Source organism: Francisella orientalis FNO12 (assembly GCF_001042525.2).
In the GTDB taxonomy this organism is placed as follows: Bacteria; Pseudomonadota; Gammaproteobacteria; order Francisellales; family Francisellaceae; genus Francisella; species Francisella orientalis.
This window is the reverse complement of sequence record NZ_CP011921.2, coordinates 1,672,163-1,787,505: the sequence shown is the minus strand read 5'-3', so window position 1 is coordinate 1,787,505 and position 115,343 is coordinate 1,672,163. Positions and strand designations below refer to the sequence as shown.

The window sequence follows — 115,343 nt, the reverse complement described above, 5'->3', positions numbered from 1 at the left end:
CAGTATTACAGATTTTGCATAAGAATGACTTAAGAGATCCTGAAAAAGGATATTCTGTAGTAATAATTCCTGAGGTTGTAAATACAAAGTGGTGGCACTTCTTATTGCATAATCAAAATTCGCGCATGGTTAAACTAGCTATTGCTACGATGGATAAAAAAGATAATAAGACAGCTACTAGAGTGGTTATCTCTGTACCGTATAAGGCAGAATAACGGATGTTGAGATTTTTTGGAAATTTCTGGCATATATCTGATTTTTTCTGGAAAAGTAAGTACGGTAAGATAGCTTTAGCAATAGTAGCTTTGTTGCTAGTTCTTGAGGGCTTGGGAGTTGCATTAAGTGTTTATCTAAACTCGTGGAATGTTGGGTTTTATAACTCCATTCAAGAATACAACAAAGCATTGTTGATACATCAATTAATTATCTTTATTGTCTTGATATCTTTGATGATGTTTAACTTCTTTCTATCATATTTAGTTAAGCAGTTTTTTGTTATTTTTATCCGTAAACCAATGACTGATTTTTATACTAAAAATTGGCTGTACTCACGATCATACTACAGAAGCAAACAGGTTGATAATCCAGAAGAAAGGATTGATGAAGATGTCACAAGATTTATTACCGATTCACTGTCATTATTTTTAGGAATCACAAGAAGTATTTTTAGTTTTTTCTCATTTGCGGTTGTTTTGTGTGGACTATCAGGAGACTATACTTTCAATATTTTAGGTGTAGATATTACCATCTATGGCTATCTTTTTTGGGTGGCTTTTTTATTAGGTCTTTTGAATATTGTTGTAGTATTTTGGGTTGGTAGACCCTTGAAAAAGCTAGTGTATCAAAAACAGAAGTTACAAGCTAACTTTAGATACCACTTATCTACAATTAGAAACAATAGACTCTCAGTTAGAGATTACAATGCTGAAAGATATGAATATGCTCGTTCTAGAAGGAATTTCAAAGCAATTGTAACTAACTTCTATAGTTTAATGTTCCGTAATGCAAAAATAGATGTTGTAAATACGCTATTTAGTCAAGTCTATGCAATTATCGGTACAATCATGTCATTACCCAGATATTTTGCAAAACAGATAAGCTTTGGTCAGATGATGCAGGTAAACTCAGCAGTAATACAAGTGATATTTCCTATGGTTTATTTGACATATGTATATGAGACCTTAGCTAGCCTAAGAGCTAGTATGTCACGACTTACAGAGTTAAAGCATGAAATATCCTCAGAAAAAACAAATTCTGATGAGATAGATATGCTTAATTGTGAGGAAAGTATTTTAGAGGTAAATAGTTTTTCGTTGCAAAAATCACAAAATTCACCATACTTGTTGGATAACATATGTTTTAGGCTAAAGAATCAAGAAAGATTGCTTATAAGTGGCCATTCTGGCATTGGTAAAAGTACTCTATTAAGAGCTATTGCAGGAGTTGGGTGTGGTAGTCATGAAGGAGATATCATCTTTGCCAAGAAGTGTCTCAAGATTTGTTTATTGCCTCAGAAACCTTATTACCCTGAAGATAATTTTAAGCGAGCTATTTTTTATCCAATACAGTCGGGGATACCTTCAGATGATAAGTTTATCGAGATTCTTGAGTTATTAAATGTCAGCTACTTAGCAAAATACATAAATACAATAAATGACTGGCGAAATTTTCTATCGTCTGGGGAGCAGCAAAAGCTTAGTTTCTGTAGGATTTTTGTTAAAGAGTATGATTTATTACTACTTGATGAGGCAACCTTAAATATGGATATAAACTCCGAAAGAAAAATATATCAAATTCTACAAGAAAAAGGATTTACATACATCTCAACAAGTCATAGTGAGAGAGTTAAAGAATACCATAATAGCTTTTTAGATTTTTCTAATGATTAATCAAAAGATGGACAATAATACTAGCGAAATAACCTATGGCAATAACCCAAGTCCACTTGAGGTGTCCCATAAAAGTATATTTGCCTTTGGATTTACCCATCACAGCAACACCAGCTGCTGAGCCTATAGCTAGTAAGCTACCACCAACCCCAGCGGTTAGAGTTATTAGTAACCATTGAGCATGTTCCATTATTGGATTCATGCTAAGAACAGCAAACGTAACAGGGATGTTATCAATAATTGCTGAAAGTATACCAATAATTGTATTTGCTTGAGTATGTGCAGAGAAAAGGCTTGGTGCAATTGACTGCATATCTGTATAGATATATTGAGATGCTAAACCAAGATACCCTAAAGCTGATAGTCCTTGTACAGAAACTAATATTCCATAGAAAAACAACAGTGTATCCCACTCTGCTTCTTTGACTTTATCAAAGATATCAAAAGCATGAGGAGGCATTTTGTGTTTTTTAGGATTCCTATTCTCATAAGCAATTTTCAGTCCGTAGATATAGTTGTATATCATTACATATCCGAAGCCAGTCATCATTCCTAGTGATGGTGGTAAGTGAAGTAAATGCTCAAATGATACAGCAGTAGCGATCGTTAAGATAAATAGCAAAATAACTGGAATAGCGCCACGTTTAAGCTCTACTTTTTCCTCTATTATCGATTGAGATTCCATTTTTGGTATAAAAAAGCTCATAATAATGGCTGGTACTAAGAAGTTCACTAATGATGGTACAAATATAGCAAAGAATTCTGTGAATTTTACAACCCCAGTTTGCCAGACCATCAGCGTAGTAATATCTCCAAATGGAGAAAATGCTCCGCCAGCATTTGCTGCAACTATAATATTAACACAAGCCATAGTTATGAACTTTTTATTGTCTTTACCAATAGATATTACAACAGTACTCATCACTAGAGCAGTTGTTAGGTTATCAGCAACTGCCGATAGAAAAAAAGCTATAATGCCGGTAAGCCAAAATGTCGCTAGATAGCCAAAACCAGCTCTTAGCAAGGTACTTTTTAGTTTAGCAAAAACATTACGATCTTCCATTAGATTGATATATGCCATTGCAACTAATAAGAATAATAAAAGCTCTCCATATTCGGTCATAATATGGTCAAAGTTTGAATGTACAATATTGTCCGCACCAACTGATTTGCCAACTATTGCTACCAATATCCATATAATACCTGCTGCGAGAATTACAGGTTTAGACTTATTGAGTTTAGTGAAGTCTTCGGTCATAACAAATAAATAAGCAATTACAAAAACCACAACAGCAGCAATCGCTAGTGGTTGGTCAACAGCATGAACACTCACTGCACTTAGAGACTTAGTCCCATCAGCAAATGATAATATAGGTAACATGCTTGTAAATATTATAAGTAGGAGTTTTTTAAACATTATATTTAAATAAAAATTATCGATGGCGCTATTATAACATTGTCAGCTAGAGAGTTAAGAAAATAAACTAGGCTTTTAGCTTTGGTAGTACTACTATACTAAATGGGTAACATATTTATATTAATCTGATATAATAACCCACTACTTACATATAAAATACAAGAGGTGTTTCTATGTGGAAATATTCTCCAATTAAAACTATTCTTATTTTAGGGCCTATGGTTTTTGCTTTTGCATTAGCTATGGATGTCTATATGCCTGTTCTACCAGATATGAGAGAGGCTTTTAATACAACTCAGCAAATGGTGCAAGCCACACTATCTTTGTTTTTGGTTGTTACAGGAGTTGGTCAGCTTATTCTAGGACCATTATCAGATCAATTTGGTAGGTTCAAAATTATTTTAACATCTTCTATTATATTTTTGATAGGATCGGTTTTATGTGCGATCTCTCAAGATATTGAGTTTTTGATATTTTCGAGAGTTGTTCAGGCTGTTGGATGTTGTGGTCTATCAGTATGTGCTTTTGCAATTATTAGAGATGCATTCTTCGGTAAAACAAGTTCGATGATATATAGTTTTATTAATGCGATAATCTCTGTTTCACCAGTAGTAGGGCCATTAATCGGAGTGCAATTAGCGATACATTTTCCATGGTATTCCGCTTTTATATTTCTGACTATATTAGCTTTTGTTTCATTTTTGATAATAGTATTTTTTGTCAAAGAAAGCTTACCTGTTGAAAGACGCAAAAAGATTACTTGGAGTGTTTTTGCGAGATATTTACATGTCTTAAAGTCTTTGCAATTTTGGGCATATTCGCTAGCAGCTGTATCAGGAGTGGTTTCGTTTTTTATATTATTTTCAATGACTCCATACATTATTAACTATTTGGGTTATCCAATTTCAGAGATATATATTGTATTTGGCTCAGCAGGGGTGGCATTTCTGATAGGTTCAATATTTGCTGGAGTTATTGTCAATGCACTTGGTGTCTATAACACTGCCTTTCTTGGTGTGGTGTGTGTATTTATTGCAGGTGTTTTGTCATTTAGTATATATGAAGTATGGGGACTAAGTTTATGGGGCTTTTTTGCTCCGTGTTTCTTAGCGACATTTGGTTGTGCCCTTACCGCAGGTACTGGTGCTAGTGGTAGCATGGAGCCTTTCTATGAAATGGCGGGTGTTGCAGCTGGATTATTTGGAACTATGGAGTTTGCTATTAGTGGAATTATAGGCAGTATAGCTATGTTATTCCCAGCAACTAGCTCTTTACCAATAGCAATTACAATGATTATCATTTCTATTATTGCTGCTTCACTATTAATTATAGTCAAAATTACACAGACAAAAGAATAGTTAATATTTGTAAATCTTAGAAGTTACTTATGCTAAAAATATTAAAAACTATATTTATTTACCTCTCATACTAGATCCTTTAGTCATAGTACCAGCAAAATGTACAAATTCAGGAGCAACAGCTTCTACTCCTAAGCCAGCACCACGCAATCCTAATCCTATACCTTTAAAGGATGAGGCAAGAAACTAACTTCATTTACCATCATTATTAGAACTAAATTTTAATAACCACAATATGAATATGATAATACCTAATATTAAATTTATTAGATTGAATAATAGAAAAAATCCATATTGATATGCACCATCTATTAAAGAGCTAATAGCGACTAAAGGTACATCTAAAAAAATCCTATTTATATATATCGTAAAGGATAATTATTATTGATGATATTAATCTTTTTTTAAGCGAGAAAACGAGAGCAGCAAAAAGAAATAAATATGTTACCAAGTCTTCTAGGTTAAATATGCTATTAAAAGAACAATACCTATAATTATATTTGTAGTATTGAATAAAAGATAACAACCAAATTGAAATCTTCCATCTGTAAGAGAATTAAAAATTATAATAGGTAAATCTAATAAAATACCCAAGCCCACAAGCACATATATTCCGCATATGATAATAATAGAGGATAAAACTTTGTTTTTTATCGAAAGAAAAAAAGCTAAGAATATAAGAAGATATACTATGAAATCTCCAAATGTTAATGGGCTTGAAATGCCAGAAAAGTATCTAATTACATAGTATTGAGCAATAAACATAGTTATCAGTAAACCAATTATTGAAAATGTTTGCATTAGAAAAAATTTCTTCACTTTAATTATCTTCCTGTAGGTACAAATCCACCAACTGTTCTCATTCCTAAACCAACTCCTCTAGCTATAGGATGAGGAATAAAGCTGATTACCGTACCAGTTATTGAAAGAGTGTACTTTAGTCAAACAGCAAATTCGTGTAAAAAACTCTCTTGTTTGGCTTCAGCTTCTTTTCCATTTTTTATAAAAGTTATAGCAAAATCTATAGTTAAAGAACTTGACGATATAAACCTCTTATCAATAGTAATATCTTCATTAGATTTTGTTATAGTTCCTTCAACATAAATATTACCTTTTTCATCAGGTTGAAAAACAGTTTGTGTTATTGTATAACTAGCAAATTTCCAAGATATATTTATACTTTTGTTGATATTTTCAAAATCAATATTGGTAACCACATCGACAATAGCAGCATTATCATTACTTTGATCTTTAGGAGCTTTACCATAGTCATTATGTATCCATTTCTGAATTTCTTCCGATACTGAGTTTTCTATAGATACTTTCTTTTGCTCTAAAGTCACATTTGATATTGGACTCTGTGTATCTGTAACTGTCATATCTCCTGATAACGATATTGTCCCAAAGTATCTATAACCATTTGATACACCTGTTACTGTAGCCTTAGGTGTATTTATTTCTGCTTTAGTACTTGGATAACCAAATTTAACATCCTTGTCATCTAATAGCTTTATCTGTGCTTGAGATGTCTTTTTAAGTTGGTTCTCATCAAAGTCTGGTAGCATCATTGCAAACGCATAAATTAGTTTATCTAAGGTACAGTTCTGTATGCTTGTGTAACATATAAAATCTGTACCAGTACAATTAGCTTGATATAAATCACAATCTACGAACTTACAATTAGAAATATTTGCTGTAGCAAAATTATCTCCAGCACTTTTAAGACCTACAAAATCACTATCAGGAATCTCAACAGCAGAGAAATCATTTCTTAACGTCTGAGAGTTTTGTACCTCATTAGCTATCCACTCACTATCACTAAAGTTACATTGCTGGATATTTTCATTATAAAGAGAATATTTATAGATGCTATTACCATGAGCAAAGCTAACCTTTAACCAAGCATTATTACTAAAATCACTATTCTGTATCTGACTTGCAAAAAATGTTGCTTTAAGAAGTGAGCTATCAACTAATGTGACTGAATCAATTACAATTGAGCTAAACTGGCTTTTATTAAATTCACTCTTTGAAATCTTAGTATCAAATATATTACCTTTGTACCAATCTCAGAATTAAAGATACATTCAAGAGTATTACAGTCGTAGAAGTCACTTGTATGGAGTTGTGTACCAAGAAAGCTACACTTACTAAAAGTACAGTTTTTAAACTCTACATCTTTTATATTTGTTCCATCAAACTCTACATTTGTAAAAGTACAGTTATCGAAATTTGCTTGCCCTATTTCAGCATTAGTAAAAGAGTTATTCTCAAATTGGCAACTCTTAAACTCACCACCATGTATTTTTGTCTTAGTAAATTTAGCGTTTCCAAAATTAGCACCTGTATATTTATTAGATACTATGGCACAGTCTTGAGCATTTAGATTAGTAAAGTCAGTATTTTGATGATCTATAGTATCTATAGTCTTATCTTGCCAATCTTTATTTAGTTTCTTAACCTTATCTAGTAACAGATCATATGCTGGCTTTGTCCATAACTTATCATATACAAAATTATTTACACTACATAGCTCTACAGGACCTTCTAATATCTCATCAACCATATTAGGACCTAATGGTACATTATATAAAGGAGGCTCTGCACCATACTTACCCTTATGATCTATAGATGGGATACTTGCATCATAGTCATCCAATGGGCGTTTCTTTTTCTTATCATCTGACATAAAAATACCTGTTTGAAATAAAGTGAAAATATAGAATAAAATTTATCTAACTATGCTTAAAATTGTAAAGGCTTAGTGTTTTTTATTTATTGGATTTCTAAAATCTCTTAGAATTTTGATTTTATTTGTAGTACTAATAATATATGAGGCTTTCTTTAAAACATCAGCATAAATTAGCATATTAATCTTGATTTAAATTTCTTATCATTAAGGCGAACTTCATATCATCAGATGTGACATTATCAAAGCTAACTTTAGCTTGATAACCACTACCTTTTGCCTCTTCCATAGGATTACCATCTTTGTCTAGCATATTGTCTAGTATTATCTCACGATTACCAGATGGCAACATAAGTTCGATACTATCGCCGATTTTCATTTTGTTACGGACATTGATATCAGCATAGCCAGTATGCTCATCGAAGTTTGTTATTTCACCAACAAACTGCTGAGTAGAGCTACGTGAATCTGAGTTTTCATATTTTTGATACTCATCATGAACATGACGACGATAGAATCCTTCGGTATAACCTCTGTGAGCTAGACCTTCAAGTTTATCCATAAGCGTCATGTCAAAAGGTTTGCCTGCAAGAACATCTTTGATAGCCTGATCATATAGCTGAGCAGTTCTAGCAGCATAGAAAAATGATTTTGTGCGCCCTTCTATCTTAAAGCAATCAACACCCATTTTCATCATTGCTTCTACATGTTGTATAGCTCTTAGGTCTTTTGAGTTCATGATGTAAGTACCATGCTCATCTTCAAACATTGGGTTATATTGTCCTAGCTCTTTGTCATTCTCTATAAGCACTACTTTATCAGAAGGTGTACCTATACCAAGAGTTGACTTGACTTCAACAGGTTCGAAATCCCCCCACTCATTTTGTTTTGCTTCAGCAACTTTGTAGTTATTGCGACAAGCATTATTACATACACCTTGATTAGGATCTCTATGACTGTAGTATCCTGATAGTAGACATCTGCCTGAGTAAGCCATACATAATGAGCCATGGACGAATGTTTCAATTTCCATATCTGGAACATGCTCTTTGATCTCTGCGATTTCTTTTAGAGAGAGTTCTCTTGATAATACAACGCGTGTAATACCAAACTTTTGCCAAAATCTAACAGTTTCATAGTTCACAGCATTGGCTTGAACTGATAAGTGTATCTCTTGATCTGGGAAGTTCTCTCTAACTAGCATAATCATACCAGGGTCTGACATAATCATAGCATCAGGTTTAAGAGCAAGTACAGGAGCTATATCTTTGATGTAAGTTTTGATTTTAGCATTATGTGGAGCTATATTATTAGCTAGCATTATCTTCTTGCCTTGCGCATGAGCTTCAGTAATCGCTGTCTCAAGAGTTTCTAATTTTGAGAACTCATTATTTCTAGCCCTTAGGCTATAGCGAGGTTGTCCAATATATACTGCATCAGCCCCATAAGCAAAAGCATAGCGCATAGCTTTTAGGGTGCCTGCTGGTGACAATAGTTCAGGTCTTTTCATTTTTGTTAAATATCCTTTGATTTGTTAGTCTATAATAGAAGTTAATTATATGAAACATTTAAATTAAATATTCAAATTTGCTAACGTGAAATTTTAGCTTCTTTTGATGGATTTGCCAAATCTAAAATATGCTATAGTTCACATTGGTATGCTATTATGATATTATCAGATGAATTAAACTGTGGATGAAGTCTACTTCTTAAATTTATAGGATCAAATATGAATTTTGAGCTTGCTAGAGAGAATATGGTAAAGCAACAAGTCCTCACAGAAGGTCTTTCTTTAGATGGTGTTGCAAAGATTATGGCAGATATCCCTAGAGAGATTTTTCTACCCAAAGAATATCAATCTTTAGCTTATTGTGATACTAATCTTGTGATAGATGATAGAGAACTTAGAAGCCCTATGTTTACAGCTAGGCTAATAGAAGCTTTAGCCCTGAAAAAAACTGATAATGTATTAAAGCTTGGTTTGGAAACGGGGTATCCAGTAGCTTTGATAGCAAAGCTATGTAATAGTGTTGAACTTGTTGATTATGATGAACAAAGATTAGCTATAGCAAGACGTAATTTAGCAAAAATAGATGTCTATAATGTCGAGTTTAATAGTGCTGAGCATCTGACAAATATTATAAAAAATGCTAAAAAATATAACCGCATATATATATCAAATGTTGTAGAAGAAAATGAAGTAGATGAGTCTTTACTAGATCTTCTTGAAGTTGGTGGTAGATTGGTTTTTGTTGTCAGGACTAATGTGTGTGACAAAGCCCATCTCATAACTAAAGCAGTAAAAGAAACATATCAGAAGAATTTTCTCTTTAATGTTTACAATAGATAAAAAAAGTATGAAGAAACTAGCACTATATATTTTTGGTTTTTTGGGAGTTTTTATGGCATTTGCCAACGAGGATACTCCTGTGCCAGAATACAAATATGCAGGAAGACCTCTTGGTACAGATATAATGCAGAATCCATATAGTGTAGAAAAACAGTATGCGAAAGCTGACGAGATTAAAGTAGATAACAAATTCTATGATCTTAAAAAAGCTGATGAAGTCGCGATGGTTGGTAATACTGAAGATAAATTCTACAGCTTAGTTGATATTTATAAGTTAGCAGCTGAACATAACGCAGATTACCAAGCAGCCAGATCAACGTTTGCAGCTAATGTTGAAACAGTGCCTGCAGCATTAGGTGCATTATTACCGCAAATTGATTTTAACTATAATCTTAGACGCGATCTATATAATCAGTTCGGTGGTAGAGTTAATGATACGGCAAACAATCTTAACTTTAGTGGTTCTCAAGTGCTTTTTGATTGGAGTAAATGGAAAACATATACTCAAGCTACATATCTACAAAAGTCATATGCTATGATTTATGCAAAGGCAGAGCAGACTCTTATAGTTGATACTGTAACAGCATATTTTGAGCTTCTCAGAGCAGAGCAGGCACTACAGTTTCAGTTTGCAAACGAAGCGTGGAACAAGAAGCTATATCTAACACAGAAGTATCAATATAATTCTGGTATGGTTTCCTATGCAGATTTTAAGACCACAGATGCTCAGTATCGTCAAGCGATTGCTGATAGAGTTAGTGCCCAAAGGAACTTTATCAATGCAAAAGCAGTTATGGCTAAACTAATCGGTAAACGCATTAGCTCTATATTATATATTTCAAAAGATACTGAATTTGGCAATCCTGTACCGGATGATATCAACTACTGGTTAAATACTGCTGAGAAGTATAATCTTGATATTGCGCAGAAAAAATTTGAGTATGAGGCCGCTGGCGAGGGTGTAGGTATTGAGTGGGGTAATTTTTTCCCTAAGGTTAATTTAACTGGCGGTATAATGATGTCACGGAATGCGCTTTCTAGAAGTCCTGAACAGATAGCACGCATTCCTACTAAATATGATATTGCGAGTGTCGGTGGTGAGGCTAATTGGAACATATTAAGAGGTGGCTCTGATTATGCGAAGCTTAAACAGGCTAGTTATAATAATCAAGCAGCTAATTATGCACTACTTCAAACACAACGAGAGGTTTATGCTGGAACTGTAGAATCTTATCAGACGGTTGTACTGGATGCTGTGAGAATAGATGCTTATAGAAAGTCAGTTTATGCTGGTATTGCTTCTGTAAAAGCGATATTAGAGGGTTTTGAGGCTGGTACTCAGACTATTGTAGACTTACTTAACCGTCAGGCAATACTTGTGCAGGCTCAGCTTTCATTTGCAGATGCTATATTCAACTATGTTGAGGATTATGTTAGATTGAAGCAATTGCAGGGTGGCTTGACTTATAAAGATGTTGAGTACATAAACAATATTCTTGGTAAAACAGATATAATCTTGCAGATTGCAACGGAGTAATTACTTCAATGTCTCAAGTTTCAGCTTTTATTTTAGATTTTGAAAAATATAAAGCTGAGGATCTTAGAAATTATCTTTCTTCTAAAAGCAATATTGATTCGCTAAAGCTAAATAACAAGCAGAAAATATTTTCTCAGTTTATTCGTTATTTTGTATTAGAAAAATTTTATGATATTGCTACCCCAATATTTGAGTATAAGCATAGTAAGCCAGATCTACAGGATTATGAACTATATTTCAATATAAGTCATACTAAGAATAAAGCTATAATAGTTTTTGCGAATAAAGATATAGGTGTTGATGCAGAGGAGATATCTTCAAAGAGAAATGTTCTTTTGATAGCAGAGCGATACTTTACTAATCAAGAGTATCAAAGTTTAAAAAATAGCGAAGACACATATAATCAGTTTTATAGGTTATGGACATTAAAAGAAGCTCAGGTAAAAAGAAGTGCTCTAGGTATTGCTAGAGGGCTGTCTGATGCGAACTTCATTAAGCGAAATACACGATGGATAAGTAATAATTACCCAGAAGATTTTTTCACATTCAACTATCAAGAATTAATAATTTCAATTTGTTGTCAAAACATCACTAATCAAAAAATAGATTTATACGAAATTCAAAATTTTGAATTTATAGGAATAAACATTACTAGGAGGTAATCAATTATGGCGTTACATTCCAAAAATGACATGAAACATAAGTTGTATAAAGAATCATTACCAAAATTTGAAATTCCCAAAAAATCAAATGATGCTTTTGAAGTATATCAGCAAATCAAAGATGAGCTAATGCTCGATGGTAATTCAAAGCTGAATTTAGCGACATTTTGCCAAACAGAAGTTGATGATTTCATTCATAGGCTTATGGATGATTGCATTGATAAGAATATGATTGATAAAGATGAGTACCCTCAAACTGCAGAGATAGGATCACGATGTGTCAATATATTGGCAAACCTATGGAGCTCGTCAGCAGAAAGTGCAATTGGCTGCTCAACTACTGGCTCATCTGGAGCAGCTATGCTTGGCGGTATGGCGATGAAATGGCGCTGGCGAGATAAGATGAAAGCGCAAGGTAAAGATTATACAAAACCTAATCTTGTTACAGGACCTGTACAAGTTTGCTGGCATAAATTTGCTAGATATTGGGATATTGAGCTTAGAGAGATTCCAATGTCGAGTGAAAGTTTAATAATGACTCCAGAAACTATGCTTAAGTACTGTGATGAAAATACAATTGGAGTTGTGCCTACTTTAGGTGTTACCTTTACAGGTCAGTATGAGCCTGTTGAGGCAGTTTGTGAAGCACTTGATAAATTTGAGAGAGACAGGTATTGATATTCCAGTACATGTAGATGCTGCTTCAGGAGGCTTTTTGGCACCATTTGTAGAGCCTGAGCTGAAGTGGGATTTTAGATTGCCAAGAGTTAAGTCAATTAATTCATCAGGATATAAGTTTGGTCTATCGCCGTTAGGGGTGGGTTGGGTTGTTTGGGCAGATAAGAAATACTTGCCCCAAGATTTGGTTTTTAATGTTAATTATCTTGGTGGTGATATGCCGACATTTGCTTTGAATTTCTCTCGACCTGGTGGTCAGATAGTTGTCCAGTATTATAATTTTGTCAAGCTTGGTTTTGAAGGGTATAAAAATTCCATAAGCTTAGTTATGATGTTGCAAAATATATTGCTAAAGAAATTAAGGGTATGGGTATCTTTGATATTATTCATGCTGGCAAAGGTGGTATTCCTGCGGTGAGTTGGTCACTTAAGACAGGCAAAAGTTATGATTTGTTTGATATCTCTGAAAAAAACTCGAGCTAGAGGTTGGCAGATAGCAGCTTATTAGATGCCAAAAGATAGACAAGACTTGGTAGTTATGCGAGCACTTGTTAGAAGAGGCTTTAGCTTTGATTTAGCTGAGCTCATGATTAGAGATCTAAAAAATGTTATTGACTCTTTAGAGCATAAATCTAAAGATATCGAAAGAGGAGGTTTTTCGCATTAGCAGTATTCAATGATTTTGATTAATTTATTATGATAAATATTGCTATAATATGTTTGTTAATTAAATTGGTATAAATAAGTAGTTGGTAGTTTTATGTGTGGAGTTATAGGAGTCGCTGGACCAAATCAGGTTAGTTATCCATTGTTTTATGGTTTAGGTCTTTTACAGCATAGAGGCCAAGATGCTGCAGGTATCGCGACTATGGATCAAGGACATTTTTTTATTCGCAAAAATACAGGACTTGTAAGTGATGTATTTACAGATGAAAAGCTAGAAAAGTCAAAAGGTAAAATGGGTATAGGTCATGTCAGATATCCAACTGCCGGAAGCCTAGGGGCTGCAGATAGTCAGCCTTTTTATGTAAATAATCCCCATGGCATAGTCTTTGCGCATAATGGTAATTTGACAAATGTTGATGAGCTTGCGCAGATGTTACATGGTATCGAAAGACGTCATCTAAACACAACTTCTGATTCAGAGTTGCTTCTGAATTTTTTTGCATGCGGTATGAATAAATCAAAAGGTTGCCCAACACCTGAAGCTGTCTATAAAGCATGCGAGTTTGTTTTTGAACATGCGAAGGGTGGTTATGCTTGTACTGCGATGATAGCAAATTTTGGACTAGTAGCTTTTAGAGATTCGTATGGTATACGACCTTTGATACTAGGAGTTAAGGAATATGGCAATGGCGAGAAAGCATATATGGTTGCTAGTGAGAATGTTTCTTTGGATATATCAGGATTTAATATACTAAGAGATGTTGAGCCTGGAGAGGTAATAATTATTACTGAAGATAGACAAGTTCACTCTAAAATATGTGCAAAAAATCCAGTTTTAGCACCTTGTCTATTTGAGTATGTATACTTTGCGCGTCCTGACAGTATTATGAATGGCGTAAGCGTATATCAAGCTAGAGTTGATGCTGGTAAAGTGTTAAGTCAAAGAATCAAAGAAACATGGAAAGATAAAGAGATTGATATTGTAATCCCCGTGCCGGAGACAGGTAGAGCATCAGCCCAAGAGATAGCTACTGCTTTGGGTGTTGAGTACCGTGAGGGGTTTGTTAAAAACCGCTATGTTGGTAGAACATTTATCATGCCTGAGAATGTCGATAGAAAGAATTTTGTAAGAAGAAAGCTAAATCCAATTCCAGCAGAATTTAAGGATAAAAATGTTTTGCTGGTTGATGACTCAATTGTTAGAGGTACAACATCTAAGCGTATTATTGAAATGGTTAGAGATTTAGGGGCAAAATCTGTATATCTTGCTTCTGTATCACCAGCTGTTTGTTATCCAAATGTATATGGTATTGATATGCCTGTTAAATCAGACTTGGTTGCACATGGAAAATCGTTAGAAGAAATTCGTAAGTGGATTGGAGTTGATGGATTGATTTATTTACCACTAGAAGATCTAAAGCAGATAGTCCAAAAGCAAAATCCTAAAATCACAGAGTTTGAGGATAGTGTTTTCTCTGGTAATTATATTACAGGTGATGTTGACGAAGCTTATTTGAATGAGCTAGAAAGACATAGAAAAGAGTTAAAAGAATTAGAAAAGAAATATAAAGGGTTTGATAGCTAATGATTAGAATTTTTGAAGGGTTAAGTGCATTATCTCCATTTAAAAGAGAGAAGATTTTAGCAGATGCTAAAAAAATATCTAATAAAGTTGAGTCTGTATCTGCTCAATATATTCATGTTGTAGAGCTTGGGGCAGAGTTAGATAGTGAGCAGGAGAGTATAGTCAAATCTTTACTCAACTATAATAGAGAGTATGGCTCAGCTGAACCAAAAGGTCATACTTTTATCACTGCTCCAAGAGTTGGAACAATTTCACCATGGTCATCAAAAGCTACTGATATTATCCGTAATACTGGTATCAATGCTGTTAAGAGAGTAGAAAGAGCTGTTCTTTTTGGTATTGAGGGACAGGTTTCTGATAGTGATTTAAAAGCCATAGAAAACTTAGTTCATGACCGTATGGTTGAGGAAGTCTTTTCTTATAAAGAAGATCTGCATAGGTTGTTTAGTGTAACAGCACCAAAAGAGCTAGAGACAGTTAATGTACTAAAAAATGGTGCTCAGGCTATCAAAGATGCGGATAAGAAGCTTGGATTAGCTTTAAGTGAGCAAGAGATTGATTATTTAGCTGATGAGTATACAAAGCTTGCTAGAAACCCTACTGATACTGAGCTATATATGTTTGCTCAAGCAAACTCAGAGCATTGTAGACATAAGATTTTTAATGCCAAATGGACTATAGATGGTCAAGAGCAAGATAAGTCATTGTTTAAAATGATTCGCAACACTACTGAGAAATCTCCGAAAGGTGTACTTTCTGCATATAAAGATAATGCTGCTGTGATAGAGGGTGCAACTGCTCAAAGATTCTATTCAAATACGCAAACTGGTGTTTATAGTTTCAATCAAGAAGAAGTTGATATCTTGATGAAAGTTGAAACTCATAATCACCCAACTACTATAGCTCCATTTAGTGGTTCAGCTACTGGTGTTGGTGGCGAGATTCGTGATGAGGGAGCTACTGGATTGGGAGCTAAACCAAAAGCTGGTTTAACCGGTTTTACAGTATCAAACTTAAATATCCCAAATTTTGAACAAGCTTGGGAGACTAGCAAGTATGGTAAACCACACCATATAGTTACACCGCTTCAAATTATGTTAGAGGCACCAATAGGTGGAGCTCATTATTCAAATGAGTTTGGTCGACCAAATCTAAATGGTTATTTCCGTACCTTTGAGCAAGAAGTGAACACATCCGCTGGTAAAGAGAGGTTTGGGTATCACAAGCCAATTATGATTGCTGGAGGTATGGGTAATATCAAGAGAATGCATGTTGAGAAAGGCGGTATCAAAGTTGGTGCTAAGCTAATCTGTCTTGGTGGACCTGCGATGCGTATTGGTCTAGGCGGTGGTGCTGTATCTTCGGTTGTATCTTCTGATACTAATTCAGAGCAAGATTTTGCATCAGTTCAGCGTGATAATGCTGAGATGGAGCGTCGTTGCCAAGAGGTTATCGATAGATGTTGGCAAATGGGTGAGCATAATCCAATCACATTTATCCATGATGTTGGAGCTGGTGGTATATCGAATGCATTCCCTGAGCTTGTCAAGGATGGTAATGTTGGTGGGCATTTTGAGCTTAGAAAAGTTAATGTTGGCGAAGAAGGACTTTCTCCACTAGAAATATGGTCAAATGAGTCGCAAGAAAGATATGTGTTATCTGTTGATCCTGAATCACTAGAGCTTTTTGAACAGCTTTGTAATAGAGAAAGATGTCCATTTGCTGTGGTTGGTGAGGCAATCTCTGAGAAGCATATTACGTTGAATGATGAGTATTTCGATAATAAGCCAGTTGATTTACCAATGGGACTATTATTTGGTAATACTCCGCAAATGCATATTGATGTTAAAACTGTTAAAGTAGAGCAAGATGCTTTTGATACAAGTGCTATTAAGCTTGATGATGCGATTGAAAGAGTGCTAAAAGTACCAGCAGTATCTTCTAAGTCATTCTTAATAACAATTGGTGATAGAAGTATTACTGGTATGGTTGCACGCGATCAAATGGTTGGTCCATGGCAAGTGCCCGTTGCAGACTGTGCTGTGACAACTGCTACAGTCGATAGTCAAGCAGGTGAGGCTATGGCCATGGGTGAAAGAACTCCTGTTGCTAGTATCAATGCTGCTGCTTCTGGTAGATTAGCAATTGCTGAGACTGTAACAAACTTATTAGCTTCCGATATCGAAAAGCTAAGTGACATTCGCCTATCTGCAAATTGGATGGTTGCTGCAAATCAGGGTGACGAAAACCAAAAATTATATGAAACTGTAAAAGCTGTTGGTATGGAATTTGCACCAGCGTTGGGTATTGCAATACCAGTTGGTAAAGACTCAATGTCAATGAAAACTAAGTGGTCAGATAATGGCCAAGCTAAATCTGTTACATCGCCTTTATCGTTAGTGATTTCAGGTTTCTCACCCGTGACAAATGCGCGTAAGACTCTTACACCAGTTTTAGTTGATGATAATGATACAACTGTTTTACACATTGATCTATCAAATGGTGCTGGTAGGCTTGGAGCTACATGCTTAGCTCAAGCTTATAACCAAGTTGGTAATGTTGCACCGGATGTTGAAGCAAGTAAGTTGAAAGTGCTATTTGAAAATATTACAGAGCTAAAAGCTGAAAATAAAATCTTAGCATATCATGATGTATCTGATGGCGGTGTATTTGCAACTTTAGCAGAGATGTCATTCGCTGGGCGTAAAGGTTTAGATATTAAACTACAAACCCAAGATGTGCTAGCGAAACTCTTTGCTGAAGAAGTAGGAGCTGTTATCCAAGTTAAAAATAGCGATGTAGCACTAATTGAAGAGATGTTTAAAGATACTCAAATTTACCTGTGTGAAATAGCCAAGCTAAACTCTAGCGATGAGTTAAATATCTTTGCAAATGGTGAAAAAGTATACTCAAATACGCGTGTGAATTTACAAAGATGGTGGGCTGAGACTTCTTATCAAATCCAATCGATTCGTGATAATAGTGAATGCGCTAAACAAGAGTTTGATAGTATTTTAAATACTAATGATAAAGGTATCCATGTTGAGGCGACATTTGATCTTGAAGAGGATATTACAGCTAAGTTTGTCAATGTTGAGAAGCCCAAAGTAGCAATCCTAAGAGAGCAAGGCGTCAACGGTCAAGTTGAGATGGCAGCAGCATTTACTACAGCTGGTTTTGAGGCTCATGATGTTCATATGTCAGATTTACATGCTGGGCGTGTAACTTTGGCAGATTTCAAAGTATTAGTAGCTTGTGGTGGTTTCTCGTATGGTGATGTTTTAGGTGCTGGCGGTGGCTGGGCAAAGAATATCTTATTTACCGAGAAGCTAAGAGATGAGTTCAGCAAATTCTTTGGTCGTGATGATACTCTAGCATTAGGTGTGTGTAATGGTTGTCAAATGCTTACACAGCTTAAATCATTGATTAAAGGCGCTGAAAATTGGCCGATATTTATTAAGAATAAATCAGAGCAGTTTGAGGCTAGAGCTTCTATGGTAGAGATTCAAGAATCTGGCTCTATTTGGTTTGCTGATATGGCAGGCACAAAAGCACCAATTGCAGTAGCTCATGGTGAAGGTCGGCCATTATTTGAAAATGACAGCCAGCAACAAGCTATGCTAGCAAGTTCGCAAGTAGCTCTTAAATATATCGATGGTCAAGGTCAAGCAACGGAAATGTATCCATATAATCCAAATGGTGCAGTAAACGGTCTAACAGCTGTCACAGCTCTAAATGGTCGTGTCCTTGCAATGATGCCGCATCCAGAGCGTGTTTATAGAGCTATTACAAACTCTCATATCCCAGCAGAGTATGAAGAGTATTCTATATGGATGAGAATGTTTAGAAATGCTAGGAAGTGGGTTGGGTAAGATATTTATGAGTTGGCAAGAAAAGAAGTTTATAAATCCTAATGTAAAAATTAGATTAGCAACTGTTTTTTCAGGTATTGGGGCGATAGAACATGCTTTTCAGCGTTTAAATTTAGATACGGATATCATTTTTGCTGGAGATATTGATAAATTTGTCAAACAAAGTTATATGGCAAATTATAAAGTTTTAGAAGAGGACCGGCATGATGATATAACAACTTTTGTAGCTGGTAAGAGTAGAGTTTCTTTATCAGAATTAGGGTATTGGATATATACATTGCCGTTATTTTTAGTTATATAGCTATATACATACTTTGATTGAGAGACTTCTTTGCCTGATGGATCTTTAATTTCGCTGAAATATTGACATGATGTCTTATTATCGTTACAGTTCTTTATTGTTGTTTGAACTAAGAAGTTATCTTTATCATCAGCATCAACACGTTCAAAATTATATGTTGTACCAACATCTGTTGAAATATAGTCACTACCTTTTAATACCGAGCTATAGCCTGTAGATGCTAGAGTCATAATTGCGATTGATGTGAACATAAGCTTTTTCATGCTATCTCCTTTTACTAGGTAATCTATTTTGAATTGTATATTAAAAACAATAAGTATTTTTAGTCATAATCTCTAGATAGTATTATAGCAAATGAGCTGAAAAAAATTAGTAAAATCGTTGGAGAGTAATATTTATAAAAATGTTGACAATATGGCTCCATTTGAGAGAATTAAAATATATTTATGTTGAATCAAATAAATCATTGTATATAGTCGCTTCTTGTTTTCAGCCATATGTTTTTGTGTCTGATGTGTAGAGGGTGCTTATACATGTTTATCGAATAGGATAGTAAGATGATAAAAAGGTATGACGTAGCAGAAATCTCAAAGATTTGGGCAGATGAAAATAAATATGCAAAAATGCTTGAGGTTGAGTTAGCAATTCTGGAAGCTTTAGAGGACAAAATGGTTCCTAAGGGTACGGCAGCTGAGATTCGTGCTAAAGCAGAGATTAGACCTGATAGAGTTGATGAAATCGAGAAGGTTACCAAGCATGATATTATAGCTTTTTGTACTTCAATTGCTGAGCAATTCACTGCTGAAATTGGGAAGTTTTTTCATTTTGGTGTTACATCTTCAGATATTATCGATTCAGCTCTTAGCTTACAGATCCGTGAGTCAATGGAGTATGTTGTTAGAGACTTAGAGTCTTTATGTGATTCATTATTGGCAAAAGCTCAAGAAACAAAAGAAATTATCACAATGGGTAGAAGTCATGGTATGTTTGCAGAACCTATGAGTTTTGGTCAGAAGTTTTTAGGAGCGTATGTTGAATTTAAACGTAGGCTAAAAGATCTTAAAGAATTCCAAAAAGATGGTTTGACAGTACAGTTCTCAGGTGCGGTAGGTAACTACTGTATTTTAACTACAGAAGATGAGAAAAAAGCCGTTGATATTTTAGGTTTACTTGTTGAAGAAGTATCAACACAGGTTATCCCAAGAGATAGAATCGCTAAGTTAATATCTATTCATGGACTTATTGCTTCTGCTATTGAGAGATTAGCAGTAGAGATTAGACATTTACATAGAAGTGATGTTTTTGAAGTGTATGAAGGTTTTTCTAAGGGTCAAAAAGGTTCTTCAACTATGCCACATAAGAAAAACCCAATTTCTACCGAGAATTTAACAGGTATGGCAAGAATGTTAAGATCTCATGTGTCTATAGCATTAGAAAATTGTGTACTATGGCATGAAAGAGATATTTCTCATTCTTCAGCAGAGCGTTTTTACTTACCAGATAACTTTGGTATTATGGTTTATGCACTACGTAGAATGAAAAATACTATCGATAATCTTGTAGTTCAAAAAGATATTATCGAAGATAGAGTAAGAAGTACAAGTGCGTATTTATCAAGCTTCTATTTACATTTCTTAGTAGCAAATACACCATTTATGCGTGAGGATTGTTACAAGATTATTCAGCAAGTTGCTTTTGATCTTAAGCAAGGTGAGTCATTCTCTAAGAACTTACAAAAAGTCATGCAAGATGAGCATAGTATTATTTTAGATGTTCCAGAAATGGATTTTGAGGGTATTAAGAAAACTTATCTAAAAGAAATTGATCATGTTTTTGCAAGGTCAATCAAAGTTTAGAAATGGTTTGTAACCGGTTTCAAATTATCTCTTTACTACAAATATGTATCTTTGCTAGATACATGTAGTATCATTACATAAAATTAATATCCTAGTGTAGACATTATTTAAAACAATATTATACTAAAGTAGTATATTTATTATTGATATTGTCTTCTATTTATTATGCTGTATAAACAAATTAAAACAGTTTTGAAAATTCCTAAGCATACTGTATATACACTGGTTATATAGTTTATTATTAGGTTTTTTATCACTCACAATTCCTGTATCTGTTCAGACATTGGTTAATCTTGTTGGCGTTAGCTTGTCTATTAGGCCCGTTATATCGTTGATAACTATTTTGTTTCTCCTGCCGACGGCAGCTTTTTTTGTGAGGATTTTTCAACTAAAGCTTGTTGAGGATATCCAACGAAAAATTTTTGTAGATGTAGTGCTACGAGTAATAACTGCTATCTATCGAGTTGATTTTAATAAATTAGATAAGATAAATGTTCGCGAGAAAATTAACAGGGCTTTTGAACTTAAGTTTTTGAAAAAGTCGGTATCAGTTATTCTTATAATCCTTTTTGATATATTCTTACAGACTCTTTTTTGTGTAATTATTTTAGCGTTTTATAATCCATTATTTTTAGTCTTCGATATTTTATTGATTACTCGTATCATACTGTCAATATTTGTGCCGATGAACGCTGGGTATAAAGCAGGACTTAAAGAGTCGAGTAATATTTATGATATTGTTGACTCTCTTGGAGAGAAAACAGCGGAGTTTTTATCATTTAAACAACGACCTCTAAATAATTTTATGAAAAAGGCCGATACCAAACTATGTAACTATTTAGATGCTAGATCTAATTTCTTCGGTGTTGTCTTTAGACAACATGTTTACATAGGTCTGACATATATATTTATAAATATTCTATTACTAGGTATCGGTAGTTATCTTATCATAAATGGACAATTATCTATCGGACAGTTGATTGCTGCAGAGCTTTTGGTCAATATAGTTTTACTTGGATTACTGAAGTTTAGTCAATATTTATATGATTGTTATGGCTTTCTTGTTGCAGTGCGCAAGATTCTAGATTTATTGGAGATTTCTCAAGAAGATAAAGTGCGTGCAGAGCATAAAGAGGCTAAGCTGACTGATAATGTTGTATCATTTGATGTTGTATCTGCGGAGGATGAGCAAAAGTATACTTTTGATTACACTCAAAATCAGTTTTATGAACTTTGTTTATCTATAAATAGCGCACAAAAGCTTCTAGATTCATTCTTTGATGATGATTCTCTTGGAGTAATAAAATTAAGTGGAGTTTGTCTGATAAACTACTCTAAGCAAGAAATTAGTGACAAAATCCATATTGCTAGTGGTATAGAGGTCATTACAGGTACTGTGCTTGATAACTTATGTGAGAGTGATTTTTCTCAAGAGAGACTTGGTTATCTAAGTGAATTATCAGATATTTTCGGTGTTAATTTTCTTGAAAAGCATTTTGAAAAAGAAATTGACTCACAAACTATCAAATACAATTTAGAGTTTAATACGATGGTAGTATTAAAGATGAATTTGATAAGGGCTATTTTAAAACAACCTAAGCTATTAATATTAATGGATTCGTATGGCTTGACAAATAGAAATGGTGATATGGCGATTACTCATATACTACGTAAAATAGCAATACCAACATTAATCATATCTATTCAATAAATGGGGATTTAATGATGCAATTAAAATCATCAGAAATGCTTAGAAAAGATCCTAGCTTTAAAAAGATTATATTCTTAGTTTTATTGAGTATTATTGTAGTTGTAGTTGTAGTTGTAGTTGTAGTTGTAGTTGTAGTTGTAGTTGTAGTTGTAGTTGTAGTTGTAGTTGTAGTTGTAGTTGTAGTTGTAGTTGTAGTTGTAGTTGTAGTTGTCTTGGCTATGATTCCATGGCAACAGACAGTTGATGGCTATGGAGATGTTACAACCTTATCACCATCTGAGCGCCAGCAAAATATATCTGCACCTATTGGATGTAGGCTAGGTAAGTGGTATGTATTTGAAGGAGATACTGTTAAGAAAGGTGATCCTATTGTTGAGGTACTTGATCTTGATCCTGAGGTTGTCTCTCGTTTAGAAGAAGAAAAAGCTGCAATTGAACTAGGTATCAAGTTAGTTAAGTTAGCTATAAAGAATACTCAAAACAATATTGAAAGACATAAATATCTTATAGATAAAGGAGCTAGTACTCAAAGAATATATGAGCAGGCTCAGATGGAGATGGTTAACTATACTCAAGAACTATCAAAACTTAATGTTGATCTAGCGAAAGTAAAGGCACAAATAGCACGTCAACAAAGTCGTCTAGTCAAAGCTCCTACAGATGGTGTGATAATGGATCGTATCCATGGTATGGGAGGGGTAATAGTCAAAGATACAGATGTATTAGTGGTTATAGTTCCAGAGAGTAAGTCTAGAATAGTTGAGTTATAGGTTAATAGTATGGATGTCCCTATGGTCAAGGTCGGAGATAATGTAATGTTACAATTTGAGGGGTGGCCTGCTATACAATTTAGTGAATGGCCTTAGGTAGCAATCGGTACCTTTGAAGGTGAGGTTATATTTATCTCTCCACAAAATAATGCCCAAGGACAGTTTAAGATATTTGTTAAACAAAGTGGTAGTAGGGATTGGCCATCTCCTGATGTATTAAGATTAGGTACCAAAGTACATGGTTGGGTATTACTTAATGATGTTAGTCTAGGTTATGAGCTATGGCGTAGATACAATGGTTTCCCAATAAAACTAAACAGTAGCCAGCTACATATAGGTATCAAAAAGAGTGAGTCAGTGATTAAGCCTGTAACAGTAAAAGAGCAAATACAGAATCAACCATCAAATATAAAATAGCAATAGCTACACCTTTCTTTATGTTTATGAGTATTCTATAATTTATAGGTATTTGTTTCTAATGATTTATTTGGGTGTTTAAATGGATAAAAAACTAGTAAAACATATTGCTAAGCTATCTTGTTTTGATTTGAATGAGCAGCAGTTAGAGCAATATACTCAAGATCTTACTAATATTTGTAAGATACTTGATGCCGCCAAAGATTTTGATGCCAATGGAGTTACACCGATGGTTTCTCCAATTAGTGTTGATTTTAAATTTCGTGAAGATATTCCTCAAGATCAAGATAATCGAGCAAGTTTTGATAAATTTGCTTGTGAAGTAGTTGATGATTATTTTATGGTGCCACAGGTTGTTAAATAGGGTGAGCAATGTCATATATTAAAAAATTGAGAGCTAGATTAGATAGTGGCGAAGTCACAGCGGTTGAATTAGCTAAGCAATATCTAGCAAAAATAAAAGACCAAGATAAAAATATAAACTCTGTAATTACACTATGTGAAGCAGAGGCGCTAAAAGAAGCAGAAAATGCCGATGCTATTATTTCTGCAGGTAAGCAAAACTTATTGACTGGTATACCTATTTTGCATAAAGATCTTTTTTGTACAAAAGGTATCAAAACAACAGCAGCTTCTAAGATGCTAGATAACTTTGTAGCTCCATATGATTCAACAGTTACAAAAAACTGTAAAGATCAAGGTATGGTAAATCTTGGTAAGCTAAATATGGATGAGTTCGCTATGGGCTCCACTAATGAGCATAGCTATTACGGAGCTGTTAGTAATCCTTGGGACTTGGATAGAGTACCTGGGGGATCTTCAGGTGGTTCAGCAGCAGCGGTTGCTGCAGGCTTTGCTCCTGTTAGTACAGGTTCGGATACTGGTGGATCTGTAAGACAGCCTGCGAGTTTTTGTGGTCTAACAGCTATGAAGCCAACTTATGGAAGTACTTCAAGATTTGGTATGGTAGCCTTTGCATCATCTTTTGATCAAGCAGGTATTTTTGGGCATTATGCTGAAGATGTGGCTATTATGTTGGATACTATCTCTGGGGAGTGTCAGTATGATTCTACCTGTGTTGGTGTCAAAGAAAATCATTTCACACAAGACTTAGAAAAAGATATTTCAGGTAAAGTAATTGGTGTTGATGAAAGTTTGATCAAAGATCTACCAGAGCAAATCCAACAAGCAGTAGTAACAACACTTAAAAACTTTGAGAAGCTAGGAGCCGAAATAAAGTCAGTTAAAGTTCCTGATTTAAAAGAGGCTCTTTCAACTTACTATATCATAACGCCAGCAGAAGCAGCGGCTAACCTAGCTAGATATGATGGTATTAGATATGGCTACCGTAATCCAGAAGCTAGAGATTTAGATGAGCTATACAGAAAATCTCGTACAGATGGTTTTGGTGAAGAAGTTAAGCGTAGAATTATTATAGGGAACTATGTGTTAGCATCAAGTCAGTATGACTCTTATTATAATAAGGCTCAGCAGCTACGTAAGGTAATGACTGATCAAATTAATCAAATATTTGAGCAAGTTGATGTTATATTCATGCCTGCGGCTCCAAGTGAAGCTTTCAAAAAAGGCGATAAGTTAGATCCTGTTTCAGCATATCTATCAGATATTTATACTATACCAGCTAATATATCAGGTCTACCAGCAATAGCTTTTCCAATTGGTTTTGCTAATGATTTACCTGTTGGTGGTCAGTTCATGGCTAAAGCATTTAATGATAATGTTTTGACGCAAATGGTCACACAATATCAAAATAATTATGGTATTGAAGAATTTATTTTAGAACAAGCGAGGATTTAATAGTGAATTGGGAAATGGTGATAGGGCTAGAGGTCCATATTCAGTTAAGTACTAAATCTAAGCTGTTTTCGACTTCTGCAACAAAATATGGGCAGCATCAAAATACTCAGGCTGCATTTTTGGATTTAGGTTTGCTAGGAACTTTGCCTGTAGTAAATAAAGAAGCTATTCGTAAAGCTGTTATATTTGGTTTAGCTGTAGATGCTAAAATATCAAAAGATAGTTTCTTCGCACGTAAGAATTACTTTTATCCAGATTTACCAAAAGGCTACCAGATTAGTCAATCTAATAATCCAATAGTCCAAGAGGGTAAGCTAGAGATTGAAACTTCTAATGGAGCCAAAACTATCAGAATTGAGAGGGCTCATCTAGAAGAAGATGCTGGTAAATCAGTTCATGGCTATGTTGCTGGCGAGACAGGGTTAGATTATAACCGTGCAGGTACACCACTTTTAGAAATTGTTACATATCCTGATTTTAGGTCATCTGAAGAAGTGATTTCTTATCTTAAGAAGCTTCATCAGTTAGTCAAGCATTTGGGTATATGTGATGGTAATATGCAAGAAGGCTCGTTTAGATGTGATGTCAACTTGTCAATAAGACCAAAAGGTCAAGATAAGTTTGGTACTCGTGCAGAACTTAAAAACATAAACTCGTTTAGATTTATTGATAAAGCGATTGAGTATGAATATGCTCGTCAAATAGCTGTGCTGGAGTCTGGAGGAGAAGTTGTTCAAGAAACTCGTCTATATGATGCTGATGCAAATGAAACACGCTCAATGCGCGCAAAAGAGGATGCTTTTGATTATCGTTACTTCCCAGATCCAGATCTATTACCGTTGGTAATAACTGATGAATATATCGAAAGTATCAAAAAGCAGGTGCCACTTAAGCCAGAAGAGCGTGAAGCAGTATATCGTGAGCATTTAGCTGATCAAGAAGTTGAGTTTTTATTATCAAATCTTGAAATAGCAGATTACTATGACGAAATAGCAGCTGTGATAGGTTATAAGCCGGCGTATAACTGGATAACAGTTGATCTAATATCAACTCTTAATAGAGCGGAAAAAGAATTCTCAGCAGATATTATTCCTGTAGAGATTCTATTAGAGATTATTGATAATGTACAAAAAGATGTTATCTCACAAGCAAATGCCAAAAAAGTCATAGCAGAGTACATTGAGTCAGTAACATCTGTTGCTAATATCATCGAGAAACTAGGTTTGAAACAAGTATCAGATGAGGGTGCGATAAGAGAATTAGTTCAAGGTATAATTGTGGCTAACCCTCAACAAGCAGCTGATTTTAAAGCTGGTAAGACTAAGCTTACGAGCTTCTTTGTTGGTCAAGCTATGAAAGCAAGTAAAGGTAAGGCAAACCCTAAGCAGGTTAATCAAATAGTTCAAGAAGAGCTTAATAAATAAAATAGGAAAATCAAATGAATACAAATAAATTTTACTATCATCTTATGAAGCTGAATGTTTTAAGTAGTAGCTACGTTGATGATGCTTATAAAGTTGCTTGGAAAGGAAATGTATACCCATTTTTTCATGATAGTAAGTATGAGTTTCATTATGAGGTTGCAAAGTACTTTGACAGAGCTGATGAGAAAACTATAGATAAGCTTTGCTCTTTATTAGATGATTATATTGATGAAAAAACAGATTTTTCTAATTTCGAAGAAAAGGTTGAAAAGATAGTTGGTAAAGGTAATGTATTTTATGTTCTTGATTATATTTTCAAGTCAGGTCAATATCAGCAACTTTTGGAAAATGTTAAATTGAATAAAATGCACTTTAGCCAACATTTTATTGATCGTTTTGTTGCTGGTGGTTATTTCGAGTAATTTTCTGCCTATATATTTATTCCTAAATACTCGTTAGCAATATACTCAAATAGTGCTTTATGCACTTGATAGGTTGGATGGACACCATCCTAGAATATATATTCTTGAGGATTATCACATAATTTACCAGTTTCAGCAGCTAAAATTGCACTAGTAATATCTGGAGTCAGAGGAATTTTTCCCATATCTAGTTCTCCTGATGAAATATTCTCAGATTCTTGAAGTAGGACAGGCTTAGGGTTGTCTCTTAATAGGTTTTCATAAAACTCTTTTGAGTTTAGATCATCTGGGTTATAAGAGAAATAACCACCACTCCAGTAACTTTGGTTAGTTTTGCTTGGGTTTATTGAAGTATGATATTTTTTGTTGAAATTATCAGTATCATTAACAAGCATCTCAAATATTGCATTCATATCTACAAACTCTATATTATTCTGATCTTCAGCAAACTGTTTTAGAATTTGGTTATGTAGAGAAGATACTTCTTTTAAGAGGTTTTGGTTACCTATATTTTTTGACTCTGGTGTCAATCCTAGATTAGGTAGTCCAATAACTAGAGTTTTTTGTGCATTTACAGTTTTGATAGCAGCTATGATCTTGTCAGTAACTTCAGTAGCAATATTCTTGAGTGAGTTAGGGTCTTGGTTGGCTGCTATTGTTAAATAGTCATTTGCACCAATAAAAAATATTGCTAGATTTTTAGCGGTATCGTGAGCTCCATCATCTAGAGAATATGCTTGAAGTTCAGTACCTATTGTATAGGGTAGTCCAAGATCTGTCCAAGATGGTTCAAAGACAGCGGTAGCTCCTCCAACAGCATAATTGCTGATGGGGATTTTATTTTCTAGACTTCCACTTAACATTGTTGTCCAAACTGAGCCATTAGAAAACATACCTCTATAATAAGGAGTTGATCTTGGGATAATTCCATTTGTATAACCATATAGGTTGCCTGTATCGCTTAGACTATCTCCAAATATAAGTATTCTTTGTATGTCTTTGAGTTTTGAATCTTGTGGATTTGTGAATTTTGGACATGCAGAAATTGTAAATATAGGTATACGATATTTTAGTGTTGTTGTATAGCTATGCTAACTATAATTAAAATCATTGTTTTGATGCTCTATAGCTATATTACCATTCAAATTATTAAAATTTGCACTATTAATTGTCCAACCATTTTTTAGATTATATTGTATTGAGCCACTATGTTGTAAATTCTCAGAATCGAAGTTTATATCTATAGTTGAATTATAATCTACAAACTTATCATTGGTATATTGTCCAACATTGATATACTGATTTGCATCCAATACTTGGCTATTTATAGCTTTTCCAGTACTGTTTCCCGGAGATATACTGAATGATATTGGGACTGGACTGTTATTTTCTATAATAATTTGTGATCTTGCATCAGCATAACACAATTCAGTTAAGGAAGTGGTTAACGTCAAAAAAAAATAGACTAAGCTTTTTCTTTTTCATGTCTATAAAAAATAAACAAAATAATAGTAATACTTTAGCTTAGTGTTAACTTAGTGACTACATGTATACAGCAATGTCTATAGTGAAAGTATTCATATGCTTGTTGTTGTATAACTTTTGATATGAATACTCTGGGCCTATTAAGACATTGTTGTCAAAATATGCGCGTTGAGTTGATAAAATTAGCTGGTTTTTGATTCCAGATGGAGATTGACCAAATAGTAGAGGAGATGCTGGTAATGACATCGGTATATTAGTAGAATTATATGTCTGCCCATATGATACACCAAAGTTTGTGTTTCTTCCGCCAAGTTGTAATGAATAGTTTGCTGCAGCATACCAGCCTCCAGCCAAGACATTTTGATTACTACCGTTAAAGTCTTTTCTATTTGTGGTACTTGCCCAACCTGTTCCTAGATTTAAAAAACCACCACCTATAGTGTAAGTAAGGTTACCATTAATATTGAAACTACCTATATTGTCACTTGAAGAATTTTGATTCTCCAAAAACTTATTGAAAGAAGCATTGCCAGCTCCTGCAATATTAAATACATAGCCTGTATTAAAGTCAACTGCCAATGTCTCAGTCCAACTTTCTGCGTAGAATAATCCAGTTGAAAAATTTAGATGATTATCATCAGATCCAAAGACAGCTATATTGGCATTTAGAATGTCATCTTTATAGTTTAGTGATATGTTGGTTGTTCTACCCGGTGCCAGAAATCCTGTTATACCACCAGTCCATGGCCCACCACCACTAAAAGCACCTACAGATAGTTTACTTCTTCCAGCAGTTACAAATAATGGTGATGTATCTAGGTTACCAAATATGACAAAAGCATTGCCTAAGCCAAAGTTATTAAGCTCACTAGTGCTGATATCAAATTGAGCAGTCACGTAGTGTCCGACATTGGCTAAAAAATATAATGTAGAGGATGTTAGAGAAATATTTTGACCATTAGCATTTAGATTATAACATCAAATTTATTGCGTTGTCCAATTACTGTAGATGAAAATAGACTACCTGATATCATTCCTATAGGTATACTATTATCACCTGAATAGGCTCCTAAAAATGTTACTTGTCCTCTGGTTGTAATAGCTGGGGCATTTCCGACATTAATAGCACCATCATGAGTGAAGATACCTCCTGCTAGGGTATTTCTTAAATCGATGATTGAATTATTTGTATTTATACTTGTGCTGATTTCGTAAGCATTTGTACTATTTCCGAATATTAGGCTTATATCATTAGGATTTGGGTCGGTTATTTTTGAGTCATATGTTGTTAATCGGTTAGAGTCTAGTGTGTTTTCTTCTATATCACTAATATCAGCTTGCAATTTACGTATTTGCTGTTGTAGTTCGATGATAGCTTCTTCATTTAAGCTAAGCTCTTGACCATTAGTGTTTGAAAAAGACGTGCTGTAAGATAATAAAATAACTATACATATAATTATAGGTGCTGTAATTTTAGAATTCATAAGAATGTTATTGCATTAGAATTAACAAATTATGACTTAGATAATATCACTATGATAATAATAATCAGTATCATTTATGGCGAATGAATAAATTAGATTATCTATTCAATATAATAGGCTTAGTACTCTCACCAGAGGATAGTTTTTGTAATAATAGTAATGCTATTAAATACCCTGGTATGGAAACAATACCACCTAGTGTGAAAAGCATTGAGTAACCAATATTCGCAGCTAAGAAACCACTAAGTGACATTCCTAGTATATAGATTAGAAGTTCAGCGCATACTGAAACTGTAAAGTCAGTGCCTGCTTGATCTTTTGAACTAAATTTCATGAATATAGTATATAGAACTATCATCTCCATAAGTCGAGAAGCCATATTCAATAATACAATACCAAAGATAAATATTTGATTATCAATACCATAAAAACTTATAAATCCTAGAGAGAAATAGCAAAAGCCTCTGATTACTGCCAATATTGTCAAAAGAATAGTTTCTTTATAAAAGTTAAAGAGGTAACTAATAACAGCTGCACCACAAACACCTATTAATGCACTACCAGTTCCCATAACTATGCCTATCGTTGTTAGCGGAATATGAGAATCTACTAAAAATGATGATTGCATTCCCATAACCAAACCTTCACAGGCTCTGTAGCTCAAACACATAAGTAATAATATTCTGGTTTCTTTTCTACTAAAGAAAGACTTTAGAGATGGTATATGGTGCTGGTATTGTTCATTGTGATGATTTTCTCTTATAAGAAACATATAGATACAAATGCATAAACTTATAAAAGTCATATATAGAGTAATTTGATGCCAGCCTAAAATTTTGTATAACGCAATTAGAGATGCTCCACCAATCATGCTACTTAGAGTAGTGCCAATTACTCTACAAAAGTTGCTCCACTGTAAGCTTTTAGCTTTTGTTTGTTCTATTGAAAATCCATCGATTGCTATATCTTGCATTGCTGCAATAGATGACAATAAAAACGCAAATAAGAAAATATAGTTGGTATAGTCTTTTGGAGTGTAAATAGAGAATATTAAAAATAGACTTATGGTCAAAAATTGCATTACAATAAACCAGCTTTTTCTTCGGCCTATTTTTTTGATATATAACCTATCTACATAAGGAGCCCATAGGAATTTGATAACCCATATGGTAATAGTAAGATACTAAAAAGGCCTATTTTTTCTAAAGAGACTCCTTCAGAATGTAGAATTGTTGGTAATCCAAAAGTACAGAAATATAGTGATATAGCTTGTGCTAAATAAAGAATGGTTATATCAAGTTGTTTTTTCATATCAAGTTATCTTCAATTAGAATTTGTTGAGCTTTTTTCCATGCTGAGCATGTATTACCAACAGCAATACAGCTAAAGGGCATACCTTTAGCCATTGCTGGAGCATTAATCTTTTTGATCATAATAGGATCATTTGTGACACGAATCATACCTAGACACCATTTAGCAAGTTCAGGTTTAGACTCTTTAAACCATTTTGCTTGTTTTAATCGTGCTTTATGCTCAAACTGATATTGTTCAGAAAAAGTACTAATTACTAAGAATTTTTGTTGTTTCTTTAGTATTTGAGAACATTTATCTAACCAGCTAAGTACATCTTTATAGCTTGGGGAGCTACCGAAATGCATTTTAACTATTGGCCATTTTAAAATATTGCAGTCTATCATAATGTTTCCCCCTCTATAAAAGAGCTCTTTGAACAACTAAATAGATATGCTTGTTTTTCAGGTAAGGCTATCTCACCAAGATTTGAATATCCGATTTTAGGAGCAATTTTTTGAAAAGCGATCACTCTAACATCAGGTTCAAAGATAACTTTATTAGTGCCAAGCATATCAAAGCAATATTTGCTAAGAGCTTCTACAAGTAATTTAGAATATCCTTTACCTATAGCTTCTTCAAGGCCAATTAGCAGGTGCCATCCATATTCATTATCATCAGTAGAGAAATAATTGGCGATACAATCAGTCTGAGTGTTATAAATTTCAGCATAGGCGATTTCTGAGTTATCTATCGATAATATAAGTAATTTTTGGTTAGGCTTTGAAAGCATATTGCAAAAATATTTTTTTAGCTCGGACTTTGATTTATTCAGGCTCCATAATTTTGCTACGTGAGGTTTATTCAACCATGAGTGAATAGTATCTAAATCATGTTCTAAGTCAAATGCTCTAAAAGACACTCTATTATGCTTGAATAAGTCCTTATCTATATTTTTGGTGCTTTGAGCAAGATAAAGAGGATTATCAAGTTGCTCTGTAGAGATTACCTTAGGTCTTGCTGAATAATCACTATATCCAACTTCAAAAATTCTTAGCCTATTCAGACATAGTTTTGTAAAAGTTGGTTTATATAAATCAAAACGTTCAAAACGAGATTTTAGCTCAGGATTGCTTGCCTGATATTTTTGTATACATTCATCTAATTTTTGATAAAAGTAAAGCTTGGGGTAGTTTAGTTTGTCTGCTAGTAGCGAAGAGATATATCTATAGTGAACAACGAATAATCCTGTATGAATAAATTGCAGAAGGTAATCATCTTCAACTTGAGGAATGTCATCTTTTACCTGTTGTGGAAGGGATCTTAGCTCATCAACAGGATTTTTGCATATATTTATATCATCGACAAAATCTTTCGTCGCTAGACCAACAGGGAGATTGTCCTCTATGATTAATATACTATTTTCTCCATGAGGAGAGAAAATCATGCCATATTTGTATAAGAAATGTAGTAGAGCAGGGACGGTATTTTCAAAAAACATTTCTAGCCATTTATCAATATCTAAAGATGATTCTTTGATCATTTCACAAATAATACTTTTACCATTAGCATCAACATAAGTTAAAGCAGTCATTGTTATAGCCTGTTCACTACTTTTAAGTCTAGTGTGAATACTTTCTCTCCAGATTGCTCCTAACTGCTCTGTAAAGTAGTATGGTACCTGAGGAACTTCAGACTGATAAGGATGATGGCAGTAGGCACTAGCTAACTCTCCTAGAAGTATGAAATTTTTTTTAGCTAAAAACTCATCTTTTTGGACTATATTCTTAATCCATTGTGTAAGCATTGGAGCATTAATTGTTTGATCTTTGGGTAGGCCTCTATAAACCGCGGTATTTAGTATATTTAGAGGTAGCTTTATACTGTGTTTTTCAGGATGAGAAATATTAGACATAGTTCTTATTGACTGCATAGCTAAGTATTGATCGGTAGACTTACCAAGAAATATAATATCTTTATCATCTATATATTTCGTGAACTGTTGCATTACAGCATTTTTCCACTGCCATGGATGAACAGGTAAAATGTAAAAATCACTAGGCTTTTTACCATTCATCTTTATAGTTTTATTGAAACTGAGTAAGGTTTCTGAGTTAATTTCTTTATTGGTAATTTGTAGATAATCAGTACTTGCTATAGATGAAAAAGTTACTAAATTTTTGTTTACGGCAATCCACACTAAATTGATGATTTTTTGCATCTCTGGAGTGTAGTTTGCATAGTCTGATGCATTAAAGCCAATACGACCTTTATTAATCACAAACCAAGGGTGACCAGTCATGTTTCCTTCTATATAAGCGTATGGAAGTTTGTAGATGTCCTTTGCTGAGATATTATCTTTTTGTAAGATAGCTATATCAGCATATATCGTATTATTTAGCTCTTTTATGAAGTGTGCCGTTGTGACAGAATCAATATTTGTTATAGGTAATGTATCAATGACAAGTCTTATAGCATCATCAGCAGACTCCATACTATTACTCTCATGTCTTGTTACAGAGTCCTTTTCAATAGTTAAGTTACCGTATATTCTTTGTACAGCCTTAAATTTGTAATATAGGTTGGAGTTTATTTCTAAAGTATATACTTCTTGATCTATATCTTTTTGTAGTGGCTTAAAAATTCCTTCATAACTAAATTCTGAAATTATCTTTTCTAATAGTCTTGTGCTAGCTATCTTGTAGTAGTTTATTTTATTTTTCATATAAATAGTCTCCTAATATTTTATGCGACTTTAATATTTGCTCTTTGTGTTAAGTATTTTTTTGGAACTCTAAAGGTTGAGAAAATCGTTCGAGAAGATACTTTGTATATCTCCTTGTTAAGAAGAGTATTTACTATCACAGCATTTCTATAACCTCCTAACCCTAAATCAGGAGTACCTACACCATGAGAGTTGATTTCAGCATTTTGGACAAAAATGTTTAAAGACGTATTTTGTGTGATTATTTTATAATCACGAGATATCTTGAGATTATTGCTATCATCTCGTTGAATTAGTGCTTCTATATTTTTGAGGACATTATTTATATTTGCTTTATATCCGGTTGCTGCAATAATTCTATCTGTTGCGATTGAGAACTCTTGATTTTGTTGACTATGATAAAAAGAGCAGAGAAATTTATCTTGTGAGTTATTAATATTTAAGCATTCACAGTTTGCAATCAATTCAGCATTGTTTTTATTTTCTATAGATTGTTCATAAAGGACATCATAAATATCAGATATTGTTTCAGCACTAAATCCTTTATAGAGTAGATCTTGTTCACTTAGAAGTTTAGGCTTTTCTGAGTTAGGTAGGTTATAAAAATACTCAATATAATCAGGCGAGAAGTGTTCTAGACCAAGTTTAGAATACTCCATTGGGAAAAAGCCTTTACTTCTAGTTAACCAGCTAATTTTTGTAGAATCATCTTTTGACTTCATCAAATCCAAAAATATCTCTCCAGCACTTTGACCAGAGCCTATCAGTGTTATGTGCTGATCTTTTAGAGCTTGATCTTTTATATTCAGATATTCACTACTATGGTGAATGTTTGCTTTATTCTGAAGTTTACTTGGCAAATATGCAGATGTACCTAACCCAAGTACAATGTTCTTTGTTAAGTATTGCTGTTTTAGATTATCTTTATCTTTTACTGTGATGCACCAAGCCTCGTTCAGGGAGTCTATTTGATGCTCTATATTTATAACTTCAAAGCCAAATTTACAAGAATTACACTTTTGTGATACCCATAAGCAATAGTCGTTATACTCTTGTCTAGGTATAAAGAAATTTTCTTTGAAGTAAAATTTATACATACGGTTTTTTTGATGTAAGTAATTTAGAAAAGTAAACTCACTAGTTGGATCAGCCATAGTTACTAAATCAGCCAGAAATGGTACTTGTAATGTTGTCCAGTTCATCATCAAACCAGGGTGCCAAGAGAAGTTTTCTTTTTTTATCAAAGAAAAGACAGTTGATAGGTTTATCGTTTAATAATGCTGCTAGTCCAAGATTAAAAGGACCAATTCCTATGCCAATGATGTCATAGATTTTCATATAACCTCCTTAAAAGGATTGTTTGTATTTACATAAATAGATTGATTAGTTAAAGGAGCTTGTAGTTCATCAAGCCCACTAAGTCTTGTGCGTAGATTAGCCTTTAGAGGTAATTGATCTATATTCAGAATCTTTTTGATAAATTTATCGCAGGTTTTATACTTTTCTAGGAAGCCCTCTAAGAAATCTATAGTTATTTTTATTAAATCTTGTTCGCTAATATAGCCAGTATTTGTAATGGTTTCTATTACAGAAAGAAGTTGATTCACAATGAAGTAGTAGCAAAAATGATGATCTATAAAGTCCTCAGATTCTCCACATAGACTACTGATATCTCCAAAATTAGCTTTTTTGAGCTCTGGATGATCTTTTATATAATAATATCCTTGGCTATCACGATAATAGCTTTCAACTGGTAGTCCATGCTCTATTTTGACTAGCAAGTTTTGTTGATGAGCTTCTAGAGCAATACCATATTTTGAGTACAGCCAAAGTATAGGGGTAATAGCTACTGTTAAGTAAGTCTCAAACCAATAGATAGCAGCTTCGTAAGTAGAGATATTGTTGTGTACACTGAAATATTGGATTAATGAACTAATACGGGTAGCTTCATTAAAAGGATTAGGTTCAGTTAGACTTGCAATACATGCAATATCATCTTGATGATTAAAATTGGTATTGCGCATGATGCATATACTTGGATCAAAAATTTTATTATTAACTTTTATTGCACAATAAGCAGGATCTGTAATTAGCTTAAAGTATTGGAACTCATTATTTAAGATGGTCTGTAAATGATTTGTATATAGTTTATGAACTGCCAAACTTCTGTTACATTCTTTGGCCAAATTCGTTCTTACTGAATTTGTTATGGCGATATTTAGCGAGAATTTCAGCATAATGTTGGCTTGTGGAGAGTACACAGTTCTAACAGAGGTTGTTGGATAAAACCAAGGGCCTGTTATGCCAATATCTATTATCTTTTTTTGAGCTTTATACTTTTGGATTTCATCATGTTTTGTCAAGTATTTTGCTTGCCAAGGATGTACAGCAAATAATTGGTAATCTTTATCAGATTTATAGTATATACTCTCATTTTTCAGGAAGTCTGAAAAAATCTCATCTGTATTTTTTTCAAGTAATGATTGTGATTCTAAAATATCTTTACTTATATACATATAATAAAGCTGAAACTTGCCATTTGTTTCTGGAGAATATTGTACGAACTCTTCCTTATAAAAGCCTTCTCTACTCTTAGGATCTGGTTGTAATCTATGACCTCTTATTAAGTTTTGCTCATTTGTGATAAATGAGTTTTCATATCCAAAGGCATCATCAATTTTGTGTTTTCTGTAATGTAATATCTGAGTAATATTTGTTGCGGAGTTGGTTATCCTCTCTAATAACTCATCGAAGGCAATTACATTAGAGCTTTCTAACTCCTTGCTAATTAAAAATACAGCTTCAAGAGGGTCGAGCTTTATTTTTTCATCTTGTTTTACTAAATAGCATGGTAACTCCCATATTGGAGATTTCAATATTGGAGAAATTTTTACATTAGTTTTAAAACTAGAATCTATAGATTTCAAAAAGATATTAAACTTATAACCACCATCATTGTTTTGGGATAATTCATAATTGTTAAACTCACGGTAGTAACAATTTAAAAAATTTTTTAGAGTTATTCTATTTGCGTACTTATTCATTGTTGGCTTGCCTCTATTTGATTTTTGACTAAGTTGCTATAGTGTTTTATTTGCTTGAGACAGGCACTTATCAGTTCTGATGTTATCATTGGATTAACTAAGGTGATTTTTCAAGTAAATATTCTTATTTATTTTTGTCTGAGCTATAGCAAATTTGCCACTATGAAATATAAGCTTATGAATCTCTCTATTAATTAAATTTAGAGTGTTAGAACTTAAATTTTTATCATAATACCTAAAAACAATTGTATTTAGATGATTGCTTAAGTGTTGTTGCTCTTCAAAGGCTAGTTGTAGGTTATTGTCTTCTTCTATGGTTGTTATCGTTATATTTGTAATCTCAATAATATGATCAATCCATTTTGCAAATAACTCAGTACCACTATTTTGTAATGAGATAAATATTTTTAGAGCATCAAACCTACGAGTTGTTTGTATCGATTTATCTACTAAATTTATAGTATCAAAGCCATCTTCATCAGGGTTTAAGTAATCAGCATGGTAGCTCAGAAGCTTGAATGCTTGTTTATCTTTACAGAAAAAAGCCCCACAACTTACAGGCTGAAAAAATAGTTTATGAAAATCAATAGTTACAGAATCAACAAGTTCAAGACCTACTAGTCGATCTTTGTGTTTATTTGAAAGTATTAAAGCCCCATCAACAGCGGCATCTGCATGAATCCATATGTTATGTTTATTTGCTATTTCTGCTATTGACTTGATGTTATCAATACAACCAAAGTCAGTATCTCCAATAGTTGTAACTATATATATCGGAATCAAGTCTTGTACTTTCAGAGAGTCTATTCTTGAGGCTAAATCTTTAGTATCTAATTTAAGATTCTCATCTGTTTTTATTAGTTCGATTGAGTTTTTACCTAATCCTAATATTGATAGAGATTTGTGTACAGAGAAGTGCGTTTTTTCTGTGCATAAGATACGAAATTTATTAGCAATATTTGGCAAGCCTAAATCTGCTATTTTATGATTTAGAACATTTTCACAATAATGATCTCTTGCTAAAAGTAGTCCCATTAGGTTTGACTGAGTTCCACCACTTGTAAATATACCATCTGAGCATGGATTATCTTTGTAAATTAAAGAGCTAAACCAGTTAATAACAGCTTGTTCAATATATGTGGTAATAGGGCTTTGATCCCATGAATCCATAGATTGATTTAGAGCGGAGATAAATATTTCAGCAACTAATGAGGACAACATTACAGGGCAATGTAAATGAGCCATAGAAGTTGGGGAATTAACATTCAGCGAATGTTTAAAAAACTCGCTAAGCTGATTCTGGATTATATTCTCTAATTTTTTAGGTTCTTTATCTATCTTATATTGAGCAGTCAATCCTTCTAGTTGCCTTGTCTCTTGCCCACTAAAAATATTAGAGCTCTTTAAGTTAGCTGTGATTATTTCTAAAGTATCTTTTATACTTTGTTTATATGCATTAGTACTTTCTATAGAGCTGTTTAGAAAGTAACTATCAAGATTTAGACTCATATATTCTCCTTAATTGAGTCTTCTAATATTTTAACTACTTCATTGATTTGTTTAATAGTTATTGTTAAAGGAGGTAATAGTCTAATAGTTCCTCCAAAGCGACCGCCTAACTCAACTATCAATCCCATGTCAAAACAAGTTTTTTTGATTGCTAGAGCTTTTTTTCCATCAGCAGGCAAGCTACCGATTGAGTCCAGCTTTGAAGATATATCAACTATTTCCATACCAATCATCAAGCCCGAACCGCGAACATCACCAATAATGTTATATTTGTTTTTTTAGGCTACGGAGTTTGTCGAGTAGATAATTACCTTTTTTACTTACTTGTTCTAGGAAGTCAGTATTGTTTACTCTTTTTAGAACAACGCTTCCTGCAACCATTGCAAGCACGTTACCACGAAATGTTCCTGTATGATCACCAGGCTTCCAAGTATCTAAATAACTTTTGTATAGTATTACAGATATTGGCAATCCTCCACCAAGTGCTTTAGATAGAACAATTACACCTGGATCAATACCGGCTTTTTCAAAAGCATATAAGTATCCCGTTCTGCCAATACCAGACTGAACTTCATCAACAATTAGAGGTATATCTAGCTCTTCAGTTAGCTCTCTTATTGCCTTTAATCATTTTACAGGAGCTGGGATTACACCTCCTTCACCTTGTACGGGTTCCAGTATGATTGCGGCTGGTTTTTTTATACCACTTTCAGGATCTTTTAATAAGCGAGAGATCATTTGAATATTTATGTCTACGCTTTGTTCGTCTTTTAGACCAAAAGGGCAACGATATGAATAAGGGTAGGGTAGGAAATGTATATAGGGAGTAAGTCCGGCAATATCTTGTTTTGGTTCTAAATTACCCATAAGAGAAAGTGTTCCATGAGTCATACCATGATAGGCACCATGAAAAGCAATTATATTCTCTCTACCTGTTGCTGTTTTGCATAGTTTAATTGCTGCCTCAACTGCATCAGAACCACTTGGGCTACAAAATTGAACTTTTGTTTTGCCATGATAAGACTGGGGTAGAGTATTTAGTAGCCCCTCCATAAAGCTATGTTTTTCTTCTGTAAGCAAGTCTAATGTATGTATCGGAACCCCGTTGTTTAGAGTTTGTGATATGGCATTTGTAATTTCAGGATCATTGTGTCCAAGAGCAATAGTTCCAGCTCCCGCTAAGCAATCTATATATGTTTATTCTCAATGTCTGTTAAATAAACACCTTGAGCTTTTTTATAACTAAAGGATTTTTTCTAGGATAGCTTCTAGCATTAGACTCCCAAGTTGCTTGATTTTCTAACATCATTTGTTGTGATTGTAAATTCAAATTTTATCTCCGCTGTTTATTTATTGATAATGATTATCATTTGGATTATATTTAAATGTAACATGAATCAGTAAAAAAATTATGAAAAAACAAATCAGTGTAGCAAAATTTGGTGGAACTAGTGTCGCAACTATCGCAGCTATATAAATGTGTTGACATAGTCAAAAACAATGAAGGTATAACAGTTGTTGTTGTCAGTGCGCAAGCTGGAGTTACTAATTTATTAGAGAGGCTTATAAAAAGCGATATTTATAGCTATAAAAAAATATTTAAAGACCTTCATCTTATCATAGATCCTATTGTTGAATCTGTTCTGCCAGCAGAGAGTTCTAATGTAGAGAGTCTATTTAGTGAGCTCGAGGAGCTTTGTCAGAGACTGTATGTAAGTGAAGAATTGGATTTATGATTACAGTCACAGATCTTATCTTTTGGAGAGAGGGTTTCAGCATATATTTTTAATCAGGTTTTGAAAGTGCAAGGCATAAATTCAAAGTATGTAGATGCTTGAAAAATTATTAAAGCCGATCGTAGCTATATTGAAGCTAAGCCTTTATTAGAAAACATAAAAAATCAGACGAGAAAATATCTTTCTGATCCGGAAAAGATATATGTCATGAGCGGCTTTATTGGTTCAAACTTAGATAATGAAACAATATTGTTAGGTCGAGGAGGGAGTGATTACTCAGCAGCATTGATTGCTGAGGCTATAAATGCAAATATGCTGTATATTTGGACAGATGTTGCAGGTATACATCAAGCTGATCCAAGATTGATACCTAAATCTCAAGTAATAAGGCAGATAAACTTTGAGGAGGCTATTGAATTGATAAGTTTTGGTGCTAAGGTTTTACATCCTGATACACTTTGGCCTGTAATAAGAAGTGGAACAAAAGTATTTGTCGGGTCAACATTTGATCCCAATAAAGGAGGAACTTATATTGTAGATAATCAAGAGTTAGTTAATAGAGATGGAGTGAGGGCTATTATAGAAAAGCATGAACAAATTCTGATGAAAATAAAACTTCAAGATAGAGATATATCAGATGTGGCTCCTGATATTTTTTCCCTGCTAAAAAAATATGGAGTAACGCCAGTTATAGTTAGTTTGAGTGACAAAGAATTCTCATTTGTTATTAACAGACTTGATAAATTTATAGAAAATTCTGTAATTAGTGATTTAACTGCCTTACATCTTGATTGTTTTGAATTTGAGCGTAATTTATCTTTAACTGCCTTAATTGGAAATGGTTTAGATAAGATACCTCAGTTGTTTAAGGACCTTTCAGATAGGCTGGGCATCTCAAGTACTAATCTGGTTGGTTATGGAGCTAAAGGTAATAGCTTATATTTTTTAACAGAGAGCGATAATACTCTCTTGCAAACAGTGTATGATGAAATTTTCGAGTATTAGAAGTTACTTTTTTAAGCAAGATTTACATTTAATATATATATTTAGACTGCGGTCAACCATTTCAGCTCCGAGAGACTCAACTATTTTTTTCTGCATGGCTTCGATTTCTTCACTATAAAATTCTTGTATTTTGTTACATGAGACACAGATGATATGATCATGGTGATCTCCTTGATTTAGCTCATACATAACTTGATCATAGTCTAGCTTGAGTCGGCTTATTATTCCCGCTGATTCAAACTGATTAAGTACTCTATAAACTGTAGCTATGCCTGTATTACTTCCTTCAGATTTAAGCTTAGAAAAAACATCATCAGGACTAAGATGCCTGTCTGTATTTTCTTCAAAAAGTTTAAGTATTTCAACTCGTGGTTGAGTAATCTTAAAGCCATATTGTTTTAGGTTAAAGTTATTTGAGTTCATCTTATGTTGTTTATAAATTATGTATAAAATTCTAATATTAAAGATTATGTGAAAAGCTTGACTAAGTAAAGCCTTTAGAGGCTATAGTGTTTAACGATTTTAGGTTTTTGTAGTTCTAATTAATTATTTTATAGTATCTATAAGGTTTAAAATTTCTTATGACTTTGTACTTAAGCTCTAATTGTGCTATCATTAACGAACTAATTATTTTTATCAATCTTTTTCTATGAGCGCCAATGTTTATGCAGAATTTGCACCAATATTGATATTTTTTATCATAGCCTTTGGTTTGGGGGCAGCATTTGCAATGATCGGTAAAATCTTATCGATGATTGTTGGAGCCAATAATCCGAATGCAACGAAAGGAGAGACTTTTGAGTGCGGGTTTCCTACCTTCGGAGATGCTAGAGAAAAATTAGATGTTCGTTTTTACCTAATAGCAGTACTGTTTTTAGTATTTGATTTGGAGTTGGCGTTCATCATTCCTTGGGGTATAAATTTAAAGGCTAGTGCTGGAATGCCTGCTATTTCAAATCATGCTTTTTTTGCGATGATTATATTTTTGGTGGTACTATTCTTGGGCTTGATATATGCCTGGAAAAAAGGAGCTTTAGAGTGGGAATAGGTAACGAGAATAAAGGTTTTATAACTGCAAGTGCGGATGCACTTATAAATTGGGTGCGCACTGGTTCATTGTGGCCTGTAACTACAGGTTTGGCTTGTTGTGCAGTTGAGATGATGCATGCTGGTGCTGCTAGGTATGACTTAGATAGGTTTGGTATTGTTTTTAGACCGTCTCCTAGGCAATCAGATGTTCTTATCGTTGCTGGTACACTTTGTAATAAGATGGCTCCAGCACTACGTCAAGTCTATGATCAGATGCCAGATCCTAAGTGGGTGATTTCTATGGGCTCGTGTGCAAATGGTGGTGGATACTATCACTACTCTTACTCTGTGGTGAGAGGGTGTGACAGAATTGTTCCTGTAGATATATACGTTCCAGGATGTCCTCCGACTGCAGAAGCTTTAGTTTATGGGATAATACAGCTGCAGAACAAAATAATTAGAAAAGATACTATAGCGAGGAAGTGATCGTGAATGCCAGATTACAAGATCATTTTAATAATGTGGAAAAGATATTGAACGGTTTTGGTGTTGAGTGTTATGTTGCATATGGTGAGATTAATATTTCTATTAAAGATCAGCGCGACATACATCTTGTGCTAAGGAAACTTAAGAAAGAGTATCACTTCAGGCAACTTACTGATATCACGGCTGTTGATTACTTGACTTATGGTCAGTCTGATTGGCAAGTGGGTAAGACTGTTTCACAAACAGGTTTTTCAAGAGGGAGGCAACAGGACTTTAAAACTGCTGATGTTAATAATAGATTTGAGATTATTTATCAGTTGCTAAGTATGGCTAATAATGTTCGAGTTCGTGTCAAATGTAAATTAAAAGATGCTCAGATTATTATGGTTGACTCGGTTGAGGATCTTTGGCCTTCCGCTAATTGGGCTGAGAGAGAAGTTTATGATATGTTTGGGATCTATTTTAATAATCACCCAGACTTACGTAGAGTACTTACTGACTATGGATTTGTGGGGCATCCTTTGAGAAAAGATTTTCCTCAGACAGGTTATGTGGAGATGCGTTATGATGAAAATCTTGGTAAGGTTGTTTATGAACCTGTAGAGATTGATGATAGGGTCAATGCACCAAGAGTAATTCGCAATCAATAAAATTATGGGTTTGTAACAATGGCAGAGTATAAAAACTATACACTAAATTTTGGTCCAGTTCATCCTGCTGCGCATGGTGTTCTTAGACTTATTTTAGAGCTAGATGGAGAGATGGTTGTTAGGGCTGATCCTCATGTTGGCTTACTTCATAGAGGAACAGAAAAACTTGCTGAATTTAAACCATATAATCAAAGTATTGGCTATATGGATAGATTGGATTATGTCTCGATGATGTGTAATGAGCATGCTTACGTGATGGCGATCGAGAAGCTTTTGGAACTTGAGGTTCCTGAAAGAGCTCAGTACATTCGTGTGATGTTTGCTGAAATGACAAGGATTCTTAATCATTTGCTTTGGGTTGCTGCGTGTGGTATCGACTTAGGTGCTATGACAGTATTTTTGTATGCTTTCAGGGTTAGAGAAGACTTATTTGACTGTTATGAAGCTGTTTCTGGTGCTCGTATGCACGCTGCATATTTTAGACCAGGAGGTGTGGCTAGAGATTTGCCAACACAAATGCCACAATATAAGCAAACTAGATTTACAAGCAAAAGAAAAACCAAAAAAATAAATGCTAACAGACAAGGTGGTATATTGGACTTTTTAGATTCTTTTGTTGTCGATTTTGATAAATCTCTAGATGAGATAGATACACTTTTAACAGATAACAGGCTTTGGAAACAAAGAACTGTGGATATTGGTGTTGTTACAGCAGAAAGAGCGGTTGAGCTTGGCTTTGCTGGGCCAATGTTGAGAGGTAGTGGTGTGGCTTGGGATCTTAGAAAATCTCAACCTTATGAGGTTTATGATAAGCTTGATTTTGATATTCCTGTTGGTGCTAATGGCGATTGTTATGATAGATATCTTGTCAGAATGGCAGAAATGCGCGAATCAAATAAGCTAATTAAACAGTGTGTTGATTGGTTACGAGCTAATCCGGGATCTGTTCTTTCAGATAATCACAAAGTTGTACCTCCAAAAAGAAATGCAATGAAAAATAATATGGAAGAGCTTATTCATCATTTTAAGCTTTTTTCTGAAGGTTATTGTACTCCTGAGGGAGAGGTTTATGTTGGTACGGAGCATCCTAAAGGTGAGTTTGGTGTATATATTAAGTCTGATGGAGCAAATAAGCCTTATAGACTTAAGATGAAAGCGCCGGGATTTACTCACATAAGCGCTATGGATGAGTTGTTGTCAGGGCATATGTTAGCAGATACTCCAGCGATTATCTCTACGATAGATGTTGTGTTTGGTGATGTAGATAGATAGAGGAAAAAGATGTCTTTAGTAGATTTGATACTGCCACAAGCGAAAGAAGATATAGATAGGGTTTTGAGTAAATTTCCAGCGGATCAGCGTAGATCTGCGATTTTGGAAGGGTTGCATATTTTACAAGATCAAAATGGTGGCTATTTAACAGACGACTTACAAACAGCTCTTGCTGAATACTTGCAAGTTAGTAAAGTCGATGTTTATGAAGTCGCTACGTTTTACTGTATGTATGAACTAAAACCTGTGGGTAGACATAAATTGAATTTATGTACAAATGTTTCGTGTATGTTAAATGGCGCGTATGATATATTGGCGCATATTGAGAAAAAACTTGGAATCAAGCCTGGAGAGACTACGAAAGATGGTCGCATAACCCTAAAAGAAGTTGAGTGCCAGGGAGCTTGTTGTGGCTCGCCTATGCTTGAGGTTGACAAGATTTTTTATGAAAATCTAACTATAGAAAAAGTGAATCAAATAATTGATTCTTTGGAGTAGTTATATATGGCAAATGAAGTTTGTTTTCGTACCCTACATTTGGATAAGCCGTACAGCTTGGAGTCTTACCTATCTGTAGGAGGTTATTCTTATTGGAATAAAATTTTAACAGAGAAGATTCCACCTGAACAGATTATTGAAGAGCTTAAGATATCAGGGCTTAGAGGTCGTGGTGGGGCTGGGTTCCCTACTGGCCTTAAGTGGAGCTTTATGCCACGCAATACACCGGGGCAGAAATATGTTGTATGTAACTCTGATGAAGGGGAGCCAGGTACTTGTAAAGATAGAGAAATAATGCGTAATAATCCTCATCAATTAATAGAGGGTATGGTTATTGCCGGATATGTGGTCGGCGCTACGGCTGGCTATAACTATACGCGAGGAGAGTTTTACGAACCTATTGCAAGGTTTGAAGATGCCTTGATAGAGGCTTATCAAACAGGATTGTTGGGGTCAAATATTAAATCTTCAGGCATTTCATTTGATTTGTATTCTGCGATTGGTGCAGGGGCTTATATCTGTGGTGAAGAGACAGCATTGCTTAATTCGTTGGAGGGCAAAAAAGGTCGCCCAAGATTTAAGCCACCATTTCCTGCTTTCAAAGGTCTTTATGGTAGACCAACCAATATAAATAACACTGAGACTTACGCATCGGCACCAGTAATTTTACAGCATGGCGGTCAATGGTTTAAAAATCTTGGAACTGAAAAAAGTGGCGGTACTAAGCTTTTTTGTATTTCTGGTCATGTTAAGCATCAAAAAGTCATGGAAATAGGTCTAGGCACTCCTTTCAAAGATGTTTTAGAAATGTGTGGTGGTGTTCGTAATGGCCATAAGCTAAAGGCTGTAATACCTGGAGGAAGTTCTTCTAAGATTCTTACGGGTGAAGAGATGCTTAAGGTTACTATGGACTATGAGTCTATAGCTGAAGCTGGCTCTATGCTAGGATCTGGAGCAGTAGTTGTTTTAGATGAAACAACTTGTATGGTAAAAACACTAGCTAGATTAGCAGATTTCTATTATGAGGAGTCTTGTGGTCAGTGTACACCATGCAGAGAAGGTACTGGCTGGTTAGCTCGTACATTGCATAGAATTGTTGCTGGTGAAGGAAAGCTTGAAGATATCGACACTTTAGTGAGAGTGGTAACTAATATAGAAGGGAACACTATTTGTGGTCTTGGAGATGCTGCGGCATGGCCAGTCCAAAGTTATATAAATAAATTCAGAGAAGAGTTTGTATATATGATTGAAAATGGTGGTAAAAGTATAGTGGATCAATAGTTGATTGAGGTAGTTCAGTGTCAGACAATAAAGAATCCAAAAAAATAAATGTAGAGATTGATGGTAAAAGCTATGAGGCTTTGCCAAATCAGTCAATAATAGAAGTAGCAGATGCTAATGGTATTTATATTCCTAGATTTTGCTATCACAAAAAGCTATCTGTAGCTGCTAATTGTAGGATGTGCTTAGTTGATATGGAAGGTGCTAGACGTGCCTCTCCGGCATGTGCTACTCCAATTATGGATGGAATGAAAGTCAAAACTCGTTCGGAGAAGGCTTTGCAAATGCAAAAAGATGTAATGGAGTTTTTATTAATAAATCATCCATTAGATTGTCCGATTTGCGATCAAGGTGGAGAGTGTGAGCTTCAAGATATCGCTATGGGATATGGTAATACAACTTCTGAATATCATGAGACAAAAAGAGCTGTTGAAGATCCTGAACTAGGTCCTTTAGTTGCTACGGATATGACTAGATGTATTTTGTGTACACGCTGTGTTCGTTTTGGTGAAGAGGTTGCTGGAGTTAAAGAATTAGGCGTTATGGGCAGGGGAGATCATTCTGCTATCAGTACATATGTTTCAGGAGATATGGTTGACTCAGAAATTTCAGGGAATGTGATAGACCTTTGTCCTGTTGGTGCGTTGACATCTAAGCCTTTTAGATTCAAAGCTAGAGCATGGGAGTTAAAACAATTTTCTACAGTATCCTCAGGAGATGCTTTAGCTACAGAGATTAATGCTCATGTTTATCAAAATAGAATTGTCAGAACTGTTCCTAGAGAGAGTGAAATTACTGGTACGTGGATAGCTGATAGAGATAGATTTGAGTATACAGGATTATATAGCCCAGAAAGAATTGAAAAGCCGATGATTAAAAAATCTAGTGGATGGGTCGAAGTATCTTGGGAAGAAGCGCTTGATTTTATCAAGGTGGCAATTGAGAAAACCAAAGAAAAAGATGGTGCTGATGCTATATCAGCTATTGTATCAGAGTCTGCAACATCTGAAGAGATGTACTTAATGAAAAAGCTATTAGCTGGTGTTGGATCTACTAATATTGATGGTAGAGTAAGGCAGTATGCTGATATAGCTAGAATAAGTGCTGGTAAAGGCTTTAATTGTTCATTAGATAATATTCGTGAAAGTGATTTTATTTTGGTTTTTGGATCAAATATTAGAAAAGAGTATCCACTAGTTAATATTGCAGTTAAAGATGCTGTAGAAAAAAATAATGCTAAATTGGTAGCTTGGAATATTTGTGATTATGATTTTAACTATGATGTTAAACAAGTCAAACTAGCTGCTGATAATATTCAATATATTGCATTATCTTTATTAAAAGCAATTTTTGTAAGAGCAAATCTACCATATGGTGACTTGGATGAAATTTTGAGAAAAGTTGATCCAGCAGCAGAAGTTAGAGAAACTGCAGATAGAATTGTTGCGGCAGAGAATCCAAAAATCATTGTTGGCCAAGATATTGTTAATAGTAGCAGCTTTGAAGCAGTATTCAGTATTTTGGAGATACTGGAAAAAGTTATTGGTGTAAAAGGAGGGGTGTTAGCTAGTGATGTTAATTCGGTCGCAGCTGAGAGAATATTTAGCTCTTCTAAATCTAAATTTAGTACATATAAGTGTTTGAATGGTCAAACAGCTACTAAGCTTTTATTCACTGCTCACACTGAGTTAACTAAAGATTGTTTATATGGTGAACAGAAACTAAGAGAGGCATTTGATAATATAGATATCGTTGTTAGTTTTACTGCATTTGCTGATAAGTTTACAAAAGATGTTTCAGATATTATTTTACCTGTAGCTACTCATTATGAAACAAGTGGAAGTTTTGTTGATTTATTTGGTAATACTAAAGCATTTAATCAAGTGGTAAAACCATATGCTGAAAATAAAGAACTGTGGCGAGTATTAGGAGTTGTTGGTAATCTCTTAGAATTGGAAGGTTTTGAGTATAGTTCAATATCAGAAGTCACTACTGATGCTTATGCTCATAGAGCTAGAGTAGGCATTAATCATGTTGCTCAGATTCTTAATGCAAATTTAGATTATCAAAAAGAGATTGCATTTGTTGCATCAAATTGTATGTATAGCACTAGTAGCTTACTTAGAAGAGCAGAACCTTTACAGAAAACTCGTGATGCTAAGCGTTTTTCTGGAGTTAGAATTTCACGAGAACTGGCTGATGAAATTGGTCTAAAAGCTGGCGTTGGTGTTGTTAAAATCTATGATATTGATAATGAGATAATGCCAGAAGTAATAGTTGATTCTAGTTTGCAGGCTAAAAATATTATGATACCAAGATCATTGTACAAGGCGTTTTTATCAGGTGATAATGTAAGTATTAAGCTTGTGAAGGAGGTTAAATAATATGCTAGCATATATATTATGGACAGTGCTTTATGTGTTGTTAATAGTTATTCCTCTTATACTTGTAGTTGCTTATTATACATACGCTGAGCGTAAGGTTATTGGTTATATGCAAGATAGAATAGGTCCAAATAGAGTAGGATCGTTTGGATTGTTACAGCCGATATTTGATGCTTTAAAACTTTTTCTTAAAGAGATTATTGTCCCAACAAATTCAAATAGGTATTTGTTTTTCATAGCTCCGATATTAGCATTTGCTCCTGCTTATGCTGCTTGGGCAGTTATTCCTTTTTCAAAAGGTGTAGTATTGTCAGATATGAATTTGGGGCTTCTATATATATTAGCAATGACATCTTTCTCAGTGTATGGGATTGTAATAGCAGGATGGGCATCTAATAGTAAATATTCTTTGTTTGGTGCTCTTAGAGCAGGTGCGCAGGTTGTATCTTATGAATTAGCTATGGGATTTGCAATCGTTGGTGTTGTAATTGCAGCAGGATCTATGGGAATAACTGGGATTATTGAATCTCAAACTGGAGGTTTGTGGCATTGGTACTTTATACCTTTGTTCCCATTATTCGTAGTATACTTCATCGCAGGTATTGCTGAGACTAATAGAGCACCTTTTGATGTGGTTGAAGGTGAGTCAGAAATTATTGCTGGTCATCATATTGAGTATACAGGATCTAGATTTGCACTTTTCTTCTTAGCAGAGTATGCAAATATGATTTTGATCAGTATCTTAACCTCTATCATGTTTCTAGGAGGCTGGTGTTCTCCATTCGAGGCTACTCCTTTAGAAGCGGTATTTAGCTTTGTGCCTGGAGTTGTATGGTTGTTTACTAAAACTGGTATATTTATGTTTATGTTCTTGTGGGTGCGTGCGACATTCCCTAGATATAGATATGATCAAATCATGCGTCTAGGTTGGAAAATATTTATACCTTTAACATTTGTTTGGGTTGTAGTAGTGGCTTGTATGGTTAGGTTTGGTGTAGGACCTTGGTGGTAAAAAGGATGATATTATGAGAAATATAACAAGTTTTTTCAAAACCTTTCTACTTTGGGAACTTCTAAAAGGGATGAAGGTAACAGGTAAGCACTTTTTTACACGTAAGGTTACTGTGCAATATCCTGATGAGAAAACTCCGATATCTAATAGATTTAGAGGGTTACATGCCTTAAGACGTTATGAGAACGGTGAAGAAAGATGTATTGCTTGTAAGCTATGTGAAGTTGTATGTCCAGCATTAGCAATCACAATTAACTCTACTGAAAGAGAAGATGGGTCACGTAGAACATCTAGTTATGAAATTGATTTATTTAAGTGTATTTTTTGTGGTTATTGTGAAGAGTCTTGTCCAGTAGATTCTATTGTTGAGACCAATATTCTTGAGTATCACTTTGAAGAGCGTGGTGAAAATATTATGACAAAAGCTAAGCTTTTAGCTATTGGTGATAAATACGAGGCACAGATAGCAGCAGATAGATTACAAGATAAGGATTTTAGGTAGAGAAATGGTAGTAACAGATATTTTATTTTACATATTTGCATCACTGGCTATTATTTCTGCTTTAGTGCTAGTTTTGGCAAATAATCCAGTAAACTCTGTAATAGCAATGATTTTTACATTTGTATTTACAGCAGCTGTGTGGATAATTTTTCAACAAGTATACTTAGCATTGTTGCTTATAGTTGTATATGTTGGTGCAGTTTTAGTAATGTTTTTGTTCGTAGTATTCATGCTGGATCTACATGTTGAGAAACAAGGTAGAGTCGGAAGATTTTTCTATGCTTTTGCGGCTATTATAGTTTGTGCAATATTTGCTACTGTGATTAGCTATGCTGCTACTAAAGTATTCGCAGGAGACTCTATGCAGGGAGGTGTTGGTGGACTTAAAGTTATAGGTCTAACAATGTTTGATAATAGTAATCTATATGTGTTTGAATTAGTTGATTTTATTTTATTAGCAGCAATGGCAGCGGCAATTACACTAACATTAAGATCTAAACGTAAAGGTAACAAGTCTGTAAATCCTGCACAACAGGTCAAAGTTAGAGCAAAAGATCGTCTAACTATGGTTAAGATATCAAGTAATAGAGAGGGCGCTAGAGATGAATAGTATTTCAGTTTCAGTTACGAATGGTTTAATTTTTAGTACATTGCTATTTGTAATAAGTGTTGCAGGCGTAATTATAAACAGAAGAAATATTCTTATACTTTTAATGTCGATAGAATTGATGCTTCTAGCAGTTAACACTAATTTTCTGATATTTGCTAATATGCACCATCAAGCGATGGGCGGCGTTTTTGTTTTCTTTATAATGGCTGTGGCAGCAGCAGAAACAGCAATTGGTTTAGCTATTGTTGTTGCAATATTTAGAAAACGTAAAACTATTGATTTAAGTAAACTCAATACACTAAGAGGTTAAGAGCAAGCTATGATAATAAATACTCAAGTAGCAGCTGTATTAATAGCAGTCATAGTGTTATCACCATTGCTTGGTGCTCTGATTGCTGGATTTGGCGGTAAGTCTGTAAAGAATGCAGGCGTTAACTTTTTTACAATTTCTTTATGTGGCCTTTCTTTTGTCCTTAGTGTAATTTTAGCCTATGGTGTTTTTGCTGGATCAGAAGTTTATTCTGTTAGTTACTACCAGTGGGCTCCGATTTCAGATAAGTTTACATTTGATGTTGGTTTTACTGTAAATAAAATAACTGTATACATGATGTTGATAGTAACTTTTGTATCGACATTAGTGCATGTTTACTCTATTGGTTACATGAAAGGTGAAGAAGGCTATGCAAGATTTTTTGCATATATTTCAGGATTTACCTTTGCAATACTATGCCTAGTTATGGGTAATAACTTCTTATTACTATTTTTTGGATGGGAAGGCGTTGGTTTATTTTCATACCTACTAATTGGATTTTATTTTAATAGAGATAAAGCTAACGTTGCTAGCTTGAGAGCATTCATTGTAAATAGAATTGGTGATTTAGGCTTTTTGCTAGGTATTGGGGCAGTTATTTTATACACTGGATCTGTTGACTATACAGCGGTGTTTGCAGCTTTATCAAATATTGATAATACTCAAACTATTCACTTCTTAGGTATGAGCTTTAGCCCTGTTACACTGATGTGTTCGCTATTATTTATTGGTGCGATGGGTAAATCTGCACAGTTTCCTTTACACTCATGGCTAGAAGGATCGATGGAAGGTCCGACACCTATTTCGGCACTAATCCATGCTGCTACAATGGTTACAGCTGGCGTATTTATGGTTGCTAGACTTTCTCCAATGTTTGTACTATCACCTGCAGTACTAAGTTTTGTACTTATTATTGGTGCGATTACATGTTTGTTTATGGGTTTAATTGCGATAGTGCAGACAGACATAAAAAGAGTAATTGCATATTGTACCCTTTCTCAGCTTGGGTATATGATGGTAGCTCAAGGTGCTGGAGCATTTTCTATTGGGATGTTCCATCTGATGACGCATGCTATGTTTAAAGCATTGTTATTCTTGGCGGCTGGTTCTGTAATAGTTGCGATGCATCACGAGCAAGATATTCGTAGAATGGGTGGTTTGAGAAAGTATATGCCTGTTACATGTTTGTGTATGCTTATAGGTGCTTGGGCACTTGCAGCATTACCTCCATTCGCAGGCTTCTTTTCAAAAGATTTGATTATTGAAGCAGCGCAGTCTACGACTGTATATGGTCACCAGTTTGCATACTATATGGTATTGGCATGTGCATTTGTGACATCTTTTTATATCTTTAGAATGTTTTTCTTGGTATTCCACGGTAAAGAAAGAATGTCAGAAGAAGAAAAGTCTCATATCAAAGAGTCGCCGTTTAGTATATTAATTCCATTAGTATTGCTGGCTATACCTTCAGTATTTGTTGGAGAATATTTCTTCACAAGTATTTTATCGCAAAGTCATGGTTTATTTGGTGATACTATAACTTCATATGTTCAGGCGGGACTAGGTGGAGAATCGGTCACAGCGCATCTTGCTAGTGAACCTGCTACTGCTAGTTCTATAGCATTTATAAAACATTCAATATCAACAGTACCATTTTGGTTAGCTTTTAGTGCTTTAGTTTTGGCTTATATCTTGTATATATGGTTGCCAGTTATACCAAGAGTCCTTGCAAATGCTAAGTCTGGATTTGGTATTGTTTATCATATTTTAGTTAAGAAATACTTTATTGATACTCTTTATGATGTTGTATTTGTTAATATCTTCTTGGCTATTAGTACTTTCCTATGGAAAGCAGTAGATATCTTTATCATAGATAAAACGATTGTACATGGCACATCTAGTCTAATTTATCATACCGGCGATAGTTTTAGAAAAATTCAGCGTGGGTATCTATTTGACTATGCTTTTGTAATGATGGTCGGTGTGTTGTTATTTATGATTTTGCTAATATCAGTATAGGTAGAGGGTAAACTAGTATTATGAATTTAGGTAATTACTTATTAAGTTTAATAATTTGGCTTCCAATAGTTGGTGGCTTTGTTGTATTAGCGACAAGAACAAAAGAGTTGCATGGTGATGCTGCACGTTGGGTAGCTTTGGTATTTAGCTGTTTAACTTTAGCTTTATGCATACCTTTGGTAGCATCTTTTGATTATAGTAGTTCTGCAATGCAGTTCCAAGAATCAGCAAAATGGTTCAAAGTATTTGGCATGCATGATATTTATTATGGTCTAGGTGTTGATGGGTTTTCAGTTTTATTTATTGTTTTAACAAGTTTTGCTACTTTAGTTATTGTTCTAGCGGCTTGGACCTCTATCAAAATAAAAGTTAGACAATACATGGCAATATTTTTGATCACATGTGGTCTAACAAATGGTGTTTTCTGTGCTACAGACTCTATACTCTACTATGTTTTTTGGGAAGCGCTACTGATACCAACTTGTTTGGGTATTGGTATTTGGGGTGGTAAGAATAAAGCATATGCTGCTGTTAAATATTTTATGTATACTTTCTTTGGTTCGGTGTTCTTGCTAGCTGCGATTTTATATATTCAAACAAGAGTGGCAGCATCTCCAGTTGATGTATTAGTAAGTGCTGATACATATTCAATCCAAAACTTTATCGCACGGGCTGCTCAGTCAAATGGTTTGGCTGATTCTGTTAAGTTTACACTTACTGCTCAATGGTTAATATTTGGTGCTTTCTTCTTAGCTTTTGCAGTTAAAATTCCGATGTGGCCATTCCATTCATGGTTGCCAGATGCTCACTCAGAGGCACCAGCTGGAGGTTCTGTTATACTTGCAGCGCTTATGCTTAAACTTGGTGCTTATGGTTTCTTAAGGTTCGCGATACCGATGCTACCTAAAGTTACAGCGTCATTAGAGTATGTACTGATAATTATGTCTTTGATAGCTATTGTCTATGTTGGTGTGGTTGCAGTTGCACAAACTGATGTTAAAAGACTAATAGCATATTCATCAATTTCACATATGGGTCTTGTTACATTAGGTTTGTTCTCTATATTCATACTTAAGAGTGCTGATCCTGTGCTTGGTACAACTAATGCTCAATTAGCACTACAGGGTGCTGTATTTCAGATGATTGCTCATGCATTCTCATCTGGTGGTATGTTTATTGGTATTGGCTATCTGTACTTAAGGATGCATACAAGAGAAATATCAGATTTCTCAGGTGTAGCTAAAACTATGCCAATATTTGCAATGTTTTTCTTACTTTTCTGTATGGCTAATGTAGGTTTACCTAGCACTAGTGGCTTTGTCGGTGAGTTTATGATTTTATTGGCTGTATTCCAGTACTCTCCATTAATAGCATTAATTGCGGGTTTAACTTTGGTTATAGCGCCAATTTATACTCTATGGATGTATAAGAGAGTGTTTTTTGGAGAAGTGGTATCTACGCAAGTAGCGAACCTGACTGATTTGAATAAGATGGAGCTGTTTGTATTTATATTGTTAGCGGTACCAACTTTATTGTTTGGTTTTTATCCAGAGCCGATACTGCATCTTTCAGAAGCTGCTTCGGCTAATATTGTTGGTTTATCTCTGTAGGGTAGTGTTTTGATTATGAGTTTATTAATTCTTTATATATTACCAGAAATACTATTAGCACTAGGTGTGATAGTTGTAATGTTTTCTGGACTTTTTTTACACAGTAAAATTAGGAATATTAACTACATATTCTTTCAAGTATTTACACTACTTGCTCTTGTTGCTACTTTTGCCAAAGAATATTTAATCCAAAATAGTAGCTCTGTTTTTGAGGGGCAAGTTGTATTCAGTGGTTTTGCTTATACGCTACAGTTAGTGATACTTGTATTAGCAGTATTTGTGGCACTATATTCAAGAGAGTATGTAAAAGATAGAAAAATATCAGACGGTGATTTTTATACACTTTTGATGCTGTGTGTGTTAGGTGCTATGGTTCTTACAGCTGCACATAGTTTAGTTACAATCTATATCGGTTTAGAGTTATTGTCGTTACCTATGTATGCACTAATAGCAATCTATAGAGATTCTAGTACAGGCCTTGAAGCTGCTATTAAATATTTCGTACTAGGAGCTATTGCTTCAGCTTTATTGCTATTTGGTATGTCATTTGTATATGGTATGACAGGTCAACTTGATATTACAGATATTGCAACTGCACTTTCGCAAGGAAATTTCACAGGCTTAGAACAGCAGTTATTACTTGTATGTTTAGTTATGATGATAGCAACCTTCTTATTCAAACTAGGAGCTTTCCCATTTCATATGTGGTTGCCAGATGTCTATCAGGGTGCGCCAAACGCTGTTGCCAATATTGTTGCGACTATTCCAAAAGTAGCAGCATTTGCTATGCTTGTTAATATTTTATTTGTAGGCTTTCCATCGCTTAAAGATTCTTGGATATACTTATTCAGAGTTATAGGCATATTGTCGATATTCTTTGGTAGTTTAGTGGCTTTATCGCAAACAAACGTTAAGAGACTTTTGGGTTATTCTACAGTATCGCAAATAGGTTTTGTTTTATTAGCTACTACACTTAATCCACAGGGCTATGCTTTAACAGCTGCTAGTTTCTATGTAATAGTTTATGTTTTTACTACTCTAGCAGCGTTTGGGGTGTTAACTACAATCTCTGTTGGCGGTTATGAAGTTCAAGATCTTAAAAATCTAAAAGGTTTCAATACAAAAGACTCTTGGTTAGCATTTATACTGCTGATAGTTTTGTTCTCTATGGCAGGGATTCCTCCATTTGGTGGTTTCATAGCAAAATTATTTGTTATTATGGGCTTAATTAATGATGGCAGTTATGTATTGGCATGTTTTGTGCTATTTATGGCTGTTGTTGCATCATTCTATTATGTAAGAGTTATTAGAACTATGTATTTTGATGAACCAGAGAATAATGAGACAGTTAAGCCTCCAATGACATCTCTTATAGCACTAAGTATTAACGGTTTAGTTCTTTTATTCTTAGGTATCATGCCAATGCTTCTTCTTGGGGTTCTTACTCAAGTTACTAACGTTATTTAAGTTTCAATAGTTTATTGCCTATTCTTGTTATAACTTTTATACTTTTATGTAAAGACAATTTAATACTATTTTTCTATGAAAGAAATTTTAGGTCCAATTAATGATGTAATCAAAAACTCGAAAGATAATATTATTAATAAAAGTTTAAAAAAACTTGATGTGGTGGGTAGAGAAGAGTTTGAAATACAGAAAAAAATTCTTTTGAAGACACGTCAAAAATTAGAGCAGATCGAGGCTAAGTTAGATAAATTAATAGCCGAGAAAGAATAAAATGTCTTTAGCAGTTCTAAAAAGTCGCGCTCAATTAGTTATTGAAGCACTGCTTGTCTCTATAGAAGTGCAATTGTCAAATGGTCTGCCTGGCTTATCAATAGTGGGTTTGCCGGAGGCGGCTGTTAAAGAAAGTAAAGATAGTGTTAGAAGCGCTATCATAAATTCTGGATTTAATTTTCCAAATAAACGTATCACAATTAATCTTGCTCCTGCCAATCTACAAAAGAGTAGTGGAAGATTTGATTTGCCTATAGCACTAGGTATTTTATATGCGTCAGGCCAAATAAACATTGTTAGAAATGTTGAAGATTTTAAGTTTGCTGGAGAGTTGTCTCTAGGTGGAGAGCTAAGAAAAATTTCTAGTGCGATACCAATGGCTATTAAGTATGTTGCGAATGATAAAAAACTTGTGATACCTGTTCATAATGAAAAAGAGATTGCTTTAGTTGAAGATGTTTGTGCATATTCTTTTGAAACGCTAAAAGAAATTGTAGATTTTTTATCTGGTGATGATAAAGCTCCGGTAGAGCAATTGCAAGAAATTGATTTTGAAAGATTATATTCTGATTTAGAAGATGTCAAAGGGCAGTATCAGGCTAGACGCGCTTTGGAGATTGCAGCGGCAGGTGGTCATAATATTCTTTTAGTTAGTCCACCGGGAACTGGTAAGACAATGCTTGCTAGTAGGCTTAACTCTATTTTGCCACCATTAGACAAAAAAGAAGCCCTTTCATCGGCGATGATTGCTTCAATTAAAGGTGAATCAGGGATAGCGGAAAGTTTTTATAAAAGACCATTTCATCATCCTCACCATACTTCTTCAGGTGTTTCTTTGGTCGGAGGTGGTAGCAACCCTATGCCTGGTGAAATATCTTTAGCTCATAATGGTGTGTTATTCCTTGATGAGTTACTAGAGTTTGACCGTAAGGTTTTAGAAGTTTTAAGAGAACCTCTTGAGACGGGAGTTGTAAATATTTCTAGAGCAAAGTGTCAGGTAGAGTATCCAGCTAACTTTCAATTGATAGCTGCTATGAATCCTTGTCCGTGTGGGTATTTAGGATCGCAGTATAAAGAGTGCTCAGATTCAATTCAATCAATTAAAAGGTATCAAAGTAAGCTTTCAGGACCTCTTTTAGACAGAATTGATTTACAAGTTGAGGTTCTTGAGCTAGCAAAAGAGGATCTAACAAATCAAGAATTAAGAGGTGAAAAAAGTAGTCATAATTAGGGAGCGAGTTAAAAAAGCGAGAAATATCCATATCACTAGGCAAGGTAAAATAAATTCAATGCTAACAAGTAAAGAGTTAGACGAGGTTTGTGACCTTGATGAAGAAAGTAAAAAAATGCTAACATTAGCTATAAGAAAAGCTTGGACTATCTGCCAGAGGGTACTATAAAATACTCAAAGTAGCTCGAACAATAGCAGATTTAAGGGGATGCAAGAAAATTGAAAAACTAGCAATCCAAGAAGCTATAGGTTACAGAAAAATGGACAAGTTTTTTAAATAGTCCTTCACAATAAATTTAAAGGTACATTTTAAGTATGAGAGAGTTGTTTTTGGATGCTTTTAAGCATGAGAAATTAGAAAAACCACCGATATGGATAATGCGTCAAGCTGGTAGATATTTACCAGAATATCGCGCATTAAGATCAAAGTTTGAGAACTTTATGGATATGTGTCGCAATGCAGATGCTTGTTGTGAGGTAGCACTGCATCCGCTAGAAAGATATGATCTTGATGCTGCAATTGTATTTTCAGATATTTTAACTATTCCTGAAGCAATGGGTATGGATCTAAAATTTATCAAGGGAGTTGGCCCTGTATTTTCTGATCCTATTGAGTCAGAAAAGGATTTAAATAGGTTAAAGTCAGCAGAAGATAGTGTTGGCGATTTGGAGTATGTTTATGATGCGGTTAGAACTACGAAGGCTGCTATAAATGTACCCCTTATAGGCTTTACTGGAAGTCCATGGACACTCGCGGCATATATGGTTGAAGGATCTGGCTCAAAACAATTCAGTAAACTAAGAAAAATGATGTATGCAAATCCTCAATTGATGCACGCACTTCTTCAAAGGTTAGCTGACATAACAGTGATTTATCTACTTGAGCAAATCAAAGCTGGTGCTAGTTCTTTAATGATTTTCGATACTTGGGGAGGAATTTTACCTTTAGAACAGTATAAAGAATTCTCATTAAAGTATCTGGAATATATTGCTAAAAATGTGAAGAAGAGATCTAATGTTCCTGTGGTTTTCTTCACAAAGGGAGGTTCAAACTTTTTTGAGGAATTGAAAGATAAATCATGTGATGGTGTTGGTGTGGATTGGAATGTAACTCTAGATCAAGCTCGTCATAGAATAGGTGTGGGTAAGGTTCTGCAAGGTAATTTTGATCCAGCATTTTTGTATGGCACATCTGATAGTATTAGAAACACGGTTAAGAAAAACATCGAATTTATTCAGTCTGATAAGCTAAATAACTACATTGTTAATTTAGGTCATGGCATTTACCCAGATATTAATTCTGATAATGTTAGAATTATGGTAGATGCAATAAGAGAATTCAGTGTTTAAAAAACAAACTGTCATAAAGCTTGACATCTGTTAAAATGTTGTTATTATATATTGTCATAGACGCGGGGTGGAGCAGCTTGGTAGCTCGTCGGGCTCATAACCCGAAGGTCGTAGGTTCAAATCCTGCCCCCGCTACCAAAAGTTTTTATTTTATAAAGGCCCTTCAAGGGCCTTTTTGCTATCTAGAGGGTATGCAAAATCTAAGGGGTGAAAATGTTACTAGATGATTTGTATGAAATAGTAGAACCCATTACAGCTGATGTAGGCTATATTTTATGGGGAATAGAGGTCGTGGGTGCTGCCAAGCTTACTATACGTATTTTTATTGACCATGAGAATGGTGTTTCGGTTGATGATTGTCAGGTTGTAAGTAAAGAGGTGAGTGCAATTTTTGATGTGGAAGATCTTATCTCAGATAAGTATGTTCTAGAAGTGTCTTCTCCAGGGATGAATCGCCAAATTTTTAATATTGTTCAGGCGCAAGCTTTGGTAGGATTTAATGTTAAGGCAGTTACCATAACTCCAGTTGAGTCTCAAACAAAATTTAAAGGTGTGCTCGAGAGAGTTGAAGGCAATAACGTTATTCTAAAGCTTGATGATGGCAGAGAAGTCAGTTTTGATTTTGATGAGCTTAAGAAATTTAGAGTTTCGCCAGATTTTAGTTAGATAGAGGGATTATTAGGTATGAGCAAAGAATTATTGTTAGTATTAGAAACTGTAGCAAACGAGAAAGATATTTCAAAAGACCTTTTGTTCGAAGCTATGGAAGAGGCGTTAGCTATTATAACTAAAAAAGAGCTTGACGAGCACATGAATATCGAAGTCAAAATCGATAGGGTTATAGGCGACTTTAAAGCAGATAGAGTTTGGCATATTGTGTCAGAAGATGAAGATTTGATCGATTATTCGAAAGAGCTTTACGAAGATGTTGCTCAAGAAAAAGGCTACGATGTGAAGGCTGGTGATGTGATTCGTGAATCTGTAGAAGTTAAAGAGTATGGCCGCATTGCTGCTACTATGGCAAAACAGATCTTAATGAAGAAGATTAAAAACTTTGAGAGAGAAAAGACGGCTAGATTTTATCAAGGTAAGATTGGAGATATTGTTTACGGAGAGGTAAAAAGAGCGACTTACGAGATTTTGGTTATTGATCTTGGTAATAATGCTGAAGGTATTCTACCAAAGAAAGATTTGATTTCTAGAGAGAGATTTCGCGTTGGCGATAAGATTAGATCATGTGTTGAGAGTGTTGAGGTTGATGAGTTCGATAAACCAAATACAGTTATGCTTAGTCGCGCTAGTAATATGATGCTTAAAGCTTTATTTAAATTAGAAGTCCCTGAAGTTGAAGAGGAGCTTATAAATGTTGTGAGTGTTGTTCGTGAGCCTGGTTTTAGATCAAAAGTTACTGTCAAGAGCAATGATCAGAGGATAGATCCATGTGGTGCTTGTGTGGGTGTTAGAGGGTCAAGAATTCATTCTATTATGAGCGAGCTAAATGGTGAGAAAGTCGATGTTATTCTATGGGATGAAGATATGGTTCAATATGCGATCAACTCTTTATCACCAGTTGATTCTGAGGATATATTAGAAGTAAATGTTGATGAAGAAACTAATTCAATGGATATAGTTGTTAAGCAAGAAAGTTTATCAAAAGCCATAGGTAAGAACGGAGTTAATGTCAGATTAGCAAGAGCTTTAATCGGTTGGAAGATAAATGTTTTATCTAATACTGAGCAAGAAGAAAAACAAATGTCTATAGTTGAAAAATTTGTTGAAGCGATAGATATTGATCATGATTTTGCTTTGGTTCTAATAGAAGAGGGTATTGAAACACTAGAAGATTTAGCATATCTAGATAGAGATGAGCTTTTGGAAATCGAAGGCTTTGATGAAGAGATTGTAGATGAGCTTCAAGAAAGAGCAAAAGCAGTGATTTTGTCTCAAGCATTAGGTGGTAAGAAGCCAGCTGAAGATTTACTTAATATGCAAGGTATGACTCAAGAGTTAGCAGATAAACTTGCTCAAAATAATATAGTGACAATGGAAAATCTGGCAGAGCTATCTGTGGATGAATTGCTTGACATTGTTGCTATTGATGAAAAACAAGCAACAGATTTGATAATGCAAGCAAGAGCCCCTTGGTTTGAATAGGAAGTACGAATCAAAATAGTACAAAGGAGAGGGAAATGGCAGAGATTACAGTTGGCCAATTGGCACAACAAACAAATAAAGAAGTAAGTGCGTTACTGAAGCAACTTAAATCTTTTGGTATAGAAAAAAGTAGTGAAAAAGATACTTTGACTCCGGAAGAAATGAAAACTCTTTTAGATAAGATTAATAGTGCTAAAAATACTGTTACTAGAAAGAAAGTAACTTCTCTTAAACTTGATGGTAAGCATAAGATAAATGTTTCGGTCAAGAAAAAAAGACGAGTTGCAAAAAAAGTAGAAGAACAATCTCCGGCTAAAGTAGACGAGTCTATTGTTGAAAAACCACAAGTAGCACTTGATCCCAAAGATAATAAGGTTATTGAAAGTGTAGAGAGAGAGTCTGTTAGTTTTATACAACCTCAGCAAGAACAGCCGGTTACTAAACCAGTTATAAAAGATAATGGTTTTAAGATAACCGCTATGCCTGAAGTCAAAGTTCAAGAGAATAACTCTCAGGATGAAGAAAAGTTATCTGAAGATAAATCTACAGAATCTAAAAATAATAAGAAAAAATCTCCGAAGAAAGTCTTTACTGAAAGTAGTAACAATACTAATACCAAGTATAAAAGAGAAGAAGAAGAGAAGAAGTCTAAAGCTAAAAAGGCTAGTGGTAAAGGCTTCAAAAAAGCTAATCCAAGACAACTATCACAACTTGCGGGTGATTTAGAATCATTTGATGAGTTTGGTAGTAAGAAAGGTAAGTTAAAAGCACCTAAGGTTAAAAAACAAGAGTTTACAATGCCTGTCGAAAGTGCTGTTAAAACAGTTGAAATACGTGAAGGCATTACAGTTAGTGATTTGGCTAATAGAATGGCAGTCAAAGGCGCTGAGATCGCTAAAGTATTGTTTAATATGGGTGTAATGGCTACAATTAACCAATCATTAGATCAAGATACTGCGGTTTTGATTGTTGAGGAAATGGGGCATAAATATACATTACATAATGAAAATGCTCTTGAAGAAGCAGTGACTACTGTTGATAGAAGTTTACATAAGAAAATATCTCGTGCGCCTGTTGTAACTATTATGGGTCACGTAGATCATGGTAAAACCTCTCTATTAGACTATATACGTAAAGCAAGGGTTGTAGCAGGAGAAGCTGGTGGTATAACACAGCATATCGGTGCATACTCTGTTAAAACAAGTAAAGGAGCTATTACTTTTTTAGATACTCCTGGTCATGAAGCTTTCACATCAATGCGCGCTCGCGGAGCTAAGAGTACAGATATCGTAATCCTTGTGGTTGCAGCAGATGATGGGGTTATGCCTCAGACTAAAGAAGCTATTCAGCATGCTAAAGCAGCAGGTGTTCCAATCGTTGTTGCTGTTAACAAAATTGATAAGCCAGATGCTGATCCTGATAAGGTTGTCGGTGAGTTAGCGCAACGTAACGTTATTCCAGAATCTTGGGGTGGAGATGTTATGTTTGCAAATGTTTCTGCTAAAACTGGTGAAGGCATTGCAGAGTTATTAGATGCTGTGTTATTACAATCTGAAGTTCTAGAATTAGAAGCATTTGCTGAAGGTTTAGCTGAAGGTGTTGTTATTGAGTCTCGTCTAGAAAAAGGACGTGGTCCAGTTGCAACAGTACTAGTTCAGAATGGTAGTCTTAAACAAGGTGATAATATCTTGTGTGGTACTGAGTATGGTAGAGTCAGAGCTATGCATGATGATCTAGGCAAACAGATCAAGTCAGCAGGGCCGGCAACTCCAGTTGAAATACTAGGTTTATCAGGTGTTCCAGCAGCTGGTGATGATATGGTTGTTATTGAGAATGAGAAAAAAGCTAAAGAGTTAGCAGCTCAAAGATCTCAAAGACAAAAAGAAGCTAAAATAGCTCAAGAGCAGTCTCTTAAACTTTCTAATATGTTTAGCAACATGGGCAAAGAAGGTGAGCAACAAACTCTTAAAATTATCCTTAAAGGTGATGTACAGGGTTCAGTTGAAGCTATTAGAGAGTCATTACTTAAACTTTCTACTGATGAGGTTAAGGTTGACATAATTGCAAGTGGTATAGGAGCTATTGCGTCTTCTGATGTAACATTAGCTGTTGCATCAACTGCTGTAATTATTGGTTTTAATGTTAGGGCAGATAGTGCAGCGAAGAAACTAGCTGAAGGCGATGGTGTAGAGCTTCGCTACTATAACATTATTTATGATCTAATTGATGATGTTAAGAAAGCGATGACAGGCTTATTGTCTCCAGATATGAAGGAGCAGATTATCGGTATAGCCGAAGTTAGAGAAGTGTATAGATCTTCTAAATTTGGATCGATTGCAGGCTGTATGGTTATAGAAGGTACTGTTAAGCGTACAAATCCAATTCGTATATTGCGTAATAACGTTGTAATATATGAAGGCACACTTGAGTCCTTAAAGAGATTTAAAGATGACGCAAGTGAAGTCAAAAAAGGTATGGAATGCGGTATAGGTGTCAAAAACTATAATGATGTGCGTGAAGGTGACCAAATAGAAGTATTTGAAGTTATTGAAGTTGCTAAGGAGCTATAATTATGGCAGCAGAAGGTAGAGTGCAGCGAGTAGCAAGTGAGCTTCAAAAGGTGATATCTTTGCTACTGCGTACAAAAATAAAAGATACTAAGCTTGCTACGGCAACTATTACCGAGATTGAGCTTTCTAAAGATCTATCTTATGCAAAAGTGTATTATACTTGTTTGGATATTCAAGAGGCTCAAAGTATTGCCAAAGCCTTTGAAAAATCAAAAGGTTTTTTTAGATCATCTATAGCTAAATCGCTAAATCTTAGAATAGTTCCAAATCTTAAGTTTATTTATGATAAGTCTCTTGATTATGGGATAGAAATGGAAGGGAAAATCCAGCAGGCTCTAGAAGCTGATTCTAAAATAATCAAGCAAGATGATAAGTTGTTACAAGAAAACTATAAAGATATTGATAAAGAAACAAAAGTTGAAAAATTAAGGTAGGTGGCTTATGAGCAAACTTACTATTATTCGCGGTTTTAATGATATTCTTCCTCAAGAAAGTTACAAGTGGCAGTTTTTAGAGTCAAAAATAAAATCAATTCTAGATAAATATAATTATGATGAGGTAAGGCTGCCCGTCTTAGAAAAAAGTGAACTATTTCATAGAAGTGTAGGAGAAACATCGGATATAGTTTCTAAAGAAACCTATGATTTTGTAGATAGAAGTGGAGAAAGTCTAACGCTAAGACCTGAAGGAACGGCTAGTTGTGTGCGTATGGTAATCGAAAATAGTTTGGCTAATAGGGGACAAACACAAAAACTTTGGTATTCTGGTCCTATGTTTCGCTATGAGAGACCTCAAAAAGGTAGGTATAGACAGTTTTACCAACTTGGTGTTGAAGCTTATGGCTATGATAGTGTTGCGATAGACTTAGAAATTCTTACTATTGGCCGGAACTTATTTAGAGAACTGGGTATTTCTAAATGTATAACACTAGAGTTAAATAGTCTTGGATCGAGTTCTAATAGACAAGAATACACAAAAGCATTGTTAGAGTATTTAAAACCATATCATACGCAGCTTGATGAAGATTCAATCAAAAGATTGGACAAAAATCCTCTGAGAATACTTGATTCTAAGAATGAACAAACTCAGCAAATATTGATTAATGCGCCTAAGCTTATTGATTTTATTGATGAAGATTCATTGGTGAGATTTGAGCAGACATGTGAGTATCTTGATAACTTAGGAGTTAACTATCGAGTTAATCAAAAATTGGTTAGAGGTTTAGATTATTATAGTGGATTAGTTTTTGAGTGGATCACTGATCGGTTAGGAGCTCAAGCAGCAGTATGTGCCGGTGGTCGTTATGATAATTTAATAGAAAACTTAGGTGGTCAAAAATCAGGTGCTATTGGTTTTGCTATTGGCTTAGAACGCCTATTACTTTTACTTGAGAATGAGGGTAAACTCCCAGTTGAAGATAATAAAATAGATGTTTTTTTCGTATTAGATAATAATCATCTGCATAGATCGTTACTAGTAGTCGAGAATATTCGTCAAGATTTGCCAGCATTAAAAATAGATATGGATTTGAAATTGGGTAGCTTTAAATCACAGTTTAAAAAGGCAGATAAATCAGGTGCTAAAATTGCTGTAATAATCGGTCAAGATGAATTATTGCAGCAGACTGTTGGTGTAAAATATTTACAACAAGATAAGCAACAAGAGCAAATTCCTTTGAATGAATTAATAAATTTTCTAGAAAAAATAGCTATATGAAGTTACACAATATAAAAGGTTATGCTTGGATAGTTGTAGGTCTGAGCTCATTTTTACTTATTGATAAATATATAATGAATGTGTCTCCTAGTCTGATAGCAAATGAATTGATGACTAGTTTTTCGATAAACGCTACTGAAATGAGCGCGATGGTATCATTATTTTTATGGTCAGTAGTGTTTTGTCAGTTTTTTGTAGCTGGGCCAATTATAGATAAGCTAGGATTTAGAAAGGTCAGTTTTTTTTCACTAATTCTCTCTGCAATAGGATTGATACTATTTGTCCTTTCAGCTGATATTCATAGTTTTGCGCTTGGTTGTGTTTCTCGATTGATTATTGGAATAGGTGCTTCATTTGCTACGGTTGGTTATATTAAAGCTGCTGCAGTTTGGTTTGATCGACGTAAATTTGCTTTTGTTTGTAGTTTTTTAATGACTGCTGCGATGATGGGAGCTTTACTTGGACAAGTTCCACTTGTGTATCTTATTGAAATTACAGGGTCATGGCATAGAGCATTAATTGGTTATGCTTGTTTTAGTATAATTATGGCTTTATTATATTTAGCTTTAGTAAGAGATTATAATCCCGAAGCATCATTTGCAAATGATTCAAAAGGAAATACCGGTACTCTTGCAGGTATAAAAAAGGTACTTATGAACAGGAACAATTGGTATCTTACTTTATATACAGGACTAACCTTTACAACGATAGATGTTTTTGGAGGTATTTGGGGTAATAGCTATTTCAGAGAATTGTATGGTATTCCAGCAAAAGAAGCTTCGTTTATTGTATCAATGATGTTTCTTGGACTTGCCATAGGCTCACCAGTAATAGGTAAATTATCTGAAAAATTTGATAATAGAGTTAAAATTATGATAATTTTTCATATAATTGCTACAATCTGTTTGGCTTTGGTTTTACAATTTAAGCTTACGCCCGGAATTTCAGGAGCTTTATTGTTTGTATTTGGATTCTGTTTGGGAGTATACATGCTTGCTTTTGCGATAGGTAATCGTATAAATCCAATAGTTGTAGCTGCTACTGTAGCTGCGCTGATTAATACTGGTGAACCATTGCTTGGGGCATTATTTGATCCTTTAATAGGGCATTTGCTTGATCTAACATGGACTGGTCAATATATAGATGTTCATAATCAAATTACGAATGTAGCTGCAGAAGGAGCTCATAGATATTTTCACATAAGCGCTTATCATAATGCTTTCTTGATTTTAGTGTTTAGTATGATTGTATCCTTTTTTCTACTTGTTTTAGTTAAAGATAAAGAAGTCGAATAATGAATTTAGATGATATTTATCTCCAAAAGGTTCGCGAGCTTGATTTAAAGGTTGATTCTTTGCAGCTTGAAGCCATCAGGAGTTTGCAAGAAATAATAGATCAGATATTAGTAAATAAAAAAACAAAATTTGGTTTTCTTAAAAGATCACTATATCCATCTGTAAAGGGATTGTATATGTGGGGGGGGGTTGGTAGAGGAAAGACTTTCATTATGGATATTTTCTATAATAATCTGCCGATAGAACAAAAAAGAAGACAGCATTTTTCACACTTCATGAAAGGTATTCATTCTGAACTAAGGAAGTATCAAGGTTATAAGAATCCCATATCAAAAGTCGCTTATGATATGGCAAAAAATATGCGAGTTATTTGTTTTGATGAGTTTTTTGTCGAAGATATAGCTGACGCTATGATTTTAGGAAATGTTTTTACGGAGTTGTTTAAGCTTGGTGTAACTCTTGTAGCAACTTCAAATATTGAGCCAGAAAATTTGTATAAGAGAGGTTTGCAGAGAGAGTTGTTTTTACCAGCTATTGATGTTTTAATAAAAAACGTGCATGTTTTAAATCTAGATTCTGGGGTTGATTATAGATTCCGTTTGTCAAATGAATACTTAAATTATATTTATCCATATAATGAGCAGAACCGTAAAAATTTTTTTGATAAATTTTTTCTTAGAAATCCGTACTTTGACAAAGATACTAATATAGAAGTTTTGGGTAGAAAGATTTTTGCTATGCTTGTAAGCTATAAAGACATATGTTTTGATTTTAGAGTCATTTGTGGTAATGGACGTAGTTCTTATGACTATATTGATATTTGTAGTAAGTATGAACAATTTTTTATATACAATCTGACAGGGTTTGATCAATATAATGAAGATATGGCAAGAAGATTTATTGCTCTAATAGATGAGTTTTATGATCAAAATAAGAAAGTCGTAATTTTGGCTAATAATGATTTTACAGAATTATATGAAGGTGAACGTCTGAGATTTGAATTTCAGCGAACAATTAGTCGGCTTAATGATATGCAGAATACTAATTTTGGTGTTTTAGATGAATAAGGTTCAATTTATTGAAGTTGCTGATGATGTTATAGAGCAAAGAATCGATAATTTCTTGATAAGTAAGTTTTCACGTTTACCAAAATCATTAATTTACCGCTGGATTCGTAAAGGTGAATTACGGGTTAATAAAAAAAGGGTTAAACAAACCGGTCGTGTAAGTGCTAGAGATATTATTAGAGTACCGCCTTTTAGCTTAGAAGAAAGTGTAGAAGTTATAAAAGTATCTAAATCTCATTTGGATTTTTTAGAGCAACGAATTTTATATGAGACAGATGATTATATCGTTGTTGATAAACCATCAGGTATGGCTGTCCATGGCGGTTCTAGGGTTAATTCGGGTTTGGTGGAACGGTTAAGACAGTTGCGTCCTAAGGTTAGACGCTTGGATTTGGTGCATAGACTTGATAAAGAAACATCAGGTTGTGTGCTGTTAGCGAAGAAACATAGCTCATTGGTTTATTTTTTTGATATTTTCAAAGAGCGTAAAGTAAATAAGATTTATTATGCTTTAGTTCATGGTCATTGGGATGAAAGAATAGATACAATTGACTTGCCATTAAGTCGTACAGAAACTAAAGATGGCCAACGAATAGTTAAAGTTGATAAGCGAGAAGGTAAAAGAGCTCTTACAAGAATATTGTCAGTACAAAAAATAGGCGATTACAGCTTACTAGAAATCAAGTTAGAAACTGGTAGAACACATCAAATTAGAGTTCATACAAGAGCTATGGGATATCCTATTGTTGCTGATAAGAAATATGGTTATATGAGTGATGATAAAAAACTACTAGCTAAAGGAGTTGATAAGTTATTGCTTCATGCTGGTAAATTAGAGTTTTATGATAAGAAGCTGCGGAGGTTTATATCTATTGAAGCAAAATTAGACTCAAGGTTTGATGAGTTCGTTAAAACAAAATAGTTTTATTTTAATCTTTATTGTCTTTTATCATTAATAATACTACTAGTGATGCTATCATGCTTATTACAAGGGTTGTAAATGCAAAATGGTAAGAACTTAAATCAAAATATTTAATATCGTTAGGACTTGTGTGTTGTGAAACAATTTCTCTGGCTTTGTTTATGTATTTTCCAGTCCATGACCAATCTAAGAAATAGCCGATCAAAGGATCGAAGATCGCTCCTAATATAGGTTCTCCTGTATTAATAAAAGCTGCTACTGTTGCAGTTATGACTATAGGATTTATACGATTTCCTATGGCAAATGAAAGCATATATATTCCAAGACATAATCCAAAAATGAAAAGTAATATTGCTGAGAGTGTAGCACTTGTTTTAATAAGTAAAACAAAGCTTAAAGCAATAGAACCTATTATGTGAAAAAAAATCATTACTCCTTTTCGACTATCAAGGATCTCTGATAGTTTTCCTATAATTGGGGAGCCTATTGCCATGCCAATAAATATCATTGATATAATGCTAGCAGCTTCTTCATGGGATAGGTGATAGGCTTCTCTAAAGTAAGCATTGCCCCAGAATCCAGCAAAGGCATCTACTGCTGTAAAACTTAGACCTACATAGAAAGTTAAAAGCCAGTTATTTTTATTTTTAATTACTTCTTTGAGTGCATCAATAGTTTTTAGCTGATTACTTGGCGAGCTGGCTTCTGGTTGTTTTGGATTGAAGTCGCGTACAACTATATAATAAAGTACGCCAATCAATAAGCTGGCTACCGCAAATAAAAGCATCGCCATCTTCCAATCGCCGCATAATGTTATCAAATATGCTAATGGAGCCTGCGCACAAAGAGCTCCTATCATGGCAGCAGTTGCTAAAAAACTAGCAGCAAAAGCAAATTTACGAGGCTCAAACCAAACTGAAACTGCCTTAAGATAAGAGATAGTAGCGAAAGAGACACCCCAGCCTGTAATGATTCTAGCTATATACGCCATGCTCAAGCTACCGAGATTACAGGCAATAACAAATAGGATAACTCCCATTGCAGAAATAGTTATAGATATAGGACTAATTAGTCTAAAACCAAACTTATCTATAATTGGGCCGGCAAGAAACAGTTGACAAATAATTATTGACCAAAAAAACGCAGAGCCTAAAGCTCCCGTTTGAGTTGCATTAGTATGGAAGCTAGACATCATATCATCTGTGATAAGACTAGGAAATACTTGCATTATATATTTGTCAAAAAGCAAAAAAGAACTAAGAATGATAATTATCCATGCGTATCCGCGAATATTGTGAATTTTTTGTTCCATACGATATTTGTTTTAGTTGGCTTAAGAGTATAATTTTAAGTTCCTGAAATATATAAATCAAGCCTAAAGCTTTTCTTTGTTTAATATAAGTATTTTTGATATTATAGGCTCAATAAATTTACTTATATTAATATTAGAGATGTTGGCAAATATTAGAATTGACGAAAAGAAGTTTGTATTGATACAATTTCTTTTAGGCTTTGTGGGTTATGTTATTACACTCATGGTTTATGGATATGCTTATGCTAATTCATTTGCACTTGGTGCATTAACAATGTTTTTAGCTAATTTTGTGTTTTTCTTTAGATTGTTTATCGAAAAACAGTTTAGTCCAGAGGTTGAGATAGTTATTTTTTATTTGAGTGAACTCATGAAATTAAGCATTGTTGCATTGATTACAATACTGCTGGCAGTTTATGTCAAACCAAAATTATTTTCTTACATTTTTGGATTACTTTTGTTACAATTAGTCGAGTGTTCTGTGCCTATTTTGTTTAGAAGGGTGAGATAGGTGTATTTTAGGGTTGTAAATACTAATTTATTTAAATTATTGGTGGAATAAGTAATGGCAAATACAGAGGCGGGTTCTCAAGCAGCTACAGAATACGTTCAGCATCACTTACATCATTGGCAAATAAGCCTAGGTGAGGGTTCTTTTTGGCAGCTAAATGTAGATTCACTGTTGGTCAGTGGAGTTTTAGGTATAGTATTTATCTTGGCTATGTTTATGGCTGCAAGACGAGCTAATGCAGGTGTTCCTGGTAAGTTTCAAAATATGATTGAAGCAGTGTGGGAATGGATGGATGGCATGGTGGCAGAAAACTATTATCATAAAAGAGACTTCGTTACACCGTTAGCTTTGACAATATTTGTTTGGGTTGTGCTCATGAATTTGATGGATTTACTTCCTGTAGATCTTTTTGGTTGGTTAATTAGTTTCTTTACTAGTAGTCATGATGTGTATTTTAGGGTTGTGCCTACAGCAGATCCTAATGTCACTTTTGCGATGTCTATCGCGGTATTTTTCTTGGTGATTTTTTATAATCTTAAAGCTAAAGGGTTTGGTCTGCTGAAAGAAATTTTAAGCGCTCCGTTTGGAATATGGTTATTTCCTCTAAATATATTCTTTAGACTTGTGGATGAAATAGTTAAGCCAGTTTCATTGTCACTGCGTTTGTTTGGTAATATTTTTGCAGGAGAGCTGATCTTTATCCTGATAGCATTATTGCCATGGTGGTTCCAGTGGACTCTTGGTGGTATATGGGCAATATTCCATATATTGATAGTATTAATACAAGCTTTTGTATTTATGATGCTGACTGTAGTTTATCTGAATATGGCTCAGGAAGCTCACTAAATTTAAATCAACCTAAATAAAAATAAATAAACAGGAGAAATAAAAATGGATATGTCTTTACAAGTTTTGGGCAACTTAAATGGTTTAACAGCAATAGCAGTCGCTTTATTAATCTCATTACCTGCTTTAGGTACTGCGGTAGGTTTTGGTGTTTTGGGTGGTAAGTACTTAGAAGGTGTTGCTCGTCAGCCAGAATTAGGAGGTATGTTATTAGGTCGTATGTTTATCGTTGCTGCTTTCGTGGATGCGTTCGCTGCTATTTCAATTGCTATTGGTTTCTTAGTGTTGTACGCAAATCCTCTAGCTATTCCAGGCCTAGCAGATGCTGCTCAGAAAGTTATTGGTGCATAATAAAGTAATATAAAATCATAATTTTATTATCTAAAGGATAAGTAGATGGATATTAATATAACTCTAATTGGGCAGATGATAACGTTTGCAATCTTTGTTGGATTTACAATGAAGTTTGTATGGCCTCCACTGCGCAAAGCTTTAGATGAGCGTAGAGAAAAGATTGCTGAAGGTTTGGCATCTGCTGATAGAGCATCTCGAGAGTTAGAAGTTGCAAAAAGGCAGTCTGCTGAGATCTTGCGTGAAGCTAAAGCAAAGGCTACTGAGATAGTTGAGAACGCTTATGTAAGAGCACATAAGGTAGATGAACAAGCTAAAGAAGAGGCTATCGCAGCTGCTGATAAAATTAAGAGCATGGCTATGGCTGAAATAGAGCAAGAAAAAGTGAAAGCAAAAGAAGAGCTTAAACACGAAGTTGTTAGTTTAGCGATGGCGGCTGCTAGTAAGATAATATCAGCAAATGTTGATGAACAGTCTAGTAAAAAAATTTTGAAAGACTTTGTAGAGAAAGTATAACTTTTGCATAAGAAGGTAGGTAAATGACAAATCTAAGTGTGATTGCTAAACCGTATGCCAAAGCTGCATTTGAGTTTGCAAATGAATATAATCTACTTCAAGAATGGTCTACGCAACTAAAATCGTTTGCCGAGCTGGTTCAAGATGACTCTGTCGCTGCTATTATTTCTAGTCCTGAATTTTCTCAAACAGAGATTGTGAATGCTGTAAAAGATCAGCTAGATGAAAAGTTTTTCAACTTTGTTGCACTAATAGCCGAAAATAAAAAGTTATCTATACTACCTGAAATAGCATTTCAGTTTGAAACTATAAAGAACATTCATAGTAATGTAAAAGTAGCTGATGTTACTTTGGCTTACAGTGTCGATAAAAATACATTAGCTAAATTAAGAACTAAACTGGAAGAGAAGTTTAGTTGTTCGATAGATATGAATGTGATTATTGATCCTGTTATAGTGGGTGGAACGGTAATTAAAGTTGGCGATACAGTAATAGATGATTCTGTATTTGGTCGTATAGAGACATTAAAAAGTATTTTGTTATCATAAATTATAGGAAGTGAGCTTATGCAATTAAGTCCATCAGAAATAAGTGGTTTAATAAAGAAAAGAATTGAAAAGTTTGATAATTCAGTCGAACTTAAATCAGAAGGTACTATTGTCAGTGTTGCTGATGGTATTGTTACAATTTATGGCTTAGATGATGTAACTGCTGGTGAGATGATTAACTTGCCAGGAGATGTGTATGGTCTGGCATTAAACTTAAATACTGACTCTGTCGGAGCAGTAGTTTTAGGTGATTATGAACATATAAAAGAAGGTGATAAGGCATATTGTACAGGCAGGATTTTAGAAGTTCCTGTAGGTGAGGCTTTGTTAGGCAGAGTCGTTGATGCTTTAGGTAACCCGATTGATGGTAAAGGTGAGATTGAAACCGCTCATTCTTCTCCAATAGAAAAGATAGCTCCAGGGGTGATTTGGAGAAAGTCAGTAGATCAAGCTTTACAGACTGGAGTTAAGTCAATTGATTCTATGGTTCCAATTGGTAGAGGTCAAAGAGAGTTGATTATTGGTGATAGACAAATTGGTAAGACAGCTATAGCTATTGATGCAATTATTAACCAAAAAGGTACAGGTGTTAAATGTATCTATGTTGCTATTGGTCAAAAAGCATCATCAATTGCTAATATTGTAAGACAACTTGAAGAGCACGGCGCTATGGAGCATACAATTATTGTTGCAGCTACGGCTTCTGATTCTGCTGCTTTGCAATATATAGCACCTTATGCTGGTTGCTCTATGGGTGAATATTTTAGAGATCGTGGTGAAGATGCACTAATTGTGTACGATGACTTAACTAAACAAGCATGGGCATATAGACAGATTTCTTTATTATTGAGAAGACCTCCAGGGCGTGAAGCTTATCCTGGTGATGTATTCTATCTTCATTCAAGACTTCTTGAAAGAGCAGCAAGAGTAAATGAAGAGTATGTAGAAAAATTTACTAATGGTGAAGTCAAAGGTAAGACAGGTTCTTTGACCGCTTTACCAATAATTGAAACACAAGTAGGTGATATTTCTGCATTTGTACCAACAAACGTGATTTCAATTACTGATGGACAGATATTTTTAGAGACTGATTTATTTAACTTGGGTCTAAGACCAGCTATCAACCCTGGTAACTCTGTATCACGTGTTGGTGGTGCCGCTCAGACTAAGATTATCAAGAAACTAGGTGGTGGTATTCGTCTAGCCCTAGCGCAGTTTAGAGAACTAGAGGCATTCTCACAGTTTGCATCGGATCTTGACGAAGCTACTAGAGCACAGCTTAACAGAGGTCAAAGAGTGACAGAACTTCTAAAACAAAAGCAGTTTTCAACATTGTCAATTGCTTTGATGGTACTATCATTGTATGCAGCGGATAATGGATATTTAGATAGTTTAGATGTTTTAGAGGTTATTCCTTTTGAATCAGCATTACATGCGCTTGCGGAAACTAAATATGCAGAAGTTGTGGCTGAGATTAATGAAACTGGCAAATATGATGCCGAGATTGCTGAGAAGTTAAAAACAATTGTTGAAGATTGTAAAGCAAATCAAGCTTGGTAATAGGAGTATAGACTATGTCTAATGCTAGAGAAATACGTTCTAAAGTGCTGAGTGTTAAAAATACCCAAAAAATCACTGGTGCTATGGAATTGGTTGCAGCTAGTAAGATGAGGGGTGCAATAGTCAAAATGAATAATGTACGTCCTTATGTTGAAAGTGCAAATACTATTATCAAAAACGTTACAATGGTAAGTATTGACTATCCAAACCCGTATCTTTTTGATAGAGAGGTCAAAAGAGTCGGGTATATAGTTACTTCTACAGATAGAGGTCTTTGTGGAGGACTTAATATTAACTTGTTTAAGCACGTTCTCAAAGATATCAAAAAGAATCTTGATGATAGGGTTGAGATTGATGTTTGTGCAATTGGTTCAAAAGCGGCAACATTTTTTGCAAAACTTAAAGATATTAACGTAGTTGCCACAGCACATTATAATGATAAAGATAATGAAGGTAGTGTTAGAGCTATTGGCGGCGCACTTAAAGTTATGCTAGATAAGTTCACAAATGGTGAGATAGATAGACTTTATATGAGTAGTAACGAATTTGTTAGTACAATCAAACAAAAGCCAAAATTGCAAACATTGCTACCTATCCAAGACATCTTCTCAGAAGAAGAGCTTAAGGCTAATAAGGCTCAAGCATCTAAGGGGTATTGGGATTATATATATGAAAGAGATATTGAGGAAGTTTTAAATGCTTTATGCATTCGATATATAGAAGCTCAAGTAAGAGGAGCAATATTAGAGAATGCGGCATGTGAGCAAGCTGCTCGTATGATGGCTATGAAAAATGCGACTGATAATGCAAGTGATATAATCGATCAGTTAAAACTAGATTACAACAAAGTAAGACAAGCTATGATTACTCAAGAGCTTGCAGAAATTTGTTCAGGTGCGGCAGCAGTTTAGGAGAGATAAATGAGTACAGGTAAAATTATTCAAGTAATTGGTGCTGTTATTGATGTAGAGTTTTCTCGAGATAACACTCCAAAAGTATATGATGCATTAAATGTAAAAGAAGCAAATTTAGTACTAGAAGTACAGCAGCAAATTGGTGATGGTGTTGTAAGAACTATTGCTATGGGCTCTAGTGATGGTCTAAGACGAGGAATGGTTGTGGAGAACACAAACGCACCAATTTCTGTACCAGTAGGACATGGTACTTTAGGCCGTATTATGAATGTATTGGGTGAACCTATTGATGAGGCGGGACCAATTCAGTATACAGAAACTAGGTCTATTCACCAGGCACCTCCAGCTTATGATGAATTAGCATTAAGTACAGAAATATTAGAAACAGGTATTAAAGTAGTTGATCTTATTTGTCCATTTGCAAAAGGTGGTAAAGTGGGCTTGTTTGGTGGAGCGGGTGTTGGTAAGACTGTAACAATGATGGAGCTTATTAACAACATTGCAAAAGAACACAGTGGATATTCAGTATTTGCAGGTGTAGGTGAAAGAACTCGTGAAGGTAATGATTTTTATTACGAAATGAAAGACTCAAATGTACTAGATAAAGTAGCCCTAGTATATGGTCAGATGAATGAGCCACCAGGAAATAGATTAAGAGTAGCTCTTAGTGGTTTAACGATAGCAGAAGGCTTCCGTGATGAGAAGCGTGATGTATTGATGTTTATTGATAATATTTATCGTTATACATTGGCGGGTACAGAAGTTTCAGCATTGTTAGGTCGTATGCCATCTGCAGTAGGTTATCAGCCAACATTAGCAGCAGAGATGGGTGCTTTACAAGAACGTATTACTTCTACTAAGACCGGCTCTATTACTTCTGTGCAGGCTGTTTATGTCCCAGCAGATGATTTGACAGATCCGTCACCAGCTACAACATTCTCTCACTTAGACGCAACGATTGTATTATCGCGTCAAATTGCAGAGTTGGGTATTTATCCTGCTGTTGATCCTCTAGACTCAACTTCTAGACAATTAGACCCTTTAGTTGTAGGACAGGATCATTATGAGACAGCTCGTGCTGTTCAGAAAGTGCTTCAGAGATACAAGGAGTTAAAAGATATTATCGCTATTCTTGGTATGGATGAGCTTTCTGATGAGGATAAAAGAACGGTTGATAGAGCTCGTAAGATTCAAAGATTCTTATCTCAGCCATTCCATGTTGCCGAAGTGTTTACCGGTAATCCTGGTAAGTTTGTATCACTTAAAGACACGGTGGCTAGCTTTAAAGCTATAGTCAATGGTGAGTATGATCATTTACCAGAGCAAGCTTTCTACATGGTTGGTTCAATCCAAGAAGCAATCGAAAAGGCAAAAACTCTATAATAGGGTGTAGATATGACAAAAAAATACCTAAAAGTTGATGTGGTTAGTCCCCAAGGTTCAGTTTTTAAAGGCGAGGCTGATATCGTAAGTCTACGTGGATCTGCTGGAGAAATGGGTATAGCATATGGACATACAGAGCTTCTATCCACTCTACCAGCTGGTGTAGTCAATGTTAGAAAAGATGAACACACTGATATACTATACGTCTCAGGTGGTATTGTAGAAGTTACTCCTACTCGTGTTACAATTATGGTAGATGATATGGAGAGAGCAGAAAACTTGAATCAAGCTGAAGCTGAAAAAGCTAGAGCTAGAGCTCAAGAAGCACTTAAAAATCCAGATGCCTCTAAATTGGATGTAGAAGCTGCAAATAAAAGACTTAAAGAAGCGGATGCTCGTCTTAAGGCTCTCAATTCCTCTAAAGGCTTATATTACTCAAAAGATGACTAATAGCGATAGCTATTAATTTTTTTTAAAAATTCTGTTATATGTTTATCTTCAATAATAGTTTATTTAAAAATCACTATCACTAACATATTTATCTAGAATTATTTATAATTATAAGATTAGCATCTATGTTGTTTTGCAATGAAAAAAGTTATTACTTTGATTGTGTTTTGCTGGTCAATCATACCTATGTGCATAATTGCCCAACCATCTATGAGTGAGGAAGTAGAAAAAATAGCTCTACAGATTTGCTTCCTAAGCGAATTATTGCTGGATTTTTAGATGTTAGAACTCCTGGCTCAACATCTAGAGTTGATATAAATAAAGCAAAAAATGATGGATACAATGTTATTATCATAGCTTATGGCGAAGTTTACGGTACCGATATTGGATTTTATACTTCTAGTCCTACTTCAATACAAACCATTATAGATAAAGTAAGACAAGCTAAAGAGGCTAGCATGAAAGTCTTGCTGGCATTCGGAGGCATTCCCAACACCTTTCATCTGGGTGTAAGTAAAACAGATGCTATTCCTAACATTTTTGGTAAAGATATGCCAAATGCACAGATTAGCGCTTTAGCAAATAATATAGTTAATTTCTTACACAAAAATAGTATTGATGGAATTGTTTATAGTTTTAGGAAATTTACATCATCAGATTTTATTAATCAACTTTCTTTGAGTATCAAAAACTAGATCCAAAAATTGTAATTGTTGCGGAACCTCATGTAAGTGATTATAAGCTAGTAACAACAGGTAAGAGTAATGATTATGATAAAGTTATTCAGAATGGATATATAGATTACTTATTTATTCAGGAATATGATACATATCCAGAATATGAGCCAGGCTTTATAGCGGATAGCTATTCAAAAATTGTAAATGATTTACATGTTCCTATCCATACCAAAATTTTAATAGGTGAGCCAACAAAAGCAGTTTCAGGAGGTACAAATATAGTATATCATCCTGAAGGTAATGCGACCTTATCATTAACAACTGAGCAAGCGGTAGAGCTTATGTTACCTGAGTTTAAAAGCTTAAGTTTAAACCTAGATTTGCAGGTGTGACAGGTTGGTCTTTAAATACAGATTATGCAGCAGATTTATATGGAGATTCTTCGCATAATTCTGGAGTATTTGCTAAAAATCTCAGAAAGTGTATTTATAATAATTTTTGTGTTCGAGTTGATAGCAAAATTAAAGGACTAGTTATTGCCGGCTTCTTACCATTGTGGGGAAAGAGTAGTTCCTATAATATCTTGGGTAGACAGATAAATACAACCCCAGTCGATATATCGATGCCAAAAAATAAAGAATATTGTGACCAAAACCCAGATATCTGTAAATATAATGTGATAATAGCCGCATATGTTACACATACAAGTAGTAAGGGCTTTGAATTGTCATTTAATAATGAGAATGGCAGCTCGAATAAACTGTATGGTACCAAAAGAGCTAAAAGAATTTATTAACTATAAGGAATTAAAAGGAAAGCATGTTTTAATTTCTTTTCGTGGAAAATCATCACATATTGATTGGCAAACTGTAAACTTTGATAGTTTAATTAGTATTGTAAAGGGGTTTGGTTTCAATGGTATAAATTTTGACCTTCCAAAAACGGCTATACCAAAAAATGAGAAACAGGCTCAGGACTGCTGCTCTAAAAATAAATCGACCGATAACGTCACTTAGAAATAATGATAAAGACTTTGGGTTAACCTTTTCTCCTGAATGGGATTATATTGTAGCACCTTTAGCTAAGAATGATAAAGACAATATGTATGTTGATCATGGTTATGTTGAGTTATTAGATAAGATAGGTGTAAGTAAGATAAACTATATTTTTCTTAATACTTTTTTTGAAAGACCAGCAGATGCAACTCTAGGGTTCTATAAGGATCAAAAAGGTGAGTTTATAAAAGTATCTCCTTTAGATGGGTCTGATAAATTCCTAGCTTCGCTTGCATGGGCTATAACAACACCACAAGGATTTGAAGCAAATTATCCAAAGTATGAAGTTGATAAACCTATCAAAATTCCTGCTAATAAACTTGTTTTTGTTGTTCCTGTTACTAAAGGAGCAGCTCATGGAGGAGATACTTATGTTTTCTCAAGCTCAGAGATAAAGCAAATGCTTTCATTGATGAAAGAAAATAAAGCCTCTTTTGCTGGATTTGTACTTTGACGCTACAAATATTGGGTCAGAGGATTTAAGAGATGACTATCAGCATTTACCTTGGAGTTCTACGAATGATATAGCAAGTATCGAACTACCTCCGGTAGCTTCAATCGTGAATGATAGTGATAGATATTTAAAAAATGTAGATACTTCTTATAAACCGCAAAAATATATTATGGATACAGGGATTGTTAGATATTCGTATCAGATAGGCACTTATGAATCAGATACTGTTGTAAGCTTTGCAGGTAAGATGTATAAGTGTAAATCTATGCTAGAGATTAAACTATGCAACGATGAAGCATATATTCCAAATGGTTTATATGGAGATCTTGCTTGGGAAGAGCTTAAACCGCAGAGTACAAAAAAGTTTTAAAAAAAGAAAAAAATATAGATTAAAAGAGGGAGAGGTTGTTACATATCCGAAAGGTATAGGAGGTTATAAATTTGGTCAGATTGTAATTGCTGATGGAAGAGAGTTTGAGTGTCAGAAAGAAGAGTACTGTAATAACTCTTCTTATAGTCCTATGAAAGAAAAAGGGTTTTTGGCATGGAGTAATATTACAAACGATATTTCTCACTTTGCCAATGAAGAACAGGATATTAAATTTAGTGGTGCTGATTATATCTATCCTTATAGTATTGAGGATTATAAAGGAGGTACCATCGTAGCCGTTGACAAAGATTTGTATAGATGTAATATTGGTCCTGAATCGAGTCTATGTACTATAAGCGCATACAAGCCGACGGGTAAGTATGGTACAGATGCTTGGACAAAGATAAGTAATAAATAATTTTGTATCTGCTTATTTAATGGAGTCTATAAGTTCTTTAAGTTCTCCAGATTCATTCATTTCCCTGATTATATCGCAACCACCTATTAACTCACCTTTTACCCATAATTGAGGGAATGTAGGCCAATCTGCGTATTTTGGCAAAATAGCGCGAATATCAGGGTTCTCCAAAATATTAACAAATGCAAAAGGCTTCCCGCAAGCTCTAATCGCCGTAGCAGCATGAGCAGAGAACCCACATTGTGGCATATTTGGAGAGCCCTTCATGTATAGAATAATATCGTTTTCTTTTAGTTGTTTTTCTATTCTATCAACAACTTTTTGCTCTTCTGGTGTGTACATATCTATTTCCTTTTTATTTGATTAGATAACTAAGTTTAGAAATTTTATCTAAAAAATGATAGCATATTATACTAAACTGGTATAGTACCGAGATGCTATAATAAATTAATTCAACTAGTTCAGGGAGAATGATCAGATGAAATTTGAATTACCAAAACTACCTTATGCATTAGATGCATTAGAGCCTACTATCTCAAAAGAAACGATTGAATATCATTATGGTAAGCACCATCAAACGTATGTAACTAATTTAAACAATCTGGTTGAAGGAACAGAGCATGCTGGTAAAAATTTAGAAGAAATAATAAAAACTTCTTCTGGCGTCATATTTAACAATTCAGCTCAAGTATACAATCATACATTTTATTGGAATTGTTTAACTCTAAGTAAAACTCAACCTTCTAGTCAATTGAAAGCAGCAATTATTGAAACTTTTGGTTCAATAGATAACTTTAAGGATCAATTCTCTAAGGCTGCTGTAGCTACATTTGGATCTGGTTGGGCTTGGCTGGTAAAGAATACGGAAGGTAAGTTAGAGATTGTAACTACTAGTAATGCAGGCTGTCCTTTGACAGATAACAAAAAACCACTTCTAACATTTGATGTGTGGGAGCATGCGTATTATATCGATTACCGTAATGCAAGACCTAAATATGTTGAGTCTTTATGGGATATAGTAAACTGGGAATTTGTTTCTGAACAATTTGAGAAGTAGGCTATATCAAATGAGTAAAAATAATTTGCCATTATATTCTTTTACTCTTGGGGTTTTTTGTCTATAGTATTTGTTTTAGTGGTAATTATATTATTTCCGAGTCTTCAAATAACTGCTGTCACAAAAAATATTGTACTAGCAATTCTTTTACTTCCGTGGATAGCTTTTATTATTTCTTTATTGTTTTTAGAAAAAATAAGTGAATATTTGATAGCTTATTCAATATTTGCCATTAATTTAATTCTTTTTCTAGAAAGATAGATGATAGCAGATATTAGCATTCCTATGATAAGGTTCGCTATAAAAAGACCTTCCCATTTATAGTGGCTTTGTACATATCCTGCAAATGGTCCTACAAGGACTCTTCCTAACGAATCGATTGAGCTAAGGACAGCAAATTGGGTTGCTGAAAAATTTATGTTTACAAGACTCATAATCATTGCTACAAGTATTGCAGTACCCATTGCTCCACAAAAATATTCAACAGCAACAGAGCTTACCATTAGATAGTAGTTTTTACCAACAACTGCTAGTAGTACATACATTAGATTTGCTGATGCCATAATAATGCTGAAGAAGAGAAAGCTTTTATAGATACCGATTTTCTTTGCAATTAGCCCACCTACTATAAGACCTATTAAAGTCGCTGCTAAAGAAAAAGCTTTGTATGAAACAGCTATAGTAGTTTTATCAAACCCTAAGTCAGCAAAAAAGACCGTATTAAGTGAAAATGCGATTGCATCAGCAAGTTTATATCCAATTATTATCAATAATATTATAATTGCAGTTTTAATTCCTTGCCGTTTAAAAAACTCAATAAACGGCTGCGTAAAGGCTTCTTTGAAACTTTTTGGTACTGTGGTTGATAAAGGCTCTCTTAAAAATAAACAATATAGTGGGCAGATTATGAAAAAAACAAGAATTGTTATTAGTGCTAGGCTCCAACTGTTAGATATAAGTTTTTGAGTAGAAACTATATCAATATTAGTAAATAAGACATTGCTACCATAGTATTCAGTAAGTTTAGGTGTACATATCTCAATAGGCTCAGCACCACCACTATAATAATCAGTAAATATCAGTATTAATGAGCCTGTTACAAGCATTGCAATGCGGTAGCCCATCACTGCTATAGCATTACCAAGAGCTTTCTCTCTCTCATTAAGAACCCCAGTCTGATATGCATTTATAGCGATGTCTTGTGTTGCAGATGTAAAGCATATTAAAAAGCCGATAAAAGCAATCATAAATGGTTGAGCTGCGGGAGATAATTGACTCATAAGAGCTATTAGAACAATTAGGCTTATCTGTGTTGTAAGTATCCAACCCTTGCGTCTACCAATCCCTAAAATGTTAATCTTATCAAGAAATGGAGCCCATAGGTATTTAAATGTATATGGTATTGCAATAAGTGTTAAAAAACTTATATTTTGAATGTTGATACGACTATCTCTATACCAAAGCAGTAATGATGATGCTGTAAGCATTAAGGGTAATCCAGAGGCGTAACCTAGAATTAGCATAGTAAACATTTTAGGCTGTTTAAGTGATAGTATAGTTGTTGGTAATCCAGATATATAACCTAAGATTAATGCAATAAACATTCTTATTTGTTTAAATAAATATATTAATACTTTAAATAAGCTTAGGTTGCTATTCATTATTTGTGGATAAAAATTCTTATTAGAAAGAATCGTAGTTTAATTAAAGACAAAAGTAAACAAAATAAGAAAGCAGTTTTCTTGACTAAACTATAGATCTCTGCTTGTCGCGCCAGTATATAATTGTCTTGGACGTCCAATTTTTTGTGCTGGGTCATTAACCATTTCAATCCATTGAGATATCCAGCCAGAAGTTCTAGCAAGAGCAAATATTGCTGTGAACATGCTCTCTGGAATACCCATAGCTTTTAAGATGATTCCAGAGTAAAAATCCACATTAGGGAAAAGCTTTCTATCAATGAAGTAACTATCTTGTAAAGCAATCTCTTCTAGTTTTTTAGCTATAGCAAGAAGTGGGTTATCACTGTTACCTAGTTTAGTTAGGATTTCTTCACAATTAGCTTTCATAGCTGTAGCTCTTGGGTCAGTATTTTTATAGACTCTATGACCGAACCCCATTAGTCTAAATGGATCATCTTTATCTTTCGCTTTTTCGATAAATTTATCGATATTATCAACACTGCCAATTTTTGATAGCATTTTTAATACAGCTTCATTAGCACCACCATGAGCAGGACCCCATAGAGCTGTAATACCAGCGATGATAGCTGCGTAAGGAGAGTTACCAGTTGAACCAGAAAGTCTAACAGTTGATGTTGAAGCATTTTGTTCATGATCAGCATGAAGCATGAAGATAGTATCCATAGCCTTAACATGTAATTCGTCAGGTTTAAAGTTTTCATCTTCACCAAACATCATATAGATAAAGTTTTCTGCGTAGCCATACTCTTTTTTTGGTTCTAAGAATTTTTTGCCTTGATTATGTCTATAAGCCATAGCTGCCATAGTCGCAATCTTAGCAACTATATTTTTAGCAACTTCATCTTGTGCTTCAGTTTGACCGTTGTGAATATGTTCAGCAGCTAAAACATTGACACCTGCAATTAATCCAGACATAGGATGAGTGTGTTGTGGCATAGCTGAAATAGCAGCTTTGACATGTTCACATACTGGCATTTTAGTTATGATTTCTTCTCTAAAATCTTTGATTTGAGCTTCTGTTCCTAATTCATCATAAATTAAAGCATAGCAGAGGTTTCTGTAATTTGATTTCTGAGTCCATTCTTCGATTGGATAGCCTCTGTGTAAAAGAATACCTTTGCCACCGTCGATATATGTGATTTTAGATTCACATGCGGCTGTCGACATAAAGCCAGGATCGTAAGTAAAGACACCGTGCTTTACAAGAGATGATACATCTATGCAGTCATTACCTAGGCTAGGAGGGTAGACTGGTAATTCTATTTCAATATTTTTATCTGCATACTTAAGAGTTGCATATTTACTCATTAATAGGCCTCCAAGTGAGTTGATCAAAAAATACAATGCAAAGGTTTGCAATAAAATAGATACCTTTCAAAAAATAATAATATACTAATAAGGTATCATTACAGGAGAATGATAAGCTAAAGATTTCTCTTTTGCAAATAAAAAAAATCATTAGCTGTGTATGATGTGGATATTGTTTATTTTGCTTAATAGTTTGTTGCGTTTGATTATGAGACGAAATAGAATTAAAAATTTGTTTAAGTATTTGAATTTGTTTTACTAAAAATATATTATTTAAGAGTTGTTGTATAACATTGGTTTATATCCGATTTACTGATATACATATAAAATGGCTTCGGAGGAATGTCGAGCATGAAAAAAAATACGAATGTTGATTTGATGTCAATTAAATCTTATAAGTTTCCTATTACTGCTATTAGTTCTATACTGCATCGTATATCTGGTGTGGTATTGATTTTTGCAATACCTTTGGCAGTTGTTGGTATGAATTATACACTCGCAGGTCCCGATGGTTATCAGCAAACTGTCGCTGTTTTGACTAAGGGTTGGTGCAGTATATTCTTTTGGTTGTTTTTATCATCTATAACTTATCATGTTTATGCGGGTGTTAGGCATATGATTATGGATATGGGTTTTGGTGAGAGTATGAAAGCAGCTAAGATTACTTCGTTGCTTGTTATCATTTTAGGTGTTTTATCGGCTATTTTATGGGGGTGCTACTTATGGCTGTAATATCATTAACTTCTTCTGGAATTAAAGACTTTTTTGTACAGAGAGTGACAGCTGTAGTTATTGCTGTTTATTTTGGTTATCTTATTCTTCAGACTTTGTGCTTATCTCATGCTGGAGGGCTTAACTATGATAGCTGGAGAGGATTGTTCACAGATAGTATGTTTTTTAGAGTTGCTACATTGATGGCTTATTTGGCGATGTTTTTTCATGCTTGGGTAGGTATTTGGATTATTTGTGGTGACTATATTAAGTGTGCTTGGGCATCAGCTCTTATTATGTTGAGCTTTGTATTAGTCTATGCATTCTGCTTTTTTTGGTTATTTGCGGTTTTATTTTTCTACTAAGAGGTTATTTTTATGAGTATAGCTACGCAAGAATTTGATGCTATTGTAATTGGTGCTGGTGGTGCTGGTTTAAGAGCATCTTTTCAGTTGTCGCAGTCAGGTTTTAAAACTGCTGTTGTTTCTAAAGTTTTTCCTACTAGATCCCATACTGTTGCAGCTCAAGGTGGTATTGCAGCGGCACTAGGGAATGTTGAGTTTAATGACGGATTGCCTTCAGATGATTGGAAGTGGCATATGTATGATACTGTTAAAGGTTCTGACTATATTGGTGATCAAGATGCGATCGAATACATGTGTGAACATGCACCACAGTCAATTATTGAGTTAGAGCATATGGGTATGCCTTTTTCAAGACTAAAAAACGGTAAGATATATCAGCGAGCATTTGGTGGTATGTCTAGAAATTGTGATCCCGCTAATCAGGCAGAGAGAACTTGTGCTGCAGCTGATAGAACTGGGCATGCGCTTTTGCACACTCTGTATCAAGGTAATCTTTCTCATAAGACTGATTTTTATACAGAATGGTTTGCTGTTGACTTGGTCAAAGCTGATGATGGAAGTATAGCTGGTGTAATAGCTCTTAGTATAGAAACAGGAGAAACGGTCTTCTTAAAGGCAAAAATTACAATATTGGCTACTGGCGGAGCAGGTCGTATATACGAATCTAGTACTAATGCTTATATCAACACAGGTGATGGTATGGGTCTTGCTTTAAGAGCATGTTTACCACTTCAGGATATGGAGTTTTGGCAATTCCACCCTACGGGTATTGCTGGAGCGGGAGTTCTGGTTACTGAGGGTTGCCGAGGTGAAGGTGGTGTGCTACGTAACAAAGATGGCGAGAGATTTATGGAGAGATATGCTCCTAATGCAAAAGATCTTGCTTGTCGTGATGTTGTGTCGCGTGCATCGCAACAAGAAATTATGGAAGGTCGTGGTAATACTTTCTCTGGAACAAGCTGTGTCTGGTTGGATTTGACTCATCTTGGTGAAGAAGTTATTGATGAGAGATTACCTACAGTTAGAGAGTTGGGTAGAACTTTTGCTGGTATTGATCCTGTTGAGAAGCCAATACCAGTTGTACCTACCTGTCATTATCAAATGGGTGGGATACCAACTAACAAGCATGGTCAAGTAATTACTCAGGTGAATGGCGAAGATAAAGTCATTGGAGGCTTATATGCCGTTGGTGAATGCGCTTCTGTATCAGTGCATGGTGCAAATAGACTTGGTAGTAACTCATTGTTAGATTTAGTTGTGTTTGGTAGAGCTGCAGGCATGCATGCTGAGCAAAGTTTGAAAGAAGGTATGCCTTCAAAAGAAGTTTCGCAAGAGAATATTGAAAAAGCTACTGCTAGAATCACTAAGTGGGATACTTCTGAGCAAAGAGGTTGTCAAGAAAAAATAGCAGTGCTTAGAAAAGAGCTTCAGCAGACTATGCAACAATACTTCTCGGTGTTTAGACAAGAAAGTACAATGAAAGAAGGTCTTAATAAATTATTCAAAATTAGAGAAAGACTTGATAATGCTGTTTTGGAAGATAATTCTAGAATTTTCAATATGATGAGAATAGAGGCTTTAGAACTTGATAATCTTGTATTGACTGCGATAGCCACAGCGAAGTTAGCACTTGAGAGAAAAGAGTCTAGAGGTGCGCATTCGAGAGTGGACTATCCTGAAAGAGATGATAAGAACTGGATGAAGCATGCGTTGTATTTCTTAGATGGTGATAAGACATCACAGCGTGATGTAAATATGTCTCCTACTAAGGTTAAAGCTTTCCAACCAGCAGAACGTAAGTATTAATACGAGGATTTGATAAATGGATGTAAGATTTAAGATTTATAGATATAATCCAGAAGTAGATAAAAAGCCATATTATGATGAGTATACTGTCACAGTAGAAAATGAGGGAGTTAAAGTCTTGACTGCTTTGGAACTTATCAAAGAACAGGACCCTACATTAGCTATGAGAAGATCTTGTAGAGAAGGTGTTTGTGGTTCTGATGGCATGAATATTAATGGTAAAAACCGTTTGGCATGTATTACCTCAGTTGGGGAGTTAAAACAACCAGTTAAAGTTAATCCTCTACCGGGCTTGCCAGTTGTTAGAGACTTGATTGTTGATATGAAGCAGTTCTACAAAAACTATGAAAAGGTTAAACCATATCTTATAAATGATGAAGAGCCTCCTGTCAAAGAAAGACTACAATCACCTGAAGATAGAGCTGAATTGGATGGTCTTTATGAGTGTATTCTATGTGCATGTTGTACAACATCATGTCCATCTTTCTGGTGGAATCCAGATAAGTTTATAGGACCTTCAGGTTTGTTACAGGCATATAGATTTATTGCTGATTCAAGAGATACTGCTACGGAACAAAGGCTCGAAGACTTAAAAGATCCATTTAGTCTATTTAGATGTAGAACTATTATGAACTGTGTTTCTGTGTGTCCTAAAGGTCTTAATCCTACGGAAGCTATCGGTAAGATCAGATCTGCACTATTAAAGAAAAATGTGTAAAATTTAAAACCTGACATTTAGGTATTTATATGAAAAAAAAACAACTGGATTTTAGTCAGTGGTTGGAAACAACCCAGCTCTTCGGAGGTAATTTAGAATATCTTGAATCAATATATGATGATTATATTATGGGTAACTATGAGGACATTGATCCAAAATGGTTGTCCTTTTTTGATTCTATAGCTAGTTCAACAGATACTGTGCATCGCGACTTGGTTGATGAGTTCAAATTTTTGGCTAAAAATAGATCTACTGCTACGACAGTTATTAGTGGTGAAGGTGATATAAGCTTAAAAGCAAAAGCTCTTGTAAAAGCTTATCGATCTCATGGCTACAAATCAGCAAATATTGATCCATTAGGATTAATGAAGTATCAAAGAGATTCTGATCTAGAGTTAACTGCACATGAGCTATCTGAAAAAGATTTATCTGAGAAAGTTAATCTTGGTGAATTTACTGATAATAAAGATATTACACTGAAAGAAGTAATAGCTAAAGCTAAGGCAATTTATGAATCTAGTGTAGGCTATGAGTATAGATACATTGGTAACAAAGAAGAAAAATTATGGCTTCAAGATAAGATTGAAAAAAACTTATCTACGGAGAAGTCAGATAAAAAATGGATTTTGCAACAGTTGGTTGCAGCAGAAGGCTTAGAGAAATATTTAGCATTAAGATATGTGGGTCAAAAAAGATTTGGCCTTGAGGGTGGAGAATCTTTAATTCCATCTCTTCAACATGTTATAGAAAAAGCTGTATCTAGACATTCAACAAGATTTATCCAATTAGGTATGGCTCATAGAGGTCGCTTAAATGTTCTTGTGAACGTTATGGGTAAAAATCCTAAAGATTTGTTTGAAGAGTTTGAAGGTAAGAGAAGTGAAAAGAGCCTGTCTGGTGACGTCAAGTATCATATGGGATATTCGAACTATAGATGTATTGATGGTAAAGAAGCAAAAATTGCACTAGCGTTTAACCCATCTCATCTTGAAACGGTAGATCCTGTTGTAGAAGGTGCTGCTAAAGCGATACAAGATAAATTGGAAGGTAATGTGTATAACAAAGTACTTCCTATATTGATACATGGAGACGCAGCTTTCTGTGGGCAAGGTATCGTAATGGAGACTTTTGGTTTTTCACTTACTGAAGCGTATGGAACGGGCGGTACAGTTCATCTTGTTGTAAATAACCAAGTTGGTTTTACTACTAGTAGTGCATTCGGAGTCAATAGAAGTAGCAACTACTCAACTGATATTGCAAAAATGGTAGATGCACCAATCTTTCATGTAAACTGCGATGATCCTGAGGCTGTACTTAAGGTTGCTGATATAGCTCTTGAATACCGCATGAAATTTAACAAGGATGTGGTTATTGATTTGGTTTGCTATCGTAGAAACGGACATAATGAAACTGATGAGCCATCAGGAACTCAACCACAGATGTATGAAGTGATTAAAAAGCTTCCTTCGACATTAAAATTATATAGTGAAAAACTTCTTAAAGAATGCGTTGTTGATGAGAATCTTCTTGCACAATTAAATGCTAACTATCGTAGTAAGCTTGATAATGGTCAAGTTATTATAGATATTCTTGATAGAAAAGCAGTGAAAGATAAACTTAATGTCTGCGATTGGTTACCATATATTGGTAAGCAAGAGACTAAATACACGTACAATGCAATATCTGAGGGTAAACTTAAAGAGCTAGCTCTAAAAATGAGTGCAGTGCCTGAAGAAATTAAAGCTCAGATGCAGGTTAAAAAAGCTATAACAGATAGAGTCAAGATGGCGAATGGCGAGCTTCCATTAAACTGGGGGTTTGCTGAATCTCTTGCTTATGCGACACTACTTGATGAAGGTTATTCCGTAAGGATATCTGGAGAAGATAGTGGTAGAGGAACATTCTCTCATCGTCATGCGGTTGTTAAAAATATGGATACTAGCTCACAACTAAGAGAATATATTCCACTTCAACATATTAATGGAAAAACTCGATTTGATGTTATAGATTCTACATTATCGGAATATGGTGTTTTAGGATTTGAATATGGGTATAGTTGTTATAGTCCAGATTCGTTAGTAATTTGGGAAGCTCAGTTTGGTGACTTTGTAAATACAGCTCAAGTAGTTATTGATCAATTTTTGGTGGCGGCTGAAGAAAAATGGGGTATCTTGTCAGGGTTGACATTATTTTTACCTCATGGTCAAGAAGGTGCTGGTGCTGAGCATTCTTCAGCACGTTTAGAGAGATTTTTACAATCATGCGCAAATAGAAATATGCAAGTTTGTACTCCTACCACTCCAGCACAAATATATCATTTGCTGAGACGTCAAGTGATTAGACTGCTTAGAAAGCCATTGATTGTAATGACGCCTAAGAGTTTATTAAGAAACCCTATGGCTGTGTCTACACTAGAAGAGCTCTCAAAAGGTAAATTTGAATCTATTATAGATGATGCAAGTGCTAATAAAGAGAAGGTTAAAAAACTTATACTTTGTAATGGTAAGGTTTATTATGATCTAATTGCTAAAAAGCAAGATGCTCATGAAGATATTGCTGTAGTAAGACTTGAGGAGTTGTATCCGTTTCCACAAGACGAACTCGCAGATATTTTTGCTAAGTATAAGCATGCTGACAAGGTTGTATGGCTACAAGAAGAGCCTCAAAATAAGGGTGCTTGGTATAATATTAGACACTTCATAGAAAAGCTTGTGTTAAAAAAACAGGAGTTGCTGTGTGTCGCGAGAGAGAGGTCATCTACTCCTGCAGTGGGCTATCATACGTTGTACGTCAAACAGCAAGAAGAAATTATTAATAGAGCTTTAGAAATATAAAATTTAAGTTGTTACTAGGAGTAAGAAATGATTGAATTAAAAGTACCTATGTTTCCAGAGTCTGTCGCAGATGGCACATTAGCTCAGTGGAATAAAAGTGAAGGTGATTTTGTTGAAGAAGGCGATATAATTGTTGAAATCGAAACTGATAAAGTGGTTATGGAAGTTCCAGCCACTGCCAGCGGTATTCTAAAGGGAATCAAAAAGCAAGAAGGTGATATAGTCTTGTCTGAAGAATTTTTAGCAAATATTGATACTAATGCTTCAGCTTCTGAGCCAAAGCAAGAGGTTGTTGCGGAGGTTTCTTCACAAGCTTCTGGCAAAGAAGTAGATGTTAAAGCACCTGTTTTCCCAGAGTCTGTTGCAGATGGTACAGTTTCTGAGTGGCATAAGCAAGAAGGTGATGCTGTAGCAGAAGGCGATATTTTAGCTGAGATCGAAACAGACAAAGTGGTCATGGAAGTTCCAGCGACATCTAATGGAGTTTTATCAAAAATATTAAAACCTGCTGGTGAAACAGTTCTTTCATCAGAGCTAATAGCAAAAGTTATTGAAGGCGCAGTGGCATCTGCAGCACCTAAGTCAGAAACAAAAGCCCAGGAAGATAAAGGTAATGATCCTCATTTAGTTCCTTCTGCACGTAAAGCATTTAATGCAAGTGGATTAGATTCTGCTGTAAGTATTGAAGGTACTGGTAAGAAAGGACGTATAACATCTGAGGATGTTAAAAAAGCGGTATCTAGTAGCAAGACACAACAGCCTACTATAGTCGCTAACCAAGGTCCAAGATACGAAAAAAGAGTTAAGATGACTCGTTTACGTCAAACTATTGCAAATAGATTAGTTGAGGTTCAGCATACTAATGCAATCTTGACGACGTTTAACGAGGTTGATATGAGTGCAGTTATGGCACTTAGAAATAAGTATAAAGATATATTCCTTAAAGAGCATGATATAAAGCTTGGTTTTATGTCTTTCTTTATTAAAGCAGCAACTGAAGCACTTAAAAAGTTCCCAGATGTTAATGCTTCTATTGATGGTGATGAGATTGTTTATCATAACTACTTTGATATTGGTATAGCTGTTGGTACGGATAGAGGCTTAGTAGTACCTATTTTAAGAGATATAGATGGTAAATCTTTAGCGGAGCTTGAAGCAGATGTGCTTGATAAAGCAATTAAGGGTCGCGATGGTAAATTAAGCCTAGAGGATATGCAAGGTGGTACGTTTACAATTACTAATGGTGGTACTTATGGATCTATGTTATCTACACCAATCATTAACTCACCACAAAGTGCGATCTTAGGTATGCATAATATCGTTGAAAGACCAGTAGTTGTAAATGGCGAGATTAAAATCCGTCCAATAATGTATTTAGCATTATCTTATGATCATAGAATTATTGATGGTGGTACATCTGTACGATTCCTGAAAATGATTAAAGAATTGTTAGAAGATCCAAATAGAATTTTACTACAAGTTTAATTATTTTTCTTTCAATTTATTCTAAAGGTATTTTTCTCATGAATTTAGATTTTATAAAAGACAGAATCATTGCTGTGCCAGACTTTCCGAAGCCGGGTATAGTGTTTAGAGATATCACCCCATTATTAGCAGATCCTCAAGGTTTAAAAATGACTGCAAAAGCTATGGCTGAAGAGTTGAAGTCGAAAGGTATAAGGCCGACTATTATTGCTGGTACTGAAAGTAGAGGGTTTATTTTTGGGGTAGCACTTGCAGAAGCTTTAGGCTTAGGATTTGTTCCTGTAAGAAAACCAGGCAAGCTTCCTAGAGAAACTTACAAAGTGAGCTATCAATTAGAGTATGGTAGTGATAGCTTAGAGATTCATAAAGATGCTTTTAAGGATACAGATAAAGTATTGGTTGTCGATGATCTGTTAGCAACTGGTGGCACAGCAAAAGCAACTGTTCAGCTTATCGAAAAAACTCAAGCAAGTGTTGAGGGTCTTATATTTGTAATAGAGCTTGAAGATCTGAATGGTAGAAAAACTCTTGAAGGATATAATGTTTCAGCATTAGTGAAATACTAAAGGATAATTATGGCTAAGTATTTTGGTACAGATGGTATTCGTGGTGAAGTAGGTAAATCTGTTATAAAAGCAGAATTTATGCAAAAGCTTGGAAATGCGGTTGGGGCATTAATAAATGAAAGAGATTATCCGAAGTTTGTTATTGTTGGGCAAGATACTCGTAGTTCGGGGGAATTCCTGAAATTTGCTTTAGTATCTGGATTAAATGCTGCAGGTATTGATGTGATTGATCTAGGTGTAGTCCCTACACCTATTGTAGCTTTTATGACAGCTAAATATAAAGCAGCGGCTGGATTCGTAATCACAGCATCACATAATAAGTTTACTGATAATGGTGTTAAGCTTTTTTCATCAAGTGGATTTAAATTAGACGATGCTCTAGAAGAAGAAGTTGAAGCTAAAATTGATTCGGATTTTATTTATCAGACAGAGTGCAAGTTTGGTAATTATAAGGTTGCTGAAAACTTTATAGACGAGTATATTGAAAACTTATTTGAAAGTTTTGGCTCTTTGGTTAACTATAAAGGTAAAGTTGTCATAGATTGTGCTCATGGTGCTGCTTCAAATAATTTTGAAGCATTGCTTGATAGATTTGGTATTGACTATATTTCTATAGCATCTAATCCAGATGGTTTAAATATAAATGTTGATTGTGGGGCGACTTGTACCTCAAATATTAAAAAAGCAGTTAAAGAGCATAATGCTAACCTAGGGATTTCTCTAGATGGGGATGCAGATAGAATTATTATTGTTGATGAGAATGCTCAAGAAATTGATGGTGATGGAATATTAAATATTATTGCTCAATATAGTAATATTTGTGGTGGTACTATTGGTATTGTGGGTACACAGATGACAAATATGAGTTACGAAAATCATTATAAAGCAAATAACATACCATTCATTCGCTCTAAAGTTGGTGATAGATATGTTCTAGAAGATTTGGTTAAGCATGGCTATAAAATAGGTGGGGAGTCATCAGGACATGTTATCAATCTGAACTTTGGAACTACAGGTGATGGTTTATCGACAGCTATTCAGTTGTTAGCGATTTTTTCGCAAAGTGATAAACCAGTATCAGCGTTTAAATTACCTGGTGAATTAATGCAACAGACTATGATCAATGTTCCACTTAATTTTAAAGTAACATCTGATGATTTAGCTAAGCTAGTTGGTGATGTTGCTAAAGCTGAAGAGCGATTAGGTAGTCGAGGACGTGTACTGTTGAGACCTTCAGGAACTGAACCAGTTCTGAGAGTTATGGTTGAAGCAGATGCTAAAGATTTAGCTACAAAAGAAGCAGAGCATCTGGTTGAAAAGGTAAAACAAAAATTGGTGTAGATATGCAAAAATTAATAATGGGAAATTGGAAAATGAATGGTAGCTCTGCAAGCATTAAAGAGCTTTGCAAGGGTATTTCGGAAGTTGATTACAATAGTGAAAAAGTCGTTGTTGCTGTTTTTCCTTCAAGTGTATATGTTAAAGAGGTGCTTGCGCAGCTTCCTAAAGAAATTGGAGTAGGTCTGCAAAATATTACTTTTTATGATAATGGTGCATATACTGGAGAGTTATCTGCAGAGATGTTACATGATGTTGGTTGTAATTATCTACTTATAGGCCATTCTGAGAGAAGATCTTTGTTTGGTGAAACTGATCAAGATGTTTTCAAAAAACTTAATAAAATTATAGATACATCAGTTGTGCCAGTTGTATGTATAGGTGAGTCGCTAGAAGATAGACAAGGCGGAAGGTTAGAAAAAGTACTAACAATACAATTAAGTCCAATATTAGAAAATTTATCTATTGAGCAACTTGCTAAGGTTGTAATAGCTTACGAACCTGTTTGGGCTATAGGTACAGGAGTGGTAGCATCTTTGGAGCAAGTACAAGAAACGCATCAATTTATTCGTTCGCTTGTAGCTAAAGTTGATGAAAATCTTGCTAAAAATATGAAAATAGTGTACGGTGGTAGCCTGAAAGCTGAAAATGCTAAAGATATATTAAGCTTACCAGATGTTGATGGTGGCTTGATTGGTGGAGCATCTTTGAAAGCTTCTGAGTTTAACGAAATAATAAATCAAGCAAATAAAATATGTACGGAATAATTTTAACTATAGATATTATCGCAGCTATCGCTATTGTAGCTCTAGTTTTGCTACAACAAGGTAAAGGCGCTAATATGGGTGTTTCTTTTGGTGCAGGTGCTTCTAATACTGTTTTTGGTAGTAAAGGAGCAGCTTCGTTTTTATTTAAAATGACGGTATTCTTTACGGCAGTATTTTTTGTATGTTGTCTTACTTTAGGATATTTAGGTAAAAGTCAAAATACAACTGCTAGCATAAGTTCAGTTAGTACTGATAACTCTATAGCTAGTCAATATGATCAATATCAAAAAGAGATTGATCAAAGTTCTACTAGTACGAAAAAATAAAGTACTCTATTTAGCACCGGTGGTGGAATTGGTAGACACGCCATCTTGAGGGGGTGGTGTCCGTAGGACGTGCGAGTTCGAGTCTCGCCTGGTGCACCAAAATCTAGAATTATTATAAAGATAATTTTCTGATAATATAACAAATACATATTGTTCTTTAGTTTTTTTAGTATGAGCCAAAATTTTGGAAAAGTTATTGATAAGAATGTAATAGAAGGTACAAGATATTTCATATCTTTAGTTGAATTAGGCTCGTACACGGCAGTAAAAAATTACTACTCTGTTGAAATTAGTACAGTTCGAAATAAATTAGAACTTCTTGAAAGTTATTTAGGAGTTAAGCTAACTCGTCCAAGTCGTAATAAAATAGATATAACAGATTGTGGTAAAAAATATTATTTATCGTGTAGTAATAAGTAGAAATAACGAAGTATGGTAAAAAATACTATGCATCTTGCCATAGATTATATATGGATTTAGAAAATAGTATTCTTTCTAGTAAATATAAAGGCGTTGATAAGTTAAAGTATATACGTATTTTTAGTACTAGAACATTTGTCAATTACATTTCACCAAATATTCATGAAATAGATACTAAGGATGATTATACTTTTACTTTTGATAGTTACTTATTGTATCAAGCTAATAGCTATATTTATCAATTAAACAATTATGATATAGCTCTTATATCATCTAAAGATCTTGAGAAAATAGATCAAGACCATTGGATGGTTTGTGCAACTATAGATTCGGTGAATTTACCATCTAAAGTGTATGTTAGTCAAGAATTATTAGATAAGTATGATTTGAAAGCCAATCCTCTAAGGGTTTTTGAGCTTCCTTTTATTATGCGAAGAGATCAATCATCTTTTAGCTTAAATGTTACAGTAGATGGTAAGGATATAAGTCAAAGTATTAAAAAGATAAAGTATCTCGTTGAGGATGACTTACATAAAGTTTCTCTGATTGAGAAGGGGTTGGGAGTTGGTGTTTTGTTAGATAATTATGCACAGATATCAAATTCATCTATTGTTGCTGTAGATGGAATTACAACAGAAATATTTCATGATAAGCAAGCAGTAATAGTATCAAAGCATGTTAGAAATAGAACGAAGTTAATAGAATTTCTTCGAAAACATGCTAAAAATTATGTTAGTACGGTTCTTGGTCAATAGCTATTGGTCTATATATTATTGATATTATAAATTCATAATGGTAACTTAAAATCATCTTTGAAAAAATAGGTTAAAAATGAGAAAGATTCTAATAATTTCTAGGATGATTTTATTGACGGCGATATCTATGTCAGTTATGTACGCAGATGATACTCCATCATCAACAGCAGTTCCCATTAGTAAGGTTGTTGCAAATATATACTCTCAAGGCTACCCAAGTATCAATAAAATCGAGTTTGATGATGGAGTATATAAGGCAAAAGTAATTAATGATGTCGGCAAAGAAGAGTATCTGTATATAGATCCGAATACAGGTAAAGTTCCTTTGCCAAAAAAAGGCTCAACGCAAATCAACATGAGTGATGCTATAGCTGCAGTACCTAGTGATAGATGTAAAACTATTATAAGCGTTGAAGACAAAAGTGATGTTTATGAGGTTGAATGTGTAGATACTGCTAATAAAGAGGTTAAAGTATATGTTGATGCTATTAGTGGTAAGATATTTCAAATTGAATATGATGATTAAATAAATATATTTATACAGTCATTTAAGAATAAGTAGCCCTTATATGTAGGCTTGACGTTATCTTTGTTTACTTTTAGTAAACCTCTGTCTATAGCCGTTTGTAAATTATTTTGTATAATACTCCTTGGTAAAAAAGTTTGCCTTTCAAATAGATCAAAGCTGAAACCATGTCGTAAGCGAAGGGTGTTGAGCATAAACTCATAGACTAAATCATCCTGACTGACAACATTTGAATCTTTTATAAAGTTATCTTCCTGTGAATATATTTTGGGATGTTTGTGTTTCCAAGTTCTTTTGATCTCTTTGGTTTGAAGATTTGTAATCTTGCTATGAGCTCCAGCACCAATACCTATATAGTCACCGAAATTCCAATAGTTTGAGTTATGAACTGATCTTAAATTATTTTTTGCATAAGCTGATATCTCATATTGATAGTATCCAGCTTCTTGGAGTAGTTTTTTACCAGTTATTTCAATTCTTTCTAGAGTTTCTTCGTCTGGTAGTTTTGGAGGCTTTACTGCAAAAAGAGTATTTGGTTCTATAGTTAGTTGGTACCAAGATATATGTGTTGGCTTCATTGCGATTGCTTGAGAAATATCAAAAACTCCATCTTTAAAGCTCTGATTAGGGAGACTATGCATGATATCAATATTAAAATTAGAAATGGTTGAATTCTTAATTTCTTCGATGGTTGTATAAACATTGTCACAATTATGAATTCTACCTAGTAACTTTAGCTTTTCATTTTGGAAGCTTTGTACACCAACTGAGATACGGTTTATACCAATATTTGCATAGTCTGAGATAGAACCACGTTCGACAGTGCCTGGATTCATTTCTAGAGTTATTTCGCAGTTAGGATTAATCTTTGCATTATTTTTTATATGTTGTAGAACTTTACCGAGATAGTCTGCCTTAAAAAGAGAAGGTGTACCGCCCCCTATAAAAATACTTATAACTTCTCTATCTTGTAGATTTTTTAGATGAGTATCAAAGTCGGCAATTAGTTTTTTGTAATAATCTTGTGAGAGGTATGTATCATCTTTGATTGCATGTGAGTTGAAATCACAGTAAGGGCATTTACGTACACACCAAGGAAAGTGTATATATATTCCTATTTGTTTGTTTATATTAAACATCTTATGCCTTAAAGATGAGAAATTTACTAACAACAAAAGTATATACAGCAACTAATCCCATTGTTATAAATAGTGCAAGTAAATATTGTATATGTAAAAGATGAAGCAATACATAATATATGCTTTCATTAAGAGCTAAACCTATCATGACATTAATGAAAAATTGTGTGGCAGCCTTTTTATGTGATTGAGTTGTTGTTGAGAATGTCAAAAATCTATGTCCAAAATAGCTGACATTAAAAGCAATAAGAAATGCAAAAAAATTTGCTACCATAGGCTTGAAAATATCAAGTTCAACCAAGAACCATACAATAATGAAGTTAGTTATTGAGGCTAATATACCTATAATAATAAAGTAAGATAATTGTTTTTTTAACATTAGTTTGTGGAGTTTTACAGTAGTTGTTTATATTATAACTATTAAAGAGAATTTTATAAGGGAAAGTTCAGTGGAAATAATTAAATATCAATTGGGAATTGTTGAAGGCTTACCATCATCTGCTTTATATATGATGTTTAGTATCAATAAAGAGAATGATGTTAAGTTTGGATTAAAGGTATTACAAAAGTTTGTTGATAGTAAGAGTGTAGTTGCTGGATTTGGTAAAGATCTTTTGCAAATGTTTGATCTTCCTAGTGATGATAATTTCAAAAGAGCTAAATTTAATAATGAAAAAATGCCAGATAATGATGGTTATGACTTGGTACTTTGGCTAAGAGGAGATGATCGAGGAGAGCTATTTCATAATGCACTAAACATCAGAAAAGCATTGCAAGATTTCTTTACTGTAGAAAAAATAGTGTCTAGCTATACCTATCATGGCAAGTATGATTTATCAGGATTTGAAGATGGTATTGAGAATCCTAAGGGTGGAGAGATTGTTCCATCATCAATAATACCAGAAGGTAAGTTAGAAGGGTCGAGTTTTTGGGTTCTTCAACAATGGTTACATGACTTTGATTGGTTAAATAATGCAAGTCAATCAGCTAAAGAAGAGTGTATAGGTAGGTCTCTAGATGATTCTCATCAATTTAAGGATTTGAAAGACTTCGCTCATGTTAAGAGATCTGCCAAAGAAAACTTTGATCCGGAAGCAGAATTGCTAAGAAGATCAATGCCTTGGTCAGATAATAATCTAAATGGAGGGTTTATGTTCTCTGCGTTTGCATTATCATTTAGATCATTTAATTTACAGATGGGTAATATGCTCGGTGGTAGTGATGGTATTGTTGACGGAGTCTTTAAATTTTCTAAGATTATTGATACGAGCTATTTGTGGTGCCCACCTTTCAAAAAAGGTAAGCTTGATATTTCATTATTAAAGTGATGCAAAATAGCTGAAAGATTATATTTTATATACAAATACTCATTAACAGGTTAAAATATGCGCGTGTTATGCAAAAATTAATTAGTATCTACGGAGGTTAAAGCATGTCTGATATTAAAAATATCACTAAGCTACAGATAGAGGAAAAAGGAAAGAAATACTCTCTATATAGCTTAAAGAAACTTTCTCAAGAGCTTGGTAAAGATGTAACTCGTCTTCCTTATTCTATCAGAGTATTACTTGAAAACCAACTAAGAAATATAGATGGATATAAAGTAAAAGAAGATGATATGCATAAGGTTTTAGATTGGGACGCTAAAGCTAGCTCAAGACCTGAAATTCCACATATGCCAGCTAGAGTAGTGATGCAAGACTTCACAGGTGTACCAGCTGTAGTTGATTTGGCAGCGATGAGAAAGGCTATCAAAGATGCTGGTGGCGATGCTGATAAGATTAATCCTCTTGTAGATACAGCTATGGTAATTGACCACTCTGTACAAGTTGATTACTATGGAACAAAAACGGCTTTAGCGCAAAACGTTGCTAAAGAATTTGAAAGAAATGGTGAAAGATATAGTTTACTTAAATGGGCTCAGAAAGCATTTGATGATTTCATAGTTGTACCGCCTGGAATGGGTATTATTCACCAAGTAAACCTTGAGTATCTTGCAAAGGGTGCATTGGTTAAGAATGTTGATGGTGAAGATGTTATTTATCCGGATACATTAGTGGGTACAGATTCACATACTACTATGATCAATGGTGTTGGTGTAGTAGGTTGGGGTGTAGGTGGTATTGAAGCTGAAGCTGTTATGCTTGGCCAACCATATTACATGGTTCTACCTGATGTAGTAGGTGTTAAGCTTACTGGTAAACTAAAGACTGGTGTTACAGCAACAGATTTAGTACTTGATATTACTGAAGTACTTAGAAAGCACGGTGTTGTTGGTAAATTCGTTGAGTATTATGGTGAAGGCTTAGAGAGTTTATCTCTACCAGATAGAGCGACTATCGCAAACATGGCTCCAGAGTATGGTGCTACTATTGGTTTCTTCCCTGTTGATGAAGTCACGTTAGACTTCTTTAACAATACAAATCGTAGCGAACTTGTTGATGTTGCGCGTGATATGTATAAAGAGCAATTATTATTTAGAGAAAATCCGGCAGAAGAACCTGAATACTCTAGTATTGTAGAAATTAATTTATCAGAAGTTGAATCTAACCTTGCTGGTCCTAAGCGTCCACAAGATAGAGTTGCTTTCTATGATATGAAAAAGGCATTCAAAGAAGCTTTAGTTCATGAGCAAGGTTTACATGGTTTTGGTTTAACTGATGAGCAATTACAAAAGTCAGCTGAAGTAAAAGGTCTTGGTGAGAAAATCACTCATGGCTCACTTGCTATTGCGGCAATTACTTCATGTACAAATACATCTAACCCTTCATTATTGTTAGGTGCTGGATTACTGGCTAAGAAAGCAAATGAGAAAGGTCTGAAAGTTAAACCTTTTGTTAAAACATCATTAGCTCCAGGATCTCAGGTTGTTACTCAATATCTTGAAAAGGGAAATCTATTGCCAGAGCTTGAGAATTTAGGATTTAACCTTGTTGGGTATGGTTGTACTACTTGTATTGGTAACTCTGGTCCTCTAGATGAGCCTGTAGTAGAAGCTATTAATGAAGCTGATCTTGTAGTAGCTTCTGTAAGTTCTGGTAACCGTAACTTTGAAGGTCGTATCAATCCTCATGTTAAAGCGAACTATTTAGCTTCTCCTATTCATGTTGTTGCTTATGCTTTAGCTGGTACAGTTGACTTTGATCCAGTTGAAGATGCTATTGGGATAGATGCTGAAGGTAATAGTGTTTACTTAGCAGATATTTGGCCAACTACAGAAGAGATTGCTGCAATTCAGTCTGATGTAATCAACTCAGCAATGTTTGAAAAAGCTTATGCTACTGTACTTGATGGAACAGAAGATTGGCAAAAACTTGATGCTCCTGAAGGTAAGCTTTATGAGTTTGATAGTTCTTCTACTTATATCCAATGTCCAAACTTCTTTGAGAAGTTTGCGGAAGGCAAAGATGATTTAGATATCAAAGGAGCTAGAACTCTACTTATGTTAGGTGATTCTGTAACTACAGACCATATCTCACCTGCTGGTGCAATTCCAGAAGAGTATCCTGCTGGGCAATATCTAAAATCTCATGGTGTTGAGAAAAAAGATTTCAACTCTTATGGTTCTCGTCGTGGTAACCATGAAGTTATGATGAGAGGTACATTTGCTAATATCCGTATCCGTAACTTACTTTTAGATAATGTTGAAGGCGGATATACTAAGTATCATCTTGATAGTTCACAACAGTATGTTTTTAATGCAGCTATGAAATATAAGGAAAAAGATATTCCTTTAGTAATCTTGGCTGGTAAAGAGTATGGTACTGGCTCATCACGTGACTGGGCTGCTAAAGGTACATTCTTACTAGGTGTTAAGGCTGTTATAGCTGAGAGCTATGAAAGAATTCATAGATCTAACCTTGTAGGTATGGGTGTATTACCTCTTGAATACGTCGATGGTCAAAATGCTAAGACTCTAGATTTAGATGGTTCAGAAATGTTTAATATCAAGAATTTAAACAATATTCAGCCTCGCCAGAGAGTAGTTGTAGAAGCTGTACATCCAAAAACTGCACATACTACAACATTTGAAGCATTAGCTCGTCTAGATGCAGATGTCGATGTTGATTACTTGAAGAATGGTGGTATTTTACAAACGGTTCTTAAAGATATCATGAATCAAAAAAAAAAATCTAGTTCAATAAATACTGATAGTAATAGCTGTTCTGGAGATGCATCAGAGTCTTCTTGCCCATTTTCAAAGATGGCTAATTTCTTTAAAAAACTATTCAAATAATTAATCTCTGAAAATTATTTAGTTCTCTATTTTTTTATTCTTTAATAGTGATAAAGTTTCATTATAACTATTAATTTTGTTTTTATATATGATAAGAAAACTACTAACTCTTTGTGTGCAAAAAAAGCATCAGATTTGCATCTATCATCTGGGTGTAAAGCCAAATATAGAATCGATGGCGACCTGATTGATATCGAAACATCTCCTGTATTAAATGATAAGATGATTTCACAAGTGCTCTTGGAGATTATGATAGATGATCAAAAAGATGAGCTTATAGAAACTTATGAATGTGATTTTTCGATCGATGATAAAGATAATGATGCAAGATTTAGGGTTAACGCTTTTTTTCATAATCGTGGCTATGGTGCGGTATTTCGTCGTTTAGAAAATACGATTCCTACTCTAGATCAATTTTGAGCTCCATGGATTCTTAAGGATGTCCAAGCTAAACAAGGAGGACTGATTTTTGTCACAGGGCCTACAGGTTCGGGTAAAAGTAGTACCTTAGCAGCTTTAGTCAACGAAATTAACCACAAAGAGGATTCTCATATTTTGACTATTGAAGACCCTGTTGAATTTGTGCATACAAGTCAAAGATCTTTAGTCAAACAGCGTGAGGTTTAAAAAGGTACTAAAAGCTTCAATGCTGCTTTAAAATCAGCACTAAGGGAGGATCCAGATTGTATCCTAGTTGGAGAGATGCGTGATTTAGAGACAATACGTTTGGCTCTTGAGGCAGCTGAAACAGGTCACCTAGTATTAGGAGCATTGCATACTATGTCAGCGATTAAAACTGTGGATAGGGATATATCGGTATTTCCACCAGCTGAGCAGGAACTAGTGTGTAATATGTTAGCAGAATCTTTACAGATTGTAATATCTTAGCGTCTTCTTAAGCGTAAAGGAGAAGGTCGTGTAGCTGCGTATGAAGTTCTTATATCTAATACAGGTATAAGGAATATGATAAAAGAAAACAAGCTTTCTCAAATCTATACAGCACTACAGACTGGTATAGCAAAAGGTATGGCTACTATGGAGCAAAGTATTGAAAATCTTCTTAAAGCATGAACAATAACTCCAGAAGAAGCCGCTAAATATATAGTAGTAAGATAGAGTATGCTCCGAATAATATTCGACTCTTTTTGATTATAATAGATTTTTAATCTGATTGGCTAATATTGAAGCACTTGTAAATGCAGATTCAACACGCCCCTTTATACACCAGTCTCCACATGCTGAGATATTCTGGTTTGTATCAATAAAGTAACTAGGTGTATTTTGTTTACCTATATTTGCATAGCGCCAAGCATGTAGTGTTTTATACTCTGGCTTATTTAGATCTACGGCCAATATCTCTTTGGCTCTTTCAAAAATTGTTTCTAGGATTTGTTCACGATCGCAATCAATATATTGATTAGCCCATTTATTTGCAGAGTGTATAACTAAGCAGCTAGAGGTATTACGTTCTGGTTTTGAGCTATTGACAGATATCCAACTAATTATTTCATCATGTACTAGAGCAGCATCAAAATCTAGACTAATTTCTCTATCATAACCAAGCATCAATGAAAAGCAGCTATCCATTTTTATCGAGCTAATTTGGTTATAAAAAGGAGTGTTTTGAGGTAATAAATCTTTAAGTTGGTCTTATGGGATTGCAAAAATAATCCAGTCAAAACATCCTAAAAATTGATTGTTATCATCTTTAACAATCCAGAGTTTATCTTCTTTAATGATAGAGCTAACACGTGTGTTTAGAGATATATCTAGATCTTCAGCTAAGTATTGAGCTATTGCATTCATTCTAGGAGAGCCAACATAATGTTTATATTCATTATCCTAAGATTTTTGATTTATTATCTTAGAGTTTTTGATTTCAACAAAATTAGCTTACCAGTTTTTGATTATGCCTTGATCTATCATTGGTTTAAGGAACTCTTTAAATTCTGGGGATTTAGCAGTGAAATATTGAGCTCCATGATCAAAGTAGTAAGGGTCAGCATATCTTGTTGACATTCTGCCACTAACTCCGCGAGATTTTTCAAAAATAGTTATTTGTACCGAATCTTTTAGAATATTTGCAGCGGTTAATCCAGCAAGACCAGCACCGATTATTGCCACTTTCATACAAGACTCCAAGAAATTGCTAGTAAAATAACAACGCATAGTGTTATTGGTAGTCTTATATATTTGAAATATTTTGAACTAATAAGGTCTAATTTAAAGAAGTAGTAATCGACTTTAAGTAATACTAGAAATTCTGCTATAAGTAATAATATAAAATCTTTGGGATCTAAGTTTAGATATCCAAATCAAATAATTATTGCATTTAAATTACTAGTAAGCTGTATAAATATTTTTGTAGAGCTGGGTTCTAAATTAATTTGTCTGCCCCAATGGGTTCCAGCCATAAATGATGCAATAACTACGCCATATAGTGAGATAGCTTTAATTATATCGCCAAATATTAAAAAGTCGCTATAACCAAGTATTAGACAGAGTGAGAAGAAAACAAAAGGTATTAATCCAAAATATGCGAGATAAATATCTAGATTTTTATAGCTTTTCAAATTAGTTCTCCTAGTAGCTTAGTTTTTCTTTGGTCTTTCCTCTGAAGATATAATAAGCATAGCCGGTGTATAACAACAGTAATGGAATCATAATTACAGCCGGAATGAGCGTAAACAGTAGTGTGGTATCACTAGCTTGTGCTTGACTATATGTGATGCGGTAAGGAATGATGTATGGGAATATTAGTACTAGCATACTTGCATAAGTGAAGACGAATATTGTCACAGCTGACCAATATGGTAAAACATGATTTTTAGAGTCTACTACTTTGATAAGAACTAAGAAACTAATAATGGTAAGTATAAAAAGAGCACCAAGGACTATCATTTTATAGAAGCTATCTAAAGGTAGTTTAGTATATATAGGAGTAATTGCTCCAATAAGTAACATTAATATCACAAGTACTATACTACATGATTTAGCTAGTTTTTTAGCCTTATCAAAAAACTCTCCCTCAGTCTTCAGTATAAGACGAGTTGCACCAAGTAAACTATAACCAAATACTAAAGCAATACCTGTAAGAATAGAAAAGCCTACACCATAAAAAGTACTATGCGGGAAACCTACTATTAATTCTCCAACTATGTAGCCTTGCAGAAAAGTTGCCGTCAATGAAGATATAAAGAAAAGTCTATCCCAGTTTTTGATACCTTTATGAGACTTTAGTCTAAACTCAAAGTAAATACCTCTAAAGAGTATCATAACTACCAAAAGTATTGCAGATAAATAAATCTTAGGGAATATGTAAGCAAATGCGATAGGGAATATGCCATAAAAGCACGCCAAAGCAAAAACTAGCCATGTTTGATTACCATCCCAAGTTGGTAATAATATACTCATAGCGATATCTTTTTGATGATTATCAAAAAATGGAAATAGTGATCCCATACCTAGAGCAAATCCATCTAATACAATATACAGTAGTAGAGCAAAAGCAATTATAAATAACCAAATTAATCCTAAGTCCATAATTATTCCTCCTCGCCTGTAGTCATCTCAACTGATTGAAAGTATGAGTATGGCATTCTTTCTTCACCACTAGTGCTTGGACCACCATTTATAATTCTAAATAAGTATCTAAAATAGAAGAATCCAAAGATAACGAAGTAAACAATGATTATTGCGGCTAATGAACTAAACACTTGCCAGAAGTTAATATCACTGACAGAATATTCTGTTCTTAATATGTTATATACAGTCCAAGGCTGTCTACCAAATTCAGCTGTGAACCATCCGGTAATTATAGCAACAAAACCTAGTGGAGTAGTTAACGTACAAAGTCTTAGGAACTATTTTGAAGTACGTAGTTTCTTTCTAGCTAAGAGTACAGTTCCTACCACACCCATCAGTATCATCAGTGTACCAATACCCACCATGATTCTAAAGCTATAGAATACCACGGCAACTACAGGTCTATCTTTTTCTAGAACAGATTTTAGACCTATTAGCTCGCCATCTAACTCATGAGTATTTATCAATGAAGCAAGCTTAGGAATTTCTATAGAGAATAAGTTCTTTTCTTGTGATTCGCTAGGATATGCAAAGACTACAAAAGGAGCACCTTTCTGCGTATCCCAAACGCCTTCTATAGCTGCTGTCTTGAGCGGTTGATGCTCATGTACTTCTATACCTACATCGTCTCCTACGGCAAGTTGACCTACGCTAATGATTAAAATCGAAACTATTGAAAATTTAATGCATGTCTTAGCAAAGCTATGATGTTTATCCTTGATAATGTAGTATGTACTAACACCTAGAATAACCATTAGGGTGCTTAAGTATGCGGCCGTAAGCATATGAATATATCTTGGAATCACAGAAGGATTAAAGATTACATGATACCAACTATAAATCTCAAACTTACCATTGATATAGTTAACGCTATCAGGAGTTTGTATCCAAGAATTAGCTGATAATATCCAAAAAGCTGATAATGTCACACCAGCGAATATAGTGAAGTTAGCTAGAAAATGGATATACTTGTTTATCCTGCCCCAGCCAAAAATCATAATACCTAATGTCCCAGCTTCTATAAAGAAAGCTGTAAGGACTTCATAGGTGAAGAGTGATCCAAGCACTGGACCTACTTTTTCTGCAAAGCCTGCTCAGTTAGCACCAAATTGGAACTCCATTACAATTCCTGATACAACACCCATACCAAATGTGAGGGCAAATATCTTTATCCAGAATTTTACTATAGAAAGGTATTTATCATTTTTAGTAATCAGCAATAGAGCTTCGAAGATCATCAAAAATGTTGATAATCTAATACTGAAGGCCGGAAATAAAATGTGAAAGCTCACTGTAAAAGCAAACTGTATTCTCGATAGTATTTCGACCCAGTACATAGAAAAAATCTCTATTTTTTGTTGTTATTAAAACTAACCTGTTAAAATATGGCTAGTAACTTTTATTATGATTTTCAGCAAGGAGGCTACTATAATTAGAATTTCACAATAGTTCGTTATTCTCAAGTAAGCATAATCTAGATTAAGAAATTGTAATGTTACTTAGCCAGATTATAAATATAATACTAAGTATAAATTGAGACATTAGGAGCTCTTATGAAAATATTAGTAGCAGGTGGATCTGGGTTTATAGGTAGAGAGCTATCAAAACAATTAAGTTCCAAATATAGATTGACTCTACTTACTAGATCACAAAAGTCTAAGATTGGATATTATGATGACTTAGTAACTTGGTCTGAGCTTGATGAGATCAAGATATCTAAATTTGATATTGTTATAAATCTATGTGGTTATAATATTGGTCAGAAGGGTTGGAGTAATTCAGTTAAAAATAAAATTGTATCCAGTCGTATAGAGCCAACTACCAAGTTGGTTAGATTAATAGGTAATAAAAATATTTGGCTAATTAATGCTAGTGCAATTGGATATTATAATTTCTCTGATATACCACAAGATGAAGATAAGCATGATAGAAAGTTTGATAACTTAACTTTTGGTCAACAGGTTGTTGATAGTTGGGAGAAATGCTTGATAGAGTCTCAGCTAGTTAGATATATAATCATGCGCTTTGGAGTTGTTATTGGAAATGGAGGTGTTCTTGAAAAAATGATTATGCCTGCTAAATTTGGTTTTTTGACAATGTTTGGTAAAGGACATAATTATATGACTTTGATAAGTGTTCATGACTTATCAAGAGCAGTTGAATTTATTATAGATAATAAGCTGGATAAAAAAGAAATATATAATTTGACATTGCCCGAAGCTTGCCAACATAGACATTTAATAGAGCTCCTAGGTAAGTATTTAGCTAAAAAACATATAATTAAGATTCTAAGTACAATAATTAAACTAATGTTTGGTCAGATGGGTGAAGAGCTTTTATTATTTAGTCAGAACATAAAACCAACTAAATTACATCGTGAAGGTTTTGAATTTGATGATCCTGAGATATCAAAGGCTCTAGAAAGATATATTTAATCCTCTTGTTTATGCTCAATAGGGATTTTTACCGTAACAGTTATACCTTTCCCATCGATATTATTTTGTGCAAATATCTTACCATCATGGAGTCTTACGATTTCAGAAACTATTGCTAATCCAAGTCCGCTTCCTTCTTCGCCTGTACCTGTTTCTCGATAGAATCTATCAAAAATCCGTTCAATATTTTCAGGAGGCACGCCTATACCATTGTCTTTAATTTCAACGACAATGTTATCATCTTTTTGGAAAGAATGTATTTCAACAAGTCCACCATCAGGAGTGTATTTAATAGCATTAGATATTAAATTTTTAAACATTATTCCTAATAGGTATTCATTACTATAACAATATAGTTGTTCATGTGAAGGATAGAAGACAATTTCTATATTTTTTTCGATAGCCTTAATGGCGTTGTCAGCGATGAATGTCTCAAGAACAGTGTTTATCATAAGTTTTTTACCAAATGTAATTTGTTCATTTGGCTGGATTCTACTTAATGTTAATAACTGGTCAATAATATGAGAGTATCTATTTGTTGAGCTTTTTATCCTCTCTAGCTTTTGCTTGATTTCATTTATATCATCAGAAGCAAGTGCTATTTCTACCAATGTTTTTACTCCTGCAATAGGAGTTTTAAGCTCATGTGCAGCATCTCCTGAGAAACGTTTTTCTCGTTCTAAAGTTGCGTGGAATTTTTCTATTAATGAGTTAATTTGTTCAACGATAGATTTTATCTCAAAAGGTATAATATCTTTATTAAGCTTTTCATTTTTGCGAGGATTAATTTTTGCAACGCGCTTGTTTATCCTTTCTAATGGATCGAGAGCTGTTTTTAGTATATAGTAAATAAATCCAATAAGAATTATATAAATCGATGCTAGAAGTATTGCAAATTTAAAGATAATTTGACGAGAAAGTTTATCTTTATCCGCATTATTTACAAACACTGTTATTACATCACTACTGTCAGTTCTTAGTGTATAAGTATACCAATGTTTTTGAGCACCATCGTTATCAGTATAAATCCACTCAAACCCTGTTGTAGATGTAATACCATTATAGTTTTTATGAAATGATGGTAGATTTGACGTTTTTAAAAGTAACTTCTTATGCTTTCTGTCATAAACAATAAAGCCAACGCTTTCATTATAGTTTTTAATATTTAAAAATGAAGACGATATTTTATTAACGATCATATCTGTAGTATTTTCGTCATCTTCTAAAGGATATATTTTTAGGACAGTTTCAATAACTTGAGCAGCTGTCTTGAGTTGATAATTAAAAAGAGAGTTATTCTGATGCTTAACTTGATAAAAGCTAAAAATAGATATAGCAAGCATAAAGATCGCAAAGAAACTGGCGAAAGAAACCACAAGAAAACTTAATATGGAGCTTTCTTTCTTATTCTTAAAAAACATGCTCATCACAAATTTAAATATTTAGTAAAAATAATTATAATCAATTTTGAATTTTATTATTAGTTTTATAATTGTTATAATCAAATATTATCATAAATAATATTGATGTAGTTTTGTTGGATAGCATGAATAAAGTAGTTGAGCCTTTTTATACAAAGTATTATGAAGCAGCTACTCTATATTTCTATACTCTAGAGGATTTGAAGTTTGACTTAGTTATCACATGTCCTCACGCAGAGTTAGGTAAAGATTTTATTGATTTAGATTTTCCTGCTATTGGACAACTTGTCAAGCTTAGTAAAGAAGAGTTAGACGAATTTTTAGCAATAGAATGTGACTTTGGTACCCATGATCTTGCTCAAGCGATAGCGCAGAGATTGTATAGTGAGTATGGGCTATATACACTTATTGCGGAACCTTCTTTTCCTCGCTCTATACTTGATGCTGGAAGACTATATCCAAACTGTATAAGAAATATTATAGATTATGATCAGCATATTGAGCTGAAACAAGAGCTGATGAAGCTATTTGATAAGTATATGCAGAAATTATGTCATATAGTAGCTGTTGCCAAGACCTATAATGCAGTTGCAATAGATTTACATACGATGTCTAGTTATTCGCCAAATGTAGTACAAGAAAGGTGTTAAGAAGCTGTTATAGAAACTCCAGAGATATTAAAAAGATATATAGAGCTATATAAAAATGCTCACAAAGAGGGTGAAAAAAGAGTTACAGAACTCTTTACGGGAGATGCTCTCAATGGGGTATTTGCCTCCAAAGACTTGATTGAATTTCTATCTCATGAATTAAAGCAAATTGGTATTGATATAGAGTATGACAAGCCGTATATATTAGCTGAGCATTTGGTGGCACATTATCTCGTGTGTGAGCTTGAGGCAGTTTGTATCGATATACCAAAAGATCTACTGTCTAAAACAACAACTGCTAATGAGCATTATGATATAGCTAATTTAGAAGTAGATCGGGATAAATTAGCATCGATGGCGGACGCATTTGCTAAAGCTGTAGCATATAAGCGGCAGAAACAACTAATAGGAGCTTAAAATATGGTAATAAAAAAGACAAATACTGTCTCTGAGAGAATATGGGGTAAAAAGCTATTCATATACCTAATACTACAGATATATATGGAGCAGATTTAGTAAGTTCATTTGTAAATAAATATGTTACACGTACATTATGTTTGCTTGCGAAAGATCACAAGATTATCCTACCTAAAAAGACACAGAGTGAAGTTGAGAAAATTGTTAGTTATTTTAATAATATTGGTCTTACATATATAACTATGGATAACTTTATATTTTTAGATAAGTTGATGGAGCATTATAGATTATCTACTATAGTTATGAGCTATGCTGATCAGATTCCTGAGTTTAGTGATTCTGAATATACGCATATTGTGCCATTTACAGCTGCTACTGCAATCGAATTGATCGGAATTAAGCACAATAAAAACTATGGATTATCAGAAGCATTATCACAGTTTTTGAATGACAAATCATTTCTTAGACAAATGTTACATGATAAGGGTATATTAGTTCCTAGTGTGAATATTGTATCTACTATTAGTGATGATGATTATGTGAAAAGAGCGTTAGAAATATATCGTGATTATTAAAATAAAGGTATCTATGAATGTGCCGTGATTATGCCTCGAGCTTGTTCTGGATACGGTATCCATAGATTTGAAAGTGAGAAAGAATTAAGAGATATTCTAAAGCTTGTGCATAGAGTAGAGGTATTTATGATCGATCCGTGGCTTGATAATTTAGGTTCTCCTGCATTCCAAGTGAGTCTTGCGGACAAAAAAGAGGATGATGTTTGTCTTGGGTTAAGTGACCAAATGCTTGATGGTCAGACACATCTAGGTAACAAATATAAGTCAAAGTTTAGTGAAGAACCAGCTGTTATAGATCTTTGTGATCAGATGACAGAAATTCTTCGTGATATGGGTGCTAGAGGGGTGGTAGGTTGATCTTCTTATTCGTGAAATCAATGGTCAAATAGTTCCTTATGTATTAGAAGTTAATGCTAGACAAACAGGTGCTATATATGCCGGCTTCTTGGCTTATGAGTTACGCAATGGTGAGCATAAGCCTTGGGTTGGACATAATAATGTACTTGTCCCTAAGGGCTCTACTATAGATGATTATTATCAGTATCTTAAAGATAATGGTATTGACTATACATATGGTGACAGTGAAGGAGTAATTATAACTTGTATTAGCAATCTTGATTTAAATAACAAAGTTATTATTTTGGTGCTTGCTGATACTGATGAACGTCTTAATGAGATTCTTAACATAGAAACATCTTTTGAATAAATATCTTTATTATCTCTATATCTTATTTATAATCTTAACTATCCTTTACAAAATTTGGTGAGAGCTTTGAATAAAATACCAATAGGGGTTAGCAGCTGTTTAGTAGGCAATAGTGTTCGATATAATGGCGGTAATTGTCATAAATCATATATTACTGGCATTGCTGAGTATTTTGATTATAATATAGTATGTCCTGAGGTAGCTGCTGGTTTAGGTGTTCCAAGACCTACTTTGTTTTTAGTTGAAGATACTCAGAAAAGTATTTTATCCGTAAAAACTAATAAGACTAATAATGATGTTACAGATAAAATACAGAAAGCTGTCGATATGCTTATATCAAAGCTTGATAATGTTTATGGCTTTATCTTGAAGGCAAAATCCCCAAGTTGTGGAGTTGAGACAGCACGAGTTTTTGATGAAAATCATGGTTATACAGGCATAAAAGCAGATGGTCTTTTTGTTAGGGCATTGAGAGAGTATGATCCTCTTTTGCCGATTGAAGATGATGGTAAGTTAACAGATAAAACATTACGAGATCACTTCTTGCGTAAGGTATTTTGTTACCATAGTCTTAAAACAGAATTTATGGCCTGTTCTAATATTACTCAAATAATGGAATACCATTCCAAGCATAAAGTGTTATTGCGCATGCATAATAATAAGGTCAAGAAAGAACTTGGTAATATGCTCTCAGAAGCAGGCAATAAAATTAATATTGGGACTATTAAACATAGGTATATAGAACTTTTTATGCAAGCAATAGCTAAGCCAGCTAAAAGAGGGTCCCACTATATGGCGCTTCAGAATGTTCTTAGAGAAATAAATAAAAAAATTTCAAAGGCGCAAAGACAGTATTTACAGGAGTTACTTAATAAATATCGTGATTGTAAGATTTCTTGGGAAGTACCTGTTAGTGTAATAAGAATGTATCTAATAGAGTTAGATATACCCTATCTAGAGAAGCAGAGCTACTTAAATCCATATCCAGAAAATTTAAATTATATAGAAGATTAAAGAGTTATTATGTATTAGTGATTAAGATCAGCATCTATTTCTTTGGGAATAACCATAGTAATTGGAAGACAAACTAATAAAAATACTATTACCATATCAAGAGCATTTTGATAACTTGCAATTGTATATATTGAAGTCGAGTCTCCAATAAGTGTCCCAAAATGAGTAAGTATATATCCTACTAATGGTAGTAATATGATAGGGATGAAATTATTTATCATGTTCACACCTGCTGTTGCAGATCCTGTAGTTCCCTTTGGAGATATTATCTTAGCTATACCAAATGTAACTGCTTGAGGTCCAGCTGCAGCACCAAGTAAGAAGTATAACAGAGTGAATACTGATAAATTCATAGGGATATACAGAATGATAGCTAAAATAACAGCAAGAGATACTATGCTCAGAATTAGCATACGACGATATCTATTTGTTAGCGAAGCTACAATTGCTGCTATTGTGAAGCCTACCGCAGCACCAATAAATAATATACCATTAATATGAGACGCAGTTTCTTGGTCAAGACCAAATTTAGCTTGAATTAGACCAACTCCCCACAGAGAGCCTAGTACATTAATTGGTATAAATAATACTGCTCCAATTATGCTTACTGACCAAAATTTTGTATTGCAGAAGATTTTAAAAACCTTAGTGATAGTTTCTTTAAAGTTAGCTTCGCTCAAGTGAGTAAATTTCTGAACATGTTTTGGATTATCACGAATAAATAGAACTATTAGAAGTAGTATTCCAACACCAATATATGTAAATACAGAATTACCTTCTTTCCATCCTAACACAGATACTAAGCTAGATAACATTGTATCAGTAACTAAACCACCTAAGATACCAACAACTGTAGCAAATCCTATAAATGTTGAAAAAAGTCTTTCTGGTAGCCACATTGCAGCCATTTTAGCAGCGCCAATAAATCCAAAAGCAGAGCCTATGCCCATAAATATTCTACCAATGTAAGCAATTTCATAATCATTTGTGGTAGAAAATAAGTAGTTACCAAGAACACAGGATGTTGTAGCAATACTAATTACTACCTTACGATTATACTTGTCTAAAAGCACACCAGCAGGAATTTGCATTATCGTATAAGATATGAAGTATGCTGAAGATAACATCCCAAGTTGTGTATGACTAATACCAAAATCACGAATTAAGTCATCTCCCATTACACCGGGAGCTGCTCTAATAAAGAAGTCGTAACTATAATTAAGAGTCGCAATTAAACATATTACCCATGCTAAAGTAGCCAATAGTTTGGTTTGAGGGAGGTGGCTTTTGCTCATTTCGGAAGTTTTATAAACTTGAACATAATTTTTAGTCTATCAAAAAAAATATAAATTTACTAATAACAAAAGATGTTATTAAGAAATTATTCTGAAAGATCGTCGATGATTTTTTGTTGTTCAGAGTCGGTTTTTACAGCAATAGATTTATCACTAGCTATATACATATATACCACAGGAAGTACAAATAGAGAGAAAATTGCTCCTATTACCAGTCCACTAGAAATAACTACACCTATACAGTTTCTACTAATAGCACCGGCACCTGATGATGTTACTAATGGGATGACACCCTCAACCATTGCTGATACTGTCATCAAAATAGGTCTTAGACGTTGTGATGATGATGTTACAATAGCATCATACTTATTCATACGTTCATGCTTTTGTAAATGATTGGCGAACTCAACAACC

The 115,343-nt window shown here is 34.3% G+C and carries 103 protein-coding genes, 2 tRNA genes and 11 pseudogenes (2 of these 116 running past the window's edge); 83 read left to right on the top strand and 33 right to left on the bottom strand.

Features of this window, described 5'->3' with window-relative positions:
• Together FNO12_RS09100 and FNO12_RS09095 are read left to right on the top strand one after the other, a co-directional pair.
• Positions 1-215: the 3' end of an APC family permease gene (locus FNO12_RS09100; protein WP_014715642.1), read on the top strand. Its footprint begins 1,660 nt before the window's first position; 215 of the gene's 1,875 nt are visible here — the last part of the coding sequence; the start codon falls outside the window, past its left edge; its stop codon occupies positions 213-215.
• A 3-nt stretch (positions 216-218) separates the two neighbouring features.
• Positions 219-1,889, top strand: a complete 1,671-nt coding sequence (locus FNO12_RS09095; protein ID WP_014715641.1) for an ABC transporter ATP-binding protein/permease — start codon at positions 219-221, stop codon at positions 1,887-1,889.
• Here FNO12_RS09095 and nhaD read toward each other — a convergent pair.
• Positions 1,879-3,306, bottom strand: a complete 1,428-nt coding sequence (nhaD, locus tag FNO12_RS09090) for a sodium:proton antiporter NhaD (RefSeq protein ID WP_030005796.1) — start codon at positions 3,304-3,306, stop codon at positions 1,879-1,881. The genes FNO12_RS09095 and nhaD overlap by 11 nt on opposite strands.
• 173 nt (positions 3,307-3,479) lie before the next feature.
• Between nhaD and FNO12_RS09085 the strand changes: the two genes are divergently transcribed.
• A complete protein-coding gene (locus FNO12_RS09085; RefSeq protein ID WP_014715639.1) occupies positions 3,480-4,664 on the top strand; it encodes a multidrug effflux MFS transporter in 1,185 nt (394 codons plus the stop codon).
• 619 nt (positions 4,665-5,283) lie between these two features.
• Positions 5,284-5,412, top strand: a complete 129-nt coding sequence (locus tag FNO12_RS11285) for a hypothetical protein (protein WP_257391682.1) — start codon at positions 5,284-5,286, stop codon at positions 5,410-5,412.
• Positions 5,413-5,605: 193 nt separating this feature from the next.
• On the opposite strand, the gene FNO12_RS09710 is transcribed toward FNO12_RS11285, so the two are convergent.
• The 3 genes from FNO12_RS09710 to trhP form a co-directional block, all read right to left on the bottom strand.
• Positions 5,606-6,232, bottom strand: a complete 627-nt coding sequence (locus FNO12_RS09710; RefSeq protein WP_064504917.1) for a hypothetical protein — start codon at positions 6,230-6,232, stop codon at positions 5,606-5,608.
• 422 nt (positions 6,233-6,654) lie between these two features.
• A complete protein-coding gene (locus tag FNO12_RS09070) occupies positions 6,655-7,353 on the bottom strand; it encodes a pentapeptide repeat-containing protein (RefSeq protein WP_014714570.1) in 699 nt (232 codons plus the stop codon).
• 181 nt (positions 7,354-7,534) lie between these two features.
• Positions 7,535-8,863: a prephenate-dependent tRNA uridine(34) hydroxylase TrhP gene (gene trhP / locus FNO12_RS09065; RefSeq protein WP_014714572.1), complete on the bottom strand. Its 1,329-nt coding sequence runs from the start codon at positions 8,861-8,863 to the stop codon at positions 7,535-7,537.
• Positions 8,864-9,082: 219 nt separating this feature from the next.
• Here trhP and FNO12_RS09060 point away from each other — a divergent pair, with 219 nt between their 5' ends.
• From FNO12_RS09060 to FNO12_RS11835, 7 genes and pseudogenes are all read left to right on the top strand, one after another.
• Positions 9,083-9,703: a protein-L-isoaspartate O-methyltransferase family protein gene (locus FNO12_RS09060; RefSeq protein ID WP_014714573.1), complete on the top strand. Its 621-nt coding sequence runs from the start codon at positions 9,083-9,085 to the stop codon at positions 9,701-9,703.
• Positions 9,704-9,710: 7 nt separating this feature from the next.
• Positions 9,711-11,240 (top strand): TolC family protein, encoded by a 1,530-nt coding sequence (locus tag FNO12_RS09055; RefSeq protein ID WP_041257454.1) that lies wholly within the window; start codon positions 9,711-9,713, stop codon positions 11,238-11,240.
• Between the two features lie 8 nt (positions 11,241-11,248).
• Positions 11,249-11,902: a 4'-phosphopantetheinyl transferase family protein gene (locus FNO12_RS09050; protein WP_014714575.1), complete on the top strand. Its 654-nt coding sequence runs from the start codon at positions 11,249-11,251 to the stop codon at positions 11,900-11,902.
• A gap of 6 nt (positions 11,903-11,908) precedes the next feature.
• Positions 11,909-13,247, top strand: a pseudogene (gene gad, locus FNO12_RS09045) (glutamate decarboxylase).
• 93 nt (positions 13,248-13,340) lie between these two features.
• On the top strand, positions 13,341-14,831 hold the full coding sequence (gene purF / locus FNO12_RS09040) for an amidophosphoribosyltransferase (protein WP_014714576.1): 1,491 nt from the start codon (positions 13,341-13,343) through the stop codon (positions 14,829-14,831).
• Positions 14,831-18,703, top strand: a complete 3,873-nt coding sequence (gene purL, locus FNO12_RS09035; RefSeq protein ID WP_014714577.1) for a phosphoribosylformylglycinamidine synthase — start codon at positions 14,831-14,833, stop codon at positions 18,701-18,703. The genes purF and purL overlap by 1 nt, the downstream gene beginning before the upstream one ends.
• A pseudogene (locus tag FNO12_RS11835) lies at positions 18,681-18,863 on the top strand (hypothetical protein); the annotation flags it as partial. The gene purL and the pseudogene FNO12_RS11835, both read left to right, overlap by 23 nt.
• A 17-nt stretch (positions 18,864-18,880) precedes the next feature.
• Here FNO12_RS11835 and FNO12_RS09030 read toward each other — a convergent pair.
• Positions 18,881-19,267 (bottom strand): hypothetical protein, encoded by a 387-nt coding sequence (locus tag FNO12_RS09030; RefSeq protein ID WP_014714578.1) that lies wholly within the window; start codon positions 19,265-19,267, stop codon positions 18,881-18,883.
• 294 nt (positions 19,268-19,561) lie between these two features.
• Here FNO12_RS09030 and purB point away from each other — a divergent pair, with 294 nt between their 5' ends.
• From purB to FNO12_RS08995, 7 genes and pseudogenes are all read left to right on the top strand, one after another.
• The gene (gene purB, locus FNO12_RS09025) at positions 19,562-20,860 is read left to right on the top strand and encodes an adenylosuccinate lyase (protein WP_014714579.1); all 1,299 of its coding nucleotides are present in this window, start codon (positions 19,562-19,564) and stop codon (positions 20,858-20,860) included.
• A gap of 165 nt (positions 20,861-21,025) precedes the next feature.
• Positions 21,026-22,571, top strand: a pseudogene (locus tag FNO12_RS09020) (ATP-binding cassette domain-containing protein).
• 197 nt (positions 22,572-22,768) lie between these two features.
• Positions 22,769-23,758, top strand: a pseudogene (locus FNO12_RS11275) (HlyD family secretion protein); the annotation flags it as partial.
• Between the two features lie 82 nt (positions 23,759-23,840).
• Complete coding sequence (gene gatC, locus FNO12_RS09010) at positions 23,841-24,122, top strand: Asp-tRNA(Asn)/Glu-tRNA(Gln) amidotransferase subunit GatC (RefSeq protein WP_014714582.1); 282 nt, start codon at positions 23,841-23,843, stop codon at positions 24,120-24,122.
• An 8-nt stretch (positions 24,123-24,130) separates the two neighbouring features.
• Positions 24,131-25,576, top strand: coding sequence for an Asp-tRNA(Asn)/Glu-tRNA(Gln) amidotransferase subunit GatA (gatA, locus tag FNO12_RS09005; RefSeq protein ID WP_014714583.1), 1,446 nt, complete (start codon positions 24,131-24,133; stop codon positions 25,574-25,576).
• A 2-nt stretch (positions 25,577-25,578) separates the two neighbouring features.
• Positions 25,579-27,000, top strand: coding sequence for an Asp-tRNA(Asn)/Glu-tRNA(Gln) amidotransferase subunit GatB (gene gatB, locus FNO12_RS09000; RefSeq protein WP_014714584.1), 1,422 nt, complete (start codon positions 25,579-25,581; stop codon positions 26,998-27,000).
• A 14-nt stretch (positions 27,001-27,014) separates the two neighbouring features.
• Entirely contained in the window at positions 27,015-27,422 is a 408-nt protein-coding gene (locus FNO12_RS08995; protein ID WP_014714585.1) for a hypothetical protein, read from the top strand.
• An 89-nt stretch (positions 27,423-27,511) separates the two neighbouring features.
• Here the strand turns inward: FNO12_RS08995 and FNO12_RS11650 are convergent, their stop codons facing one another.
• From FNO12_RS11650 to FNO12_RS08950, 12 genes and pseudogenes are all read right to left on the bottom strand, one after another.
• On the bottom strand, positions 27,512-28,348 hold the full coding sequence (locus tag FNO12_RS11650) for an SGNH/GDSL hydrolase family protein (RefSeq protein ID WP_231138748.1): 837 nt from the start codon (positions 28,346-28,348) through the stop codon (positions 27,512-27,514).
• Positions 28,349-28,513: 165 nt separating this feature from the next.
• The gene (locus FNO12_RS11645) at positions 28,514-28,735 is read right to left on the bottom strand and encodes a hypothetical protein (protein WP_234390276.1); all 222 of its coding nucleotides are present in this window, start codon (positions 28,733-28,735) and stop codon (positions 28,514-28,516) included.
• 229 nt (positions 28,736-28,964) lie between these two features.
• Positions 28,965-30,391: pseudogene (locus FNO12_RS08985) on the bottom strand (DUF3573 domain-containing protein).
• Between the two features lie 97 nt (positions 30,392-30,488).
• The gene (locus FNO12_RS08980; RefSeq protein WP_231138747.1) at positions 30,489-31,511 is read right to left on the bottom strand and encodes an MFS transporter; all 1,023 of its coding nucleotides are present in this window, start codon (positions 31,509-31,511) and stop codon (positions 30,489-30,491) included.
• A gap of 187 nt (positions 31,512-31,698) precedes the next feature.
• A complete protein-coding gene (locus tag FNO12_RS08975; RefSeq protein ID WP_014714589.1) occupies positions 31,699-32,088 on the bottom strand; it encodes a hypothetical protein in 390 nt (129 codons plus the stop codon).
• Complete coding sequence (locus FNO12_RS08970) at positions 32,085-34,406, bottom strand: GNAT family N-acetyltransferase (protein WP_030005790.1); 2,322 nt, start codon at positions 34,404-34,406, stop codon at positions 32,085-32,087. The genes FNO12_RS08975 and FNO12_RS08970 overlap by 4 nt, the downstream gene beginning before the upstream one ends.
• Before the next feature lie 20 nt (positions 34,407-34,426).
• Positions 34,427-35,650 (bottom strand): lysine N(6)-hydroxylase/L-ornithine N(5)-oxygenase family protein, encoded by a 1,224-nt coding sequence (locus FNO12_RS08965; protein ID WP_234387228.1) that lies wholly within the window; start codon positions 35,648-35,650, stop codon positions 34,427-34,429.
• Positions 35,571-35,744 carry a SidA/IucD/PvdA family monooxygenase gene (locus FNO12_RS11270; protein WP_234387229.1) on the bottom strand — a complete coding sequence of 58 codons (174 nt, stop codon included), beginning with the start codon at positions 35,742-35,744 and terminating at the stop codon, positions 35,571-35,573. The genes FNO12_RS08965 and FNO12_RS11270 overlap by 80 nt, the downstream gene beginning before the upstream one ends.
• Positions 35,741-37,450 carry an IucA/IucC family protein gene (locus tag FNO12_RS08960; RefSeq protein WP_014714590.1) on the bottom strand — a complete coding sequence of 570 codons (1,710 nt, stop codon included), beginning with the start codon at positions 37,448-37,450 and terminating at the stop codon, positions 35,741-35,743. Before FNO12_RS08960 ends, FNO12_RS11270 begins: the two co-directional genes overlap by 4 nt.
• Positions 37,451-37,543: 93 nt before the next feature.
• Positions 37,544-38,959, bottom strand: a complete 1,416-nt coding sequence (locus tag FNO12_RS08955; RefSeq protein ID WP_231138736.1) for a pyridoxal phosphate-dependent decarboxylase family protein — start codon at positions 38,957-38,959, stop codon at positions 37,544-37,546.
• Positions 38,956-39,192, bottom strand: a complete 237-nt coding sequence (locus tag FNO12_RS11265) for a hypothetical protein (RefSeq protein ID WP_030005789.1) — start codon at positions 39,190-39,192, stop codon at positions 38,956-38,958. Before FNO12_RS11265 ends, FNO12_RS08955 begins: the two co-directional genes overlap by 4 nt.
• A 31-nt stretch (positions 39,193-39,223) precedes the next feature.
• Positions 39,224-40,096 (bottom strand): annotated as a pseudogene (locus FNO12_RS08950) (aminotransferase class III-fold pyridoxal phosphate-dependent enzyme).
• A gap of 314 nt (positions 40,097-40,410) precedes the next feature.
• Here FNO12_RS08950 and FNO12_RS11260 point away from each other — a divergent pair.
• Complete coding sequence (locus tag FNO12_RS11260) at positions 40,411-40,695, top strand: amino acid kinase family protein (protein ID WP_231138735.1); 285 nt, start codon at positions 40,411-40,413, stop codon at positions 40,693-40,695.
• A gap of 105 nt (positions 40,696-40,800) precedes the next feature.
• Entirely contained in the window at positions 40,801-41,700 is a 900-nt protein-coding gene (locus FNO12_RS11255) for an amino acid kinase family protein (protein ID WP_306807232.1), read from the top strand.
• 3 nt (positions 41,701-41,703) lie between these two features.
• Here the strand turns inward: FNO12_RS11255 and FNO12_RS08940 are convergent, their stop codons facing one another.
• Positions 41,704-42,123: a Fur family transcriptional regulator gene (locus tag FNO12_RS08940; RefSeq protein ID WP_014714592.1), complete on the bottom strand. Its 420-nt coding sequence runs from the start codon at positions 42,121-42,123 to the stop codon at positions 41,704-41,706.
• Positions 42,124-42,349: 226 nt separating this feature from the next.
• Between FNO12_RS08940 and ndhC the strand changes: the two genes are divergently transcribed.
• From ndhC to FNO12_RS08810, 26 genes and pseudogenes are all read left to right on the top strand, one after another.
• Complete coding sequence (ndhC, locus tag FNO12_RS08935; protein WP_014714593.1) at positions 42,350-42,748, top strand: NADH-quinone oxidoreductase subunit A; 399 nt, start codon at positions 42,350-42,352, stop codon at positions 42,746-42,748.
• Entirely contained in the window at positions 42,739-43,215 is a 477-nt protein-coding gene (locus tag FNO12_RS08930) for a NuoB/complex I 20 kDa subunit family protein (RefSeq protein WP_003017394.1), read from the top strand. Before ndhC ends, FNO12_RS08930 begins: the two co-directional genes overlap by 10 nt.
• Before the next feature lie 2 nt (positions 43,216-43,217).
• Positions 43,218-43,865, top strand: a complete 648-nt coding sequence (locus FNO12_RS08925) for an NADH-quinone oxidoreductase subunit C (RefSeq protein WP_014714594.1) — start codon at positions 43,218-43,220, stop codon at positions 43,863-43,865.
• An 18-nt stretch (positions 43,866-43,883) separates the two neighbouring features.
• Entirely contained in the window at positions 43,884-45,137 is a 1,254-nt protein-coding gene (locus FNO12_RS08920) for an NADH-quinone oxidoreductase subunit D (RefSeq protein ID WP_030005786.1), read from the top strand.
• A gap of 9 nt (positions 45,138-45,146) precedes the next feature.
• Entirely contained in the window at positions 45,147-45,635 is a 489-nt protein-coding gene (locus tag FNO12_RS08915; protein ID WP_014714595.1) for an NADH-quinone oxidoreductase subunit NuoE family protein, read from the top strand.
• 6 nt (positions 45,636-45,641) lie between these two features.
• Positions 45,642-46,916 carry an NADH-quinone oxidoreductase subunit NuoF gene (gene nuoF, locus FNO12_RS08910; RefSeq protein ID WP_014714596.1) on the top strand — a complete coding sequence of 425 codons (1,275 nt, stop codon included), beginning with the start codon at positions 45,642-45,644 and terminating at the stop codon, positions 46,914-46,916.
• 17 nt (positions 46,917-46,933) lie between these two features.
• Entirely contained in the window at positions 46,934-49,300 is a 2,367-nt protein-coding gene (gene nuoG, locus FNO12_RS08905; protein WP_014714597.1) for an NADH-quinone oxidoreductase subunit NuoG, read from the top strand.
• A 1-nt stretch (position 49,301) separates the two neighbouring features.
• Positions 49,302-50,312: an NADH-quinone oxidoreductase subunit NuoH gene (gene nuoH, locus FNO12_RS08900; RefSeq protein WP_014714598.1), complete on the top strand. Its 1,011-nt coding sequence runs from the start codon at positions 49,302-49,304 to the stop codon at positions 50,310-50,312.
• 13 nt (positions 50,313-50,325) lie between these two features.
• The gene (gene nuoI, locus FNO12_RS08895) at positions 50,326-50,814 is read left to right on the top strand and encodes an NADH-quinone oxidoreductase subunit NuoI (RefSeq protein WP_012280348.1); all 489 of its coding nucleotides are present in this window, start codon (positions 50,326-50,328) and stop codon (positions 50,812-50,814) included.
• 4 nt (positions 50,815-50,818) lie between these two features.
• Complete coding sequence (locus tag FNO12_RS08890) at positions 50,819-51,424, top strand: NADH-quinone oxidoreductase subunit J (RefSeq protein WP_014714599.1); 606 nt, start codon at positions 50,819-50,821, stop codon at positions 51,422-51,424.
• Positions 51,417-51,734, top strand: coding sequence for an NADH-quinone oxidoreductase subunit NuoK (gene nuoK, locus FNO12_RS08885; protein WP_014714600.1), 318 nt, complete (start codon positions 51,417-51,419; stop codon positions 51,732-51,734). The genes FNO12_RS08890 and nuoK overlap by 8 nt, the downstream gene beginning before the upstream one ends.
• Positions 51,735-51,743: 9 nt before the next feature.
• Complete coding sequence (gene nuoL / locus FNO12_RS08880) at positions 51,744-53,753, top strand: NADH-quinone oxidoreductase subunit L (protein WP_014714601.1); 2,010 nt, start codon at positions 51,744-51,746, stop codon at positions 53,751-53,753.
• 20 nt (positions 53,754-53,773) lie between these two features.
• Positions 53,774-55,363 carry a complex I subunit 4 family protein gene (locus tag FNO12_RS08875; protein WP_014714602.1) on the top strand — a complete coding sequence of 530 codons (1,590 nt, stop codon included), beginning with the start codon at positions 53,774-53,776 and terminating at the stop codon, positions 55,361-55,363.
• A 15-nt stretch (positions 55,364-55,378) separates the two neighbouring features.
• Complete coding sequence (locus tag FNO12_RS08870) at positions 55,379-56,830, top strand: NADH-quinone oxidoreductase subunit N (RefSeq protein ID WP_014714603.1); 1,452 nt, start codon at positions 55,379-55,381, stop codon at positions 56,828-56,830.
• Positions 56,831-56,905: 75 nt separating this feature from the next.
• Positions 56,906-57,100 (top strand): accessory factor UbiK family protein, encoded by a 195-nt coding sequence (locus tag FNO12_RS08865; RefSeq protein ID WP_014714604.1) that lies wholly within the window; start codon positions 56,906-56,908, stop codon positions 57,098-57,100.
• Between the two features lies 1 nt (position 57,101).
• Positions 57,102-58,612, top strand: a pseudogene (locus tag FNO12_RS08860) (YifB family Mg chelatase-like AAA ATPase).
• A 34-nt stretch (positions 58,613-58,646) separates the two neighbouring features.
• Positions 58,647-59,681, top strand: a complete 1,035-nt coding sequence (gene hemE / locus FNO12_RS08855; RefSeq protein WP_014714605.1) for a uroporphyrinogen decarboxylase — start codon at positions 58,647-58,649, stop codon at positions 59,679-59,681.
• Positions 59,682-59,742: 61 nt separating this feature from the next.
• Positions 59,743-59,819: transfer RNA gene (locus FNO12_RS08850), tRNA-Met, on the top strand.
• Positions 59,820-59,894: 75 nt separating this feature from the next.
• Positions 59,895-60,347, top strand: a complete 453-nt coding sequence (gene rimP / locus FNO12_RS08845; protein WP_014714606.1) for a ribosome maturation factor RimP — start codon at positions 59,895-59,897, stop codon at positions 60,345-60,347.
• A gap of 18 nt (positions 60,348-60,365) precedes the next feature.
• Complete coding sequence (nusA, locus tag FNO12_RS08840; protein WP_014714607.1) at positions 60,366-61,835, top strand: transcription termination factor NusA; 1,470 nt, start codon at positions 60,366-60,368, stop codon at positions 61,833-61,835.
• A gap of 35 nt (positions 61,836-61,870) precedes the next feature.
• A complete protein-coding gene (infB, locus tag FNO12_RS08835; protein ID WP_014714608.1) occupies positions 61,871-64,405 on the top strand; it encodes a translation initiation factor IF-2 in 2,535 nt (844 codons plus the stop codon).
• Positions 64,406-64,407: 2 nt separating this feature from the next.
• Positions 64,408-64,839 carry a 30S ribosome-binding factor RbfA gene (gene rbfA / locus FNO12_RS08830; RefSeq protein WP_014714609.1) on the top strand — a complete coding sequence of 144 codons (432 nt, stop codon included), beginning with the start codon at positions 64,408-64,410 and terminating at the stop codon, positions 64,837-64,839.
• Between the two features lie 7 nt (positions 64,840-64,846).
• On the top strand, positions 64,847-66,121 hold the full coding sequence (hisS, locus tag FNO12_RS08825; RefSeq protein WP_014714610.1) for a histidine--tRNA ligase: 1,275 nt from the start codon (positions 64,847-64,849) through the stop codon (positions 66,119-66,121).
• Positions 66,118-67,416 carry an MFS transporter gene (locus FNO12_RS08820; protein WP_014714611.1) on the top strand — a complete coding sequence of 433 codons (1,299 nt, stop codon included), beginning with the start codon at positions 66,118-66,120 and terminating at the stop codon, positions 67,414-67,416. The genes hisS and FNO12_RS08820 overlap by 4 nt, the downstream gene beginning before the upstream one ends.
• Complete coding sequence (zapE, locus tag FNO12_RS08815) at positions 67,416-68,483, top strand: cell division protein ZapE (RefSeq protein ID WP_014714612.1); 1,068 nt, start codon at positions 67,416-67,418, stop codon at positions 68,481-68,483. The genes FNO12_RS08820 and zapE overlap by 1 nt, the downstream gene beginning before the upstream one ends.
• Positions 68,476-69,405, top strand: coding sequence for an RluA family pseudouridine synthase (locus tag FNO12_RS08810; RefSeq protein WP_014714613.1), 930 nt, complete (start codon positions 68,476-68,478; stop codon positions 69,403-69,405). The genes zapE and FNO12_RS08810 overlap by 8 nt, the downstream gene beginning before the upstream one ends.
• Positions 69,406-69,412: 7 nt before the next feature.
• On the opposite strand, the gene FNO12_RS08805 is transcribed toward FNO12_RS08810, so the two are convergent.
• Positions 69,413-70,717 carry an MFS transporter gene (locus FNO12_RS08805; protein ID WP_014714614.1) on the bottom strand — a complete coding sequence of 435 codons (1,305 nt, stop codon included), beginning with the start codon at positions 70,715-70,717 and terminating at the stop codon, positions 69,413-69,415.
• A 139-nt stretch (positions 70,718-70,856) separates the two neighbouring features.
• Between FNO12_RS08805 and FNO12_RS08800 the strand changes: the two genes are divergently transcribed.
• From FNO12_RS08800 to FNO12_RS11805, 15 genes are all read left to right on the top strand, one after another.
• The gene (locus FNO12_RS08800) at positions 70,857-71,228 is read left to right on the top strand and encodes an ATP synthase subunit I (protein WP_014714615.1); all 372 of its coding nucleotides are present in this window, start codon (positions 70,857-70,859) and stop codon (positions 71,226-71,228) included.
• A gap of 54 nt (positions 71,229-71,282) precedes the next feature.
• Positions 71,283-72,074 carry a F0F1 ATP synthase subunit A gene (gene atpB / locus FNO12_RS08795; RefSeq protein ID WP_014714616.1) on the top strand — a complete coding sequence of 264 codons (792 nt, stop codon included), beginning with the start codon at positions 71,283-71,285 and terminating at the stop codon, positions 72,072-72,074.
• Between the two features lie 45 nt (positions 72,075-72,119).
• Positions 72,120-72,425, top strand: a complete 306-nt coding sequence (locus FNO12_RS08790; protein ID WP_014714617.1) for a F0F1 ATP synthase subunit B — start codon at positions 72,120-72,122, stop codon at positions 72,423-72,425.
• Between the two features lie 45 nt (positions 72,426-72,470).
• On the top strand, positions 72,471-72,941 hold the full coding sequence (locus tag FNO12_RS08785; protein WP_004286980.1) for a F0F1 ATP synthase subunit B: 471 nt from the start codon (positions 72,471-72,473) through the stop codon (positions 72,939-72,941).
• A gap of 23 nt (positions 72,942-72,964) precedes the next feature.
• Positions 72,965-73,489: a F0F1 ATP synthase subunit delta gene (locus FNO12_RS08780; protein ID WP_014714618.1), complete on the top strand. Its 525-nt coding sequence runs from the start codon at positions 72,965-72,967 to the stop codon at positions 73,487-73,489.
• An 18-nt stretch (positions 73,490-73,507) separates the two neighbouring features.
• On the top strand, positions 73,508-75,049 hold the full coding sequence (atpA, locus tag FNO12_RS08775; protein WP_014714619.1) for a F0F1 ATP synthase subunit alpha: 1,542 nt from the start codon (positions 73,508-73,510) through the stop codon (positions 75,047-75,049).
• A gap of 14 nt (positions 75,050-75,063) precedes the next feature.
• The gene (locus FNO12_RS08770; RefSeq protein ID WP_014714620.1) at positions 75,064-75,960 is read left to right on the top strand and encodes a F0F1 ATP synthase subunit gamma; all 897 of its coding nucleotides are present in this window, start codon (positions 75,064-75,066) and stop codon (positions 75,958-75,960) included.
• A 9-nt stretch (positions 75,961-75,969) separates the two neighbouring features.
• The gene (atpD, locus tag FNO12_RS08765; RefSeq protein WP_014714621.1) at positions 75,970-77,346 is read left to right on the top strand and encodes a F0F1 ATP synthase subunit beta; all 1,377 of its coding nucleotides are present in this window, start codon (positions 75,970-75,972) and stop codon (positions 77,344-77,346) included.
• A 12-nt stretch (positions 77,347-77,358) separates the two neighbouring features.
• Positions 77,359-77,796, top strand: coding sequence for a F0F1 ATP synthase subunit epsilon (locus FNO12_RS08760; RefSeq protein WP_014714622.1), 438 nt, complete (start codon positions 77,359-77,361; stop codon positions 77,794-77,796).
• A 245-nt stretch (positions 77,797-78,041) separates the two neighbouring features.
• On the top strand, positions 78,042-78,491 hold the full coding sequence (locus FNO12_RS11830; RefSeq protein ID WP_030005782.1) for a glycoside hydrolase family 18 protein: 450 nt from the start codon (positions 78,042-78,044) through the stop codon (positions 78,489-78,491).
• Positions 78,492-78,861: 370 nt separating this feature from the next.
• Positions 78,862-79,269, top strand: coding sequence for a hypothetical protein (locus FNO12_RS11825; RefSeq protein ID WP_030005781.1), 408 nt, complete (start codon positions 78,862-78,864; stop codon positions 79,267-79,269).
• Positions 79,238-79,489 carry a glycoside hydrolase family 18 protein gene (locus FNO12_RS11820; protein WP_030005780.1) on the top strand — a complete coding sequence of 84 codons (252 nt, stop codon included), beginning with the start codon at positions 79,238-79,240 and terminating at the stop codon, positions 79,487-79,489. The genes FNO12_RS11825 and FNO12_RS11820 overlap by 32 nt, the downstream gene beginning before the upstream one ends.
• Positions 79,431-79,982, top strand: coding sequence for a glycoside hydrolase family 18 protein (locus FNO12_RS11815; protein WP_231138734.1), 552 nt, complete (start codon positions 79,431-79,433; stop codon positions 79,980-79,982). The genes FNO12_RS11820 and FNO12_RS11815 overlap by 59 nt, the downstream gene beginning before the upstream one ends.
• On the top strand, positions 79,972-80,352 hold the full coding sequence (locus FNO12_RS11810) for a hypothetical protein (RefSeq protein WP_030005778.1): 381 nt from the start codon (positions 79,972-79,974) through the stop codon (positions 80,350-80,352). Before FNO12_RS11815 ends, FNO12_RS11810 begins: the two co-directional genes overlap by 11 nt.
• Positions 80,300-80,770 (top strand): hypothetical protein, encoded by a 471-nt coding sequence (locus FNO12_RS11805; protein WP_234385432.1) that lies wholly within the window; start codon positions 80,300-80,302, stop codon positions 80,768-80,770. Before FNO12_RS11810 ends, FNO12_RS11805 begins: the two co-directional genes overlap by 53 nt.
• Before the next feature lie 12 nt (positions 80,771-80,782).
• On the opposite strand, the gene grxD is transcribed toward FNO12_RS11805, so the two are convergent.
• A complete protein-coding gene (gene grxD / locus FNO12_RS08750) occupies positions 80,783-81,112 on the bottom strand; it encodes a Grx4 family monothiol glutaredoxin (protein ID WP_014714623.1) in 330 nt (109 codons plus the stop codon).
• A gap of 136 nt (positions 81,113-81,248) precedes the next feature.
• On the opposite strand from grxD, the gene FNO12_RS08745 reads away from it, so the two are divergent.
• A complete protein-coding gene (locus tag FNO12_RS08745; protein ID WP_014714624.1) occupies positions 81,249-81,827 on the top strand; it encodes a superoxide dismutase in 579 nt (192 codons plus the stop codon).
• Between the two features lie 215 nt (positions 81,828-82,042).
• Here FNO12_RS08745 and FNO12_RS08740 read toward each other — a convergent pair whose 3' ends face one another.
• Positions 82,043-83,431 (bottom strand): AmpG family muropeptide MFS transporter, encoded by a 1,389-nt coding sequence (locus tag FNO12_RS08740; RefSeq protein WP_014714626.1) that lies wholly within the window; start codon positions 83,429-83,431, stop codon positions 82,043-82,045.
• Between the two features lie 147 nt (positions 83,432-83,578).
• A complete protein-coding gene (locus FNO12_RS08735; protein WP_014714627.1) occupies positions 83,579-84,838 on the bottom strand; it encodes a citrate synthase in 1,260 nt (419 codons plus the stop codon).
• Positions 84,839-85,189: 351 nt separating this feature from the next.
• Here FNO12_RS08735 and sdhC point away from each other — a divergent pair, with 351 nt between their 5' ends.
• The 14 genes from sdhC to FNO12_RS08670 all read left to right on the top strand — a co-directional run bounded on the left by sdhC (position 85,190) and on the right by FNO12_RS08670 (position 97,455).
• Positions 85,190-85,570: a succinate dehydrogenase, cytochrome b556 subunit gene (sdhC, locus tag FNO12_RS08730; RefSeq protein ID WP_014714628.1), complete on the top strand. Its 381-nt coding sequence runs from the start codon at positions 85,190-85,192 to the stop codon at positions 85,568-85,570.
• Positions 85,546-85,914: a succinate dehydrogenase, hydrophobic membrane anchor protein gene (sdhD, locus tag FNO12_RS08725; RefSeq protein ID WP_094888841.1), complete on the top strand. Its 369-nt coding sequence runs from the start codon at positions 85,546-85,548 to the stop codon at positions 85,912-85,914. Before sdhC ends, sdhD begins: the two co-directional genes overlap by 25 nt.
• Before the next feature lie 12 nt (positions 85,915-85,926).
• Positions 85,927-87,720: a succinate dehydrogenase flavoprotein subunit gene (sdhA, locus tag FNO12_RS08720; RefSeq protein WP_014714630.1), complete on the top strand. Its 1,794-nt coding sequence runs from the start codon at positions 85,927-85,929 to the stop codon at positions 87,718-87,720.
• Between the two features lie 16 nt (positions 87,721-87,736).
• Positions 87,737-88,438: a succinate dehydrogenase iron-sulfur subunit gene (locus FNO12_RS08715; protein WP_014714631.1), complete on the top strand. Its 702-nt coding sequence runs from the start codon at positions 87,737-87,739 to the stop codon at positions 88,436-88,438.
• A gap of 29 nt (positions 88,439-88,467) precedes the next feature.
• On the top strand, positions 88,468-91,272 hold the full coding sequence (locus tag FNO12_RS08710; RefSeq protein ID WP_014714632.1) for a 2-oxoglutarate dehydrogenase E1 component: 2,805 nt from the start codon (positions 88,468-88,470) through the stop codon (positions 91,270-91,272).
• 27 nt (positions 91,273-91,299) lie between these two features.
• The gene (odhB, locus tag FNO12_RS08705) at positions 91,300-92,757 is read left to right on the top strand and encodes a 2-oxoglutarate dehydrogenase complex dihydrolipoyllysine-residue succinyltransferase (protein WP_014714633.1); all 1,458 of its coding nucleotides are present in this window, start codon (positions 91,300-91,302) and stop codon (positions 92,755-92,757) included.
• Between the two features lie 38 nt (positions 92,758-92,795).
• A complete protein-coding gene (locus FNO12_RS08700) occupies positions 92,796-93,323 on the top strand; it encodes an adenine phosphoribosyltransferase (protein WP_014714634.1) in 528 nt (175 codons plus the stop codon).
• A 9-nt stretch (positions 93,324-93,332) separates the two neighbouring features.
• The gene (gene glmM, locus FNO12_RS08695) at positions 93,333-94,664 is read left to right on the top strand and encodes a phosphoglucosamine mutase (RefSeq protein WP_014714635.1); all 1,332 of its coding nucleotides are present in this window, start codon (positions 93,333-93,335) and stop codon (positions 94,662-94,664) included.
• A gap of 2 nt (positions 94,665-94,666) precedes the next feature.
• Complete coding sequence (tpiA, locus tag FNO12_RS08690) at positions 94,667-95,428, top strand: triose-phosphate isomerase (RefSeq protein WP_014714636.1); 762 nt, start codon at positions 94,667-94,669, stop codon at positions 95,426-95,428.
• On the top strand, positions 95,416-95,754 hold the full coding sequence (gene secG, locus FNO12_RS08685) for a preprotein translocase subunit SecG (RefSeq protein WP_014714637.1): 339 nt from the start codon (positions 95,416-95,418) through the stop codon (positions 95,752-95,754). Before tpiA ends, secG begins: the two co-directional genes overlap by 13 nt.
• A gap of 13 nt (positions 95,755-95,767) precedes the next feature.
• Positions 95,768-95,853, top strand: a tRNA-Leu gene (locus FNO12_RS08680).
• Positions 95,854-95,925: 72 nt separating this feature from the next.
• Positions 95,926-96,174, top strand: coding sequence for a hypothetical protein (locus FNO12_RS11220; RefSeq protein ID WP_064504915.1), 249 nt, complete (start codon positions 95,926-95,928; stop codon positions 96,172-96,174).
• A gap of 50 nt (positions 96,175-96,224) precedes the next feature.
• Positions 96,225-96,929 (top strand): LysR family transcriptional regulator, encoded by a 705-nt coding sequence (locus FNO12_RS08675; RefSeq protein WP_231138731.1) that lies wholly within the window; start codon positions 96,225-96,227, stop codon positions 96,927-96,929.
• 76 nt (positions 96,930-97,005) lie between these two features.
• The gene (locus tag FNO12_RS08670) at positions 97,006-97,455 is read left to right on the top strand and encodes a PepSY domain-containing protein (protein WP_014714638.1); all 450 of its coding nucleotides are present in this window, start codon (positions 97,006-97,008) and stop codon (positions 97,453-97,455) included.
• On the opposite strand, the gene hemW is transcribed toward FNO12_RS08670, so the two are convergent.
• Together hemW and FNO12_RS08660 are read right to left on the bottom strand one after the other, a co-directional pair.
• Positions 97,452-98,594 carry a radical SAM family heme chaperone HemW gene (gene hemW / locus FNO12_RS08665; RefSeq protein ID WP_014714639.1) on the bottom strand — a complete coding sequence of 381 codons (1,143 nt, stop codon included), beginning with the start codon at positions 98,592-98,594 and terminating at the stop codon, positions 97,452-97,454. The genes FNO12_RS08670 and hemW overlap by 4 nt on opposite strands.
• A 1-nt stretch (position 98,595) precedes the next feature.
• On the bottom strand, positions 98,596-98,973 hold the full coding sequence (locus FNO12_RS08660) for a GtrA family protein (RefSeq protein ID WP_014714640.1): 378 nt from the start codon (positions 98,971-98,973) through the stop codon (positions 98,596-98,598).
• A gap of 70 nt (positions 98,974-99,043) precedes the next feature.
• Between FNO12_RS08660 and FNO12_RS08655 the strand changes: the two genes are divergently transcribed.
• From FNO12_RS08655 to FNO12_RS08645, 3 genes and pseudogenes are all read left to right on the top strand, one after another.
• The gene (locus FNO12_RS08655) at positions 99,044-99,922 is read left to right on the top strand and encodes a Dyp-type peroxidase (RefSeq protein WP_014714641.1); all 879 of its coding nucleotides are present in this window, start codon (positions 99,044-99,046) and stop codon (positions 99,920-99,922) included.
• Positions 99,923-100,026: 104 nt separating this feature from the next.
• A complete protein-coding gene (gene acnA / locus FNO12_RS08650) occupies positions 100,027-102,831 on the top strand; it encodes an aconitate hydratase AcnA (RefSeq protein WP_030005775.1) in 2,805 nt (934 codons plus the stop codon).
• Positions 102,832-102,919: 88 nt separating this feature from the next.
• Positions 102,920-103,902: pseudogene (locus tag FNO12_RS08645) on the top strand (type IV pilus twitching motility protein PilT).
• 78 nt (positions 103,903-103,980) lie between these two features.
• Here the strand turns inward: FNO12_RS08645 and FNO12_RS11215 are convergent.
• The 6 genes and pseudogenes from FNO12_RS11215 to FNO12_RS08625 all read right to left on the bottom strand — a co-directional run bounded on the left by FNO12_RS11215 (position 103,981) and on the right by FNO12_RS08625 (position 107,753).
• On the bottom strand, positions 103,981-104,418 hold the full coding sequence (locus FNO12_RS11215) for an NAD(P)/FAD-dependent oxidoreductase (RefSeq protein ID WP_014714642.1): 438 nt from the start codon (positions 104,416-104,418) through the stop codon (positions 103,981-103,983).
• Between the two features lie 63 nt (positions 104,419-104,481).
• A complete protein-coding gene (locus FNO12_RS11210) occupies positions 104,482-104,637 on the bottom strand; it encodes a hypothetical protein (RefSeq protein WP_030005772.1) in 156 nt (51 codons plus the stop codon).
• An 87-nt stretch (positions 104,638-104,724) separates the two neighbouring features.
• Positions 104,725-104,961 carry an NAD(P)-binding protein gene (locus tag FNO12_RS11205; RefSeq protein WP_041257298.1) on the bottom strand — a complete coding sequence of 79 codons (237 nt, stop codon included), beginning with the start codon at positions 104,959-104,961 and terminating at the stop codon, positions 104,725-104,727.
• Between the two features lie 185 nt (positions 104,962-105,146).
• The gene (locus FNO12_RS11200) at positions 105,147-105,404 is read right to left on the bottom strand and encodes a DUF3429 domain-containing protein (RefSeq protein WP_014714643.1); all 258 of its coding nucleotides are present in this window, start codon (positions 105,402-105,404) and stop codon (positions 105,147-105,149) included.
• A gap of 10 nt (positions 105,405-105,414) precedes the next feature.
• Entirely contained in the window at positions 105,415-106,374 is a 960-nt protein-coding gene (locus tag FNO12_RS08630; protein WP_014714644.1) for a cytochrome d ubiquinol oxidase subunit II, read from the bottom strand.
• A 2-nt stretch (positions 106,375-106,376) separates the two neighbouring features.
• Positions 106,377-107,753: pseudogene (locus tag FNO12_RS08625) on the bottom strand (cytochrome ubiquinol oxidase subunit I).
• Between the two features lie 216 nt (positions 107,754-107,969).
• Here FNO12_RS08625 and FNO12_RS08615 point away from each other — a divergent pair.
• Positions 107,970-108,851 carry a DUF1731 domain-containing protein gene (locus tag FNO12_RS08615; RefSeq protein WP_014714645.1) on the top strand — a complete coding sequence of 294 codons (882 nt, stop codon included), beginning with the start codon at positions 107,970-107,972 and terminating at the stop codon, positions 108,849-108,851.
• On the opposite strand, the gene FNO12_RS08610 is transcribed toward FNO12_RS08615, so the two are convergent.
• The gene (locus FNO12_RS08610) at positions 108,848-110,272 is read right to left on the bottom strand and encodes a sensor histidine kinase (RefSeq protein ID WP_014714646.1); all 1,425 of its coding nucleotides are present in this window, start codon (positions 110,270-110,272) and stop codon (positions 108,848-108,850) included. The two genes, FNO12_RS08615 and FNO12_RS08610, sit on opposite strands and share 4 nt — an antisense overlap.
• A gap of 113 nt (positions 110,273-110,385) precedes the next feature.
• On the opposite strand from FNO12_RS08610, the pseudogene FNO12_RS08605 reads away from it, so the two are divergent.
• From FNO12_RS08605 to FNO12_RS08590, 3 genes and pseudogenes are all read left to right on the top strand, one after another.
• Positions 110,386-111,339: pseudogene (locus tag FNO12_RS08605) on the top strand (hypothetical protein).
• A 3-nt stretch (positions 111,340-111,342) separates the two neighbouring features.
• Positions 111,343-112,620: pseudogene (locus FNO12_RS08595) on the top strand (ATP-grasp domain-containing protein).
• 57 nt (positions 112,621-112,677) lie between these two features.
• Positions 112,678-113,634, top strand: coding sequence for a YbgA family protein (locus FNO12_RS08590; protein ID WP_014714652.1), 957 nt, complete (start codon positions 112,678-112,680; stop codon positions 113,632-113,634).
• Positions 113,635-113,648: 14 nt separating this feature from the next.
• Here the strand turns inward: FNO12_RS08590 and FNO12_RS08585 are convergent, their stop codons facing one another.
• Both FNO12_RS08585 and FNO12_RS08580 read right to left on the bottom strand, forming a co-directional pair.
• Positions 113,649-114,929: an MFS transporter gene (locus FNO12_RS08585; protein ID WP_030005771.1), complete on the bottom strand. Its 1,281-nt coding sequence runs from the start codon at positions 114,927-114,929 to the stop codon at positions 113,649-113,651.
• Positions 114,930-115,015: 86 nt separating this feature from the next.
• Positions 115,016-115,343, bottom strand: partial view of an efflux RND transporter permease subunit gene (locus tag FNO12_RS08580; protein ID WP_030005770.1) — the final stretch only. Its footprint extends 2,789 nt past the window's final position; only the last 328 of its 3,117 coding nucleotides appear in the window; its start codon lies beyond the right edge, outside the window; the stop codon is at positions 115,016-115,018.

Coding starts and splice junctions, on each gene's coding strand:
- FNO12_RS09095 (WP_014715641.1), top strand. CDS start 219: ATGTTGAGATTTTTTGGAAATTTCTGGCATATATCTGATTTTTTCTGG.
- nhaD (WP_030005796.1), bottom strand. CDS start 3,306: ATGTTTAAAAAACTCCTACTTATAATATTTACAAGCATGTTACCTATA.
- FNO12_RS09085 (WP_014715639.1), top strand. CDS start 3,480: ATGTGGAAATATTCTCCAATTAAAACTATTCTTATTTTAGGGCCTATG.
- FNO12_RS11285 (WP_257391682.1), top strand. CDS start 5,284: ATGATAATAATAGAGGATAAAACTTTGTTTTTTATCGAAAGAAAAAAA.
- FNO12_RS09710 (WP_064504917.1), bottom strand. CDS start 6,232: ATGATGCTACCAGACTTTGATGAGAACCAACTTAAAAAGACATCTCAA.
- FNO12_RS09070 (WP_014714570.1), bottom strand. CDS start 7,353: ATGTCAGATGATAAGAAAAAGAAACGCCCATTGGATGACTATGATGCA.
- trhP (WP_014714572.1), bottom strand. CDS start 8,863: ATGAAAAGACCTGAACTATTGTCACCAGCAGGCACCCTAAAAGCTATG.
- FNO12_RS09060 (WP_014714573.1), top strand. CDS start 9,083: ATGAATTTTGAGCTTGCTAGAGAGAATATGGTAAAGCAACAAGTCCTC.
- FNO12_RS09055 (WP_041257454.1), top strand. CDS start 9,711: ATGAAGAAACTAGCACTATATATTTTTGGTTTTTTGGGAGTTTTTATG.
- FNO12_RS09050 (WP_014714575.1), top strand. CDS start 11,249: ATGTCTCAAGTTTCAGCTTTTATTTTAGATTTTGAAAAATATAAAGCT.
- purF (WP_014714576.1), top strand. CDS start 13,341: ATGTGTGGAGTTATAGGAGTCGCTGGACCAAATCAGGTTAGTTATCCA.
- purL (WP_014714577.1), top strand. CDS start 14,831: ATGATTAGAATTTTTGAAGGGTTAAGTGCATTATCTCCATTTAAAAGA.
- FNO12_RS09030 (WP_014714578.1), bottom strand. CDS start 19,267: ATGAAAAAGCTTATGTTCACATCAATCGCAATTATGACTCTAGCATCT.
- purB (WP_014714579.1), top strand. CDS start 19,562: ATGATAAAAAGGTATGACGTAGCAGAAATCTCAAAGATTTGGGCAGAT.
- gatC (WP_014714582.1), top strand. CDS start 23,841: ATGGATAAAAAACTAGTAAAACATATTGCTAAGCTATCTTGTTTTGAT.
- gatA (WP_014714583.1), top strand. CDS start 24,131: ATGTCATATATTAAAAAATTGAGAGCTAGATTAGATAGTGGCGAAGTC.
- FNO12_RS08995 (WP_014714585.1), top strand. CDS start 27,015: ATGAATACAAATAAATTTTACTATCATCTTATGAAGCTGAATGTTTTA.
- FNO12_RS08975 (WP_014714589.1), bottom strand. CDS start 32,088: ATGATAGACTGCAATATTTTAAAATGGCCAATAGTTAAAATGCATTTC.
- FNO12_RS08970 (WP_030005790.1), bottom strand. CDS start 34,406: ATGAAAAATAAAATAAACTACTACAAGATAGCTAGCACAAGACTATTA.
- FNO12_RS11270 (WP_234387229.1), bottom strand. CDS start 35,744: ATGAAAATCTATGACATCATTGGCATAGGAATTGGTCCTTTTAATCTT.
- FNO12_RS08960 (WP_014714590.1), bottom strand. CDS start 37,450: ATGAATAAGTACGCAAATAGAATAACTCTAAAAAATTTTTTAAATTGT.
- FNO12_RS08955 (WP_231138736.1), bottom strand. CDS start 38,959: ATGAGTCTAAATCTTGATAGTTACTTTCTAAACAGCTCTATAGAAAGT.
- FNO12_RS11265 (WP_030005789.1), bottom strand. CDS start 39,192: ATGATTGGTATGGAAATAGTTGATATATCTTCAAAGCTGGACTCAATC.
- FNO12_RS08940 (WP_014714592.1), bottom strand. CDS start 42,123: ATGAACTCAAATAACTTTAACCTAAAACAATATGGCTTTAAGATTACT.
- ndhC (WP_014714593.1), top strand. CDS start 42,350: ATGAGCGCCAATGTTTATGCAGAATTTGCACCAATATTGATATTTTTT.
- FNO12_RS08920 (WP_030005786.1), top strand. CDS start 43,884: ATGGCAGAGTATAAAAACTATACACTAAATTTTGGTCCAGTTCATCCT.
- FNO12_RS08915 (WP_014714595.1), top strand. CDS start 45,147: ATGTCTTTAGTAGATTTGATACTGCCACAAGCGAAAGAAGATATAGAT.
- nuoF (WP_014714596.1), top strand. CDS start 45,642: ATGGCAAATGAAGTTTGTTTTCGTACCCTACATTTGGATAAGCCGTAC.
- nuoH (WP_014714598.1), top strand. CDS start 49,302: ATGCTAGCATATATATTATGGACAGTGCTTTATGTGTTGTTAATAGTT.
- nuoI (WP_012280348.1), top strand. CDS start 50,326: ATGAGAAATATAACAAGTTTTTTCAAAACCTTTCTACTTTGGGAACTT.
- FNO12_RS08890 (WP_014714599.1), top strand. CDS start 50,819: ATGGTAGTAACAGATATTTTATTTTACATATTTGCATCACTGGCTATT.
- nuoK (WP_014714600.1), top strand. CDS start 51,417: ATGAATAGTATTTCAGTTTCAGTTACGAATGGTTTAATTTTTAGTACA.
- nuoL (WP_014714601.1), top strand. CDS start 51,744: ATGATAATAAATACTCAAGTAGCAGCTGTATTAATAGCAGTCATAGTG.
- FNO12_RS08875 (WP_014714602.1), top strand. CDS start 53,774: ATGAATTTAGGTAATTACTTATTAAGTTTAATAATTTGGCTTCCAATA.
- FNO12_RS08870 (WP_014714603.1), top strand. CDS start 55,379: ATGAGTTTATTAATTCTTTATATATTACCAGAAATACTATTAGCACTA.
- FNO12_RS08865 (WP_014714604.1), top strand. CDS start 56,906: ATGAAAGAAATTTTAGGTCCAATTAATGATGTAATCAAAAACTCGAAA.
- hemE (WP_014714605.1), top strand. CDS start 58,647: ATGAGAGAGTTGTTTTTGGATGCTTTTAAGCATGAGAAATTAGAAAAA.
- rimP (WP_014714606.1), top strand. CDS start 59,895: ATGTTACTAGATGATTTGTATGAAATAGTAGAACCCATTACAGCTGAT.
- nusA (WP_014714607.1), top strand. CDS start 60,366: ATGAGCAAAGAATTATTGTTAGTATTAGAAACTGTAGCAAACGAGAAA.
- infB (WP_014714608.1), top strand. CDS start 61,871: ATGGCAGAGATTACAGTTGGCCAATTGGCACAACAAACAAATAAAGAA.
- rbfA (WP_014714609.1), top strand. CDS start 64,408: ATGGCAGCAGAAGGTAGAGTGCAGCGAGTAGCAAGTGAGCTTCAAAAG.
- hisS (WP_014714610.1), top strand. CDS start 64,847: ATGAGCAAACTTACTATTATTCGCGGTTTTAATGATATTCTTCCTCAA.
- FNO12_RS08820 (WP_014714611.1), top strand. CDS start 66,118: ATGAAGTTACACAATATAAAAGGTTATGCTTGGATAGTTGTAGGTCTG.
- zapE (WP_014714612.1), top strand. CDS start 67,416: ATGAATTTAGATGATATTTATCTCCAAAAGGTTCGCGAGCTTGATTTA.
- FNO12_RS08810 (WP_014714613.1), top strand. CDS start 68,476: ATGAATAAGGTTCAATTTATTGAAGTTGCTGATGATGTTATAGAGCAA.
- FNO12_RS08805 (WP_014714614.1), bottom strand. CDS start 70,717: ATGGAACAAAAAATTCACAATATTCGCGGATACGCATGGATAATTATC.
- FNO12_RS08800 (WP_014714615.1), top strand. CDS start 70,857: ATGTTGGCAAATATTAGAATTGACGAAAAGAAGTTTGTATTGATACAA.
- atpB (WP_014714616.1), top strand. CDS start 71,283: ATGGCAAATACAGAGGCGGGTTCTCAAGCAGCTACAGAATACGTTCAG.
- FNO12_RS08790 (WP_014714617.1), top strand. CDS start 72,120: ATGGATATGTCTTTACAAGTTTTGGGCAACTTAAATGGTTTAACAGCA.
- FNO12_RS08785 (WP_004286980.1), top strand. CDS start 72,471: ATGGATATTAATATAACTCTAATTGGGCAGATGATAACGTTTGCAATC.
- FNO12_RS08780 (WP_014714618.1), top strand. CDS start 72,965: ATGACAAATCTAAGTGTGATTGCTAAACCGTATGCCAAAGCTGCATTT.
- atpA (WP_014714619.1), top strand. CDS start 73,508: ATGCAATTAAGTCCATCAGAAATAAGTGGTTTAATAAAGAAAAGAATT.
- FNO12_RS08770 (WP_014714620.1), top strand. CDS start 75,064: ATGTCTAATGCTAGAGAAATACGTTCTAAAGTGCTGAGTGTTAAAAAT.
- atpD (WP_014714621.1), top strand. CDS start 75,970: ATGAGTACAGGTAAAATTATTCAAGTAATTGGTGCTGTTATTGATGTA.
- FNO12_RS08760 (WP_014714622.1), top strand. CDS start 77,359: ATGACAAAAAAATACCTAAAAGTTGATGTGGTTAGTCCCCAAGGTTCA.
- FNO12_RS11820 (WP_030005780.1), top strand. CDS start 79,238: ATGGTACCAAAAGAGCTAAAAGAATTTATTAACTATAAGGAATTAAAA.
- FNO12_RS11815 (WP_231138734.1), top strand. CDS start 79,431: ATGAGAAACAGGCTCAGGACTGCTGCTCTAAAAATAAATCGACCGATA.
- FNO12_RS11805 (WP_234385432.1), top strand. CDS start 80,300: ATGGAGATCTTGCTTGGGAAGAGCTTAAACCGCAGAGTACAAAAAAGT.
- grxD (WP_014714623.1), bottom strand. CDS start 81,112: ATGTACACACCAGAAGAGCAAAAAGTTGTTGATAGAATAGAAAAACAA.
- FNO12_RS08745 (WP_014714624.1), top strand. CDS start 81,249: ATGAAATTTGAATTACCAAAACTACCTTATGCATTAGATGCATTAGAG.
- FNO12_RS08740 (WP_014714626.1), bottom strand. CDS start 83,431: ATGTTTATTGCATTAATCTTAGGTTATATATCTGGATTACCAACAACT.
- FNO12_RS08735 (WP_014714627.1), bottom strand. CDS start 84,838: ATGAGTAAATATGCAACTCTTAAGTATGCAGATAAAAATATTGAAATA.
- sdhC (WP_014714628.1), top strand. CDS start 85,190: ATGAAAAAAAATACGAATGTTGATTTGATGTCAATTAAATCTTATAAG.
- sdhD (WP_094888841.1), top strand. CDS start 85,546: ATGGGGGTGCTACTTATGGCTGTAATATCATTAACTTCTTCTGGAATT.
- sdhA (WP_014714630.1), top strand. CDS start 85,927: ATGAGTATAGCTACGCAAGAATTTGATGCTATTGTAATTGGTGCTGGT.
- FNO12_RS08715 (WP_014714631.1), top strand. CDS start 87,737: ATGGATGTAAGATTTAAGATTTATAGATATAATCCAGAAGTAGATAAA.
- FNO12_RS08710 (WP_014714632.1), top strand. CDS start 88,468: ATGAAAAAAAAACAACTGGATTTTAGTCAGTGGTTGGAAACAACCCAG.
- odhB (WP_014714633.1), top strand. CDS start 91,300: ATGATTGAATTAAAAGTACCTATGTTTCCAGAGTCTGTCGCAGATGGC.
- FNO12_RS08700 (WP_014714634.1), top strand. CDS start 92,796: ATGAATTTAGATTTTATAAAAGACAGAATCATTGCTGTGCCAGACTTT.
- glmM (WP_014714635.1), top strand. CDS start 93,333: ATGGCTAAGTATTTTGGTACAGATGGTATTCGTGGTGAAGTAGGTAAA.
- tpiA (WP_014714636.1), top strand. CDS start 94,667: ATGCAAAAATTAATAATGGGAAATTGGAAAATGAATGGTAGCTCTGCA.
- secG (WP_014714637.1), top strand. CDS start 95,416: ATGTACGGAATAATTTTAACTATAGATATTATCGCAGCTATCGCTATT.
- FNO12_RS11220 (WP_064504915.1), top strand. CDS start 95,926: ATGAGCCAAAATTTTGGAAAAGTTATTGATAAGAATGTAATAGAAGGT.
- FNO12_RS08675 (WP_231138731.1), top strand. CDS start 96,225: ATGGATTTAGAAAATAGTATTCTTTCTAGTAAATATAAAGGCGTTGAT.
- FNO12_RS08670 (WP_014714638.1), top strand. CDS start 97,006: ATGAGAAAGATTCTAATAATTTCTAGGATGATTTTATTGACGGCGATA.
- hemW (WP_014714639.1), bottom strand. CDS start 98,594: ATGTTTAATATAAACAAACAAATAGGAATATATATACACTTTCCTTGG.
- FNO12_RS08660 (WP_014714640.1), bottom strand. CDS start 98,973: ATGTTAAAAAAACAATTATCTTACTTTATTATTATAGGTATATTAGCC.
- acnA (WP_030005775.1), top strand. CDS start 100,027: ATGTCTGATATTAAAAATATCACTAAGCTACAGATAGAGGAAAAAGGA.
- FNO12_RS11215 (WP_014714642.1), bottom strand. CDS start 104,418: ATGGATAGCTGCTTTTCATTGATGCTTGGTTATGATAGAGAAATTAGT.
- FNO12_RS11210 (WP_030005772.1), bottom strand. CDS start 104,637: ATGAATGCAATAGCTCAATACTTAGCTGAAGATCTAGATATATCTCTA.
- FNO12_RS11205 (WP_041257298.1), bottom strand. CDS start 104,961: ATGAAAGTGGCAATAATCGGTGCTGGTCTTGCTGGATTAACCGCTGCA.
- FNO12_RS08630 (WP_014714644.1), bottom strand. CDS start 106,374: ATGGACTTAGGATTAATTTGGTTATTTATAATTGCTTTTGCTCTACTA.
- FNO12_RS08615 (WP_014714645.1), top strand. CDS start 107,970: ATGAAAATATTAGTAGCAGGTGGATCTGGGTTTATAGGTAGAGAGCTA.
- FNO12_RS08610 (WP_014714646.1), bottom strand. CDS start 110,272: ATGTTTTTTAAGAATAAGAAAGAAAGCTCCATATTAAGTTTTCTTGTG.
- FNO12_RS08585 (WP_030005771.1), bottom strand. CDS start 114,929: ATGAGCAAAAGCCACCTCCCTCAAACCAAACTATTGGCTACTTTAGCA.